Source organism: Pseudomonas reinekei (assembly GCF_001945365.1).
GTDB classification, from domain to species: Bacteria; Pseudomonadota; Gammaproteobacteria; order Pseudomonadales; family Pseudomonadaceae; genus Aquipseudomonas; species Aquipseudomonas reinekei.
The window spans coordinates 1-114987 of record NZ_MSTQ01000012.1; the positions used below are offsets into that span (position 1 = coordinate 1).

Consider the following 114987-nt stretch of genomic DNA (forward strand, 5'->3'; position numbering starts at 1 on the left):
AAGGCAACACTGTCGCCGCTGATGGCTCCGACCGCCTGCAAGGCAACACTGTCGCCGCTGATGGCTCCGACCGCCTGCAAGGCAACACTGTCGCCGCTGATGGCTCCGACCGCCTGCAAGGCAACACCGTCGCCTGATTGAATCGCTTCACCGCAACGCCCCGAAAAGCCCGGCCTGATCAGCCGGGCTTTTTCGTGGCCGTTTTTTAAGCGAATCTATGGTTCCTTTCTGCGTAAGATGCAGGCAACCCGACGCCCCCCGCCAATTGGATATACCCGCATCAGGCAAGTTTTGAACAACAACAATAAACAGGAGTTGAATATGTCTGAACTGCAACTGCACCCGAAAGCCGCAGAGTCCTTGAGCCTGTGGCACGCGATGATCCGTACCGGCGACTTGAAGTCCTTGCCGGCGCTGCTGGACCCTCAAGCGGTGTTCCGGTCGCCGACGGCGCACACGCCGTATCCTGGCGCGCCGGTGGTCTCGATGATTCTCAACACGGTATTCCAGGTCTTCGAAGACTTCGCTTATCACCGTGAACTGGCGACCGCCGACGGCTTGAATGTCATCCTTGAATTCAGCGCCAGGGTTGGCGACAAGCAACTCAAGGGCATCGACATGATCCGCTTCAACGAGCAGGGGAAAATCGTCGACTTCGAAGTGATGGTCCGTCCGCTCAGCGGCTTGCAGGCTCTGGGTGAAGAGATGGGCAAGCGCCTCGGCGCCTATCTGGCCGCCAGCAAAGCCTGATCGCTGTGCAACGCCGGTCGAAGCTTGGGTACCACCTGCAACTCGACCGGCTCACAGAGAAACGCACTGCAGCGTGAACGCAGCCAGCGCTGTCCCGAATCCGCGTGCGCCGCCGCGCGCCAGACCATCGAAAGCTCGTGTACCGGTAATTGCAGCGGTGCCGGCTCAACCCTCATTCCAGCCACCGGTGACATCGCCTTGGCGACGTAATCCGGCACGATGGCCAGCATGTCGCTTTGCCCCAGCAACCCCGGCAACGCACTGAATTGCGGGACGCTCAGCACCACTTTGCGCTGGCGGCCCAGCTGGCTCAGGGCGTGGTCGGTGTCATCCGTGGTATTGCCCACGGAAGACACCACGACATGCGGACGCCGACAGAATTCGTCCAGCCCCAGCGGCCCGGGCCGTGCATCAAACCTCAGCAGCGTCGGGCGGATCGGGCGTAACCCCTTGCGTCGCGCGCTGGCCGGCAATTCGAGGGTGTGGCTGATGCCCACAGAGATGTCGCCGTTGAACAGCCTTTGCGAAATCTGCTGCTGATCGACCCGAAGCATAATCAATTTGATGTTCGGCGCCTCGATTTGCAGTTGCCGCAACAGCCGCGGCAACAGCGCGTATTCGACATCGTCGGACAGACCGATATGAAACGTCGCGTCGCTGGTGCGTGGATCGAAGGACTGGCAACGGCTCAGCGCGGCGGCGATGCCGTCCAGCGCCGGCGCCAGGTTGGCGAAGATTTCCTCGGCCCGCGCGGTCGGCTCCATCACCCGGCCGCAACGAATGAACAGCGGGTCATCAAACAACACACGCAATCGGCCCAGGGCACCGCTGATGGTGGGTTGCCCCAGGAAAAGTTTTTCGCCGACGCGGCTGACATTCCGCTCATGCATCATCGTTTCGAAAACCACCAGCAAGTTGATGTCGGCACGACGCAGGTCATTTCTGTTCATGAGGTTCGCTACCCGGCACACGGCCATTGAGTTCGGGAAGGTGCCTGCACAGGGTAAGACCGAGCCTGCAAAACGTCTGTCGTACATGGGGACAGAACGATCATGCGTTAGGTCAGCGCGTTGATACTCCGGTATAGCGCCACTTAAAAAAATCAATGAAATTAATGATTTGCGCCTACACACGGCCAGCTCGACCCGAGACTATGGCGGCTTTTTCGGGTTTTTTGTCCTAACGTGAGGCAAGCCCGTGCTTCTAGGATACTGAACCGATTCTCCGCCCCAGCCCGAAGAAAAACGAGGCGCGCATGATCGAAATTCCAAACAAAACGTCATCCCATCCGCGCACGCCTCCCTTTGCAAAAGGAACCTGCAGCAAGATGCTGTACAACATAGGCCAAAGGACTTCTCGCCTCATGCACGGTCTCAGTCTCAAGCCGCTGGAGAACCTCCTGGTGTGGCTGATGGGCTTGATCGTGGCGTGCGGGATACTGATCAACACCGAAACCCGTACCGACCTCACCACCACCACGCTCTATATCGCATTGTTGCTGATGGCGATCAATCTGCTGTCGATCAGCGCGGTGATCGTGGTCGCCTTGTTCTGCATGCTGGTCATGACGTCGATGTGCCTGTATCAGGGCGGGTTTCAGCGCTGGGAAACGACCACCGACCTGCTGCACAGCCTGGCGGTGCTGGCGGCCATTATGTATCTGGCGCTGCGCAGCAAAAAGATTTCCGACAACCTGCGCCACAATGAAGTCTATATGGTCGGTGCCCAGTGCCTGACCCAGACCGCCTGCTTCGGCTTTCGCGCGGACCTCGGGAGAATGGGCTGGTCGGAGCAGGCGGCACGAATTCTCGAATATCCGGCGCGAACGTCGCCCTCGGTGGCCTTGTTCCTGGAGCGTACCCACCCCGATGACCTGCCACTGGTACTGGCCGGTTTCGAAAAGGCTGCACGCCATGCAACCCTGATCGAGGTCAAACACCGTCTGCTGATGCCGGATGGCCGGATCAAATATCTGCACCTGTTCGCCACCCCACTCTTCACCCGTGAGGGCAACTTCGAGTACCTGGGCGCGCTGATGGACGTGACCGCCAGCAAAGAGGCGGAAGAAGCGCTGTGCCGCGCCCAGACTGAACTGGCCCACGTCACCCGCGTGACCTCTCTCGGCGAACTGGCGGCCTCCATCGCCCATGAGGTCAATCAACCGCTGGCGGCGATCACCAGCAGCGCCGAAGCCTGCCGCAACTGGCTCAGCCGTCCGCAGCCCGATGTGCTTGAGGCACGCCAGTCACTCGAACGGATCATCGCCAGTTCGAGCCGGGCGAGTGAAATCACCCGTCGGGTCAGGGCGTTATCGCGCAAGTGCGATCCGTTGCGCCAGAACGAGTCGTTGAACGATATCGTCAGTGAAACCCTGAGTCTGGTTCGCTATGAATTGGCCCACCACAAGATCAATCCACAGATCGAGCTGAACGCGTTCGGCGGGCAGGTCAGCGCCGATCGAGTGCAGCTGCAGCAAGTCATCATCAACCTGATCATCAACGCCTGCCAGGCCATGGACGCGGTCAGCCCTTGCGAACGCGCGCTGTGCATTCGCACCTGGGTGAAAGACAACGAGGTTCTGCTGGAAGTCGCCGATCAAGGCCCCGGCATTCCTGCCGACGTCTTGCCGCACTTGTTCACCCCATTCTTTACCACCAAGGCAAACGGCCTGGGTATGGGCCTTTCCATTTGTCGTTCGATCATCGATTTCCACGAAGGGCGAATCTGGGCCACCAGCGCAAATGGCCAGGGCAGCTCGTTTCTGTTCGCCCTGCCAATACGTGTCGCCAATGACCAGGGCTTCGCCGCGGCCATTTAATACACACGTATGAGTGCCGTCCGTCCGACCGACAATTAATGTAGCGTCCCTCGGCAAGCACACAGCGCCGGGCGGTTGCGCGTCCAACCCTTGGGAATCAGCAATGAACGAACAACATCCACTCAACAAAATCACCCAGAACGAGTCCATGGTTTTTATCGTCGACGACGATGCGCCGCTGCGCGAATCCCTCGGCAGTCTGTTGCGTTCCATCGGCCTGCGGGTCGAGTTGTTCGGTTCGGTTGCCGAGTTCATGAAATACCGGCGACCGGACACGGTCAGTTGCCTCGTGCTGGATGTGAGGTTGCAAGGCAGCAGTGGTCTGGACTTTCAAAACGACCTGGCCGCTGCCGGCATCAACGTCCCTATCGTTTTCATTACGGGGCACGGCGATATCGCCATGACGGTGCGCGCCATGAAGGCCGGCGCGGTGGACTTCCTGACCAAGCCTTTTCGCGAACAGGACCTGATCGATGCCGTGTGCGCCGCCCATAGCCGGGATAAACAACGCCGCGAGTCCGAGCGCCATGCCGATGAACTGCGGGCGCGTCACCAGACACTGACCGCCCGGGAACAAACGGTGATGGCGCTGGCGGCCTCGGGTTTGATGAACAAACAGATTGCCGGGGAAATCGGCTTGAGCGAAATCACCGTGAAGATCCATCGCGGCCAGGCCATGCGCAAAATGGGTGCACGCTCCTTCGCCGATCTGGTGCGCATGTCTGAGGTGATCTCGGCCCAACCCGCGATCAGGTGACTATACCCACGTATGCTGTGCGCCCTTTCAGGACAGCGTATCTTGCAAGGATAGCGCAGAGCCTTTTCAGTGTTCTGCGCTACCAGGCAGGACACCACTATGCATGACGAGGCAATGATTGCCGTTGTCGATAACGATGAATCCGTTCGAATGGCGTTAGACAGTTTATTACGATCCACTGGTTATACGGTTCGCACTTACGCGGGGGCGCACGAGTTTCTTTTCTCCGATGGCCCGGTCATCACGTCCTGTTTGATCTCCGACATACAAATGCCGGACATGGACGGGATCACCATGTATGAGCAATTGGCGGCCCGGGGCATTCATATCCCGGTGATTTTCATCACCGGCAACCCTTATGCACAGCGTCCGCCCGGTAAAAGCGCGCATACACCGATTGCCTTTTTCCCCAAGCCTTTTGCCACTGACAAGTTGCTCGCCTGTATCGAAACTGTACTGACCCGACCTGACTGACTTCGGCGATTTAAAGCCGCTTATACCTTGGTATACCCCGCTCATACTTACTCATACTCGCGCTGACCGTATGTAGCAGTGTCAGATTTAAACCTCTCGAATACCATCTGTTCCAGATCAAGCCAAACCGTCTGCGCCGCGTTGTCTAGCCACTTCGCGAATGTGCAGCCATCGCGGTAGAGCTTACATCGCCACAACTTTTTCACGCCCTCGATTGTTCTTCAGGAGCAAAACAATGAAACAGCAAATTTTGATTATTGGTGCAGGTTTCGGTGGTGTCTGGAGCGCATTGAGCGCTGCCCGTCTGCTGGACAAACACGATCGAAATGACGTCGAGATCACCGTGCTCGCGCCTCAGGCCGAGCTGCGGATCCGCCCGCGTTTCTACGAGCCCGACGTGCACACCATGAAAGCTCCGCTGGACGATCTGTTCAAGGCCGTGGGCGTGAAATTCGTTCAGGGCTCGGCCGAGGAGATCGACGAGAAAACCAAACAGGTCAGCTACACCAACATCGCGGGTACCCAGGGCAAGCTGAGCTATGACCGCCTGGTGCTGGCCGCCGGCAGCAAGCTGAACCGTCCGCCGCTCGAAGGTCTGGAGCATGCGTTCGATGTTGATGAAATCGAATCCGCCACCGAGCTGGAAACGCACATCAAGGCGCTGAAGGACAAGCCGGCCAGTGCTGCCCGCAACACCGTTGTGGTCATCGGCGGCGGTTTCACCGGTATCGAAACCGCAACGGAAATGCCGGCGCGCCTGCGTGCCGCGCTAGGTGATGACGCTGACATCCGCGTGGTTGTAATCGAACGTGCCCCACAGCTCGGTTCAGCCTTGGGCGACGGCATTCGTCCATCCATCGTCGAGGCCTCGGAGCATCTGGGCATCGAATGGATCGTCGGCGCCACGACGGCCTCGGTCGATGCAGGCGGTGTCACCCTCGCCGATGGCCGTCGCATCGAATCCAGCACCGTGATCTGGACCGTGGGTTTCCGCGCCCACACACTGACCGAGCAAGTGCAAGGCACCCGCGACCATCAGGGCCGCCTGCATGTGGATCAGAACCTCAAAGTTCGCGGTCACGCCGATGTCTACGCCGCCGGTGACGTGGCCTACGCCGCCACCGATGACCAGGGCAACTTCGCCGCCATGTCCTGCCAGCATGCGATTGCCCTGGGCCGTTATGCCGGCAACAACGTCGCCGCCGAATTGCTGGGCGTCGAGCCAATCCCCTACAGCCAACCCAAGTACGTCACTTGCCTGGACCTGGGCACCTGGGGCGCCGTGTTTACCGAGGGCTGGGATCGCCAGGTGAAACTGGTGAAACAGGAAGCCAAGGAACTCAAGAGCCAGATCAACTCCGTTTGGATCTACCCGCCGGCGGCAGATCGCGCCGCTGCACTGGCCGCCGCCGATCCGCTGATTCCAGTGGCTTAAGGTTCCAGGCTGCGGGTGATCGATATGTACGGTTTTTTTGAAGATCCGTATCGGGTGCTGAAGCTGTCCTACGTGCTGCTGATCGGCGGGTTGTCCGCTCTGGTCATCGGCGCGGTTCTGGCCTACGGCTATGACGCCTATCTGTCACTGCCCAGCCTGGTGATGGCCCATGCCTTGACGATACTCGGCCCAACGGCCATCAAGCTGGGCTATGTAATGCGCTTGTTGTCATTCAATCGTCTGCGACCGAACCCGGTGACAACGTAGCGGGGTTTCACCGGTTGAAGTGAATAAACGCCTGTATCCCGACCAGCCCTCTCCTTGCTGGACCGGGACTTTTCCCAAGCGCCCGCCACTCGTTTTTTTGGCGGGCGTTTTTTATCAAGTCAAATCCACTGCAAACCTCGATAAACATTTGCTCCAAAGGACAGATAAAACAGCCCATTTCAGTAGCGCTTTTGCACTACAACAGAAACATCCCTCACAGAGAGTTTGCCCGGCATCACCGATGCCTTGCGAGTTGCCGTTCGATAGCAAAAATCTGGAAGAACAAATGTCTATCATCAAACGTTGCAAGAAACTTTTTTTGTCAGATGCCCTGGCCTGGCTGGCCGCCATTGCGGCGGGCAGCATGATCTTTATTACCAACTCGTACCTTGATCTGGATATTGCACCGACGCTGTTTTACATCACGCTGGTGTTCATGTCGGCGAACTTTTTTTCTGTTCCGGTTTTCCTGGCTGTCGCCTTCGGTTGCGTGGCCATCCTCACCACCAGTTTCCTGGTCGACGCAGGCTACCGCGATCACAAGCTGATCGCCGGGTTTGTGCGTTGCCTGATCGCGCTGACCACCATTACCTTGCTGGCGCTGCGCAGCAAGCGCGCGACCGAATCATTACGCCGCAAAGAAGCGTTCTTTCTGGGCGCACAAAAACTCAGTCACACCGGCAGTGTCGGCTTTACCATTGATGACGAAGTGATCGTGTCGTGGTCAGACGAAGCCTCGCGGATTTACGAGTTCCCCCTGGGCGAAACCCCGACGCTGGCAATGGTCCGAGGGCGCACGCATCCCGATGACCTCGCCGTCATCGACAGTGTTCTGGAACAGGCCGCACGCCAGAAAAGCCTGATCGAAGTGGAGCATCGCCTGGTCATGCCCGATGGCCGGATCAAACATGTGCAGATGATCGCCAACCCACTGTTCAAGCATGGCGGACGCGTTGAATACGTCGGTGCCTTGATGGACGTGACCGCCTCCAGGCACTCCGAAGAAGCACTGCTGCACAGCCAGGCAAAACTCGCGCATGTGACACGCGTGACCTCCATGGGGGAACTGGCCGCCTCCATCGCCCATGAAATCAATCAACCGTTGGCGGCCGTGATCACCAGCGGCGAATCCTGCAAACGCTGGATCAACCGCCCGGACCCGAACCTCGATGAAGCACGCCGCTCGCTGGACCGGATCATCCAGAATTCGGCCAGGGTTTCCGATGTCATCACTTGCATCAGGGCGCTCTCGCGCCAGAGTGAGGTGCAGCGCCAGATCGAAGTGTTCGACGAAATCGTCAGCGACTCACTGACGCTCATGCAACATGACATCTGCATGCAACAGGTTCGCCCGCACTCCCAACTGGACGCCCCCGGCGCGTGCATTCAGGGCGACCGCATACAACTGCAGCAGGTGATCATCAATCTCATCGTCAATGCCTGTCAGGCCATGGTCAATGTGCATGACCGGGCACGAACGCTGCGGATCCAGACCTCGGTACAGGACAACGAAGCAGTGCTTGAAATCACCGATTCCGGCACCGGCATTGCCGAAGACATTCTTCCGTCACTGTTCGACCCGTTCTTCACGACCAAACCCACCGGCCTGGGCATGGGGCTCTCGATTTGCCGTTCGATCATTGAATTTCATGGTGGGCGCATCTGGGTGTCCAGTGAAGTCGGTGTGGGCACGCAATTCTTCTTTGCGATTCCGCTGATGCCCCAGAGTCACGATGAATAACGTTCATCCACACATGCCGCCATGCGGCGATTTGGAGACCTCGCAGTGTCTATCGATGAAGCAAGCCGCCATTCTGATCACGACCAACCGCGAAACATTGTCTTCGTGGCCTACCCGCAAATGGGTCTGCTGGACCTGACCGGTGCCCAGACTGTGTTCTGGGTGGCCAACCATGCCATGACCGAACGCGGCCTGCCTGGCTACGCGCTGCACACCGCCAGCCTCGCCGGTGGTGAAATCCAGACAGCAGAAGGCCTGGTGGTGCAAAGCCGCAAGCTGAGCGAGTTTGACGATAACCCGGTCGACACCCTGATCGTCCCCGGCTCCCCGAGCATTCGCCAGATCGTTGCCCACAGCACAGCGCTCGCGGACTGGCTGCGCGATGCTTCAGTCACCGCCACGCGCACGGCGTCAGTGTGCAGCGGTACTTTCTTGCTGGCCCAGGCCGGTTTGCTCGATGGCCGGCGCGCCGCGACCCATTGGGTGATGGCCGAGTGGTTCGAGCGCATGTACCCCGAGGTCGAACTCGACCCGGAAGCGATCTTCGTGCAGCAGCAGTCGGTGTGGACCTCTGCCGGCATCAGCGCGGGAATCGATCTGGCGTTGGCACTCGTGGAGGCTGACGGCGGTCGCGAAATCGCGATGCAAGTCGCCCGGCACATGGTGGTGTACTACCGCCGACCGGACAATCAGGCGCAATGGGGTTCATTGCTGCAATCACAATTCCCGGCCAGCGCCTGACCGACGGGCCTTGCGTCAGGCAAGGCCCGCCCCGTCTCATTTTCGTTGCAGCAGCCACCGCAACAGGCTGGCTTTCTTGACCTCTATCGGCTTTTGCATGACCAGGGTCTGGCGGATCTCCTGGCGCTGGTCCTGCAAGTTGCTCAACGCGGAGCGCAGTTCGCTAAGGTGCTCCAGCTGGTTGCCGAACATGGCTTTATCGATGCGGAACAACCGCCCGCTGGTGATGCTGCGAAACTCTCCCCGTGACGGACGATCCGCGAGAATACCCTCCTCGCCCAGGACCTCACCCGGCCCCATGCGCCCGACTTCCACCAGTTTTTCGTCGTCGTGAATCGACACTGACACCACGCCCGTACTGATGATCATCAGGCAATCGGAAATCTCGCCGAACGCCAGGATCACCTCGTCGGCCTGGTAGTCCACCGGGGTCATTTCATCGGCGACGCGATCGCGTTCCTCGTTGTTCAACGAACGGAAAATCCGCACATCTTCCAGCAGCCGGCGTTGCCGGTTCCAGTGCTGCTCGTCCTGGCCGTAGCCCCAGGTGACGCCCGCAGCCTCGAGGTGGCGATGCGCGAGGTCGAACATCAGGTTGCACACCTCGTTCTTGCTTTTTGCAGAGGCAATAAAGCCCTTGAGCTCGTATTCGGTGTATTCCAGGTGCGAGCTTTTCACCGACACCTTGGCCGCGCGCGACGGCAACAGCGCACGGGTGCCATGCAAGGTTTTTTCCAGCGCATCGATGGCCCGGCGCGGACGCACGCTGCTGGGCACGGCGATGACCATACTGACCCCGTTCACATCCCCGGGACGACTGAAATTGACAATCCGCGCTTTCGCCGCCACCGAGTTGGGCACCACCGCGATGCCGCCCATGTCGGTCATCAGATGGGTCGAACGCCAATCGATCTCGACCACTTTGCCCTGGGTGCCGTCGATGGAAATCCGGTCATCGAGTTGATAGGGCTTGGTGGTGTTGAGCACGATGCCGGAAAACACATCGCTCAAAGTGCTTTGCAGGGCCAGGCCGACGACGATCGCCATCGCTCCCGATGTCGCCAGCAAGCCCTTGACGGGCAACTGCAAGACATAAGCCGCGGCGCCGACAATGCCGATCAGGAAGATCACCGCCCCCAGCAAGTCGTACAGCAAGCGTGCGCTGTGCCCGGCGCGGGACGTCAGGCCGTAGCCGACGATAACGGTGATGGTCCGGGCTGCAAACAGCCACCAGCCAATGCCCAACACCGTGCCCATCAGGTTGAGGACGGCGTCCTCGGGCCACAGTGGCGGCTGCAACGGGCTGATACCAGCTGCCGTCAGGACCCAACTGAACGCGACGAAAATAACGATGCGCAAGCACAGGCGCAGATTGTGTCGCGCGGCTCCAATCACCTGCCACAGTGCCAGGTCGATCACCACCAGGATAACGCCGCAGATCAAGGGGTGAGACTGCAGGAAGGTAAACATGAATGATTTCTCCACAGCCGCTCATGCAGGGAAACGCTGCAGGTGATCGCCGTTAAAAAATAGCGTTGAAGGGAGAAAAAACCGCGAAGGCCTGGTGCAATCGCCCGCCCTGGCACTGTAAGTGGCCCGTTTGCGCCAGGCACTCCTACCTCAGTGCTAGCGACTCATACCCAGGTATTACGGCTTTAGCCCCATGTGCTACGCCACTGTCTTGAGGTAGGAGTGTTGTGCGGCGCGCATCGATTTACGCTGGTCACCTTGAATGAATCAACTCATTGCGCCGACGCGCTGACCTGAGGACGGTTGTCATGAACGCACTGCAAAAGCTGTACATCGCCAGTCATCCGCTGCGCATCAGTCGCTATGGTGCGCACACGTCCCTGTCCATTTCCGAGCGCGTCGAAATCATCGACGCCTTGACGCAGACGCTGAGCACCACGCTGGGCATGCTTGCGCAGCTCAAACGGGGTCAGCAGAAACTGCAGAACGTCAGCTTCCTGCCGGTGCAACAGCTGTTCCGACGCCTGGTGCGCGCCAATGCCGACTACGCCGAATTCCTGGCCAAAGGCATCACCGACCTGGGCGGCTACGCCGAGACGGCTGCCCTGTACAGCCTGAATGACACCCACGACCCGCAGTGTTTTGCCGACTGCCTGAGCGGGATTTGTCAGGGAACGCGCCGACTGCGGGCCGTCGATGCCTTGCTGCGCGACTACTGCGAATGCGCGATCGCCAACAAGGACAATGCCAGCAAACGGTTTTTTGAAGAATGCACGCGGCACAACGCGCGTTTCCTGTCGCTGATCGAAGCCAACCTGGCCGATGGACAGCCGTGGTGACAGCGTTTCTTTAATTATCGAAAACTCAACCAGCAAACATACCCAAGTATACTATTCCGCTTTCTTGGAGCGCGTATCTTGCAAGTATGGCGGGCGCCACTTAGCGCCACTCGCAATGACGCAAGGTTTCTACATGTTCAACTCAGCTATTATTTCAGTTGTTGATGATGACGAACTAATTCTTATCTCGCTGGACAGTTTATTGCGTTCTTACGGCTACACGGTAAACACCTACAACAGTGCCTATGCGTTTCTTGATTCCTGTGGCCCCGAGCAGACTGACTGCCTGATTTCGGATATTCAGATGCCCGGCATGTGTGGGGTGCAAATGTACGAAGCACTGGCGGCCCGAAACGCCCATATCCCCACGCTGTTCATCACCGGAATGCCAGGTCTGCCGCCACAGTTCAGTGCCCGCGTGCGAAAACCCGAAGGCTATTTTTCCAAGCCGTTCAATACCGATGCACTGCTGGCCTGTATAGAACGAGCGCTTAAGCGCCGGATTTGATGCTGACCACCTGGCCAATAAATTTTTAACACTTTGGTATGAACGTTTCGAACTCAAGTAGGCACTTGCTGACCGTTTGCAACGCTGCGCTGCGGCGCCAAAACAAATAACATTTTCTTTATCAGTTTTCGATTAGTTAAGAATTTTACTGTACCCACTCAACTAAAACCTCAACTTAAAGAAACCGTACCATGTCAAAAAACAAACTGACTTCGATCAACGGCGCTCCCGTCGTCGACAACTTCAATATCCAGACCGCTGGCCCCCGCGGCCCCGCGCTGCTGCAGGATGTCTGGCTGCTGGAAAAACTCGCCCACTTCGACCGCGAAGTCATTCCCGAGCGGCGCATGCACGCCAAAGGTTCCGGTGCCTACGGCACCTTCACCGTGACCCACGACGTAACGCGCTACACCAAGGCTCGCCTGTTTTCCGAAGTGGGCAAGCAAACACCGATCTTCACCCGTTTCTCGACTGTTGCCGGTGAGCGCGGTGCCGCCGATGCCGAGCGCGACATTCGTGGTTTCGCCCTGAAGTTCTACACCGAACAAGGCAACTGGGATTTGGTCGGCAACAACACGCCGGTGTTTTTTTTCCGCGACCCATTGCGCTTCCCGGACCTCAACCACGCGGTCAAACGCGACCCACGCACCGGCATGCGCAGTGCGCAAAGCAACTGGGATTTCTGGACGTCGCTGCCTGAAGCCTTGCATCAGGTGACCATCGTCATGAGCCAGCGTGGCATTCCGCGTAGCTTCCGGCATATGCACGGTTTTGGCAGCCACACGTTCAGCCTGATCAACGCCAATAACGAGCGGCATTGGGTCAAGTTCACCTTCAAGAGCCAGCAAGGCGTTGAAAACCTGAGTGACGAACAGGCTGAAAAGCTGATTGGCCGCGACCGTGAAAGTCATCATCGGGATCTGTTCGACAGCATTGAAGCCGGCGACTTTCCGCGCTGGACGTTCTACATCCAGGTCATGACCGAAGACCAGGCTCACGACCACGGCGTCAATCCGTTCGACCTGACCAAGGTCTGGCCACACGAAGACTACCCGTTGATCGAAGTGGGGTACTTCGAGCTCAACCGCAACCCGGAAAACGTCTTCGCCGAAGTCGAGCAAGCGGCATTCTCGCCATCGAATGTGGTCCCTGGAATCGGCTTCTCACCGGACCGCATGCTGCAGGCACGCCTGTTTGCCTACGGCGATGCCGCGCGTTATCGCCTGGGCGTCAATCATCACCAGATTCCGGTCAACGCCGCCCGTTGCCCCGTACACAGTTTCCATCGCGATGGTGCCATGCGCGTCGACGGTAACTACGGCGGTCAGTTGGCGTACGTCCCCAACAGCGACGACCAATGGGCCGACCAGCCGGACTGGCGCGAACCACCGCTGAAGATCTCCGGCGCTGCCGGGCATTGGGATCATCGCGTGGACGAAGACCACTTCGAACAACCCGGCAACCTGTTCCGCCTGATGTCTGAGTCGGAGAAACAGGCGTTGTTCGAAAACACCGCGCGTTCGCTCAGCGGTGTTTCGCAGCAAGTGCAGCAACGGCATATCGCCCATTGCAACCTGGCTGATCCGCGTTATGGGGCTGGGGTTGCCCAGGCATTGGCCGATCTCGACCGGTAAACGCAGAACCTGCAGGAGCAGGTTCGCTTCTGCAGGTTTTTAGCTTCAGGTAAGGACGCAAACCGAAGGTTGATGGCATCATCACCCGCTTCGAAGGTTTCGATGCCGACGGTGAAAGGGTTATCCCGCTACCAGGCGGACCCAGGCCGAAACCGCCACCGTCCTGATCCATTAAGGAAGCGACCTGATGCGTATCAAATCACTGCCGGTCTGCGCGTTGGCGCTCTATTCAGGTGTTCAGGCTCAAAGCCGATGACGGCCATCGTGCGGCCACGGCCGATGCTGATGACTCTCGGTCTGTTGTTGGCGCTGGTGTTCTGGTTGTCCCTGGCCCTCGGGCCGGTCAGCCTGCCGCTGGGCGATACCCTGCTCGCCGGGCTGCGCTTGCTCGGCTTGCCGGTTGACGGTGGTGACACGCAACAGGCGGAGCTGATTCTCGGTCAGATCCGCCTGCCCCGCAGCCTGCTAGGCATCGCGGTCGGTTCGGTCCTGGCGCTGTCGGGCGTGGCGATGCAGGGGTTGTTTCGCAACCCGCTGGCGGATCCTGGGCTGGTCGGTGTGTCTGCCGGTGCGGCACTCGGCGCGGCGTTCGCCATCGTCGGTGGCAGCATGCTCGGAGGTCTGTCGCCGGCCGTCGAGCCGTATCTGCTGTCGTTGTGCGCCTTCATGGGTGGCCTGGTCGTCACGGCGGTGGTGTATCGCTTCGGTCGCAGCAATGGTCAAACCAACGTCGCCACCCTGTTGTTGGCCGGCGTGGCAATGACGGCCATGGCCGGGGCTGGCGTTGGCCTGTTCACTTACCTCGCCGACGCCGCCGCCTTGCGTACCCTGACCTTCTGGAACCTCGGCAGCCTCAACGGCGCCAGCTACCCGCGCTTGTGGCCGTTGCTGATCGTGGCAACGGGCGTGGCGCTATGGTTGCCCCGTCGCGCGGCGGCGCTCAACGCGATGCTGCTGGGCGAATCGGAAGCACGTCACCTGGGTTTCAATGTCGAACGGATCAAGCTTGAGCTGGTGCTGTGCACCGCGCTGGGTGTCGGTGCTGCGGTGGCAGCAGCGGGCCTGATCGGCTTTATCGGTTTGGTGGTGCCGCACCTGATGCGTCTGCTGGTCGGACCCGACCATCGGGTGCTGTTGCCGGCCTCGTTGCTCGCCGGCGCCAGCCTGTTGTTGCTGGCCGATCTGGTCGCCCGCCTGCTGCTGGCACCGGCCGAATTGCCAATCGGCATCGTCACCGCACTCATCGGCGCACCCTTCTTCCTTTATCTGCTGGTACGGGGGCGCACCTGATGCTGCGGGCCAATAACTTGCTGGTCCGGCGCGGCAGTCGCACCGTACTGGCCGACATCGATATCGCGTTGCGTCCGGGAGAGGTCCTTGGCGTGCTGGGCCCGAACGGCGCGGGCAAAAGCACCCTGCTCGCCGCCCTGTGCGATGAGCTGCCGATCAGCGAAGGCACGGTCAGCCTCGACGAGCGCAAGCTCGCCGACTGGCCCGGTCAGGCGCGGGCCAAACGCCTGGCGGTACTGCCCCAGAGTTCGAGCCTGAACTTTGCTTTCTCGGTCAATGAAGTGGTGGGCATGGGCCGCCTGCCCCATGCCAGCGGTCGCGTGCGCGATGCTCAAATCGTCGCCGAAGCCCTGAGCGCGGCCGATGCCTTGCACCTCGCCGGGCGCAGTTATCTGGCCTTGTCCGGTGGCGAGCGCCAGCGCGTGCATCTGGCGCGGGTGCTTGCCCAACTGTGGCCTGGCGCCGAGGGGCAGATCCTGCTGCTCGACGAGCCGACTTCGATGCTCGATCCGTTGCACCAACACACCATCCTGCAAGCGGTGCGCGACTTCGCCGGGCGCGGTGCGGCGGTGCTGGTGATCCTGCACGACCTCAACCTGGCCGCGCGGTATTGCGATCAGCTGTTGCTGTTGCAGGAAGGTCGAATGCACGCTTATGGCCCCCCGGACCAAGTGCTGACCGCCGAGGCAGTGCAGGCGGTGTACGGGCTGCAGGTGCTGATTCACCAACACCCGGAGCGCGGCCATCCTTTAATTATTGCGCGCTGATACCCGCCCCCTCTCCGATGTCCGAGGGGGCCACCGTCTGATAAGGAATACCGATGCGCATTCTGCTGCTATGCCTGATCAGCCTGCTGGCTGCCTGCCAATCCCATTACGTCGCGCCACCACCCGCGCCGATCGCACCGCAAGGCCGCGATCACGCCGACTTCGGGGTGATCCGCGAACTCGCCAGTGGACGCACCCTCACCCCGCAAGCGCTGGTCGAACGCCTGGCGGCTGCGCCACGGGTGCTGGTCGGTGAGCAACACGACAACCCTGATCACCATGCCCTGCAACTGTGGCTGCTGCGCCAACTGGCGGCGCAGCGTCCGCAGGGCAGTCTGCTGATGGAAATGCTCAACCCCGACCAACAGGCGAACGTCAATGCCGTGCAGGCCGCGACCCGCGCCGGTCAGCCACCGGCTGATCCTTATCGGGCGCTGTCCTGGCAAGCCAATTGGGATTGGGGCGTTTACGGCGCCGTGGTGACTTACGCCCTGGGCCAGCCTTATCCATTGCTGTCGGCCAATCTCGACCGGGCGCAGATCATGCAGATCTACAAACAGCGTCCGCCCCTCAGCGGCGAAGCCTCTACCACTGAACAGGTGCAAGCGACATTGCTGGAGGACATTCGCGAATCCCATTGTGGCTTGCTGCCCGAAGCGCAGATACCGGCAATGCTCGCCGTGCAACAGCAGCGTGACCGACGCATGGCCGAGCGCTTGATGGCGGCTCCGACGCCTGCGCTGTTGCTGGCCGGGTCGTTTCATGTACGCAAGGATCTGGGCGTGCCGCTGCATCTGAAGGACCTTGGTGCTGGTGAGGGTAATGCGGTGCTGGTGCTGGCTGAGGCTGGCAGAACGGTGAGTGCCGAAAGCGCGGACTATGTGTGGTACTCGGCTGCGCAACCTGAACAGGATCATTGTGCGGATATGCGGCGATGAGGCTGTGCAGACTGTTTGGCTGCTGTAGCGTCAGCGCCGGTCGGTGGTTACCGTAGCAAGGGATACGCGCCCGCCTCCAGACCCAACAACCTAAGGCGCCTGAAAAAGCTGCAAATACGCCAACAAATCATCAATCTTTTCCCGATCACTGATCCCCCAGAAAATCATCCGCGTACCGGACACCACGGCTTTCGGGTCCTCGATATACGCCGCCAGTTTTTCCCGCGTCCAGACGATGCCCGATGATTTCATCGCATCGGAATACTGGTAATCCGTGGTACTCCCGGCCACCCGCCCAATCACATTGTTGAGCTGCGGCCCAAAAAACGCCCGCGCCGATTCTCCGACCTGATGGCAGCCACCGCATACCCGCTTGAACAGTTTCCCGCCCGCCTCGGCATCCCCGGCTGCATTCGCTGGCACGTTGAACAGTCCGAGGCTCAGGACGAGCGCCAACACCGTCGCTTTGTTCATGTACAACCCCCGACCCGCCGTCGCCCATCACAAAAAATGACCGCCATTTGAGCATGACTTGGCAACTCATCCGAAGCTTTTCAGCCAGCGGTTCAATGTCCGCCCCTGGGCAAACTTGAGTATGAGTCTTTAACACCTTGATGTTCGCCTGGACAACCTATGCATAAGTGACGTGTTTTCTCAGCCAATTAAGATGGTTGGCATGAATATCGGAACTGCATTACCCGGCATTCATGTCAACCCGAACGTTGCGTGAACAATCCCGTGACTCACCAGGTGAACATGATGAACACCCCAAGACTTGCACTAGGAATTGCCCTCTTTTCGGCCCTCGGCTTTATCGCGGCGAACACCCAGGCTGCCGAAGCAGGCGCCACGACGAGCGGTGCCGGCACCGCTGCCCACAACGTTGCCGAAGGTGCGAACGACCGCATCAAGGAACGGCAACTGGCCGAAGGTGGCGCCGATCGCCTGCAAGAACGCCGACTCGCCGAAGGCGGTGCCGATCGCCTCAAAGAACGGCAACTGGCCGAAGGCGGTGCCGATCGCCTGCAAGAACGCCGACTCGCCGAAGGCGGCGCCGATCGCCTCAAAGAACGGCAACTGGCCTCGGACGGTTCCGATCGACTGAAGCAAAACAACGTGGCGGCCGGCTACAATTCGATGCGCGGCACTCGCGTAGCCGAAGGCGGCTCGGACCGATTGCGGCAGAACCATTACGCCGATGGCAGCAATGGCTACGACGCCAGCTCCGACGTCATGCCCTACTTCTGCATGGAATGTCGCTGAGCGGCCCATGAATCACCGCAATCCAAAAGTGGGAGCGAGCCTGCTCGCGAAGACGGAGGAACATTCAACATCACTGCTGAATGACCTACCGCTATCGCGAGCAAACTCGCACCCACAGGGTTTTGTGGTTTGACTTCAGCCCTTGAAGTCAGTGGACAGCGCCAGCTCGTTCCACTCGTCCAGCTCCTCGGCAACAAAACGGTTTTTCGCTTCAATGCGCGCCACGGTATCACTGCCCAGCGCCAACCGTTGCGGCGGTGTCGGTGCATTGACCAGGGCCAGCATGGCCTCGGCGAACTTCACCGGATCACCCGGCTGCGCATGGTTCGCCGCCTCGGCATACTTGCGCATCGCACCAACGGTTGCATCGTAGTCCGGCAGTTCCAGCGCAGTTTTCACCAGCGACTGCTCGTCGAGGAAATCCGTGCGGAAAAAGCCCGGTTCGACCACCGTGGCGTGGATGCCCAGCGGCGCCAGTTCCTGATGCAGAGCCTCGGTAATGCCCTCCACCGCAAACTTGGTGGAACCGTAGACTCCCCACCCCATGTAAGCCTGATAGCCGCCGATCGAAGAGATATTGATCACATGCCCTGAACGCTGGCGGCGCATGTGCGGCAGTACCGCGCGGGTCACGTTGAGCAAGCCGAAAACGTTGGTGGCGAACAGACGCTCGGTCTCGCTGGCGCTGGTTTCTTCGACCGCGCCCAACACGCCGAAACCGGCGTTGTTGATCAGCACATCGATGCGGCCAAAACGCTTGATGCCTTGCGCGACGGCCTGATGCGCTTCCTCTTCGCGAGTGACGTCCAGGCGCACGGCCAGCAAGTTGGGATGATCGCCCAGTTTGGCGATGACGTCTGCGGGTTTACGTGCGGTGGCAATCACCGCGTCGCCGGCACGCAGAGCACGTTCTGCGATGAGGGTACCAAAACCACGGGAAGCTCCAGTAATCAACCAAGTACGCATTTCAACTCCTCCTGTCAGCGACCCTGGCGTTGTTGCCGGGCCTTCTTGATGAGTTGACGCCACTTTAAAACTCCAGTACTGATGTGATAATCCCAGCAATTTTGCATGGCTTTGTGAAAGGCACTCACAAATGAAAGCACCTTCGGCGGCAGACCTCTCAACGTTCCTGAGTGTGGCCACTCACCTGAATTTCAGCCGGGCTGCGGTGGAGCTGGGACTGACACCGTCGGCGCTGAGCCATTCAGTGCGCACCCTGGAAAACCGACTCGGCGTACGGCTGTTCAATCGAACCACCCGCAGCGTCGGCCTGACCGAGGCGGGAGAGCGTCTTTTCGCGCGATTGAAGCCGGCGTTTCGCGATATCGACGACGCACTCGAAGACCTCAACAGTTTTCGCGACAAACCCTCCGGCAATCTCAGGATCACTGCCGGTCGCCAGGCCGCGGAATTGGTGCTGTTGCCCTTGGCCGCCCGTTTCCTGCAAGCCTGTCCGGACGTGAATCTGGAGATCGTCGCTGATGACGGTCTGGTCGACGTGGTAGCAGAGGGTTTTCACGCCGGGGTGCGCTTCGGCGAGCGCCTGGAGGCCGACATGGTGTCGCTGCCCATCGGCGCCTACATGCGGTCAGTGGTCGTGGCCTCACCGGCCTTCTTCGAGCAGCACGCCGTCCCGAAAAAGCCCGGGGACTTGCGTGGCCTGCCGTGCATCCGCCATCGCTTCCCCAGTGGTTCGCTTTATCGCTGGGAGTTCGAACGGGGCGGGATCACTCAGGAAATCGAAATCGACGGCCCGCTGACCCTCGGCGATGTCAGCCTGATGGTCGGCCCGGCATTAGAGGGCGTCGGTTTGGCTTACATCTTCGAAGACATGGTCAAGGCGCCTATCGCCGACGGCCGCCTGGTCCAAGTGCTGGGCGACTGGTGTCCCTTCTACCCGGGCCTGCATTTGTACTACCCGAGCCGACGGCATGTGCCGGCGACGCTCAAGGCCTTCATCGATTTTGCTCGCGCTGCCCGGGAGCAGAATCCGCGCTAGCGCAACGCCGAAAACTCATGCCAGATTCTTAACCCCGACAGAGAGAAAAACCCATGATCACCTGCTACCTCAAATATGTGCTGGACCCTTACAAGCTCGAAGCGTTCGAGCACTACGGCAAGCTGTGGATACCGCTGGTGGCGAAATTCGGTGGTCAGCATCACGGCTACTTCCTGCCGTCCGAGGGTGCCAACAACATCGCCATGGCCATGTTCACCTTCCCGAGCCTGGCCGCGTATGAACACTACCGGCAGACATCGATGAACGACCCGGAATGCATCGCCGCGTTCAAGTACGCCGAAGAAACCCGTTGCATCCTCAGCTATGAGCGCAGCTTCTTCCGGCCGGTGTTCGGCAACCAGGCGTAAGCAACCTGCAGACATTCCGTCCTCATCCGGATTCACGGTATGACCCGCCTTGCCGATAACGTCGGGCGTCGTGCCGTTTGCCGACGGTTTATGGACCGGATTGTCTTGCCAGGGGCTCCCCAGGCGTCACCTCAACTACCTCACCTCACGGCTGCGCCAGCAGACCATTGCCGGCGTCACTTTCCACATCGCCCCGGATCATCAAAGCGAACTGGCGACAGTGCTCGATGTGTTTTTTACCCAACCGGAACAGCACGCATGCAACAACAGCCGGGGTTGAATCGCAGTGTGTTCCAAGCGGTGTACGAACGGTTTTGCGACCGCGATGTTTCACGCAGCACGCGTTATCGCATCCTCACCAGCGCCGATGCCCAGGCCGCACTTCTGCACGGCCTCCAATAACCCCGGGGTTCAACTTTGCTGCAGATCGAGGCAATAGGTGTAGTAGCCGGGATCGCGCACATAGCCCAGGGACTCATACAAACGCTGGGCACTGATGTTGTCGGTGGCGGTTTCCAGGGTCATGCCCTTGGCGCCGCTCAATCGCGCAAAGTCACGGGCGGTGTTCATCAGCAGCGTGGCGACGCCTTTGCCCCGGGCGGCAGGTGTGGTGAACAAGTCGCCGAGCAACCAGGTGCGGTGCGCGTCGATGGAGGAGAACGTCGGGAACATTTGCACGAAGCCCAGTGCTTCGCCGTGGGTGTCCATGGCAAGGAAGATCACCGATTCGTTTCGGGCAATGCGCTCGGCGATGAAGTCACGGGACTGTGGCAGGTTGGAAGGTTGAAGGTAGAACCCCCGATAGGCATCGAACAACGGGGCAATGGTTTCGATGTGGGATGCGTCGGCGCGCAGGGCCTGGATAGGCATGAGGGTGCTCCATTGCGGTCTCAGGGATCTACAGCCTAGCAACCGCAACGAAAAAATGCCTGCAAGCACCGCCCCCCCTGTGGAAGCGAGCCTGCTCGCGAAGGCGGCGTACCAGTGAACATTGATGGTGGCTGACACTCCTTCTTCGCGGGCAGGCTCGCTCCCACAGGTTCAGTAACCTGCTGCAAAGGAAAGCCTCATGAGGTTTCAAAATGGGCTTCAAGAATGTGGCGTCCGGTCCGCTGGTGCGTCCGTCCTATCATGCCGACCAACAACTTCATGGAGGTAACGCGGGTTTCAAGCCATGATGCGCTGACTGGTCATGCAAGGAGCCTTTCCCGATGTTTCGTTTACCCGGTCTGTATCTGCTCTGCCTGAGCCTTGCGACGTCATGTTTGGCCGACGAGTCGACACCCGAGCACATGGTATATCTGCGCAGCGTCGACCCTGGCATCGAGCAGGACATCCGCTATGCCAGCGCCCACAACTTCACCGGCCATCCGCTGGACGGCTACCGGGCAGCCGAGTGTCTGTTGTCGGCGGATGCAGCCAAAGCACTGGCCCGGGTACAAGCGGCTCTGAAAGCCGAGGGCTACGGCTTGAAAGTCTTCGATTGCTATCGCCCCAGTCGTGCCGTGGCCGACATGGGGCGCTTCGCCACCGAACCGGGTGACCCGCTCAAGACCGAGTTCTACCCACGGGTGAACAAGCAGGACTTCTGGCGTCTGGGCTACGTGGCGCGGGTGTCCAACCACTCCCGAGGCAATACGGTCGACTTGACCATGACCGGCCCGGGCGCCCTGCCCGCCAACACCTGGACGCCGGCCGCTACCGCGGTCGATTGCACCGCCGATTATGGCCAGCGCTGGCACGATGGGGCGGTCGACATGGGCACCGGGTTCGATTGCTTCGATGAGCGTGCACACACCGATTCGACGCTGATCAGCGCTGCAGCCAAGGCCAATCGCCAACGACTCAGCCGTGCCATGGAGAAGGAAGGATTTACCGGTTACGCCAACGAGTGGTGGCACTTCACGTACAGCTCAAAGACGCAGAAGCCGGATGTCATGGACTTCCCCATCGGTCCGCTCGCACCATGAACAATGTGCTCAAAATCCTGGCGTTGCTGCTATTCCCGTGGGCGACACTGGCTCAAGGGCTCGACCACAGCGACCAACTGGTCGACGGCGCAACAATGGCGAATGACTGGAACAGCTCGGAACGCATGCGGCGCCGGGATGACTTGTATCGCCAGGGCATTGTCATCGAGCACAACACCCCGGCGTCCCCCGCTGCAGGCTCCTGCATTTTCTTCCACATTTGGCGCGGCCCCACTGTGCCAACCCGTGGCTGCACCGCCATGGACCCGACGGACATCGCCCGATTATTCGACTGGCTCGCCCCTCGCCAATCGCCGCTGCTGGTGCAATTGCCCGAGGCGCAATACCGGCAGTTGCGCGCGCAATGGGGCCTCCCAGAGCGTTGATCAAGCAATCACTGCTGCCGCGAGCACGTCGGTTCCAACAGGGGGATGTGGTGTTTTCAGTAGCAAATTTCGGCAGCCGGGATCACGTCGATTCGCGCCACTGACCCCGTCAAATGCGCCCAATCTTTATTGTGCTCGGCAATGATGTCTTCGGCGGTGAGGTTGCCATTGTCGACGGTGGAATGCGCGTCGTTTGCCAGCACCACGTCGTAGCCCAGTTTCAACGCCTGACGCACGGTGGCGTTGACGCAATAATCGGTTTGCAGCCCGCAGATCACCAGGCGCTCGAAGTCTTCTTTCGGCAGGAGTTTCTGCAGGTTGGTCTGGTAAAACGAATCGCCGGTGGTCTTGCGCACGCGAAAATCCTTTGACGAGGTCTCCAGCCCTTCAGCCAGTTGCCAGCCAGCCGCCTCATGGGCAAAAGGGCTATCCTTTTCCTCGTGCTGGATTAACACCACCGGGGCACCCGCGTTGCGCGCCTGCGCAGAAAGCTGGTTGATGGTGTTGATGACGCGCCCGATTTCGAAGCATTCGTATTCGCCTGAACACAGGGCCTGCTGGACGTCGATGATTAACAATGCGGTGGTCATGATTCCTTCCTTGAAAATTCAGAGAGGCAAGGGACGAACATAAGTCCGTCCCTGCTCGAACACAACCCTCAGTAACCGAGCGACAAGCCGGTATTACGCCGTGGATCGTTGGCCCCGTAGAAACGGTTCTTGCCAACCGGTTTGCCGTCCAGCGACGGCGCGCCCACGAGGATCGCCGCCAGATGGTTGGCATCCTGTGGCCCCGCGAACTTGTGGCCCCAGCTTTCGAGGATCTTCACCGTGTCCGGGCTGGTGGTGAAGGCCTCCAGGTTGGTTTCCTCCGGCAGCCACTGCTGGTGGAAGCGCGGCGCATCGACCGCCTCCTGGATGTTCATGCCGTAGTCGATAACGTTGAGCATGGTCAGCAAGGTCGCGGTGATGATTCGGCTGCCGCCCGGCGTCCCGACCACCATCACCACTTTGCCGTCCTTGGTGACGATGGTCGGGCTCATGGACGACAGCGGCGCCTTGCCGGGGGCGATGGCGTTGGCCTCGCCCTGCACCAGGCCGTACATGTTCGGCACGCCGATTTTCGAGGTGAAGTCGTCCATTTCGTCATTGAGGATGACCCCGGTCTTGCTCGCCATGACCCCGGCGCCGAACCAGTCGTTGAGGGTGTACGTCACCGACACCGCGTTGCCCCATTTGTCGACGATGGAGTAATGGGTGGTGTTGCTGCCCTCATGGGGCGCGACGCCAGGCTTGAGGTCCTTGGACACCGCGGCCTTCTGCGGATTGATCGCTTCGCGCAGTTTGGTCGCGTAGTTTTTGTCCAGCAGATGGGCAATCGGGTTTTTCACGAAATCCGGATCGCCGAGGTAGCTGTTGCGGTCGACGTAGGCATGACGCATTGCTTCGATCTGGTAGTGCATGCCCTGAGCCGAGTGATAGCCCAGATCCTTCATCGGATAGCCTTCGAGGATGTTCATGATCTGGCAGATCACCACGCCGCCAGAGCTCGGCGGCGGTGCCGAGACCACGTGGTAGCCACGGTAGTCGCACTCGATCGGCGCCAGTTCGCGGGTCTTGTATTTGTCGAGGTCGGCCTGGGTGATGATGCCTTTGTTGGCCTGGCTGGACGTGACGATGGCGTCGGCGACCCAACCTTTATAGAAGCCGTCGGCACCTTTCTCGGAGATCTCGCGCAAGGTTTTGCCGAGGTCTTTCTGCACCAGCTTCTGCCCGACCTGCATCGGCTCGCCGTTGCTGAGGAAGATCGAGCCGGAATCCTTGATGTCCTTCTTGAACACGTCGGTGGCATATTCCAGCAACTCGACATCGCCCTGTTCCAGTACGAAACCGTCTTCAGCGAGTTTGATCGCCGGGGCGATGACTTCCTTGCGTGGTTTGGTGCCGTATTTGCTCAAGGCCAGTTCCATACCGGAAACGGTGCCCGGCACGCCGACGGCCAGGTGACCACGGGTGCTCAGGTCTGGTACGACATTGCCCTCCTTGTCGAGATACATGTCGGGGGTAGCCGCCAGAGGGGCTTTTTCGCGGAAGTCGAGGAAAGTCTTGCGGCCGTCGGCCAGTTGAATGGTCATGAAACCACCGCCGCCCAGGTTACCCGCTGCCGGATACACCACCGCCAACGCATACCCGACCGCTACCGCGGCATCGACCGCATTGCCGCCGTTTTTCAACACATCCACGCCGACATGGCTGGCCAGGTGCTGCGCGGTCACCACCATGCCATTTTCAGCCGCGACCGGGGCCACGGAAGCTGCATGGGCCGTCAGGCAACTGAGCGCCAACGAGGTCGCTATCAGCGATTTGGCAAAAGGTTCGTACTTCATGAGTCGGTCTCTTCTTGTTTTAAAGTAGGAAAACCCGTCAAAAGCAGTAGCCAAGTATGGTCGGAATTGCGCATTGCGCCTCCCTCCAGAAGCAGTATCCTTAACGCCTGTTCAACAATTCCATGAGGCTGGCGCTATGACTTACACCTGCACGTCCCTGGCCTCCCCGGTTGGCGAGTTGAAGCTGGTGGCGAACGGTTCGAGACTGGTAGCCATCCTCTGGGAAAACGATAAACCCGGACGGGTGCGCTTGGGACCGTTGGTCGAAGCGCCGGACAATCCGGTCCTGATGCGTGCCGCCGGGCAGTTACGCGAATATTTCGCCGGCGCACGACAACGCTTCGATCTGGAGCTGGATTTTTCCGGGACGGAATTTCAGAAGAAGGTCTGGGCCGCGCTGCTGACCATCCCGTTTGGCGAAACCCGTAGCTACAGCCAGATCGCCGAACAAATCGGCAACCCGAGTGCGGTCCGGGCGGTGGGCGCGGCGAATGGCAAGAATCCGATTTCGATTATCGCGCCTTGCCATCGGGTGATTGGTGCGTCGGGGAAGCTGACGGGGTTTGCCGGGGGGCTGGAGGCGAAGGCGTTGTTGCTGACGCTGGAAGGCGCTCAATGCGTCGGAGCCGGAATGACCGCAGACCTGTTTGGGTAATCCAATTCTCTTTGGCTAAGGAGCTTGCTCCTGCGCCAATGCACCGCGCTGGCAACTATTCGCCAGCCCCTGAGATTTCAGGGGCCGCTTCGCAGCCCGACGCGAACAAGCTCGCCGCCACGCAAGGGCACGGGCCATGTTAAGTGAAAGCCTGCCGCCTCAATCAAGCTGCGCCCGGTACTCCTTCTCGTATTGCCCCGCCAGCGTCTCTTTCTGTTTGTCGTCGAGCAGCTTGCCGGCCATCTGGAAGAACTTCTGCTCCTCCTCCTTGAGGTGGTGATGAACCTTGTCCGACAGTTTCTTTGCGGTCGCCAACCAGGCCGGGCTGGACATCTCGGTCTCGTCCAGTTCTTCCATCATTTCGTCCATCTCGTGGTGTTCGGCAATCGCATGGCGGCTGAGATCGACGCCGTTGTCGAACTCCATCAAGGGAATATAGAAATGCCGCTCTTCCGCGGTTTCATGGGCCTGCAGTTCAGCCTTGAGCTGTTTGTACGCTTCAACCCGCTCTGGAGTGTCGCCGCTGGTTTCGATCAGCGCCTTGGCATAGGTCCGTTGGCGTTCGTGGCTTTCGCGCAAGGCTTCAAAAATATTCACGGCGTGTCCTCATCGGTCGCGTTCGGGATGACGCGTCTTAATCAATGACATCTGCGCGCCAGCGACGGTTCCCCCCGGTGCACTGATGGAAAATTGGCGCTGTCCACGTTAGGCTGGGGTTCAAAGCCATAAGGACATAGCCATGACGTTACGAATCGAGTTCTCGCCAACCCCCACGGAAGAGGAACGCCAAGCCATTTTGCTGCCGTTGCGCGCCTATAACGCGTCAAAAGCCGGCGGCACCCTACCCGAAAACATTGCCCTGCTGGTACGCGACGAAAACGACCAGATTCTCGGCGGACTCTACGCCCGATTGTTTTATCAGTGGTTGTTCATCGACTTGCTGTCGGTGCCGGAACAGGCCCGTGGACAGGGCATGGGCAGCAAGCTGATGCAGATGGCGGAAGACCTGGCGCGGGAACGAAAATGCATCGGCCTGTGGCTCGATACCTTCGAATTCCAGGCGCCGGATTTCTACAGGAAATGCGGCTACAGCGAGATCGGTCACATCGCCGACTACCCGCCGGGGCACAAGCACTTCTTTTTCCAGAAGCGCTTGGATTACTGAGTTAACACATAACCCTATTGGGAGCGGGCTTGCCCGCTTCCCAGAGGTCCTGCGTCAATCATGAAGTCACAGACAGGTCGCCAACGCCGCCAACCGGCGCTTGGCGACGAAGTCGTCCTGTTGCGCGTAGTAGCTCAACACAGTGCCCGAGGCGTCGGTGGTCACGTCCACGAAAGACTCCGCCGAACGGGTGTAAACAGTGGCGCCACCTTTCTCGGCGGGCTCCAGGTACGCAGCCGCATCAACACCGAATACCGCTTCGTCCTGCCAGGAAAACTGCACGCACCGGACGACGTCTTTTGCCGGCTTGTCCGAGTTCAGGGTTTTGTACGGGGCCTTGGTGCGAGCTTCGTTCATTGCCGAGCCCGCGCATCCCGCCAGCAAGGTAACGGCCAGCGCCACCATCAGAATTCGCATTGCATTCACTCATCAGGAAAAAGCCGACTGTATCATCGTGGCACCGCGTATCGTTCTGCTTTACTTCATTTATACCGCGACACCGCGCGACGATTCGCGCACCCTGTCGCGCCATTGCGCTGCATCGCACCTTTGACTGGAAGCCCCATGACCCCCAACGCCGAGTTTTACAAACCGACCACTGAATACGCTGACAAACTGATCAGCCAGATCGGTCAGACACCCTCCTGGATCGCCAAGCGAATCGGCGTCACCGACAAACGCATTCGTTACATCCTCGACGGCGAGCGCACCGTCAAAGGTGAAACCACCCCGATCCAGATGACCTACACCGAGCAATTTGCCCTGGAGTGTCTGGCGGCAGCGGCCAAGGCCAGCAAGAAACAGTCTTCGTAATCCGTACTCAAGGAGTGACCATGGCGGCATCCGAGCTGCAACACGAACAGGCACTGAACACGTTTCTCGATGAACGCCCCGAACTGCGCGTCGAACTCGACCACCTCAATCCGTTGCTCGCCCAGGCCAAAGGCGAGACCCTGGCGCAGTTTCGCGACGAGCGTTTGCATGAAGCCTTCGAGGCCGAAGCCGAGCGCCTTGGTTTGTTTGCCTGGGAATTGACCTTGCAACTGACCGCTGCCACACCGCAGGATTACGAAGCCCAGCGCCTCGAGGTGCACCGGGAAGTCGCGGAGATGGCCGGCATGGACTGGCTGGAATATTGCGATTTATACGGGATCAAACCCTGACCACCGCTCAAGGACACCATCGCCCATGCTGCCTTCCGCCACCCGGCCCCACGCCAGCCCCGGCCACCTGCACACTCAGAAATGGCGCGGGCGCATCGGCTTGAGCCTGGTGGCCATGCTTTCGGTGTTGGCCGGCATGACCGACGCGATCGGTTTCATGGCCAGCGGCGATTTTGTTTCGTTCATGAGCGGCAACACCACCCGCATGGCCGTCGCCATCAGTGCCGGCGAGCTGGGCTTGACCTTGCGGCTGGTGATCCTCATCGCCACGTTCATCCTTGGCAATGCGCTGGGCATTATTGTCAGCCGCCTGGGCCGTCGCCGAGCCCTGCCCCTGCTGCTGAGCATCGCCACCCTGCTCTGCGCTGCTGCGGCCTGGCCATACGAGACGCAACTGCCTGCGTTGCTGGCGGCAATCATCGCCATGGGCATGCTCAATGCTGCTGTGGAAGAAGTGAATGGCTTGCCGGTCGGCCTGACCTACGTCACCGGCGCTCTGTCGCGCTTCGGCCGTGGACTGGGTCGCTGGATGCTCGGCGAGCGGCGCAATGGCTGGCGGGTGCAACTGATTCCCTGGACCGGAATGTTCGCTGGCGCCGTACTGGGTGCGGTGCTGGAGCATCACTTCGGGCTCAAGGCACTGTTTGCCAGTGGATTACTGGCGGCAGCATTGGGCCTGTTATCGTTGAAGATCCCCCATCGCTGGCAGTTAGGCTACATGCCCCGCTAAGTGTTTGAGTCGCCTGTCCGGCCGCCATCGCGGGCAAGCCCGCTCCTACAGGGAATGCGTCGATCACCAAATTGCAGATCTGCTGTAGGAGCTGGCTTGCCCGCGATGAGGCCCGCACAGACAACATCGATTTAGCCCCCCCGCCGATAAAGCTTTATCATGGCCGCAGTTTCGCTGATCGAGTCCGTCATGAAGTTCGCCATCGCCGTATTTTCCGCCGCCCATGCGCCCTCCTCACGCCGCGCCCTGCTGTTCGCCCAAGCAGCGCTGGCCGGCGGGCACGAGATTGTCCGGCTGTTTTTCTATCAGGATGGCGTCTATAACGCGTCCGGCAGCGTAGTGACACCCCAGGATGAACTGGACGTGCCCAAGCAATGGCGCGCCTTCATCAGCGAGCAAAAACTCGATGGCGTGGTGTGCATCGCCGCCGCCCTGCGCCGGGGCGTGCTCAACGGGGAAGAAGCCAAACGCTATCAACGCGATGCGGTCGCCGTTGGCGCGCCGTGGGAATTGTCCGGTCTCGGCCAGTTGCACGATGCAGTGCAGGACGCCGACCGCCTGATCTGTTTCGGAGGCGCATAAAATGGCCAAATCCTTGTTGATCATCAGCCGCCAGGCCCCATGGTCCGGACCGGGCGCCCGGGAAGCGCTGGACATCGTGCTAGCCGGCGGCGCTTTCGATCTGCCGATCGGTTTACTGTTTCTTGATGACGGCGTGTTCCAGCTCGCGACGCAACAGGACGCCAAGGCCCTGCAACAGAAAGACCTGAGCGCCAACCTGCAAGCCCTGCCGATGTTCGGCGTTGAACAACTGTTCGTCTGTGCCGACAGCACGGCGCAGCGTGGCCTGGACTCGAGTGCGCTGTCGCTGGAAGAAGCCCAGGTGCTCGCTGCCAATGAAATCACCGCCCTTATTGACCGTTACGACCAGGTGATCACCCTCTGATGTCGACTTTGCATGTGTTGTCTCATTCCCCTTTCGGTGACGACCGCCTGAGCAGCTGCCTGCGCGTGATCGGCGCCAGCGATGCGCTGCTGCTGTCCGGCGACGCGGCCTATGCCTTGCAACCGGGCACCGCGCCGTTCAAGACGCTGAATGCGCGCGGCCTGCCACTCTATGTTCTGGCCGAAGACGCCCAGGCCCGCGCCATCGAGGTTCCGGACTGGGCCACTGCCATCGATTACCCGGCCTTCGTCGAACTGTCGATCCGCCACGACAAGGTTAACAGCTGGCTATGAGTGCATTAACGGTCGGCGCCCGCGTCATCGAACTGGACAAGGACGGCTTTCTGGTCGAGCTAAGTGACTGGTCGGCTGAGGTCGCCAGCGCCCTGGCGGCTGCGGAAGACATCGAGTTGAGCCCCGAACATTGGGAAATCCTCGAGCTGCTGCGCAGTTTCTACGCCGAGTTCCAGTTGTCGCCCGCCACCCGCCCGCTGATCAAATACACCGCATTGAAGCTCGGTCCGGAAAAAGGCAACAGCCTGCACCTGAACCGACTGTTCAAAGGCACCCCCGCCAAACTCGCCGCGAAACTGGCGGGCCTGCCCAAACCGACGAATTGCCTATGACCGACTATCCAGCGCTGACCCTTGAAACCCCTGCCGAACATCCATTCGCCCAGTTCGTGCGAATCCTCGGCAAAGGCAAACGCGGCGCCCGCGACCTGACTCGCGAAGAAGCCCGCGCCGCCATGGGCATGGTGCTCGACGAACAGGTCGAGGAAACCCAGCTCGGCGCCTTCCTGATGCTGCTGCGGCACAAGGAAGAAAGCGCCGAAGAAATGGCCGGGTTCACCGAAGCCCTGCGCGAACGCCTGCAAGCGCCGGCACTGGCGGTGGATCTGGACTGGCCGACCTACGCTGGCAAGAAGCGCCATTTGCCGTGGTACCTGTTGGCCGCCAAGTGCCTGGCGCAGAACGGCGTGCGGATTTTCATGCACGGAGGCGGCGCACACACGGCCGGTCGACTATACAGCGAGCAATTGCTGGAGGAGCTGAAGATCCCGTTGTGTCGCAACTGGCAGCAGGTCGGCACGGCGCTCGACAACGGCGGTCTGGCATTCATGCCGCTGGTGGACTGGGCGCCGCAGCTGCAACGGATGATCGACCTGCGCAACACCCTCGGCCTGCGTTCACCGATCCATTCGTTGGCGCGGATTCTCAATCCGCTGGGCGCACGCTGCGGCCTGCAAAGCATTTTCCACCCCGGCTATCAGGCCGTGCACCGCGATGCCAGTGGCCTGCTCGGCGACACGGCCATCGTAGTCAAGGGCGATGGCGGCGAGATCGAGATCAACCCGGACGCCGACAGCCACTTGTACGGCACCACCGGTGGCGAAAGCTGGGATGAGCAATGGCCGCAACTGTCGAGCCAGCGCCACGTCAAACCGGTCGGCCTTGACCCGGCGCATCTTAAGGCCGTCTGGCGCGGCGATGTGGTCGACAGCTACCCGCAAATGGCCCTGATCTCGACCATGGCCCTGGCCTTGCGCGGCCTCGGCCAAAGCCGTGAGCAAGCGTTCGAAACGGCCGAGAAATACTGGGCCTCTCGCGACAAATCGATTTAACCGATCATTGACGCCCGATCTTTGCGCTTTTTGTTCGAACTCATAGGCATAAACTCCTCTTCAACGCTTATCGGTTGAGGAGTCATGGACATGGGTTTATTGGTCGAAGGTCGCTGGCAGGACAAATGGTACGAAAGCAGCAAGGACGGCGCGTTCCAGCGTGAGCAGGCGCAGCGCCGTCACTGGGTGACCGCCGACGGCCAGCCCGGCCCGAGCGGTGTCGGTGGCTTTGCCGCTGAGGCGGGCCGCTATCACCTTTACGTGTCCCTCGCCTGTCCGTGGGCCCACCGCACGCTGATCCTGCGCAAACTCAAGGGCCTCGAAAGCCTGATCGATGTGTCGGTGGTCAGCTACCTGATGCTGGAAAACGGCTGGACCTTCGACAAGGCCCACGGCTCAACTGGCGACACACTCGATCACTTCGACTTCATGCACCAGCGCTACACCGCCGACACTGCCGACTACACCGGCCGCGTCACCGTGCCTGTGCTGTGGGACAAACAGCAACAGCGGATTGTCAGCAACGAATCGGCGGAAATTATCCGCATGTTCAACGGCGCGTTCGATGACCTGACCGGCAATGACCTGGACTTCTATCTGCAGCCTCTGCGGGGCGAAATCGATGCGCTCAATGAACGGATTTATCCAGCGGTGAACAACGGCGTGTACCGCGCCGGGTTTGCCACGTCGCAATCGGCTTATGAAGAAGCGTTCGATCAGTTGTTTGCCGAACTGGATCATCTGGAACACATACTGGACGCCAATCGCTACCTGACGGGCGAGTATCTGACCGAGGCAGACATTCGCCTGTTCACCACGCTGATTCGCTTTGACGCGGTGTATTACGGCCACTTCAAGTGCAACCTGCGGCGCATTGCCGATTATCCGAACCTGTCGAACTGGCTGCGGGAGATGTATCAGTGGCCGGGGATTGCCGAAACGGTGGACTTCACCCACATCAAGCATCACTACTACGGCAGCCACAAGACCATTAACCCGACGGGCGTCGTGCCTAAAGGGCCGGAACAGGACTTCACCGCAGCCCATGATCGGGAGCGGTTGAGCGGCAAAGGGGTTTGGCGCAGGGCTTGAGTTTACGCAGGCTTTGAAGGCCCCATCGCTGGCAAGCGAGCTCCCACAGTGATCTATGTGATGTTGAAGATGGTCGCTTCAACACAAAACCGGTGGGAGCTGGCTTGCCAGCGAGGGGTACACCCGGCTCAGAGTTGCCCCTGAGCCCCTTCAAACCAGGCCAGTTTCTCTCGCAGCTGCACCACTTCGCCGACGATCACCAATGTCGGCGCATGCACTTCATGCTCCGCCACCAGACGTGGAAGGTCGGCCAACGTGCCGGTAAACACCCGCTGATTGACCGTGGTGCCCTGCTGAATCAACGCTGCCGGGGTATCCGCACCGCGACCATGTTTGATCAATTGTTCGCAGATGCTCGGCAAGCCCACCAGCCCCATGTAGAACACCAGGGTTTGCGCCGGCGCGACCAGGTCGGCCCACGGCAAGTCGGTAGAGCCGTCCTTCAAGTGCCCGGTGACAAACCGCACTGATTGCGCGTGATCGCGGTGAGTCAGCGGAATCCCGGCGTAGGCCGCGCAACCGCTGGCCGCCGTGATCCCCGGCACCACCTGGAACGGGATGCCATGGGCTGCCAGTTCCTCGATCTCTTCACCGCCACGGCCAAAAATGAACGGATCGCCGCCCTTCAAACGCACCACGCGCTTGCCCTGCTTGGCCAAATCCACCAATTGCTGGTTGATCTGATCCTGCGGCACCGCATGATCAGCGCGGCGCTTGCCAACATACACCCGCTCGGCATCACGACGGCACAATTCCAGAATCGCCGGCGCGACCAGGCGGTCGTAGAGCACCACATCGGCTTGCTGCATCAGGCGCAAGGCGCGAAAGGTCAGCAGGTCCGGATCGCCCGGCCCGGCACCCACCAGATACACCTCACCGGTGGTCACGGGCGCTTCACCATCGATCTTGGCTTGCAGCAGACGCTCGGCTTCACCGCCCTGCCCGGCCAGTTGACGCTCGGCAATCGGCCCCTGGAAAACGTCTTCCCAGAAACCGCGACGTTGCTGCACATCCGGAAACAGCTTTTTAACCTGATGGCGAAAACGCGCCGCCAGACCTGCGAGCTGACCGTAGGTCGAAGGAATCCAGGTTTCGATCTTGGCGCGGATCAAACGCGCCAACACCGGTGCATCGCCCCCGCTGGACACGGCAATGATCAACGGCGAACGGTCGACGATCGCCGGGAAGATCACGCTGCACAATGCTGGCGCGTCGACCACATTGACCGGCACGCAACGCCGATGAGCGTCGGCGGAGACTTGCGCGTTCAGCGTCTCATCATCAGTGGCGGCGATGATCAGCCTGCAGCCGTCCAGATCCACTTCGGCATAGCCACGCACCAGGCACTCGCCACCGCTGGCGGTAACCAGCTCGCGCAATTGCGCTTCGATTTCAGGTGCAACCACCCGCAGCAGCGCACCGGCATCGGCCAGCAGGCGGGATTTGCGCAAGGCAATCTCCCCCCCACCGACGACCAACACACGACTGCCGCGAAGGTTGTGAAACAGCGGCAGATAGTTCATTTAGCCGATGACCTCAAGACCACCCATGTACGGCTTCAGTACATCGGGTACACGGATCGAACCGTCAGCCTGCTGGTAGTTTTCCAGCACCGCCACCAGGGTGCGACCGACCGCCAGGCCGGAGCCGTTCAGGGTATGCACCAGCTCGGGCTTGCCGGTTTCCGGGTTACGGAAACGCGCTTGCATACGACGGGCCTGGAAATCGCCACAGTTGGAGCACGACGAGATTTCGCGGTATTTGTCCTGGCTGGGAATCCACACTTCCAGGTCGTAAGTCTTGACCGCGCTGAAGCCCATGTCGCCAGTGCACAGTGCCAGGGTGCGGTAAGGCAGTCCGAGCAGTTGCAGGACTTTTTCAGCGTTGGCGGTCAGGCCTTCCAGCGCTTCCATCGACTGCGACGGCTCGACGATCTGCACCATTTCAACCTTGTCGAACTGGTGCTGGCGGATCATGCCGCGCGTGTCACGGCCCGACGCGCCGGCTTCACTGCGAAAGCACGGCGTGTGAGCGACGAACTTGATCGGCAGTTGCTTGGCGTCGACGATTTCACCGGCAACGATGTTGGTCAGCGACACTTCAGCGGTCGGGATCAGGTACAGATCGGCTTCGCCTTCACGCGCGATCTTGAACAGGTCTTCTTCGAACTTCGGCAACTGACCGGTGCCTTGCAGCGCCGGCGCCTGGACCAGATAAGGCGTGTAGGCCTCTTCGTAGCCGTGCTCGGCGACGTGCAGGTTGATCATGAACTGCGCCAGGGCGCGATGCAGGCGCGCAATCGGGCCACGCAGCAGTGCGAAGCGGGCACCGGACAGCTTGGCGGCGGTTTCGAAGTCCAGCCAGCCGAACTTCTCACCTAGGGCCACGTGGTCCTGAACCGGGAAGTCAAAGGCAGTCGGGGTGCCCCAACGGCGTACTTCGACGTTGTCGTCTTCGTCTTTGCCGACCGGCACCGATTCGTGCGGCAGGTTGGGGATGCCTAGCAGGATCGAGTCCAGTTCGGTCTGGATCGCGTCCAGCTCGACTTTACCGGCACTCAATTCGCCCGCCATGCGCTCGACGTCCGCCATCAGCGGCGCGATGTCTTCGCCGCGCTGCTTGGCCTGACCGATGGATTTGGAGCGCGCGTTACGTTCAGCCTGCAGTGCTTCGGTGCGGGTCTGGACGGTCTTGCGCTGTTCTTCCAGCGCTTCGATGCGCGCGACATCCAGGGCATAGCCACGGGAAGCCAGGCGGTCCGCTACGTCCTGAAGGTTGCTACGTAACAGTTTGGAATCGAGCATGTCGGTCTCTCGTTATCAAAGTTTGGTCAAGGACAGGCCGGCCCAGGTGGCGAGCAGCCCGCCGAATACGCTGATGGCCGCATAGCCCAGAGCCAGCGGCACTTGCCCGCTTTCCAGCAGGCGCACCGTATCCAGTGAAAAGGATGAAAAAGTCGTCAGCCCTCCGAGGAAGCCGACGATCAACCCGGCGCGCACCTCGATGGGCACCTCCGGGCGAATCAAAAACAGACCGTATAGAACGCCGATCAGCAAACAGCCCACGATATTAACGGCCAGCGTCGCGGTATAGAAGTGCCGCGGCCAATTAGCGTTGATCCAGTTGCCGGTTGCAAAGCGCAACAGTGTGCCGGCCATCCCGCCGACGGATACCGCAATGATCAAGGGAACCACTATTTTCTCCGCTGCCGGGGGCTTAAACGGTCGAGTTTCGCCAGGTGATTGAGTTTTTCGCCGATCTTCAACTCAAGACCTCGCGGTACAGGCTGATAGAACGGGATCGGGTCGAGTTCTTCCGGAAAATAGTCTTCTCCGGCGGCGTAGGCATCAGGCTCGTCGTGAGCGTAACGGTATTCGTCGCCGTAGCCCAATTGCTTCATCAGTTTGGTCGGCGCATTGCGCAGGTGCAGCGGCACTTCCAGCGAGCCGTGCTCGGCGGCGGCACGCAGCGCGGTCTTGAAGCCCATGTACACCGCGTTGCTTTTTGGCGCGCAGGCCAGATAGGTAATGGCCTGCGCCACCGCCAATTCGCCTTCGGGGCTGCCGAGGCGTTCCTGCACTTCCCACGCCGCCAGGCACAGGCTCAGCGCACGCGGGTCGGCATTGCCAATGTCTTCGCTGGCCATGCGCACCACACGCCGGGCCAGGTACAGCGGATCGCAACCGCCGTCGATCATGCGCGCGAACCAGTACAACGCGCCGTCGGGGTTGGAGCCGCGCACCGATTTGTGCAGCGCGGAAATCTGGTCGTAAAACGCTTCGCCACCCTTGTCGAAACGGCGACGGGTATCACCCAGCAGGCTTTGCAGCAGATCGGTGCCGATCTCGCTGTTGTCTTCGGCCAGGTCCGAGGCGTTTTCCAGCAGATTGAGCAGACGCCGGCCATCGCCATCGGCGGCCGACAGCAGCATCTGGAAGCCTTCATCGCTGAGGGTCAGGTTGCGCTTGCCCAGCCCCCGCTCTTCGCTCAGTGCGCGGTGCACCAGTTTGCGCAGCGCCGACTCGTCGAGGCTTTTCAGCACATAGACCCGCGCCCGCGAAAGCAAAGCGTTGTTGAGTTCGAACGAGGGGTTTTCGGTGGTCGCGCCGATGAAAATCAGCGTGCCATCTTCGACATACGGCAGGAACGCATCCTGCTGGGACTTGTTGAAGCGGTGCACTTCGTCAACGAACAGAATCGTCCGTCGACCATATTGCGCCGCTTGCTGCTTGGCGATTTCCACCGCCTGACGGATTTCCTTGACCCCGGCCAACACGGCCGAGACCGTTTCGAAATGCGCCTCCGAGACTTCCGCCAACAATCGCGCCAGCGTGGTTTTGCCCACCCCCGGCGGCCCCCAGAAAATCATCGAGTGCAGGGCACCCTGCTCCAGGGCTTCGCGCAAAGGCTTGCCGCGAGCGAGCACGTGTTCCTGACCGACGTACTCATCCAGATTGGTCGCGCGCAAACGGGCGGCCAGGGGCTGAGCGATCGGGGCACTGCGAAACAGGTCCATTGCGCGCGTTTAAAACCTCGTATTACACATTTGCGGGAAACCTGTGGCGAGGGAGCTTGCTCCCGCTGGACTGTGCAGCAGTCCCTTTTTTGGGGAGCGCTTCGCGCCCCCGCGGGAGCGAGCTCCCTCGCCACAGTTAATTCATCAGTGGGTTAATCTGTTATTCCTGGATGACATCGGCACCCTTGGGAATGTCGAACTTGAACTTGGATGCCGGAATCGGCTCGTTGGCCTTGACGCCGGTGAACAGGATATTGGTGCGCTGGCCGACGCTGTCGATCAGTTGCATGTCATTCACCAGACCATTGCGGAACGACAGACGCAGGCTGTCGAACAGGGTGTCCTTGGTTTTCGGCTTCAGCGTGAAGTCGATCACGCCGCCGGCTTCCTTGGCGCTGATGTCAAAGCTCTGGCTGATCTTGGACACGTCACCGGATAACAGCAAGGCTGGGGTCTGGGTCAGGCGCTGATCAAGATTCTTGATGGTCGCCTGCTCCAGATCCGGGTCCCACAGGATGACCTTTTTGCCATCAGAGACCATGGTCTGCTCGGCGGGCGCATTGGTGTGCCAGTAGAACAACCCCGGGCGCTGCAGGGACATTTCACCTGCGGTTTCCTGCAACTGAGTGCCCGTGCCGTCGAGGGTCAGCTGGGAGAAACGCGCGGTCAGGGTCTGGGATTTTTCCAGCAATTGAGTCAGGCGCGCCACGTCCTTGTCATCGGCGTGAGCCTGGAGCGTGGTCAAAGCCAGTACCGGCAGCAACAGCATGCGGATCAGACGCATGGGAGTCCTCATAATATTCGTGGGAGTGCGGACAGCGCCTCAGGACGCCGCCCTTTTCAATTCCGGTCAGTCGCGTACCGGGCCAGGGGCCAGGACTTCACGCGAACCGTTGGTATTCATGGATGTCACGACGCCGGCCATTTCCATGGCTTCGATCATGCGCGCAGCGCGGTTGTAGCCGATTTTCAGTTTGCGTTGAACCGCGGAAATGGAGGCGCGGCGGCTTTCCAGAACGAACTGTACCGCTTCGTCGTACAGCGCGTCGGCTTCCGGATCGTCACCGTCGCCACCACCGCTGCTGCCTTCAAAGCCACTGCCGGCTTCTTCGACACCGTTGAGGATGTCGTCGTTGTATTCCGGCGCGCCACGCAGTTTCCAGGCCTCGACCACGCGGTGAACCTCGTCGTCGGAAACGAAGGCACCGTGGACACGAATCGGCAGGCTGGTGCCCGGCGGCATGTACAGCATGTCACCATGGCCCAGCAGTTGCTCGGCGCCGCCCTGGTCGATGATGGTCCGGGAGTCGATCTTGCTCGACACCTGGAACGCCATACGGGTCGGAATGTTGGCCTTGATCAGACCGGTGATCACGTCAACCGACGGACGCTGGGTCGCGAGGATCAAGTGGATACCAGCCGCACGGGCCTTCTGTGCGATACGGGCGATCAGCTCTTCGACCTTCTTGCCGACGATCATCATCATGTCGGCGAATTCGTCGACGACCACAACGATGGTCGGCAGCTTTTGCAGCAGCGGCGCTTCGTCGTGGATGCTCTCGCGCTTGTACAGCGGATCGCTCAACGGTTCGCCGGCGTCCTGGGCTTCCTTGACCTTGGCGTTGAAGCCGGACAGGTTTCGCACGCCCATCTTCGCCATCAGCTTGTAGCGCCGCTCCATTTCGGCAACGCTCCAGCGCAGGGCGTTGGCCGCGTCCTTCATGTCGGTGACCACCGGGCACAGCAGGTGCGGAATGCCTTCGTAGATCGACAATTCGAGCATTTTCGGGTCGATCATGATCAGCTTGGCGTCTTCCGGGCCAGACTTGAACAGGATCGACAGAATCATCGCGTTCACACCCACCGACTTACCGGAACCGGTGGTACCCGCCACCAGCAGGTGCGGCATCTTCGCCAGGTCAGTGATGACCGGCTTGCCGCCGATGTCATGACCCAATGCCAGCGTGACCGGCGATTTGAAGTTGTCGTACTCGGGGGTCGACAGTACTTCGGAGAAACGCACGATCTGCCGGTCCTCGTTGGGAATCTCGATACCGACCGTGGTCTTGCCCGGAATCACTTCCACCACCCGCACACTGGTCACCGCCAGGGAACGCGCCAGGTCCTTGGCCAGGTTGGCGATGCGGCTGACTTTCACACCGGCGGCAGGCTGGATTTCGTAACGGGTAATCACCGGGCCCGGGTGGATCGAATCCACGGTGACCTCGACGCCGAATTCCTTGAGTTTGATTTCCAGCAAGTGACCCACCGCGGCCAGGGATTCAGGCGAGTAATTGAGTTGTTTCTTTTCTGCCGGGTCGAGAATCGAGATCGGCGGCAAGGTGCCTTCCACGGCGCTGTCGACGAACAGCGGCGCCTGTTTCTCTTTTTCGACTCGCTTGCTTGGAGCGGCGGGCTTGACCGGCGCCGGCGCAATAACCGGCGGCACCTGTTTCTCGCGGTCGGACATGTGCTTGCTCAGGGCCTGCTCACGCTCGATCAGGCGCTCTTTGACCTTGGCCTGCTCGCGTTTATCGGTGACGGTCGGCGCAACCACGTCGTGCACGCGGTCGTCGACTTCACGCAGTTGCGCCACCAGTTGCTTGCGCTCGGTACGGGCCGCCCACCAGCGATTGGCTGCGCCCTGGAACAGTTCGAAGAGGTCGAGAGTGATCTTGCCGGTGATGTCCATCACCTTGAACCACGACAGGTCGGTAAACACCGTCAGGCCGAACAGGAACAGGGCAATCAGCAGCAGCGTGCTGCCCTGAATGTTCAAGGCGTTTTTTGCCAGGTCGCCCAGGCTTTCGCCCAGGGCGCCACCAGCGCCGGCCGGCAGGCCGGTCGCAGCGTGGAAATGGATATGGGCCAGCGCCGCACCGGACAACACCAGGAACACCAGGCCGATCAGGCGCCAGGAGAACAGCCAGCCGCTCCACTGCCACGGCTCGTGACGTTGACGGAAGATCTGGTAGGCCTTGATCGCCAGCAACATCGGGAAAATGTAGGCAAAGTAACCGAGCACCATGAACAGGATATCGGCGCTGTAGGAGCCCGCCGGACCGCCGAAATTCTGAACATCGTCGATCTTGCTGTTATGGCTCCAGCCCGGATCGTCCTTGCCGTAGGTCAGCAAGGCCATCATCAGAAACAGGCACAAAGCGCCAATAGCGATCAATGCACCTTCCTTGAGGCGGTAGTGCAATTGCTGACGCCAGAGCGGCAAGACTGTTTTGGGTGCTTCGGTGGATTTCTTCAAAACGCTACTATTCCTGCGCCCGAGGCGCGTCCATCTGTTGATTGACTATAAAAAACTGCCCAATCCAGGCAGGTAAAAAGTTGACAGCCAAAACTGAGACTACTTTTAACACTGCAATCCGGCTTTTATAAACACGAAGCGCAATGCTTATTTTGTTACAAACGCTGTTACAGGCAGGCATTGTACGGGTTTGTACGCCCGATGCCATGCTTGTGATTCTTGGGTGTAGCATAGTCAAAAGCACATTACATGCGACTCAATTTGAGCATGCATTCTCTTTTGTGACAAAGGCTTATGAGGTGTTTTTATGAGCGAAGCGAAGCATCACCGCCTGATCATTCTGGGTTCCGGTCCCGCCGGTTACAGCGCAGCCGTGTATGCCGCCCGCGCCAACCTCAAACCCGTTGTCATTACCGGCATACAGGCAGGTGGCCAGCTCACCACCACCGTCGAAGTCGATAACTGGCCAGGCGATGTAGAAGGCCTCACCGGCCCGGTGTTCATGGAACGCATGCAAAAACACGCCGAGCGCTTTGCCACAGAGATCGTTTACGACCACATCCATACTGCCAAGTTGCAACAGCGCCCGTTTCAACTGACTGGCGACAGTGGCACTTACACCTGCGACGCGCTGATTATTGCCACTGGCGCCTCCGCGCAATACCTGGGACTGCCGTCGGAAGAAACGTTTGCCGGCAAAGGCGTTTCCGCCTGCGCGACCTGCGACGGGTTCTTTTATCGCAATCAAGTGGTCGCGGTGATTGGCGGCGGCAACACCGCCGTTGAAGAGGCGCTGTACTTGTCGAACATCGCCAGGGAAGTTCATCTGATTCACCGCCGGGACAAGTTGCGCTCCGAGAAAATTCTCCAGGACAAACTCTTTGAGAAAGCCGCCAACGGCAATATCCGCCTGCACTGGAACCAGCATCTGGATGAAGTGCTGGGCGACGCCAGCGGCGTGACCGGTGCCCGCCTGCGCGACAGCGTGACCGGTGAAACCCGCGAGCTGGCCTTGGCCGGCGTGTTCATCGCCATCGGCCACAAACCCAATACCGACCTGTTCGTCGGCCAGCTGGAAATGCGCGACGGGTATCTGCTGGTGAAGGGCGGCAGCGAGGGCGATGCCACCGCTACCGCCATTGCGGGCGTGTTTGCCGCCGGCGACGTCGCCGATCACGTCTATCGCCAGGCCGTCACCTCGGCGGGGGCTGGCTGCATGGCGGCGCTGGACGCGGAAAAATACCTCGACGACATTCCCGTTGTTTAACGGCACACTTGAAGGCGGGCCGATGGCCCGCCACCGCCCTCCCCTTCTGCAAGCCCGAACGCCATGCTGACTTGGTTACAACGCAACACCCTGACTTTCCCGCCGCTGGAAAAAGCCATGCGCGACCCCAACGGGTTGCTGGCTGCAGGTGGCGACTTGTCCGCCGATCGACTGATCCAGGCTTATCGTCACGGCTGCTTTCCCTGGTTCTCGGAGGGCCAACCCATCCTCTGGTGGTCGCCCGACCCACGCACGGTTTTGTTTCCCGACGAACTGCACGTTTCCCGCAGCCTGAATAAACTGTTGCGCCAGCAACGTTATCAGGTGACTTTCGATCGCGATTTTGCCGCCGTGATCAAAGCCTGCGCAGCCCCGAGGGAATATGCCGACGGCACCTGGATCACCGAGGCGATGCAGGACGCCTATATTGAATTGCATCGCCGCGGGTTCGCGCACTCGGTGGAAGTCTGGGACCAGGACGAACTGGTGGGCGGCCTGTATGGCCTGGCGATGGGGCAGATGTTTTTCGGCGAGTCCATGTTCAGCCGCGCCGACAACGCTTCCAAATTTGGCTTTGCCACCCTGGTGCGACATCTGAAAGACTCGGGCTTTGTCCTGATCGACTGCCAGATGCCTACCGACCATCTGCACAGCCTCGGCGCGCGAGCCATCCCCCGCAGCGCGTTTGCCGGTTATCTGGCGCAATATCTGGATCAACCCAGCCGCGCAACCTGGGTTTGCTGAGCGACTTTTGCGCGCGTGGCTTACACTTAATCGAAAGCATTATCCCGAGGGTTGATCATGACCGAGTTGGCGCGCTTGAAGTTCTATGCCACTCAGCCCCACTCTTGCAGCTATCTGCCTGAGGAGCAGGCCACGACCCTGTTCCTTGACCCTAGCCAGCCCATGGACGTGCATGTCTACGCAGACCTGTCGGAAATGGGTTTTCGTCGCAGTGGCGATCATCTATATCGGCCCCATTGCCAGAACTGCAATGCCTGCGTGCCCGCGCGCATCCCTGTAGGACAATTCACCCCCAACCGTCAGCAGAAGCGAATCTTCAAGCGCAACGCCGACTTGCAAGTGCGACCGGCCAAGCCGGGCTTTAGCGAAGAGTATTTCGATCTCTATCAACGGTACATCGAAGAACGCCACGCCGATGGCGACATGTACCCACCCAGCCGCGATCAATTCTCTACCTTCCTGGTGCGCGACCTGCCGTTTTCCCGTTTCTACGAATTTCGTCTCGACGGACGGTTGCTGGCGATCGCCGTCACCGACCTGCTGCCCAACGGCCTTTCGGCGGTCTACACCTTCTATGAACCCGCAGAAGAACGACGCAGCCTGGGGCGCTACGCGATCCTCTGGCAAATCGCCGAGGCCCGACGACTGGGACTGGATGCGGTCTACTTGGGCTACTGGATCAAAAACTGCAAAAAAATGAGCTACAAGACGCAATACCGCCCCATAGAGCTGCTCATTAACCAGCGCTGGGTCGTTCTGAACTAGAGCGCACCGTAAACCCCTTGGCTTGACCCCCACTTTTCGGGCACAATGCACGCCGCTTTTGCCTGGCGCAGTTGCACCGGGCCATTCACTGGACACCGAGGGCTTTACTGCATGTCGAAAGAAGACAGCTTCGAAATGGAAGGCACTGTCGTCGACACCCTGCCCAACACCATGTTTCGCGTGGAGTTGGAAAATGGGCACGTCGTAACCGCGCATATTTCCGGCAAGATGCGCAAGAACTACATCCGTATTCTTACCGGTGACAAAGTGCGCGTCGAGCTGACGCCCTATGACTTGAGCAAAGGGCGCATCACTTACCGCGCTCGCTAATCAAGTCAATACAAGACGCCCGGCTGATGCCGGGCGTTTTTGTTTGGCTGCGATTTGATAGACAGCAAAAAGGCGCCAATCGGCGCCCTTCTGCTTTGCAACGGTTTAACGTCAGGCCATCTCGGCCGTAGTCTCGAAGTCGAAGGTCAGCTCGCCGTCCTTGATGTCGATGTGCACCACACCGCCATGTTCGGCCAGCTCGCCAAAGAGAATCTCCTCCGCCAGTGGACGCTTGATCTTGTCCTGGATCAAGCGAGCCATTGGTCGAGCCCCCATTGCCGAGTCGTAACCCCCGGCCGCCAGCCAGCTGCGGGCGGCATCGGTGACTTCCAGCAATACACGCTTGTCTTCCAGCTGCGCCTGAAGTTCGGTAAGGAACTTGTCCACCACGCTTTTGATGACCTCATGGCTGAGGCGACCAAACTGGATAATGGTGTCCAGACGGTTGCGGAACTCCGGCGTGAAGCTCTTCTTGATCACTTCCATCGCATCGGACGAGTGGTCCTGATGGGTGAAACCGATCGAAGCACGCGCTGCAGTTTCGGCACCGGCGTTGGTCGTCATGATGACAATTACGTTTCGGAAGTCCGCTTTGCGCCCGTTGTTATCGGTCAGCGTACCGTGGTCCATCACCTGCAACAGCAGGTTGAAGACTTCCGGATGCGCCTTCTCGATCTCATCGAGCAACAGCACGCAGTGAGGCTGCTTGGTGATGGCTTCGGTCAGCAAACCGCCCTGATCGAACCCGACATAGCCCGGAGGCGCACCAATCAGACGCGATACGGTGTGACGCTCCATGTACTCGGACATATCGAAGCGAATCAGCTCGACACCCAAAGCCTTGGCCAACTGGCGCGCCGCTTCGGTTTTACCGACACCGGTAGGCCCGGCGAACAGGAACGAACCAACAGGCTTGTCAGGCGACTTCAGGCCGGCACGGGACAGCTTGATCGCCGTTGCCAGCGAGTCAATCGCTGCATCCTGACCAAACACCGTCAGCTTCAGGTCACGCTCAAGGTTGCGCAGCAGCTCTTTATCGGAACTGGTGACATGCTTCGGCGGGATCCGCGCGATTTTCGCGACGATGTCCTCAACTTGCGGCACTTCGATGCGTTTTACACGCTTCTCGACCGGCTGCAGGCGTTGATAGGCACCCGCCTCGTCGATGACGTCGATGGCCTTGTCCGGCATATGACGGTCATTGATGTAGCGCGAGGCCAGTTCGGCAGCCGCGCGCAGGGCTTCATCGCTGTATTCGATATTGTGATGGCTCTCGAAACGACCCTTGAGGCCACGCAGAATACCGATGGTGTCTTCCACCGAAGGCTCGGACACGTCGACCTTCTGGAAGCGCCGGGCCAAGGCACGGTCCTTCTCGAAAATCCCGCGGAATTCCTGGAAGGTGGTCGAGCCGATGCAACGGATATCACCGGACGACAGCAATGGCTTGAGCAGGTTCGAGGCATCCATCACGCCACCGGACGCGGCACCCGCACCGATGATGGTGTGGATTTCGTCGATGAACAGGATTGCCTGCGGGCGTTTTTTCAGCTCATTGAGCAACGCCTTGAAGCGCTTCTCGAAATCACCGCGGTATTTGGTCCCGGCCAGCAACGCGCCGAGATCAAGGGAGTAAACCACGCTGTTGGCCAGCAGGTCCGGCACCTGGTTGTCGACAATGCGCTTGGCCAGGCCTTCGGCGATCGCGGTTTTACCCACGCCCGCCTCACCCACCAGCAGCGGATTGTTTTTGCGACGACGCGCCAGAATCTGCGCAACGCGTTCGACTTCCAGCTCACGACCTACCAACGGATCGATACGACCCTGGCGCGCGAGTTCATTGAGGTTGCTGGCATAAGCATCCAGGGGATTGCCTGAAGATGAAGACTCACCGCCCTCGTCATCCTGCATATCTTGCTCACCTTCAGAGTGATCGCCGTGCCCTGGCACTTTGGAAATGCCATGGGCGATATAGTTGACGACATCAATGCGCGCAACGCTCTGCTGTTTCAGCAGGAACACCGCCTGACTCTCTTGCTCACTGAAGATCGCGACCAGCACGTTGGCGCCAGTCACTTCGCGTTTGCCCGAGCTCTGTACGTGAAACACAGCACGTTGCAGTACACGCTGGAAGCCCAGGGTTGGCTGGGTTTCACGATCCTCGTCATGCACGGGGATCAATGGCGTGGTGGAGTCGATGAACTCCTGCAGGTCATGCTTGAGTTTGTCGAGGTTTGCGCCGCACGCACGTAAAACAGTGGCGGCAGCCTCATTGTCCAATAGGGCCAGCAGAAGATGTTCGACGGTCATGAATTCATGACGCTTCGAACGGGCCTCCTTGAAGGCAAGATTGAGGGTGACTTCGAGCTCGCGGTTTAACATAGCTTCACCTCATACCCAAGTGGTCGGCGATTAACCGTCCTTCTCGATTTCACAGAGTAGCGGATGCTGGCTTTCCCTGGCGTACTGGTTGACCTGCATGGCCTTCGTCTCGGCGATGTCGCGGGTAAACACTCCACATACTGCCCGTCCTTCTGTATGAACGGCCAGCATGACCTTGGTCGCCAGCTCGCGATTCAGGTTAAAAAACACCTCGAGCACTTCGACGACGAAATCCATCGGTGTGTAGTCATCATTGAACAAAACCACCTTGTACATTGGCGGCGCCTGTAAAGCAGGCTTCGCCTCCTGAACAGCAATGCCTGCGGAATCGTCGTCGTGTTCCTCCGGGCGATCTTTCTGGAGAGTCGGGCGATCCTGATTGAATGTTAGTCGAATCTGGCTGATTGCATGCATGGAAAGAAAGGTTCGTCTGTTGTTCATATACAGTGGTGGGGGCGGCTATCAGCGTTTTCAACTCCGACTGCCGGGTCAACTTGACTATCGGCAAAAGGGTGTTACAAACAATAGAGCCCACAGTGGGTAAAAAAGGTCCGCGGAGTCAACTTTTTTCTAAGAAGTGACTGCGGATGAACTGGATGATACTCCAGTGATGGAGTCTGTTGCAGAGGGATATGGATATGTCAGGCGTCAAGGTCAGTGGCAAGGTCAAATGGTTCAACAATGCCAAGGGTTTCGGGTTCATCAATGAGGACGGCAAGACAGAAGATCTGTTCGTTCACTACTCGGCTATCCAGATGGATGGCTATAAGACCCTGAAGGCCGGACAAGCCGTGGTATTCGAAATCATCCAGGGACCCAAGGGCCTGCATGCGATCAACATCTGCAACCCTGTGGATGCTTCGAAAACCGTGAACTCCACCGCACAATCGACCGTTACGGCCTGAGACCGCACCACCATCCACTCATAAAAAACCGCCCGACTCAATCGCTTGAGCCGGGCGGTTTTTTTTCATGCCTGGCGTTCGCTTACATGTGCGAGATCAGTGCATCGCCGAAGCCGGAAGAAGAAACCAGCTTGGCACCATCCATCAGACGTTCGAAGTCATAGGTCACGGTCTTGGCGGAAATCGCGCCGTTGGTGCCCTTGATGATCAGGTCGGCCGCTTCGGTCCAGCCCATGTGGCGCAGCATCATTTCGGCGGACAGAATCAGCGAGCCCGGGTTGACCTGGTCCTTGCCGGCGTACTTTGGTGCAGTACCGTGGGTGGCTTCGAACATGGCCACGGTGTCGGACAGGTTGGCACCTGGCGCGATACCGATACCCCCCACTTCCGCCGCGAGGGCGTCGGAGAGGTAGTCGCCGTTCAGGTTCAGGGTCGCGATCACATCGTACTCGGCCGGGCGCAGCAGGATCTGCTGGAGCATGGCGTCGGCGATGGCATCCTTGACGATGACGTTCTTGCCGGTTTTCGGGTTCTTGAACTGCATCCACGGACCACCGTCGAGCAGGGTCGCGCCGAACTCCTCGGCCGCCACTTCATAGGCCCATTCCTTGAAGGCACCCTCGGTGAACTTCATGATGTTGCCTTTGTGCACGATGGTCAGCGAATCACGATCGTTGTCGACCACATATTGCAGTGCCTTGCGCGCCAGACGCTTGGTGCCTTGCAGGGAGACCGGCTTGACGCCGATACCGCAGTTCTCGTCGAAACGAATCTTGGTGACACCCATTTCTTCTTTCAGGAACTTGATGACCTTGGTCGCTTCCGGCGTACCGGCCTTCCACTCGATGCCGGCGTAAATGTCTTCGGAGTTCTCGCGGAAGATGGTCATGTCGACGTCGCCTGGCTTCTTGACCGGGCTAGGCACGCCTTCGAACCAGCGCACCGGACGCAGGCAGACGTAGAGGTCGAGTTGCTGACGCAGCGCGACGTTGAGCGAGCGGATGCCGCCACCGACCGGCGTGGTCAGCGGGCCTTTGATGGACACCACGTAATCCTTGACCGCGTCCAGGGTTTCCTGAGGCAGCCAGGTATCCTGATCGTAAACCTGAGTCGCTTTTTCCCCGGCGTACACTTCCATCCAGGAAATCTTGCGCTCGCCGCCGTAAGCCTTTTTCACAGCAGCATCGACAACCTTGATCATGACCGGACTGATGTCGACACCAATGCCGTCACCTTCGATGAAGGGGATGATCGGGTTATTAGGAACATTGAGAGAATGGTCTGCATTGACGGTGATTTTGTCGCCGACGGCCGGAACCTGAATCTTCTTGTAACCCATGCTGAACTCCATTGATTGGATTGAACATCTGGCTTGGTTCGAGCGTAACCCAGTTGAATCGGCGCGCAAACCCTCTGTTCCATCCATCTGCCGCAAAGCCGCACAACTCACGCGCTACAAGCCTGAAAGCAAAGGGAAAAGCGCCAAACTCCAGCACGACGAATGACGACGCGCGCCACTCGCCCCTGCGACCTTTAGACCAATGGACGAGATTCGTTGCGTATGAACCATCGGCAGATTGCCAGCTACCTATGTATAATGCCGCCGCTGACCAAAGGGTCACGACGACCGAAAGGCTCTATGATGAGGCTTTCAGCTCGACAGGCCGGCCTGTTACCGCAGTCCGGCTGCTTGACGCCCTACTGATGCACCCAACATCACAGCAACGAAACCTCGATATTCGGCTCATGGATGACTTTGAACGAACGCGCTTACCCGGCGCCCCTCGAGTTTCTGCGCACGCTTTAGCAAAGAAGAGAGAGTTAATCCGAATATGCCCACCCGCTCGAAGATCATCTATACCTTCACCGACGAAGCCCCAGCCCTCGCCACCTATTCACTGTTGCCTATCGTAGAGGCGTTCACCGCCTCGGCTGATATCGCCGTGGAAACCCGCGATATCTCTCTTGCAGGGCGCATCCTGGCCAGCTTCCCCGAGCAACTGGGCGACAAAGCCGTAGCCGACCACCTCGCCGAACTGGGCGACCTGGCCGTTACGCCTGAAGCCAACATCATCAAGCTGCCCAACATCAGCGCCTCGGTTCCGCAGCTGCAAGCCGCGATCAAAGAACTGCAAGCCCAGGGCTACGCACTGCCGGACTATCCGGAAACCGTGACCAGCGACGCCGACAAAGAAACCAAGGCCCGTTACGACAAGGTCAAGGGCAGCGCCGTGAACCCGGTTCTGCGTGAAGGCAACTCCGACCGTCGCGCCCCACTGTCGGTCAAGAACTACGCACGCAAGCACCCGCACAAAATGGGCGCCTGGGCTGCGGACTCCAAGTCCCACGTCGCGCACATGAGCACCGGTGATTTCTACGGCAGCGAAAAAGCTGCCCTGATCGACGCCGCTGGCGCCGTGAAGATCGAACTGATCGCTCAAGACGGCACCACCACCGTCCTGAAAGAAAAAACTACCGTTCAGGCGGGCGAGATCCTCGACTGCGCCGTCATGAGCAAAAACGCTCTGCGCGCATTCATTGCCGCTGAAATCGAAAGTGCCAAGGCGCAAGGCGTGCTGCTGTCGGTTCACCTGAAAGCCACCATGATGAAGGTCTCCGACCCGATCATGTTCGGCCAGATCGTTGCCGAGTTCTATAAAGACGCGCTGACCAAGCACGCTGACGTGCTGGCCCAGATCGGCTTCAACCTGAACAACGGCATCGGCGACCTGTACGCTCGCATCAAGGCCCTGCCGGCCGAGCAGCAAGCGCAGATCGAAGCTGACATTCAGGCGGTCTACGCCGTTCGCCCTTCCCTGGCGATGGTCAATTCCGACAAAGGCATCACCAACCTGCACGTGCCGAGCGACGTTATCGTCGACGCCTCGATGCCGGCCATGATCCGTGACTCCGGCAAAATGTGGGGCACCGACGGCCAGTTGCACGACACCAAGGCTGTGATCCCGGATCGCTGCTACGCCACCATCTACCAGGCGGTCATCGAAGACTGCAAGGCAAACGGCGCTTTCGACCCAACTACCATGGGCAGCGTGCCGAACGTCGGTCTGATGGCGAAAAAAGCCGAAGAGTACGGTTCCCACGACAAGACGTTCCAGATCAAGACCAACGGCGTGGTCCGCGTGACCGACACCAATGGCACCCTGTTGCTGGAACAGTCGGTTGAAGCCGGCGACATCTTCCGCATGTGCCAGACCAAAGACGCGCCGATCCAGGACTGGGTCAAGCTGGCCGTCAACCGTGCTCGCGCCAGCAGCACCCCGGCGATCTTCTGGCTGGACCCAATGCGCGCCCACGACGGCGTGGTGATCGAGAAAGTTCAGGCTTACCTGAAGGATCACGACACTGTCGGTCTGGACATCCAGATCATGGCACCGGTCGACGCAATGAAGTACACCCTGCAGCGCACCCGCGAAGGCAAGGACACCATTTCGGTGACCGGCAACGTACTGCGCGACTACCTGACCGACCTGTTCCCGATCATGGAACTGGGCACAAGCGCCAAGATGCTGTCGATCGTGCCACTGATGAATGGCGGTGGCCTGTTCGAAACCGGCGCCGGCGGTTCGGCTCCGAAGCACGTTCAGCAGCTGCTGGAAGAAAACTTCCTGCGCTGGGATTCGCTGGGTGAATTCCTGGCACTGGCCGCATCCCTGGAACACCTGGGCGTGACCTACAACAATCCAAAGGCGCTGGTTCTGGCCAAGACCCTGGACCAGGCCACCGGCCAGTTCCTGGACAACAACAAGTCGCCATCGCGCAAAGTCGGTAACATCGACAACCGCGGCAGCCACTTCTACCTGGCGCTGTACTGGGCTCAAGCCCTGGCTGCCCAGACTGAAGACACTGCACTGCAAGCGCAGTTTGCGACTCTGGCCAAGACCCTGACCGAGAACGAAGCAACCATCGTTGCCGAGCTCAACGCCGTTCAGGGCAAGCCAGTCGACATCGGCGGTTACTACCACGCCAGTGCCGAGCTGATCAGCAAAGCCATGCGCCCAAGCGCCACGCTCAACGCGGCGATTGCTGCGCTGGTGTAAGGCTGTAAGGAAGCAACACAAACCCCGGCCTCGTGCCGGGGTTTGTGTTTGTGGCTTTTGTAGACACACAAAACCCTGTGGGAGCTGGCCTGCCAGCGATGGCGGCCTACCATTCAACATTAGTGGTGACTGGCCTACCGCTATCGCTGGCAAGCCAGCTCCTACAGAGTATGTATTTCAACATTCAGAATCGAGGGCAACACATGGACTGGAAACCCCACATCACCGTCGCCACCATCGTCGAAGACAACGGCCGCTTCCTGATGGTTGAAGAACACAAGGCCGGGCGCAATGTGCTCAACCAGCCCGCCGGGCATCTCGATCCGGACGAAACCCTGATTGAAGCCGCCGTGCGCGAAACCCTCGAGGAAACCGGCTGGGACGTCGAACCCACCGGTGTACTGGGCATTTATCTCTACACAGCCCCGAGCAACGGCGTGACTTACCAACGGGTCTGCTTCATCGCCAAGCCTCTGAAACACCACCCGGATTACCCACTGGACGACGGCATCGTCGGCGCCAAGTGGTTGACCCGCGACGAATTAATCGAGCAGCGCGACAACTGGCGCAGCGAGCTGATCATCCGCTGCATCGACGACTATCTGGGCGGTCAGCACTTCAGCCTCGAATTGATCCGTCCTTCTCTTTAGCCTTGCGGGCTTGAGCCTGCTAGAATCGCGTCCTTTTTCAAGACACTCATTGAATCCCTATGCGTGATCCAGCCCCTTCTGACACACAAAAGAAGCGCGTCATTGTCGGCATGTCCGGCGGCGTGGACTCTTCCGTTTCCGCCCTCCTGCTGATCGAGCAGGGTTATGAGGTGGAAGGCCTGTTCATGAAGAACTGGGAAGAAGACGATGGAACGGAATACTGCACCGCCATGGACGACCTGGCGGACGCCCAGGCCGTGTGCGACAAGATTGGCATCAAGCTGCACACCGCCAACTTCGCCGTCGAGTACTGGGACAATGTGTTCGAGCATTTCCTGGCCGAATACAAGGCCGGACGCACGCCGAACCCGGACATCCTGTGCAACCGTGAAATCAAGTTCAAAGCGTTCCTCGACTACGCCATGATGCTCGGCGCCGACCTGATCGCCACCGGTCACTACGTGCGTCGCCGCGACATCGACGGCCGCACCGAACTGCTCAAGGGCCTGGACCCGAACAAGGACCAGAGCTACTTCCTGCACGCCGTTGGCGGTGAGCAGATCGCCAAGACCCTGTTCCCGGTCGGCGAACTGGAAAAACCGCAAGTGCGCGCGATTGCCGAGAAATACGAACTGGCGACCGCGAAGAAAAAGGACTCCACCGGGATCTGCTTTATCGGCGAACGCCGCTTCAGCGACTTCCTCAAGCAGTACCTGCCGGCGCAACCGGGCGAAATCAAAACCACCGAAGGTGAAATCATCGGCCGTCACCACGGCCTGATGTACCACACCATCGGCCAGCGCCAGGGCTTGGGCATCGGCGGCCTGAAAGACGCCAGTGACGAGCCGTGGTACGTGCTGATCAAGGACCTGGAGCACAATGAGCTGATCGTCGGCCAGGGCAACGATCACCCGTGGCTGTTCTCCCGCGCCCTGCTCGCTTCGGACATCTATTGGGTCAACCCGATCGACCTGAGCCAGCCGCGCAAGTTGACCGCCAAAGTGCGGTATCGCCAGAGAGACCAGCCTTGCACCCTGGAAAAGACCGCCACCGGCTACCGCGCGACGTTCGATGATCCGCAACGCGCGGTCACGCCGGGTCAATCGGTGGTGTTCTACGATGGCGACATCTGCCTAGGCGGCGGCGTCATTGAAGTGGCAGAACCATGGACCAGCAAAGGTCAGGCCCAATGACCCCCACCCAGGAACAACTGACGGCGCTGGGCGGCGTGTTTCTTGCCGCCGTGCTGGTCGACAAGATCGCCAAGACCGGCCAGACCAGCGAGGCAGGCTTGACCTGCATGCTCGGCAGCCTGTTGATTCGTGACCCCAAGGACACCCTTGAAGTCTACGGCGGCGACGACCTCAATCTGCGCGAAGGTTATCGCGCGTTGATCGGCGCCCTTGAACGCGACCCGAGCGCCCTGCAGCGCGAGCCATTGCGCTATGCACTGGCCATGCTCGGACTTGAGCGCCAGCTGGCCAAGCGCAGCGACATGCTCGACATCATCGGCAAGCGTCTGCCGCAAATTCAGTCCCAGGTCGAACATTTCGGCCCGGCCCACGAAAACGTGGTGGCCGCCTGCGGTGCGCTGTATCAGGACACCCTCAGCACCCTGCGCCAGCGCATCCAGGTGCACGGCGACATGCGCAATCTGCAGCAGCCGAGCAACGCCTCGAAAATTCGCGCCTTGCTGCTGGCCGGCATTCGTTCGGCGCGCCTGTGGCGACAATTGGGCGGGCATCGCTGGCAGCTGGTGATCAGCCGCCGCAAATTGCTGAAAGAGCTTTACCCCTTGATGCGTAACGAATAACCCGCATCGACAGATCCAGACTTAGCACTACGCGTAATACGCCGGTCAGTTGGCGACGGACCGGCGGATTTTTTCATGTATGATACGCGCCCCATTTCGTTGCCCGACTGTCCGAGAACACCCCATGCAGCTTTCTTCGCTCACTGCGGTTTCCCCTGTTGACGGCCGCTACGCCGGCAAAACCCAGGCCCTGCGCCCAATTTTCAGCGAGTACGGCCTGATCCGTGCCCGCGTTCTGGTTGAAGTGCGCTGGCTCCAGCGCCTGGCCGCTCACCCTGCCATCAGCGAAGTGCCGGCGTTCTCCGCCGAAGCCAATGCGGTGTTGAACACCCTGGCGGAAAACTTCTCTCTGGAGCACGCCGAGCGCGTCAAAGAGATCGAGCGCACTACCAACCACGACGTCAAAGCCATCGAGTACCTGCTCAAAGAACAAGCCGCCAAGCTGCCGGAACTGGCCAAGGTCAGCGAGTTCATCCACTTCGCCTGCACCAGCGAGGACATCAACAACCTGTCCCACGCCCTGATGCTGCGCGAAGGCCGTGATGACGTGATGCTGCCGCTGATGCGCCAGACCGCCAATGCCATCCGCGAACTGGCGATCCGTTTCGCCGACGTACCGATGCTGTCGCGCACCCACGGCCAGCCAGCCTCGCCGACCACCCTGGGCAAAGAACTGGCGAACGTGGTTTACCGCCTCGAACGCCAGATCGCTCAAGTCGCTGCCGTGCCGCTGCTGGGCAAGATCAACGGCGCTGTCGGCAACTACAACGCTCACCTGTCGGCCTACCCTGAGATCGATTGGGAAGCCAACGCCCGCGCCTTCATCGAAGACGAGCTGGGCCTGGGCTTCAACCCGTACACCACGCAGATCGAACCGCACGACTACATTGCCGAACTGTTCGACGCGATTGCACGCTTCAACACCATCCTGATCGACTTCGACCGTGATATCTGGGGCTACATCTCCCTGGGTTATTTCAAACAGCGCACCATCGCTGGCGAAATCGGCTCGTCGACCATGCCGCACAAAGTCAACCCGATCGACTTCGAAAACTCCGAAGGCAACCTGGGCATTGCCAACGCACTGTTCCAGCACCTGGCGAGCAAGCTGCCAATCTCCCGCTGGCAGCGCGACCTGACCGACTCTACCGTACTGCGCAACCTCGGTGTCGGCTTCGCCCACAGCGTAATCGCGTACGAAGCCAGCCTCAAAGGCATCAGCAAACTGGAGCTCAACGAGCAGAAGATTGCCGCTGACCTGGACGCGTGCTGGGAAGTATTGGCCGAGCCGATCCAGACCGTGATGCGTCGCTACAACATCGAAAACCCGTACGAGAAGCTGAAAGAATTGACCCGTGGCAAGGGCATCAGCCCCGAAGCACTGCAGACTTTCATCGACGGCCTGGACATGCCAGCCGCGGCCAAGGCCGAGCTGAAATTGCTCACCCCGGCCAACTACATCGGTAACGCTGTAGCGCAAGCCAAACGCATCTGATCGACCGCTGGACCCCTTTAAGACGCCCGGCCGCGCCGGGCGTTTTTATTCCCGTATGAAAAGTGCTTTTTTTCAATAGGTTACACATGAATCCTGACATTCCTCTACAACTTCTGGGCGGCATCACGGCACGGGAATTCCTGCGCGACTACTGGCAGAAAAAACCACTGCTGATCCGTCAGGCGATCCCAGATTTCGAAAGCCCGATCGACGCCGACGAACTGGCTGGCCTGGCATTGGAAGAAGAAGTCGAATCGCGCCTGATCATCGAGAACGGCGAGCGCCCATGGGAATTGCGTCGCGGCCCGTTTGCCGAAGATGAATTCAGCAAATTGCCGGAGCGCGACTGGACCCTGCTGGTTCAAGCCGTCGACCAGTTCGTACCGGAAGTCAGCGAACTGCTGGAACATTTCCGCTTCCTGCCGAGCTGGCGTATCGACGACGTCATGATCAGCTTCGCCGCGCCGGGTGGCAGCGTCGGTCCGCACTTCGACAACTACGACGTGTTCCTGCTGCAAGGCCACGGCAAGCGCAACTGGAAAATCGGCCAGATGTGCGACTCCGATAGTCCGCTGCTGCAACACGCCGACCTGCGCATCCTCGCTGATTTCGAAGCGACCGATGAGTGGGTCCTGGAGCCTGGCGACATGCTGTACCTGCCGCCACGCCTGGCCCATTGCGGCGTTGCCGTTGACGACTGCCTGACCTACTCGGTCGGCTTCCGCGCACCGAGCGCCGCAGAAGTGCTGACTCACTTCACCGACTTCCTCAGCCAGTTCCTGCCGGACGAAGAGCGCTACACCGACGCCGACGCCCTGCCTGCTGCGGACCCGAACCAGATTCAGCACGACGCCCTTGATCGCCTGAAAAGCCTGCTGGCCGAACACATGAGCGACGAGCGCCTGCTGCTGACCTGGTTCGGCCAGTTCATGACCGAGCCGCGCTACCCGGAACTGGTGGTCGGCCCTGAAGACCTCGAAGAAGACGACGTCCTCGGTGCGCTGGAGCAAGGCGCCGTACTGATCCGTAACCCGAGCGCACGCCTGGCGTGGTCGGAAGTCGATGACGACCTGCTGTTGTTCGCCAGCGGCCAGAGCCGTTATCTGCCGGGCAAACTGCGCGAACTGCTGAAGATGATCTGCGCCGCCGACGCCCTGCACGTCGACAACCTCGGTGATTGGCTGAGCGACGAAGACGGCCGCGGATTGCTGTGCGAGCTGGTCAAGCAAGGAAGCCTGGGGTTCGCCGATGAATAAGATTCACGTACGTGTCGCAGACTGGCAAAAGGATAACGCCGAGATTCGGCGCATTCGTGAAACGGTGTTCGTCGCCGAGCAATGCGTACCGCCTGAACTGGAATGGGACGCCGACGACGCAACCGCCGTGCATTTCCTGGCGTTCGAGGGCGACTTTCCCATTGGTACCGCACGCCTGCTGCCCGACGGACACGTCGGCCGGGTTTCGGTGCTCAAGGACTGGCGCGGTTTGAAAGTCGGCGATGCGCTGATGCAAGCCGTGATTGGCGAAGCCGAAGAACGCGGGCTCAAGCAACAGATGCTCAGCGCCCAGGTTCAAGCCACGGCGTTCTATGAGCGCCTGGGTTTCAGCCTGGTCAGTGAGGAGTTCCTGGAAGCAGGGATTCCGCATGTGGACATGGTTCGCCATTCGGTTTGATACCGAGGAGCCCCCTTCGCGAGCAGGCTCGCTCCCACAATTGATTTGCGAACGACGCAAAACTGATGTGGGAGCGAGCCTGCTCGCGAAGGCGCCAGTAAAAGCACCGCAAAACGCCCCGACATCACACGATGCCGGGGCGTTTTGCTGTCTACGATTCAACTTGCCCCCTACCGGGCCGACAAACTGGCAATATCAACACTTTGAAGTTGGCGGAGATAACGGATATGTCCCTACGCACCCTGCTCACCACACTGCTGGTGACCTGCAGTTTTTCGGTCATGGCAGCCACCGAAATCGTGCCTTTGAATTACCACACCAGTGCCGACATGCTGCCCGTGGCGCAGGATTTCGTCGGCAAGGACGGCACCGTCAGCGCCTACGGCAATCAGCTCATCGTCAATGCCGATCAACGCAAGATCGACGAACTTAAGGCACTGATCGGCCAACTCGACACCGCACCCAAGCGCCTGCTGATCACCGTCGATACCAACGAAAATAACGTACAGGGCGATCAGGGTTACTCGGTGAACGGCGCCAAACCGAGCCAGACGCGCATCATCAGCCGCAGCACTGCAAGCCGCGACGGCGGAATTCAACAAGTCCAGGCCACGGACGGCATGCCGGCACTGATCCAGGTCGGCCAAAGCGTGCCACTGACCAGCACCCAGTCGGACTCCTACGGCGACCTGCGCAGTCAGACCGAATACCGCAACGTCACTCAGGGCTTTTACGTCACCGCCAACGTCACCGGCGAAATCGTCCACCTGTCGATCAGTACCAACCGTGACCGCATGAGCCAGGAACGTCCCGATGTAGTGAACGTACAAAGTACCGACACAACCGTCACCGGGCGCCTGGGCGAATGGATCTTGCTGGCCGGCGTGAATCGCCAGACTCAGGCCGACAAACAGGGCGTAGCCCGCAGCTACTCGACTCAGGGGCGCGATGACATGACCCTGCGAGTGAAAGTCGACACTTTGGACTAAGTCACCGAAAACTGACTGATTAGTCGTATTAGACCAAAGATGTAGTGCTTGAAAAAAAGCACTACAAAACGTTTGACGAGCCAAAAAAGCAAAGGCATGATGGCCTCGCTCCCGCTAATCAGGGGCCCTGGCAAGGGCCTTCGAGGCGATGTTCGCACCTACCCCGCGAACCGCTTCGTGTCTGTACCGCCCACAAGGTGTGTTTGACGAGGTTGCCGACTGGAACGAAGTTGTCCCGAGGGACGGAAGCGTATTTAGGTAAACCCGGCATCACACTGAAGTTCGCACCAAGGCCCACGACGCCCGAATGCGCCCGCCAGTTCGCCCTTACCTGCTCACTTCCCCTCGAGCCCATCGTTCATCCCGTCGCCTCCCCCGCCGAACCCGACTTGACCACCTAAGCTTCTGGTCAGCGAGCGCAGGAATTTTCCACCGCAGAACAACTTTTCATAAAGACGCGACGAGGTTTATCTCCCATGGCACTGACACGCGAACAGCAAATTGCAGCCCTCGAAAAAGACTGGGCTGAAAACCCGCGCTGGAAAGGCGTGACACGCACTTACTCCGCTGCTGACGTCGTCCGTCTGCGTGGCTCGGTTCAACCTGAGCACACCTTTGCAAAAATGGGCGCCGAGAAGCTGTGGAACCTGGTTACCCAGGGTGCCAAGCCAGCCTTCCGTCCTGAGAAAGATTTCGTCAACTGCATGGGCGCCCTGACCGGCGGCCAGGCTGTGCAACAAGTCAAAGCCGGTATCCAGGCGATCTACCTGTCGGGCTGGCAAGTGGCTGCAGACAACAACTCCGCCGAATCGATGTATCCGGACCAGTCGCTGTACCCGGTGGACTCGGTTCCAACCGTGGTCAAGCGCATCAACAACTCGTTCCGTCGTGCCGACCAGATCCAGTGGAAAGCCGGCAAAAATCCGGGCGACGACGGCTACATCGACTACTTCGCACCGATCGTGGCTGACGCCGAAGCCGGTTTCGGCGGCGTACTGAACGCCTACGAGCTGATGAAGAGCATGATCGAAGCAGGCGCCGCCGGCGTTCACTTCGAAGACCAACTGGCTTCCGTGAAGAAATGCGGCCACATGGGCGGCAAAGTACTGGTTCCGACGCAGGAAGCCGTGCAGAAGCTGACCGCTGCTCGTCTGGCTGCTGACGTTGCCGGCACTCCGACCATCATCCTGGCCCGTACCGACGCCAACGCCGCTGACCTGTTGACGTCTGACTGCGACCCGTACGACCAGCCATTCGTGACTGGCGAACGTACCCAGGAAGGCTTCTACAAAGTGCGCGCCGGCCTGGACCAGGCCATCGCTCGCGGCCTGGCCTACGCGCCGTACGCCGACCTGATCTGGTGCGAAACCGCCAAGCCAGACCTGGACGAGGCTCGTCGCTTCGCTGAAGCGATCAAGAAGGAATACCCGGACCAACTGCTGTCGTACAACTGCTCGCCTTCCTTCAACTGGAAGAAAAACCTGGACGACGCGACCATCGCCAAGTTCCAGCGCGAACTGTCCGCCATGGGCTACAAGCACCAGTTCATCACCCTGGCCGGCATTCACAACATGTGGCACAGCATGTTCAACCTGGCGCACGACTACGCCCGCAACGACATGACTGCCTACGTGAAGCTGCAGGAGCAGGAGTTCGCTGACGCTGCCAAGGGTTACACCTTCGTGGCTCACCAGCAGGAAGTGGGCACCGGTTACTTCGACGACATGACCACTGTGATTCAAGGTGGCTCGTCTTCGGTCACCGCACTGACCGGTTCGACCGAAGAAGAACAGTTCCACTGATCGGCTTCGCTTGAGTCAACGGCCGTTGCGGACTGATTAAAAACCGTTACGCCGAACATCTGACGCCCCGACTGGTTCGGGGCGTTTTTTTTGCGCGTAAATCCTCCAGCCCCATCCCCTGTGGGAGCGAGCCTGCTCGCGAAAGCGGCGGATCAGACAAAAACGATGTCGACAGAGCTGACGCTATCGCGAGCAGACTCGCCCCAGCAGTGGATCGCGGTCAGACAGACAAATCACATGGGTACACTGCGCTATCGGCGCCGGAAAAATCTGCCGAAATCCACCCCGTCGCTACTTGCAGTAACGCGCATCTAAGGCAACTTTCTGCACACTTGCGGAATAAACAGTTTAAAACCCAATCCAATCGATATTGATTATCATTTAACCGTCATTATGTTCGTTACATTCCCTACAAAACATAATTGACGAAATTCCGGCTAATGCCCATTGGTCAAGGGCTACAGGGCCCCGAGGGCTCGCTATGTCCTTATTCCTCTAAATAATTTCGCTCTAGGAATTTTACTTGCCGGGTGTTTAGCCATAAAATCAGCGGGATTGATTGCTGCGACATATCGTCACTGCTTTGTTTCTTTTCAAGCTCAGAGACCTTTTGCTCTCTGTTAAGGATTACCAGCATGCCCGAAGCGACAGGACTCATGGCCCACAACTGGGGCTTTGCCATTTTCCTTCTAGGCGTTGTCGGCCTCTGTGCCTTCATGCTCGGTGTTTCCAGCCTCCTCGGGTCAAAAGCCTGGGGCCGCAGCAAAAACGAACCGTTCGAGTCCGGCATGCTACCTACAGGTGGCGCCCGCTTGCGGCTCTCAGCCAAATTCTATCTGGTCGCGATGCTCTTCGTGATCTTCGATATCGAAGCCCTCTTTCTCTTTGCATGGTCTGTGTCCGTCCGCGAAAGCGGCTGGACCGGATTCGTCGAAGCTCTCGTTTTCATAGCAATTCTGTTGGCAGGTCTTGTCTACCTATTCCGAGTGGGCGCCCTTGACTGGGCTCCGGAAGCTCGGCGCAAGCGGCAAGCGAAGCTGAAACAATGAGGCTTTGGCAATGCAATACAATCTCACCAGGATCGACCCCGATGCTCCTAACGAGCAGTATCCGATTGGCGAACGGGAAACCGTTTCCGATCCGTTAGAAGATCAAGTCCACAAAAACATTTTCATGGGCAAGCTCGAAGACGTGCTTAACGGCACGATCAACTGGGGGCGCAAGAACTCCCTGTGGCCGTATAACTTCGGTCTTTCGTGCTGCTATGTGGAAATGACCACCGCCTTCACGGCGCCCCACGACATCGCGCGCTTTGGCGCCGAAGTTATCCGGGCATCGCCGCGTCAGGCGGATTTCATGGTTATCGCCGGTACCTGCTTCATCAAGATGGCGCCGATCATTCAGCGTCTCTACGAGCAAATGCTCGAACCTAAATGGGTCATTTCCATGGGTTCGTGCGCCAACTCCGGTGGCATGTACGACATCTACTCTGTCGTTCAAGGGGTGGACAAGTTCCTGCCCGTGGACGTCTACGTGCCTGGCTGCCCGCCCCGTCCTGAAGCTTTCCTGCAAGGCTTGATGCTGTTGCAGGAGTCGATTGGCCAGGAGCGTCGCCCACTTTCCTGGGTCGTCGGTGATCAAGGCGTGTATCGCGCCGAGATGCCTTCCGAGAAGGAAAAGCGCCGCGAACAGCGTATTCAGGTAACCAACCTGCGCAGCCCCGACGAAGTCTGATCCAGATCTGCTTCTTTAATAGAACGAGAAACTGGCTTCATTCTTTACGTTGACCGAAAGCGATAAATAACCATGACTACAGGCAGTGCTCTGTACATCCCGCCTTACAAGGCAGACGACCAGGATGTGGTCGTCGAACTGAACAACCGTTTTGGCCCGGAGGCGTTCACCGCCCAGCCTACCCGCACCGGCATGCCGGTGCTTTGGGTTGCCCGCGCCAAACTCGTCGAAGTCCTGACCTTCCTGCGTAACCTGCCCAAGCCGTACGTCATGCTCTATGACCTGCACGGCGTGGACGAGCGTCTGCGCACCAAGCGTCAAGGGCTGCCGAACGGCGCCGATTTCTCCGTGTTCTATCACTTGATGTCGATCGAGCGTAACAGCGACGTCATGATCAAAGTCGCCCTGTCCGAGAGCGACCTCAGCCTGCCGACCGTCACCAGCATCTGGCCGAATGCCAACTGGTATGAGCGCGAAGTCTGGGACATGTACGGCATCGACTTCAAAGGCCACCCTCACCTGTCGCGCATCATGATGCCGCCGACCTGGGAAGGTCACCCGTTGCGCAAGGATTTCCCGGCGCGCGCCACCGAATTCGATCCGTTCAGCCTGACCCTGGCCAAGCAACAGCTTGAGGAAGAAGCCGCGCGCTTCAAGCCTGAAGACTGGGGCATGAAACGTTCCGGCCCGAACGAGGACTACATGTTCCTCAACCTCGGCCCGAACCACCCTTCCGCGCACGGTGCGTTCCGCATCATCCTGCAGCTGGACGGTGAAGAGATCGTCGATTGCGTCCCGGACATCGGTTACCACCACCGTGGCGCCGAGAAGATGGCCGAGCGTCAGTCCTGGCACAGCTTCATCCCGTACACCGACCGTATCGACTACCTCGGCGGCGTGATGAACAACCTGCCGTACGTGCTCTCGGTCGAGAAGCTGGCTGGCATCAAGGTGCCGGAGAAAGTCGACGTCATTCGCATCATGATGGCCGAGTTCTTCCGGATCACCAGCCACCTGTTGTTCCTGGGGACCTACATCCAGGACGTCGGCGCCATGACCCCGGTGTTCTTCACCTTCACCGACCGCCAGAAAGCGTACACGGTGATCGAAGCCATTACCGGTTTCCGTCTGCACCCGGCCTGGTACCGCATCGGTGGCGTCGCCCACGACCTGCCGCGCGGCTGGGAAAAACTGGTGAAAGACTTCGTCGAGTGGATGCCTAAGCGTCTGGACGAATACCAGAAAGCCGCACTGGACAACAGCATCCTGCGTGGCCGGACCATCGGCGTCGCCGCCTACAACACCAAAGAGGCCCTGGAATGGGGCGTCACCGGTGCCGGCCTGCGGTCGACCGGTTGCGATTTCGACCTGCGTAAAGCGCGTCCGTACTCGGGCTACGAGAATTTCGAATTCGAAGTGCCGCTGGCCGCCAATGGTGATGCCTATGATCGCTGCATCGTGCGCGTGGAAGAAATGCGCCAGAGCATCAAGATCATCGAGCAGTGCATGCGCAACATGCCGGAAGGCCCGTACAAGGCGGATCACCCGCTGACCACGCCGCCACCGAAAGAGCGCACCCTGCAGCACATCGAAACCTTGATCACGCACTTCCTGCAAGTTTCGTGGGGCCCGGTCATGCCGGCCAACGAATCCTTCCAGATGATCGAAGCGACCAAGGGCATCAACAGTTATTACCTGACGAGCGATGGCGGCACCATGAGCTACCGCACCCGGATTCGTACCCCAAGCTTCCCGCACTTGCAGCAGATCCCTTCGGTGATCAAAGGCAGCATGGTCGCGGACTTGATCGCGTACCTGGGTAGTATCGATTTCGTTATGGCCGACGTGGACCGCTAAGCATGAATAGCACGCTTATCCAGACAGACCGTTTCACCTTGAGTGAAACCGAGCGCTCGGCCATCGAGCACGAGCTGCATCACTACGAAGACCCGCGCGCGGCGTCGATCGAAGCCCTGAAGATCGTCCAGAAGGAACGTGGCTGGGTGCCGGACGGCGCTCTGTACGCCATTGGCGAGATTCTCGGCATCCCGGCCAGCGACGTAGAAGGCGTGGCTACTTTCTATAGTCAGATCTTCCGCCAGCCGGTCGGCCGTCACATCATTCGCGTCTGCGACAGCATGGTCTGCTACATCGGCGGCCACGAGTCCGTGGTCAGCGAAATCCAGAGCAAGCTCGGCATCGGCCTGGGTCAAACCACCGCCGACGGTCGATTCACCCTGCTGCCGGTCTGCTGCCTCGGCAACTGCGACAAGGCGCCGGCGTTGATGATCGACGACGACACGTTCGGTGATGTGCAGCCAGCAGGCGTTGCCAAATTGCTCGAGGGCTACGTATGACCCTGACTTCTTTCGGCCCGGCCAACCGCATCAAGCGTTCGGCCGAGACTCACCCGCTCACCTGGCGTCTGCGTGACGACGGCGAAGCTGTCTGGCTCGACGAGTACCAGGCCAAGAACGGTTACGCCGCCGCGCGCAAAGCCTTCGCCGACATGGCTCAGGACGATATCGTCCAGACCGTGAAAGACGCAGGCCTCAAGGGTCGCGGCGGTGCAGGCTTCCCCACAGGCGTGAAGTGGGGCCTGATGCCCAAGGACGAATCCATCAACATCCGCTACCTGCTGTGCAACGCGGATGAGATGGAGCCGAACACCTGGAAAGACCGCATGCTGATGGAGCAACTGCCCCATCTGCTGATCGAAGGCATGCTGATCAGTGCCCGCGCACTGAAAACCTACCGTGGCTACATCTTCCTGCGCGGCGAATACACCACCGCCGCCAAGCACCTCAACCGTGCCGTGGAAGAAGCCAAGGCAGCGGGCCTGCTGGGCAAGAACATCCTGGGCAGCGGCTTTGATTTCGAGCTGTTCGTCCACACCGGCGCCGGGCGTTACATCTGCGGTGAAGAAACCGCACTGATCAACTCTCTCGAAGGCCGCCGCGCCAACCCGCGCTCCAAGCCGCCCTTCCCTGCCGCCGTTGGCGTATGGGGCAAGCCGACTTGCGTGAACAACGTTGAAACCCTGTGCAACGTGCCGGCGATCATTGCCGACGGCGTGGACTGGTACAAATCGTTGGCCCGCGAAGGCAGCGAAGACATGGGCACCAAGCTCATGGGCTTCTCCGGCAAGGTCAAGAACCCGGGCCTGTGGGAACTGCCGTTCGGCGTCACCGGTCGCGAGCTGTTCGAAGACTACGCCGGCGGCATGCGCGATGGCTTCAAGCTCAAGGCCTGGCAGCCAGGCGGCGCCGGTACCGGTTTCCTGTTGCCGGAACACCTCGACGCACAAATGTACGCCGGCGGCATCGCCAAAGTGGGCACCCGCATGGGTACCGGCCTGGCCATGGCGGTGGATGACAGCGTCAACATGGTGTCCCTGCTGCGCAACATGGAGCAGTTCTTCGCTCGCGAATCCTGCGGTTTCTGCACCCCATGCCGCGATGGTCTGCCATGGAGCGTCAAGCTCCTGATGGCCATCGAGAACGGTGAAGGCCAGCCAGGCGACATCGAGACCCTGCTGGGTCTGGTCGGTTTCCTCGGCCCGGGCAAAACCTTCTGTGCTCACGCACCGGGTGCCGTGGAGCCGTTGGGCAGCGCAATCAAATACTTCCGCCATGAGTTCGAAGCCGGTATCGCGCCAGTCAGCGCCGCCGTCCCGCCTCTGGCAAGGCCGATCGTAGTCGGCGCGTAAACGCTTAAAAAAGCGAAGGGTCCGTGCCCTTCGCTTTTCGTGTGATGACGCCTTTAACGGCTGTGTTGATTCACGCGGACAACAAGATTCCATTAGCCACGCCCGCTGACACCGGGCCAACGAAGAACTTTGAACCATGGCCACTATCCACGTAGACGGCAAAGCGCTCGAAGTCGATGGGGCAGACAACCTGTTACAGGCATGTCTGTCTCTGGGCCTCGATATTCCGTATTTCTGCTGGCACCCTGCCCTGGGCAGCGTTGGCGCTTGCCGCCAGTGCGCGGTCAAGCAGTACACCGACGAAAACGACACTCGCGGTCGTATCGTCATGTCCTGCATGACCCCTGCCACCGACAACACCTGGATCTCCATCGATGATGAAGAGTCCAAGGCATTCCGTGCCAGTGTTGTTGAATGGCTGATGACCAACCACCCTCACGACTGCCCGGTCTGTGAAGAAGGCGGTCACTGCCACCTGCAAGACATGACGGTAATGACCGGCCACAACGAGCGCCGTTACCGCTTCACCAAGCGTACCCACCAGAACCAGCAACTGGGCCCGTTCATTTCCCACGAAATGAACCGCTGCATCGCTTGCTACCGCTGCGTGCGCTTCTATAAGGATTACGCCGGCGGCACTGACCTCGGCGTATTCGGCGCCCACGACAACGTGTACTTCGGTCGCGTTGAAGACGGCACCCTGGAAAGCGAGTTCTCCGGCAACCTCACCGAGGTCTGCCCGACCGGTGTGTTCACCGACAAGACTCACTCCGAGCGCTACAACCGCAAGTGGGACATGCAGTTCTCGCCGAGCATCTGCCATGGCTGCTCCAGCGATTGCAACATTTCCCCGGGTGAACGCTACGGTGAACTGCGTCGTATCGAAAACCGTTTCAACGGTTCGGTGAACCAGTACTTCCTGTGCGACCGTGGCCGTTTCGGCTATGGCTACGTCAACCGCGAAGACCGCCCGCGTCAGCCACTGCTGGCCAACGGCACCAAGCTGAGCCTCGACGAAGCGCTGGATAAAGCAGCCGACCTGCTGCGCGGTCGCAACATCGTCGGTATCGGTTCGCCGCGCGCCAGCCTCGAAAGCAACTACGCGTTGCGCGAGCTGGTCGGTGCCGAGCACTTCTACTCCGGTATCGAAGCTGCCGAGCTGGAACGCATCCGTCTGGTCCTGCAAGTGCTCAAAGACAGCCCGCTGCCAGTGCCGAACATGCGCGACATCGAAGACCACGACGCCGTGTTCGTTCTCGGTGAAGACCTGACCCAAACGGCCGCCCGTATGGCGTTGTCCCTGCGTCAATCGGTCAAAGGCAAGGCTGAAGACATGGCCGAAGCGATGCGCGTACAGCCATGGCTCGACGCCGCCGTGAAGAACATCGGTCAGCACGCACTGAACCCGCTGTTCATCGCCAGCCTGGCTGAAACCAAGCTCGACGACATCGCCGAAGAGTGCGTTCACGCCGCCCCGGATGACCTGGCCCGCATCGGTTTCGCCGTGGCTCACGCCCTCGACGCCAGCGCGCCAGCGGTTGAAGGCCTGGATGCTGAGGCCCTCGAACTGGCCAAACGCATTGCCGACGCCCTGCTCGCCGCCAAGCGCCCGCTGATCATCGCCGGTACCTCCCTGGGCTCCAAAGCCCTGATCGAAGCCGCCGCGAACATCGCCAAAGCCCTGAAGCTGCGCGAGAAGAACGGTTCCATCAGCCTGATCGTGCCTGAGGCCAACAGCCTCGGCCTGGCCATGCTCGGTGGCGAATCGGTCGATGAGGCGCTGCAATCCGTGATCGATGGCAAGGCCGACGCTATCGTCGTGCTGGAAAACGATCTGTACACCCGTACCGACAAAGCCAAGGTCGATGCCGCCCTGACCGCCGCGAAAGTGGTGATCGTGGCCGACCATCAGAAGACGGCCACCAGCGATCGCGCGCACCTGGTCCTGCCAGCCGCCAGCTTCGCTGAGGGCGACGGCACCCTGGTCAGCCAGGAAGGCCGTGCCCAACGCTTCTTCCAGGTTTTCGACCCGCAATACATGGATGCGAGCATCCTGGTTCACGAAGGCTGGCGCTGGCTGCATGCCCTGCGCTCGACCCTGCTGAACCAGCCGATTGACTGGACACAACTGGATCACGTTACCGCCGCGGTCGCCTCGAGCACCCCGCAACTGGCGGCCATCGTCGACGCCGCACCGTCCGCCGCGTTCCGCATCAAGGGCTTGAAACTGGCCCGTGAACCGCTGCGTTACTCCGGTCGTACCGCCATGCGCGCCGACATCAGCGTGCACGAACCGCGTACCCCGCAGGACAAGGACACCGCGTTCGCCTTCTCCATGGAAGGTTACTCGGGCTCGGCCGAACCCCGTCAGCAAGTGCCATTCGCCTGGTCTCCGGGCTGGAACTCGCCGCAAGCCTGGAACAAGTTCCAGGACGAAGTCGGTGGTCATATCCGCGCTGGCGACCCGGGCACCCGCCTGATCGAAAGCAACGGTGACGCGCTGAACTGGTTCGCCAGTGTTCCGCGTGCGTTCAACCCGGCCCAGGGCACCTGGCAAGTCGTTCCGTTCTTCCACCTGTTCGGCAGCGAAGAGAACTCTTCGAAAGCCGCTCCGGTTCAGGAACGCATTCCGGCTGCCTACGTCGCACTGGCCAAGTCCGAAGCCGATCGCCTGGGTGTCAACGACGGCGCCATGCTCAGCTTTAACGTCGCAGGCCAGACCCTGCGTCTGCCGCTGCGTATCAACGAAGCGCTGGGCGCTGGCCTGGTGGCACTGCCTGCAGGCATTGCCGGCATTCCGCCAGCGATCTTTGGCAAATCCGTTGACGGTCTGCAGGAGGCAGCTCAATGACCTTGTTCACTCCTGAAGTGATCGACGTGATCATCGCGGTCCTCAAGGCCGTGGTGATTCTGCTGGCCGTGGTGATTTGCGGCGCCCTGCTCAGCTGGGTCGAGCGTCGTTTGCTCGCCCTCTGGCAGGACCGTTACGGTCCGAACCGCGTTGGTCCGTTCGGCGCGTTCCAGATTGCCGCCGACATGATCAAGATGTTCTTCAAGGAAGACTGGACGCCTCCATTCGCCGACAAGATGATCTTCACCCTGGCACCGGTTGTGGCCATGAGCGCCCTGCTGATTGCCTTCGCGATCATCCCGATCACCCCGACCTGGGGCGTGGCGGACATCAATATCGGCATCCTGTTCTTCTTCGCCATGGCGGGCCTGTCGGTCTACGCGGTGTTGTTCGCCGGTTGGTCGAGTAACAACAAGTTCGCCCTGCTGGGCAGCTTGCGGGCCTCGGCACAGACCGTGTCGTACGAAGTGTTCATGGGCCTGTCGCTGATGGGTATCGTGATCCAGGTCGGCTCGTTCAACATGCGCGACATCGTTGAATATCAAGCGCAGAACCTGTGGTTCATCATTCCGCAGATCTTCGGTTTCCTGACCTTCTTCATCGCTGGCGTGGCCGTGACTCACCGTCACCCGTTCGACCAGCCGGAAGCGGAACAGGAACTGGCCGACGGTTACCACATTGAATACGCCGGCATGAAATGGGGCATGTTCTTCGTCGGCGAGTACATCGGCATCGTGCTGATTTCGGCGCTGCTGGTGACCTTGTTCTTCGGTGGCTGGCACGGTCCGTTCGGCATCCTGCCGCAGATCCCGTTCATCTGGTTCGCACTGAAAACCGCGTTCTTCATCATGATCTTCATCCTGTTGCGCGCTTCGATTCCGCGCCCACGGTATGACCAAGTGATGGATTTCAGCTGGAAGTTCTGCCTGCCGCTGACCCTCGTCAACATGCTGGTGACCGCTGCGATCGTGTTGCTCAACACGCCCGCCGTCGCGGCTCAGTGAGGATAGAGAATCATGAAGTACATAATTGACATCGTGCATGGCTTCTTCACCCAGCTTCGCAGCCTGGTGATGATTTTTGGCCACGCCTTCCGCAAGCGCGACACGCTGCAGTACCCGGAAGAAGCCGTGTACCTGCCGCCGCGCTACCGTGGCCGTATCGTCCTGACCCGCGACCCCGACGGCGAAGAGCGTTGTGTAGCGTGCAACCTGTGCGCCGTGGCGTGCCCGGTCGGTTGCATCTCGCTGCAGAAAGCTGAAACCGAAGACGGTCGCTGGTACCCGGACTTCTTCCGCATCAACTTCTCGCGCTGCATTTTCTGCGGCCTCTGCGAGGAAGCCTGCCCGACCACCGCGATCCAGCTGACACCGGATTTCGAAATGGCCGAGTTCAAACGTCAGGACCTGGTGTACGAGAAAGAAGATCTGCTGATCTCCGGCCCCGGCAAAAACCCTGATTACAACTTCTATCGTGTTGCAGGTATGGCGATTGCCGGGAAGCCGAAAGGCTCCGCGCAGAATGAAGCCGAACCGATCAACGTGAAGAGCTTGCTGCCTTAAGGAAGAAAGATGGAATTCGCTTTCTATTTCGCATCGGGTATCGCGGTGGTGTCCACGCTTCGCGTGATCACCAACACCAACCCTGTGCACGCCCTGCTCTACCTGATCATTTCGCTGATCGCCGTGGCCATGACGTTCTTCGCCCTCGGCGCACCGTTTGCCGGTGTCCTGGAAGTGATCGCCTACGCTGGCGCCATCATGGTGCTGTTCGTGTTCGTGGTGATGATGCTGAACCTTGGCCCGGCCTCGGTTCAGCAAGAGCGCGTCTGGCTCAAGCCCGGCATCTGGCTCGGCCCGGTCATTCTCGGCACCCTGCTGCTGGCTGAACTGCTGTACGTGCTGTTCGCCCACCAGAGCGGTGAAGCCATCGGCCACACCACCGTCGACGCCAAGGCCGTGGGCATCAGCCTGTTCGGTCCTTACCTGCTGGTGGTCGAACTCGCCTCGATGTTGCTGCTCGCCGCAGCCGTCACGGCGTTCCATCTGGGCCGTAACGAAGCCAAGGAGCAATGACGATGCCTGCTATCCCTATGGAGCATGGTCTGGCGGTCGCCGGCATCCTGTTCTGCCTCGGCCTGGTTGGCCTGATGGTCCGCCGCAACATTTTGTTTGTGTTGATGAGTCTTGAAGTGATGATGAACGCCTCTGCACTGGCCTTCATCGTTGCCGGTAGCCGTTGGGCGCAGCCGGATGGACAGGTCATGTTCATCCTGGTGATCAGCCTGGCAGCCGCCGAGGCCAGTATTGGCCTGGCGATCCTGCTGCAACTGTATCGCCGCTTCCACACGCTCGATATCGACGCTGCCAGTGAGATGCGCGGATGAACCTACTCTTTCTGACTTTCGTATTCCCTCTCATTGGTTTCCTGCTGCTGTCGTTCTCCCGTGGACGCATCTCGGAAAACCTGGCCGCACTGATCGGCGTGGGTTCCATCGGTCTGTCGGCAATCGTGACCGCCTACGTGATCTGGCAATTCAACGTCGCCCCGCCGCAAGGCGGTCACTACACCCAGGTGTTGTGGCAGTGGATGGCGGTGGAAGGCTTCACGCCGAACTTCGCGCTGTATCTGGACGGCCTGTCCGTGACCATGCTCGGTGTGGTCGTCGGCGTCGGCTTCCTGATCCACCTGTTCGCGTCCTGGTACATGCGCGGTGAGGCCGGTTACTCGCGCTTCTTTGCCTACACCAACCTGTTCATTGCCAGCATGCTGTTCCTGGTGCTGGGCGATAACCTGTTGTTCCTGTACTTCGGTTGGGAAGGCGTGGGCCTGTGCTCGTACCTGTTGATCGGTTTCTACTACAGCAACCGCAACAACGGTAACGCCGCACTCAAAGCCTTCATCGTGACCCGTATCGGTGACGTGTTCATGGCGATCGGCCTGTTCATTCTGTTTGCCCAGCTGGGCACGCTGAACGTTCAGGAGCTGCTGGTGCTGGCACCGCAGAAGTTCCAGGCCGGCGACTTCTGGATGGTCATGGCCACCCTGATGCTGCTGGGCGGCGCTGTCGGTAAATCCGCGCAACTGCCACTGCAAACCTGGCTGGCGGACGCGATGGCCGGTCCTACCCCGGTTTCGGCACTGATCCACGCCGCGACCATGGTGACCGCGGGTGTCTACCTGATCGCCCGTACCCACGGCCTGTTCACCCTGGCGCCGGAAATCCTGCACCTGGTAGGCATCGTCGGTGGCGTGACCCTGGTACTCGCCGGTTTCGCAGCCCTGGTTCAGACCGATATCAAGCGTATCCTCGCCTACTCGACCATGAGCCAGATCGGCTACATGTTCCTGGCCCTGGGCGTTGGTGCCTGGGATGGCGCGATCTTCCACCTGATGACCCACGCCTTCTTCAAGGCGCTGCTGTTCCTTGCTTCCGGTGCGGTGATCGTTGCCTGCCACCACGAGCAGAACATCTTCAAGATGGGCGGCCTGTGGAAGAAACTGCCACTGGCCTACGCCAGTTTCATCGTCGGTGGCGCGGCCCTGGCGGCCTTGCCTCTGGTGACCGCTGGTTTCTACTCCAAGGACGAAATCCTCTGGGAAGCGTTCGCCAGCGGCAACAACGGCCTGCTCTACGCCGGTCTGGTTGGCGCGTTCATGACCTCGCTGTACACCTTCCGCCTGATCTTCATCGCGTTCCACGGTGAAGCGAAGACCGAAGCCCACGCCGGTCACGGCATCGCCCACTGGCTGCCATTGTCGGTGCTGATCGTGTTGTCGACCTTCGTCGGCGCGATGATCGTTCCACCGCTGCACGGCGTGCTGCCGCAAAGCGTCGGCCATGCCGGCGGCGAAGCCAAGCACAGCCTGGAAATCGCCTCGGGCGCCATCGCCCTGGCCGGTATCCTGCTGGCCGCGCTGCTGTTCCTCGGCAAGCGTCGCTTCGTGACGGCCATCGCCAACAGCGGCATCGGCCGTTTCCTCTCGGCCTGGTGGTTCGCCGCCTGGGGCTTCGACTGGATCTACGACAAACTGTTCGTCAAGCCGTACCTGGCGATCAGCCACATCCTGCGCAAAGACCCGCTCGATCAGACCATCGGTCTGATCCCGCGCATGGCCAAAGGCGGTCACATCGCCCTGAGCCGTACCGAGACCGGTCAACTGCGTTGGTATGCCGCCTCGATGGCTGCGGGTGCCGTGCTGGTCATTGGCGCCGTCGTGCTGGTAGCGGTCTGATATGAACCTTGCGAATTTGCGAAAGGAAACGAGCCCGTCATGATTCTGCCTTGGCTAATCCTGATTCCCTTCATCGGCGGCCTGCTGTGCTGGATGGGTGAGCGCTTCGGCTCTACCCTCCCGCGCTGGATTGCGCTGTTGACCATGTCCCTGGAACTCGCACTCGGCCTCTGGCTGTGGGCCCATGGCGACTATTCATTTGCTCCGGCGCCTGGCGCCGATCCGACCTGGGTGATTGAGTTCAAGCACATCTGGATCCAGCGCTTCGGCATCAGCGTGCACCTGGCCCTCGATGGCCTGTCGCTGCTGATGATCCTGCTGACCGGTTTGCTGGGTGTCCTCTCGGTACTCTGCTCGTGGAAAGAGATCCAGCGTCACGTGGGTTTCTTCCACCTGAACCTGATGTGGATCCTGGGCGGTGTCGTCGGCGTGTTCCTCGCCCTCGACCTGTTCATGTTCTTCTTCTTCTGGGAAATGATGCTGGTGCCGATGTACTTCCTCATCGCGCTCTGGGGTCACAGTTCTTCGGACGGCAAGAAAACCCGGATCTACGCGGCGACCAAGTTCTTCATCTTCACTCAGGCTTCCGGCCTGATCATGCTGGTGGCGATCCTCGGTCTGGTGCTGGTCAACTTCAACGAAACCGGCGTGATTACCTTCAACTACGCCGACCTGTTGAAAACCAAGATGTCGATGACCACCGAGTACATCCTGATGCTCGGCTTCTTCATCGCCTTCGCGGTCAAGCTGCCCGTCGTACCATTCCACTCCTGGTTGCCTGACGCTCACGCCCAGGCGCCGACCGCCGGTTCCGTCGACCTCGCCGGTATCTTGCTGAAGACTGCTGCCTACGGCCTGCTGCGTTTCGCCCTGCCGCTGTTCCCGAATGCCTCGGCCGAATTCGCGCCGATTGCCATGACCCTGGGTCTGATCGGGATCTTCTACGGTGCGTTCCTGGCCTTCGCACAAACCGACATCAAGCGTCTGATCGCCTTCTCGTCCGTTTCCCACATGGGCTTCGTACTGATCGGCATCTACTCCGGCAGCCAACTGGCGCTGCAGGGGGCAGTCATGCAGATGCTGGCGCACGGTCTGTCGGCCGCGGCACTCTTTATCCTGAGTGGCCAGCTGTACGAGCGCACCCACACCCGCGACATGCGTGAAATGGGTGGCCTGTGGTCGAAGATCGCTTACCTGCCGGCCCTCAGCCTGTTCTTCGCAGCAGCGTCCCTGGGCTTGCCGGGTACCGGTAACTTCGTCGGTGAGTTCCTGATCCTGATCGGCAGCTTCGCCAGTGCCCCGTGGATCACCATCATCGCCACTACCGGCCTGGTGTTCGGTTCGGTCTACTCGCTGATCATGATCCACCGTGCGTACTTCGGTCCGGCCAAATCGGACGCGGTACTGCACGGCATGGACGGTCGCGAACTGATCATGGTGGTCGGTCTGGCTGCACTGCTGATCTACCTCGGCGTGTACCCACAACCGTTCCTCGATACCTCTGCCGCTACGATGCATGGCGTGCAGCAATGGCTCGGCACCGCCTTCACTCAACTCGCTTCGGCCCGGTAAGAGCGCTATGGAATTCACGACTCAACACTTTATCGCGCTAGCGCCGCTGTTGATTACCAGCCTCACCATTATCGTGGTGATGCTGGCAATCGCCTGGCGCCGCAACCACTCGCAGACCTTCCTGATTTCCGTGGCGGGTCTGAACCTGGCACTGCTGTCGATCCTGCCTGCCCTGAAAGTCGCGCCCCTGGCCGTGACGCCGTTGCTGCAGATCGACACCTTTGCCTGCCTGTACATGGCGCTGATCCTGGTCGCCACCCTTGCCTGCGTCACCCTCGCCCACGCCTACCTCGGCGATGGCGGTTCGGGTTACCCGGGCAATCGTGAAGAACTGTACCTGCTGATCCTGATGGCCGCCGCCGGCGGCCTGGTTCTGGTCAGCGCGCAGCACCTGGCCGGGTTGTTCATCGGCCTGGAACTGCTGTCGGTGCCGGTCTACGGTCTGGTGGCCTACGCCTTCTTCAACAAGCGTTCGCTGGAAGCCGGCATCAAGTACATGGTGCTGTCGGCAGCCGGTTCGGCGTTCCTGTTGTTCGGCATGGCGCTGCTGTACGCGGACGCGGGTTCCCTGAGCTTCGTCGGCATCGGTCAGGCGCTGGCGGCTACCGGTCTGCCTAGCTCGCTGGCGCAACTGGGCCTGGGCATGATGCTGATCGGTCTGGCGTTCAAGCTGTCGCTCGTACCGTTCCACCTCTGGACGCCGGACGTTTACGAAGGTGCTCCGGCGCCGGTTGCAGCGTTCCTCGCGACCGCTTCCAAAGTGGCTGTGTTCGCGGTGATGGTGCGTCTGTTCCAGATCTCGCCAGCGGCGAGCAGCGGCGTGTTGAGCGACGTGCTGACCATCATCGCCATCGCGTCGATCCTGTTCGGTAACCTGCTGGCCCTGACCCAGAGCAACCTCAAGCGTCTGCTGGGTTACTCGTCCATCGCCCACTTCGGTTACCTGCTGATCGCCCTGGTGGCGAGCAAGGGTCTGGCCGTGGAAGCCATCGGCGTGTACCTGGTCACCTACGTGATCACCAGCCTCGGCGCGTTTGGCGTGATCACCCTGATGTCCTCGCCGTACAACGGTCGTGACGCTGATGCCCTGTACGAATACCGCGGCCTGTTCTGGCGCCGTCCGTACCTGACCGCGGTAATGACCGTGATGATGCTGTCGCTGGCCGGTATCCCGCTGACTGCGGGCTTCATCGGCAAGTTCTACATCATCGCCACCGGTGTCGAATCTCACCAATGGTGGCTGGTTGGCTCGCTGGTACTGGGCAGCGCCATCGGCGTGTTCTACTACCTGCGTGTGATGGTCACCCTGTACCTGATCGAACCGAACCTGCGTCGCCACGATGCACAACTGCACTGGGAACAAAAGGCAGGCGGCGTAATGCTGCTGGCCATCGCCCTGGTCGCGTTCTTCCTCGGCGTCTACCCACAACCGCTGCTGAACCTGGTTCAACAGTCGGGCCTGGCGGGTTGATCGCTTAAGCGACATTCGGCAGTAAACAGAAACGGCACCTTCGGGTGCCGTTTTTGTTTTTGTGGGATTCGTGTTCGGTCACCAGCAATTAGTTGTCAGGGCTGGCCTCATCGCGAGCAGGCTCGCTCCCACAGGGGATTCTGTGGGCACTCACATCGTGAACACCGCCGATCACATGTGGCAGCTAGCCTGCTAGCGATTGCGGTAGATCAGGCAAAAAAAAACGGCACCTTACGGTGCCGTTCGCTTCTTACAGGTCAGCCTTACTTACGCGCTGCCTCCCACGATTTCAGCAGTTCGGCATAGCTCACGGTCTCGCCCTTAGGCTTTTCGTTTTCCAGTTTCGGCTTCGGTGCGCCCGGTTGGTCGAACCAGTATTGCGCATCGCGCTCAGGGTTCATCTTAGGTGCGCAAGTAGCCTGGGCCTTGGAACGTTCCAGGCGGGTCATGATCGCGTCCTGATCCTTGGCCAGACCGTCAAGTGCCTGTTGCGGGGTTTTCTCGCCGCTGGCGGCTTCGGCAATGTGGCTCCACCACAACTGCGCGAGGCGCGGGTAATCCGGCACGTTGGTCCCGGTCGGGGTCCATTGCACGCGGGCCGGGCTGCGGTAGAACTCCACTAGGCCCCCGAGTTTTGGCGCCAGGTCGGTCATCGCTTGCGAATTGATGTCCGACTCGCGGATCGGGGTCAGGCCGACGATGGTTTTCTTCAGCGATACGGTTTTCGAAGTCACGAACTGCGCATACAGCCAGGCTGCGAGTTTTTGCTTTTCAGGCGTGGACTTCATGAACGTCCAGGAACCCACGTCCTGATAGCCCAGTTTCATCCCCTCTTCCCAGTACGGACCCCGTGGCGACGGCGCCATGCGCCATTTCGGCGTGCCATCGGCGTTCATCACCGCCAGGCCCGGTTTGGTCATGTCGGCGGTAAAGGCGGTGTACCAGAAGATCTGCTGGGCGATGTTGCCTTGGGACGGCACCGGCCCGGATTCGGAGAAGGTCATGCCCGCCGCTTCCGGTGGCGCGTATTTCTTCATCCAGTCCACGTACTTGGTGGTGGCGAACACGGCCGCCGGGCCATTGGTGTCACCGCCACGGGTCACGCTGGAACCCACCGGGTGGCAATCCTCGACGCGGATACCCCATTCGTCCACCGGCAAACCGTTCGGCAAGCCCTTGTCGCCGCCACCGGCCATGGAAAACCAGGCATCGGTGAAGCGCCAGCCCAGGGACGGGTCTTTCTTGCCGTAGTCCATGTGCCCGTAAACGCGCTTGCCGTCGATTTCCTTGACGTCTTCGGTGAAGAATTTGGCGATGTCTTCATAGGCCGACCAGTTCACCGGTACGCCCAACTCGTAGCCGTACTTTTCCTTGAACTTGGCTTTCAGGTCCGCGCGCTCGAACCAGTCGGCACGGAACCAGTACAGGTTGGCGAACTGCTGGTCGGGCAGCTGATAGATCTTGCCGTCCGGTGCCGTGGTAAACGAGATGCCGATGAAGTCCTTGAGGTCGAGGGTCGGCGAGGTGAAGTTCTTGCCCTCGTTGGCCATCAGGTCGGTGATCGATTCGGTCTTGCCGTAGCGGAAGTGCGTACCGATCAGGTCCGAGTCATTGACCCAGCCGTCATAGATGTTCTTGTCCGACTGCATCTGGGTTTGCAATTTTTCCACCACGTCGCCTTCCTGCAGCAGGTCGTGGGTCAGCTTGATCCCGGTGATCTCGCTGAAGGCCTTGGCCAGCACCTTGGATTCATACTCGTGGGTGGCGATGGTTTCCGATACCACCTTGATGCTCATCCCGCGAAACGGTTCGGCGGCCTTGATGAACCACTTCAACTCTTCGAGTTGCTGATCGGCCGTCAGGGTCGACGGCTTGAATTCAGCGCCGATCCATTTCTTTGCCGCGTCTTCGTAGGCATCGGCCCAGGCCGAAGCGCTCAAACCGCTGAGTGCCAGCATGGCTGCCAATGAAATGCTATGTCGCAGCTTATTGTTTTTGTCGAACATAGAGACCTCCTTATTGAGTTTCGGAGCAACATTGCCGAGCGATTCGACTAGCCCCAACGCATCACAGCCAACAGCCACACCAGGGACAACGCGAACGCTACCCAGATGCTCCAGTCGGTCACGCCGATTACCAGCAAATGCAGGTAGGCGCTGCCGAGAAGACCGATGAACAAGCGATCACCACGGGTGGTGGCAATCGGTAAAAAACCACGCCGAAGCACACTCGGCGAGCGCAACTCCCAAGTGGTCATGCCCACCAGGATCAAACCGATCACACCGAAAAACGCCGCCGTCGGGACGGTCCAGCTCATCCATTCCATCATCAGTTCCTCATACCCGGCCCAGGGCAAAGCCCTTGGCCACGTGGTTGCGAACAAACCAGATCACCAGCATGCCCGGCAGGATGGTCAACACCCCCGCCGCCGCCAGCACGCCCCAATCAATACCCGACGCGGAGACCGTGCGGGTCATGACCGCCGCAATGGGCTTGGCGTTGACCGATGTAAGGGTTCGCGCCAGCAGCAATTCGACCCAGGAAAACATGAAGCAAAAAAACGCCGTGACACCGATGCCGGAACCGATCAGCGGGATGAAAATCTTCACGAAAAACTTGGGGAAACTGTAGCCGTCGATGTAGGCGGTCTCGTCGATTTCTTTCGGCACGCCGGACATGAAGCCTTCCAGAATCCACACCGCCAATGGCACGTTGAACAGGCAGTGGGCCAGAGCTACCGCGATGTGCGTGTCGAACAGCCCAATCGATGAATACAACTGGAAAAACGGCAGCAGGAACACCGCCGGTGGCGCCATGCGGTTGGTCAGCAGCCAGAAAAACAGGTGCTTGTCACCGAGGAAACGGTAGCGCGAAAACGCATAGGCCGCCGGCAACGCCACGCTCAGGGAAATCACCGTGTTCAGGCTCACGTAATACAGCGAGTTGAGGTAACCGGTGTACCAGGCCGGATCGGTGAAGATCACTTTATAGTTATGAAAGGTGAAATCCTGGGGAAACAGCGTCAGCCCGCCGAGGATTTCGGTATTGCTCTTGAACGACATGTTCAGCAGCCAGTAGATCGGTACCAGCAGGAACAGGATGTAGATCAGCAGTGGAATCAGCTTTCTCTTGCTCATGGCGGGCCTCAGCGGTTGGCGTCAGAGTGAGTCATGGCGGTGTAGAACAGCCAGGACACCAACAGGATGATCAGGAAGTACACCAGCGAGAATGCGGCCGCCGGCCCCAGGTCGAACTGCCCGATCGCCATCTGCGTCAGGGTCTGGCTGAGGAAGGTCGTGGCATTGCCCGGTCCGCCCCCGGTGAGTACGAACGGCTCGGTGTAGATCATGAAGCTGTCCATGAAGCGCAGCATCACCGCGATCAGCAGCACGCTCTTGAGTTTGGGCAACTGGATGTGCCGGAACACCGCCCAGGCCGAAGCCCGGTCAATCCGCGCGGCCTGGTAGTACACGTCCGGGATGGCCCGCAACCCGGAAAAGCACAACAGCGCCACCAGTGACGTCCAGTGCCAGACGTCCATCACCAGCACGGTGACCCAGGCGTCCATGGTGTTCGCCGCATAGTTATAGCTGATGCCCATGGCGTTGAGGGTCGAACCGAGCAGGCCGATGTCGGCCCGGCCGAAGATCTGCCAGATGGTCCCAACCACGTTCCACGGGATCAGCAACGGGATCGCCAGGATGATCAGCACCATCGATGACCAGCGGCCCTTGGTCGGCATGGTCAGTGCTATCGCAATACCCAGCGGGATTTCGATGAGCAGCACGCAGGCCGAATAGATGAACTGGCGCAGCAGCGAATCGTGGAGCCGCGGATCGAGCAGCACTTGCTTGTACCAATCGGCGCCCACGAAGTAGCGACTGGACTGGTCGAAGATGTCCTGCACCGAATAGTTGACCACGGTCATCATCGGGATCACCGCACTGAACGCCACCAGCAGGAACACCGGCAACACCAGCCACCAGGCCTTGTTGTTCTGCACCTTGTTCATGGCTGCACCTCATTGTTGGCCTGTGCTTCCAGCAGGAACTCGTCGGCGTAGACCATCAACCACTGCGCCGGGAAACTGATGTAGGCCGTGCCTTCCGGCACGGGTTTGTCTTCCGCCAGACGTACTTTCAGCGGTGCGCCATCGAGGTTCAGGGTCATGATCTTGTAGGTGCCGAGGTCTTCGACGTGTACGACCTGCGCCCGCATCGCGTCATCAAACGGCTCGTCCCAGACATGCACGAACTCGGGGCGAATGCCGACCTTCAGGGTTTTCCACTCGGCTTCGGCGATGCGTTTTTGCAGGGCCTCGGACAGCGGCAAGTGCGTCGATGCGAAACCGACGCCGCCCGGTTGTGGCTGGACCTCGATCAGGTTCATGCCCGGACTGCCAATGAAATAGCCGACAAAGGTGTGGCTCGGCCGTTCGAACAACTCCCGGGGCGTGCCGAATTGCACGATCTGGCCGCCGTACATCACCGCGATCTTGTCGGCAAAGGTCGAGGCCTCCAGCTGATCGTGAGTGACGTAGACCATGGTGATGTTGAACTGCTCGTGAATCTGCTTGAGCTTGCGCCGCAGCTTCCACTTCAGGTGCGGGTCGATCACCGTCAACGGTTCATCGAAGAGGATCGCCGACACGTCATCGCGCACCAAACCACGGCCCATGGAGACTTTCTGTTTTTCATCGGCGGTGAGGTTGCGGGCTTTTTTGCTCAGCAGGTTTTGCAGGTCGAGGACTTCGGCGATCTCCTGCACCTTGGTGTGGATTTTCGCCTCGGCCATGCCCTGGTTACGCAAGGGGAACGCGAGGTTGTCGAACACCGTCATGGTGTCGTAGACCACCGGGAACTGGAAAACCTGGGCGATGTTGCGCTTCTCCGGGGTCAGGTCATTGACCGCTTTGCCGTCGAACAGCACATGCCCCTGGGACGGGCTGAGCAATCCGGAAATGATGTTGAGCAACGTCGACTTGCCGCAACCCGACGGACCGAGCAAGGCGAAAGCGCCGCCCTGCTCCCAGATGTGGTCCATCTCGCGGATCGCATAGTCCTCCGGCCCAGCCGGGGTTTTGGTGTAGCTGTGGGCGAGGTTCTGCAAACGGATTTCGGCCATCAGGCAACCCTCGCGACGCGCCGGCCCGGCGCCTGGACCAGCCGCCCCTGCGCATCGAACACAAACAGTTTATGGGTCGGGATGTAGATGCGGATCGGCGCATCGACGTCGTATTCGTGAACGCCCGGCAAGTGCAGCACCAGCAGGAAATGCTCGTTGCGCACGTGCAGGAAGGTTTCCGAGCCGCTGATCTCGGCGACTTCGACAGTCACCGCCAGTTCAAGGTCATCGTCGTTGCTCGGCACCAGCGAGATGTGGCTGGGCCGCACACCGAAGCGGAACTCGCCCTCGCCCACCGGGCGCAAGTCGACGTTCAACGGGAAGTGAACGAAGTTGGCGAAGCTCACTTCGTTGTCGGCGATGCGCCCCGGCATCAGGTTGATCGGCGGCTCGGAGAACAATTCCGCTGCCAGCACCGTCTGCGGCTGGTGATAGACCTCGGATGACTTGCCGCTCTGGATCACCCGGCCTTCATGAAGAATGGTCGTGGTGCCGCCCAGCGCCAGCGCTTCGTTGGGTTCGGTGGTGGCGTAGATCGCGATGGTGTGGCGCGCCTTGAACAGCTCGCGCATTTCCTGGCGCAGCTCTTCACGCAGTTTGTAATCGAGATTGACCAGCGGCTCGTCGAACAGGATCAGTTCGGCATCCTTGACCAGCGCCCGGGCCATGGCCGTGCGTTGTTGCTGACCACCGGAAAGTTCGAGGGGATAGCGCTTGAGAAACTTCTCGATGCGCAGCATCTTCGCGGTTTCCAGCACTTTGCTCTGAATCACCTCGTTGGACGCACCGGCCTGCCGCAGCGGCGAGGCGATGTTCTCGAAGACGGTCATGGTCGGATAGTTGATGAACTGCTGATACACCATCGACACATTGCGCAGACGCACCGGGCGTTGCGTGACATCGACGCCGTTCATCAGGATGCGGCCGGTGTCCGGCTTGTCCAGCCCGGCCATCAGACGCATGAGACTGGTCTTGCCGGACAGCGTGCGCCCCAGCAAAACGTTGAAGGATCCGGGTTCGAAACTGAGACACGCATCATCGATCCAGGTCTGGCCCTCGACGGTGCGGCTGACATGCTCCAGGGTTAATGACATGGCTCGGCCTTTTTATTTTTGGAGTCAAGCGACCGGAGCTATACAGCGACTTTCGTGCCAAAAATCTTAAACGGTTGATTCAGCTGGGAAATCCTGAAAATCACGGGAAAAGTGCGTTCGTAACTGAACACAAATGAACAATCGGAAATGAACAATTGAACAGTTCTACGTCGAGATGACTTCACAAAACGCTGACTTATTGCGCCCTGATACTTCTGGTCGGCAGCTTTACTAGCGACGACTGCGTCCTCGGACGCAGCCTCGCAGGCTCGACAGCGGCTATGTGGTATGGCGAGAGTTCGGGGACTATCGGGCGGAAAACTTCAGCACAACGCTCTGGGTATAGGTTTTGCCCGGATCCAGTCGCGTTGAAGGGAAGTTCGGCTGGTTCGGCGAATCCGGGTAATGCTGAGTCTCCAGCGTGAACGCGCCCCAATGCGGGTAAATCTTGCCGGCCTTGCCCTTGACCGTGCCGTCGAGGAAGTTGCCGGTGTAGAACTGTACGCCCGGTTCGCTGGTGTAGAGCTGCAAGCGGCGGCCCGATTGCGGGTCGCTGACATCAGCGGCGAGCTTGTTCACGTCGCCCTTGGCGTCCAGCACCCAGTTGAAGTCAAAACCACCCTGTTTCGATTCAGCGAATTTCAGCTGCGGGTGATCAGCCTTGATATTTTTGCCGATGGCGGTGGGCTGGGTGAAGTCCATCGGTGTGTTGGCGACCGGCGCCAGTTCACCGGTGGGGATCAACGTGGCATTAACCGGCGTGTACTGCGACGCGTACAGGGTAGCGACCTGTTTCAGCACATCACCATTACCGGCGCCGGCGAGGTTGAAATAGCTGTGGTTGGTCAGGTTCAGCACCGTCGGTTTATCGGTCGATGCCTTGTAGTCGATCCGCAGTTCGTTGTTCTCGGTCAGGCTGTAAGTGACCTCGGTTTTCAGGTTGCCGGGAAAGCCCATTTCACCGTCTACTGACAGATAAGTCAGAGTCACGCCGACCGAGTCCTTGCTTTTGGTCGGTTGCGCTTTCCACACGCGTTTGTCGAAACCCAGCGGCCCGCCGTGCAGCGAGTTCGGGCCATCGTTTTTCGGCACTTGATAGTGTCTTCCGTCCAGTTCGAACGCACCGTTGGCCAGGCGATTGCCGTAGCGGCCGATGGTCGCGCCAAAGTACGCGGTACCACTTTGATAACCCTGAACGTCATCGAAGCCGAGCACGATATCTTCGGACTTGCCGTCCTTTCCCGGCACCATCAGTGACTGCAGAATCCCGCCATAGGTAATGACTGTAGCTTGCAGGCCATGGCTGTTGCGCAATATGTATTGTTCGACGGGCGTGCCGTCATTGGTCTTGCCGAACGCTTTGTGTTCGGCAGACAGGCCGGCAGCCTGGGCGGAGAGCGTGGTGATTATCAGGGACAGTCCGAGGCCGGATAGCACGTGTGGGGGTTGACGCATGGTTGACCTTCCTTTTTGTTGTTTTGTTAATTAGTCATACTAAATACTCAACAATAGAAGATTTATAGCTTTTTTTTGGACGACATCCAACAAAAAGCATGACTTTTTTGCCTCGTCTGTAGCGGCGTCGATGTCATCATCGACTTTATCGCGGAGCCCTACTTCGCCCGCAACATCGCGTCACTTGCTCAGGGTGGCCGCCTGGTTCAGGTGGGCATCCTTGACGGAGGCGGCAACGTGACCGTAGCGCTGGCCACCTTCTGGATAGAACGGAAAAGAGGTGCCTTTCGTGGGCGCCTTCAACACGTGGGGAAGACTCTTCGCAGTGCGTTCGTAATCGGCTGGGACCTCCAGTGCCAAGGCGCAAGGACGACTCAGCAAGAATGTCTTGATTTATGACCCGACGAAAAACGTGGCTGGCATCTTCAAAAACTGAGGTTATGGATATGGGCGAAGATCGATGAACAGGACTGGTTTGACAGTGGATGGCTAGCTGTCTGGAAAACCCATTGACAGTGAACAATAGTGAACAACACTCTATGGATGATTTTTCACCTTCCCCCGAGAAGGCCAGAGATGCGAAACCCGTGGGATAGAGCCTGCTCGCCCCACAGGGGAAATACCAATAAAAACAATAAAAGCTAGCTCAGAGACTGACTGCCATGGCCGCACCCGCCTCGCCGCTGTCCCACGACACCATCATCCAGGACTCCTGGTCCCGATGCCGCGCCTTCGGTCTTGATCACCAGAGCGCTCCCGCATTCGATCAGCTTCCGGCACAGGACATCAAGCAGTTGCTCGAGAGCCAGCACTCACTGGTGCAAACCACCCATCAGGAAGTGTTGCCGTACTACGAGAACATTCTCAGCAACTCCAACTGCCTGATCATGCTCGCCGACAATCAAGGCCAGGTGCTGACCTCCTGGGGCACCCAGCGGTTTATCGAACCGAGCCTGACGCGCGGGTTCAGTGCCGGCGCCAGCTGGATGGAACGCTGCAGCGGCACCAACGCCATCGGCACGGCGCTGGTCTGCGAGCAGGCGGTCCACATTGAACACGACGAACACTTCCTCAAAGCCAACCGCTTCATGACCGGTTCCGCCGCGCCCATTTTCGATGCCGAGCGCAAGGTCATCGCGGTGCTGGACGTGTCCAGCGACAGCTACCTGCCGCCGTCCCACACCCTGGGCATGGTCAAGATGATGAGCCAGACCGTGGAGAACCGGCTGATCCTCAACCTGTTCCACGGCCAGCATTTCCAACTGACGTTCAACACCGGCCTGAATAATCTCGACAGCCAGTGGGCCGGGCTGCTGATTTTCGATGAGAGCGGTCAGGTGCTCTCGGCCAATCGCCGTGCTGACAATCTGCTAGGCGTTCGCCTGTCGCGAGTCAGTGTCGAAAGTCTGTTCAAGGTTTCGCTGCTGGAACTGCTGAATCAACCTGAAGGACTGCCCTTCTCGCTACAGGCTTCCGGGCGCAATCGTTTCCAGTGTCTGTTGAAAAGACCAAAGCAGGTGGCGATTCAACCCAGAATCTTCATCGAACCCGCTGAGGCACCTCCTGCACCCACCCCGATCAGCCTCAACACGCTGCATTTCGGCGACAGCCGCGTGGAAAAAGCCGTGCGCCAGGCCGAGCGCTTACTGGAAAAAGACATTCCCTTGTTGATCCACGGCGAGACTGGCGTCGGCAAGGAAGTTTTCGTCAAGGCCCTGCATCAGGCAAGCTCTCGCAACAAACAAGCATTTATTGCGGTGAACTGTGCAGCGATCCCCGCCGAACTGGTGGAATCAGAATTGTTCGGCTACGAAAAAGGCGCGTTTACCGGGGCCAATCAGAAAGGCAGCATCGGCCTGATCCGCAAGGCCGACAAAGGCACACTGTTCCTTGATGAAATCGGCGACATGCCGCTACCGACCCAGGCGCGATTGCTGCGTGTGCTGCAGGAGCGTTGCGTGCAACCGGTTGGCAGCGGTGAGTTGTTTGCGGTGGACCTGCGCATCATTTCCGCGACCAACCGTTCACTGCGCGAGCAGGTGCAGTTGGGGCGTTTCCGTGAGGATTTGTATTACCGCATTGGCGGCTTGACCCTGGAACTGCCGCCCTTGAGAGAACGCAGTGACAAAGAGGCGCTGTTCAAGCGTTTGTGGGAACAGCACCGCGAACCGAGCCAATGGGCGGGGCTGAGCCGCGAGGTATTGGAGTTGTTCGCGCGCCATCCGTGGCCGGGCAATCTGCGCCAGGTCAGCAGCGTGGTACAGGTAGCACTGGCCATGGCCGAAGAGCAGCCGGTGCGGCCAGAGCATTTGCCGGATGATTTTTTTGTCGATCTGGAGATGGAACCGGTGGAGACGCCGGAGCCGTTGGTGGTGGATCTTGATGATGCCGATGAGTTGAATCGGCAGTTGCAGGCGGTTGGGGGGAACATCTCGCATTTGGCGCGCAGGCTTGGCGTAAGTCGCAACACCCTCTACAAACGACTGCGCCAGACGGAATGATGGATTGCCCAGACGGGCGTCATCGCAGAATCGGCGAGCAGCCCCCTAAAAACAAAACCCGCACAAGGCGGGTTTTGTTTTACCGCGGATCAAGCAATCAGTCAGCCAGACGCCAGGTCGTCCCACCCTTGCCGTCTTCCAGCACCACGCCCATGGCGGTGAGCTGGTCGCGGATGCGGTCGGATTCGGCCCAGTCCTTGCCGGCACGTGCCGCCAGACGCGCTGCGATCAGCGCTTCGACTTCAGCTGCATCCACGCGCCCTTCGGCACCGGCTTGCAGGAAGTCGTCGGCTTCGAGCTGCAACACGCCCAGCACGCTGGCCAGTTCTTTCAGGCGCGCTGCCAGACCGGCCGCTGCGTTGAGATCGCTCTCGCGCAGACGGTTGATCTCGCGCACCATCTCGAACAGCACCGCGCAGGCTTCCGGCGTACCGAAGTCGTCGTTCATCACCTGGGTGAAGCGCTCGACGAACGCTTCGCCGCCAGCCGGCGCCACGTTCGGCAGGCCTTTCAACGCGTGGTAGAAACGCTCGAGTGCGCCTTTGGCGTCCTTGAGGTTGTCTTCCGAATAGTTGATCGCGCTGCGGTAGTGGCTCGACACCAGCAGGTAACGCACGACTTCCGGGTGGTACTTGTCGAGCACGTCGCGAATGGTGAAGAAGTTGTTCAAGGACTTGGACATCTTCTCGCCATTGATCCGGATCATCCCGCAATGCATCCACGCGTTGGCGTAGGTCTTGCCGGTGGCCGCTTCGCTCTGGGCGATTTCGTTTTCGTGGTGCGGGAACTCGAGATCGCTGCCGCCGCCATGAATGTCGAAAGTCTCGCCCAGGCAGCAAGTGGACATCACCGAGCACTCAATGTGCCAGCCCGGACGCCCGGCGCCCCATGGCGACTCCCAGCTCGGCTCGCCGGGCTTGGCGGCTTTCCACAGCACGAAGTCCAGCGGGTCCTGCTTGGACTCGTCGACCTCGATACGCGCGCCGATGCGCAGGTCTTCGATCTTCTTGCGCGACAGCTTGCCGTAACCCATGAACTTGGCGACGCGGTAGTACACGTCGCCATTGCCCGGGGCGTAGGCGTAACCCTTGTCGATCAGGGTCTGGATCATCGCGTGCATGCCCGGGATGTGATCCGTGGCACGCGGTTCCATGTCCGGCTTCTTGATGTTCAGGCGCGCTTCGTCTTCGTGCATCGCCGCGATCATGCGCTCGGTCAAGGCTTCGAACGACTCGCCGTTCTCGTTGGCCCGGTTGATGATCTTGTCGTCGATGTCAGTGATGTTGCGCACGTAGGTCAGGTCATAACCGCTGAAGCGCAACCAGCGGGTCACCAGGTCGAACGCGACCATGCTGCGGCCGTGGCCCAGGTGGCAGTAGTCGTACACGGTCATGCCGCACACGTACATGCGCACCTTGTTGCCATCCAGCGGCTTGAAGACTTCTTTGCTCTTGGTGAGCGTGTTGTAAATCGTAAGCACGTTAACTTCCTTGAATCACTGGCCCCACGAATCACGCAGGGTCACGGTACGGTTGAATACCGGCTGACCTGGTTTCGAGTCCTTGATATCCGCGACGAAGTAGCCTTCGCGCTCGAACTGGAAACGGTCTTCCGGCTGTGCATTGCCCAGCGAGGGTTCAGCACGACAACCGGTGAGTACCTGCAGCGAATCAGGGTTGATGTTGTCCAGGAAACTGGCGCTGTCTTCGGCCTTCTCCGGGTTCGGAGAACGGAACAGGCGATCGTACAGACGCACTTCGCACTCGACGCTGGCGGCGGCCGGCACCCAGTGGATCACGCCTTTGACCTTGCGGCCTTCAGGGTTCTTGCCCAGGGTGTCCGGATCGTAGGAGCAACGCAGCTCGACGATGTTGCCATCGGCGTCCTTGATCGCTTCGTCGGCACGAATCACGTAGCTGCCGCGCAGGCGCACTTCGCCGTTCGGTTCCAGGCGCTTGTAGCCTTTTGGCGGCTCTTCCATGAAGTCTTCACGGTCGATGTAGATCTCACGGGCGAATGGCAATGCACGCACACCCATGTCTTCTTTCGGGTGGCATGGCAGTTCGAGGTGCTCGACCTGGCCTTCCGGGTAATTGGTGATCACGACTTTCAGCGGACGCAGTACGCACATGGCGCGCGGGGCGCTCTGGTCGAGGTCGTCACGGATGCTGAATTCGAGCATGCCGAAGTCCACCACGCCGTCGGAACGGTTGGTGCCGATCATTTCGCAGAAGTTGCGGATCGATTTCGGCGTGTAGCCACGGCGGCGGAAGCCCGACAGCGTGGACATGCGCGGGTCGTCCCAGCCATTGACGTGTTTTTCATCGACCAGTTGCTTGAGCTTGCGCTTGCTGGTGATGGTGTAGTTCAGGTTCAGGCGGCTGAACTCGTACTGGCGAGGATTGGCCGGTACTGGCAGGTGCTCGAGGAACCACTCGTACAGCGGACGATGGCTTTCGAACTCCAGGGTGCAGATCGAGTGGGTGATGCCTTCGATGGCGTCCGACTGACCGTGGGTGAAATCGTAGTTCGGGTAGATGCACCACTTGTCACCGGTCTGGTGGTGATGCGCGTGACGGATGCGATACATGATCGGATCACGCAGGTTCATGTTCGGCGAGGCCATGTCGATCTTGGCCCGCAGAACACGTGCGCCGTCCGGGAATTCGCCGGCCTTCATGCGGGCAAACAGGTCCAGGTTTTCTTCGACGCTGCGTTCGCGGAACGGGCTGTTCTTGCCTGGCTCGGTCAGGCTGCCACGGTATTCCTTGGCTTGCTCGGGGGTCAGGTCGTCGACGTAGGCATTGCCGGATTTGATCAGCTCTACCGCCCAGTCGTGCAACTGGTCGAAATACTGCGAGGCGTAGCGCACTTCGCCGGACCATTCGAAGCCCAGCCATTTGACGTCGCTTTCGATCGCGTCGATGTATTCCTGGTCTTCCTTGGCCGGGTTGGTGTCGTCGAAACGCAGGTGCGTGACGCCACCGAACTCCTGGGCCAGGCCGAAGTTCACGCAGATCGACTTGGCGTGGCCGATGTGCAGGTAGCCGTTGGGCTCAGGCGGGAAACGGGTGACGATCTGCGTGTGCTTGCCCGAGTCCAGGTCTGCCTGGATGATCGGCCGCAGAAAGTTGACCGGCACGGCCGGGCCGGTCTTGGCATTCGAGGTAGGGTCGACAGTGGGCTTGCTCATAGGATCCTTGAACGTACAAGTGCGTGGCCGTAATGAAGGCCGGACAAAACAAAGCCGCTATCATAGCCGATGCCGTCAAGCACCTGACAGAGCGCGCCTGCAAACGGTCGCATTTAATGGGCCGTAAATGAAAAACAGCCTCGAAATTCGCGTCTGTCACGCTAAACTGCGCACCTTGGCCGAGACTGGCTGAACCGGTTGCGGGACGAAAGGTCCCAGAACCACGAATTCCTTAGATACGCTTTCCTCAAAGAGACCCGATCATGACCCAAGTCAAACTGACTACCAACTTCGGCGACATCGTCCTAGAACTGAACGCCGAAAAAGCCCCGCTCACCGTGGCCAACTTCGTCGAGTACGTTAAAGCCGGTCACTACGAAAACACTGTTTTCCACCGTGTGATCGGTAACTTCATGATCCAGGGTGGCGGTTTCGAGCCAGGCATGAAAGAAAAGAAAGACAAGCGTCCAAGCATCCAGAACGAAGCTGACAATGGTCTTTCCAACGACAAGTACACCGTTGCCATGGCCCGCACCATGGAGCCGCATTCGGCTTCCGCGCAGTTCTTCATCAACGTGGCTGACAACAGTTTCCTGAACCACAGCGGCAAGAACGTTCAAGGCTGGGGCTACGCGGTATTCGGCAAAGTGACCGCCGGCACCGACGTTGTCGACAAGATCAAAGGCGTTGCCACCACTTCCAAGGCCGGCCACCAGGATGTACCCGCAGACGACGTGATCATCGAGAAAGCCGAGATCATTGAGTGATATTGCTGATTTCAGATTTGCATCTGGAAGAGGAGCGCCCGGACATTACCCGGGCGTTTCTGGATTTGCTCGCCGGACGCGCCCGCTCGGCGAGTGCGTTGTACATTCTGGGCGACTTTTTCGAGGCGTGGATTGGCGACGACGCCATGACCCCTTTCCAGCGTTCCATCTGCCAGGCCCTGCGCGAATTGAGCGACAGCGGCACGGCCATTTTTCTGATGCATGGCAATCGCGATTTCATGCTCGGCCAGGCCTTTTGCAAACAGGCCGGCTGCACATTGCTGAAAGACCCGAGTGTCGTGCAGTTCAACGGCGAACCGGTGCTATTGATGCACGGTGACAGCCTCTGCACCCGCGACGAAGCCTACATGAAGCTACGTCGCTACCTGCGCAACCCGATCACCCTGTTCATCCTGCGGCATCTGCCGCTTCGTACCCGGCATAAGCTGGCGCGCAAGCTGCGCAGCGAAAGCCGTGCGCAAACGCGGATGAAGGCCAATGACATTGTCGATGTCACGCCCGAAGAGATTCCACGGATCATGCAGAAGTACGGCGTGAAAACCCTGATCCACGGCCACACCCACCGCCCCGCCATCCACAAGTTGCAACTGGGTGAACAGGCGGCGCGGCGCATTGTGCTGGGGGATTGGGATCGTCAGGGCTGGGCGTTGCAGGTCGATGAGCAAGGGTTTGCGCTGGCGCCGTTTGATTTTACCCCGCCCCCGCAGCTCGCAGCACCGGCAAACTAGCGTCGAATACGAAACGTGTGGGAGCGAGCCTGCTCGCGAAGGCGTCGTGTCAGTTGACATCAATGTTGAATGTCAGTCTGCATTCGCGAGCAGGCTCGCTCCCACATGGATACTGCGGTGTTTAATGGCCTGCTGAGGCCGCAGGCCCGGCCTTCGCCGTAAATGGCGGTTTGGCCAGCCAGACAATCAAAATCAGCCCCAGGAACATCCAGCCCAACAAGGTGAAGTAATCCACCGTGGACAGGATATACGCCTGGCTGATCACCATTTGATCCATCTGCGCGTAGGCCTTGGCCCCTGCCCCGCCCAGTTGCGTCAACGTCTCGCGGGTCGCCGGGTCGAACGGGGTGATGCTTTCGGTCAGATACGCATGGTGCTGGTCGGCGCGGCGAATCCAGATCCAGGTGGTCAGCGATGCCGCAAAACTGCCGCCCAAGGTCCGCAGGAACGTCGCCAGCCCGGAACCGTCGGCAATCTGGCCAGGCGGCAGGTCCGACAGGAGGATGGTCAGGGTCGGCATGAAGAACAGTGCCACGCCAATGCCCATGAACAGCTGCACCATGGCGATGTGCTGGAAGTCCACTTCATTGGTGAACCCGGCACGCATGAAACAGCTCAGGCCGATGGCCAGGAATGCCCCGCCGGCCAGTACCCGCATGTCGAACTTCGGCGCGTATTTGCCTACAAACGGTGACAGCAGCACCGGCAAGATACCCAGCGGTGCCACGGCAAAACCGGCCCAGGTCGCGGTGTAACCCAATCGCGTCTGCAGCCATTGCGGCAGGATCAGGTTGATCCCGAAGAATCCGGCATACCCCAGAATCAACACGATGGTGCCGTAGCGGAAGTTGCGGTAGGCGAACAGCCGCAGGTTCACTACCGGATGTTCGTCGGTCATCTCCCAGACCACGAAGAACACCAGCGCGACCACCGAAATCACCGAGCCAATGATGATGAAGTTCGATTCAAACCAGTCGGCATCGTTGCCCTTGTCGAGCACGATCTGCAAGGCGCCGACGCCAATGATCAGCGCAATCAGCCCGATGTAATCCATCGGCTGACGGCTGGTGACCACCGGACGTTTTTTCATCTGCTGGGTCACCACCCACGCAGCGAACAGACCAATCGGCACGTTGATGAAGAAGATCCACGGCCAGCTGTAGCTGTCTGTGATCCAGCCGCCGAGGATCGGCCCGGCAATCGGGGCGACCACCGTGACCATCGCCAACAGCGCCAAAGCCATCCCCCGTTTCGCCGGTGGGTAGACCGCAATCAGCAACGTCTGGGTCATCGGGTACAACGGCCCCGCCACCACGCCTTGCAGGACCCGAAAGCCCACCAGCTCGGGCATGGACGTGGAAATCCCGCACAGGAACGACGCGAGCACGAACAGCAGCGTCGCCCAGATAAACAGCTTCACCTCGCCGAAACGCCGGCTGAGCCAACCGGTCAGCGGCAGCGCGATGGCGTTGCTCACCGCGAACGAGGTGATCACCCAGGTGCCCTGCTCCGCACTCACGCCCAGGTTGCCGGAAATCGTCGGCAGCGCCACGTTGGCGATGGTGGTGTCGAGCACCTGCATGAAGGTCGCCAGCGACAGGCCGATGGTGCTGAGCACCAGGCTGGGCGGCGTGAAAGAGGCGTTATTGCTCATCGCAAATCCTTTGACACTCAAGTTGCGCTGCGCCCGTTACCGGCGCAACTGACCTTTGTGGGCGCTGTGATGATGGATTGGCGAATCAGCGATGCGCGGTCTTGCTGACCGCGGCGCTGTTGTCGTGAATCAACTGCGTGATCATGGCGTCGGCCTCGGCCAACTGGCGGTCGTAGATGCGGGTGCTGAACGACGCCTTTTTTGGCGGTTGTTGTGCCAGCACCGGGCCGCTTTGGTCGTGCAGGTCCACATCGACGATGGTCGACAGGCCAACCCGCAGCGGGTGTTTGGCCAGTTCTTCGGCGTTGACGTGAATCCGCACCGGTACCCGTTGCACGATCTTGATCCAGTTTCCGGTGGCGTTCTGCGCGGGCAGCAGGGCAAACGCACTGCCGGTCCCGGCGCCCAGGCTGTCGAGGGTGCCGCTGTACTTCACGTCACTGCCATAGAGGTCGGTTTCAATTTCCACAGGTTGACCGATGCGCATATCGCGCAGCTGGGTTTCCTTGAAATTGGCGTCGATCCACAGCTGATTCAGCGGGATCACCGCCATCAGCGCCTCACCCGGCTGCACCCTTTGGCCCAGTTGCACGGTGCGCTTGGCCACGTAACCGGTCACCGGCGCGATCAGCGTGCTGCGGGCATTGTTCAGGTAGGCCTGACGCAACTGCGCGGCGGCGGCCATCACGTCCGGGTGCGAGGACACCACGGTGTCATCGACCAGCGCGCTGGTGGTCTTGAGCTTCTGCTGGGCGTTGGCCAGAGCGTTTTGCGCCGAGGTCAGGTCGTCGCGGGCGTGGGACAGCTCCTCTTGGGAAATCGCCCCGCCGACGGCAAGGTTTTTCCGGCGGTTGAAGTTGTCCTGGGCTTTCTGCACTTCGGCCTGCTGGGCGTTGACTTGGGCTTTCATGCCGTCAACGTCGCTGTACAAGCCGCGAACCTGACGCACCGTACGCGCCAGATTGGCCTGGGCACTTTGCAGCCCGACTTGCGCGTCGCTGGGGTCGAAATTCACCAACACCTGGCCTTCCTGCACCAGATCGCCGTCATCGGCACCGATGCTCACGACGGTGCCGGTGACCAGCGGAGTGATTTCCACCACGTTGCCGTTCACATAGGCGTCGTCGGTGCTCTCGCTCCAGCGCCCGTAGAATTCGTGATAAGCCCAGACGCCCGCGCCGCCGAGCAAGACGACCACGGCAAGCACCAGCAACATGATCTTGCGCTTGCCCGCGTTGGGGTTGGCCGGGGTATTTTCCGGGGTTTGAGTTGTATCGGCAGTGGCCATGACAAGTACCTTGAATTAGTGAGTCAGCGTGGCTGGCGCGGCGTTGGCCGAGGCCATGGCCTCAGGCTGAAAACCGCCACCCAGCGCCTGTATCAGTTGGATCGACAGGTCGATCTGCTCGGCATTCAGGTTGGCCAGCTGGCGCTGGGCCTGGAGCAATTGCTGCTCGATGCTGAGCACGTCCAGGTAGTTGCCGATGCCGGAACCGTAGCGCTGGAGCACGGTGGTGTAAGAATCCTGGGCGATGTCGGTGGCGTGCTGCTGCGCAGCGATTTGCCGGCCGATGTCACGCAACTGGTTGATGCTGTCACTGACATCCCCCAGTGCTCTGACCAGACTTTTGTTGTACTGCGCCACCGCCAGGTCGTAGTCGGCGTCGCGGGAGTCGAGGTCGGCGCGCAGGCGGCCACCGTCGAAAATCGGTACGGAAATGGTCGGCGCAACATTGAAGAAGCGGCTTGCCGATCCGAACATTGCATCGCCCAACAACGATTCGGCACCCGCCGCCGCGCTGAGGTTCAGGTTCGGATAGAACTGCGTCTTGCCTGCATCGATGCTCTTGCTTGCCGCTTCGACCCGCCAGCGCGCGGCCACCAGGTCCGGACGACGCCCCAGCAACTCGGCCGGCAACACCGACGGCAACGCCACGGCGCCAGGCTTGAGAATATTTGGCCGGGTGATTTCATTGCCACGATCCGGGCCTTTGCCCAGCAGCACGGCCAAAGCAATTTTGGCGCTTTGCAGGCGTTTTTCGGCGTCGATCAGATTGGCTTCGGAGGTGGCTTCCAGGCTTTCGGTTTGCTGGAACTGATACTGGCTGTCGATCCCGGAGCTCAAGCGGCGCTGGCTCAGGTCGAGCATTTGCCGGGTGCGCTTGAGGTCTTCAGCGGACAGGTCATAGACGATGTGCGCCTGCCCCAGATCGCTGTAGGCGCGGGCGACGTCGGCGGACAAGGTCAATTGTGCGGCCTGTTGGTCGACTTCGGCGGCACGGGCCTGGCCGAGCGCGGCTTCCCAGGCGTCGCGCTGCCCACCCCAAAGATCGAAGTTGTAGTTGAAACGGGCACTGATGTTACGCACGGAGGCGTAGTTGTCGCCTTGCCCCAGCGGGTCTTGGTCACGGGCCAGACGCGAGCGGCTGACACCGGCGCTCGCATCGAGGGTCGGCATCCGCGCGGCATCGGCGGCGTAAGCGGCGGCGCTGGCCTGATGGGCGCGCGCGTCGGCGATCTGCAGGTCCGGGCTGTCGCGCAGGGCTTCACGGATCAGGCCATCGAGCTGCGGATCGCCAAGGCTTGTCCACCAGTCGCTTTTAGGCCAGGCAGCGGGCGACAGCGTCACGCCGCTGAGGGATTGCCCGGCCTTGAGGTTTTTCGCATCGAGGCTGACGCCTTTGGTGTTCAAGCCGCTGTAGCTGGCGCAACCGGCCAGGCTCATGGCCAACAGCACCAGGCTCAGGCCGGTGCGCAGGGTTCTACTGTTCATTGTTGCCACCTAAGCGCAGCAGGGTGATCGAGTCCCCGGCTGCTACCAGAATTTTCTTGAGGATCAGCTCCAGGGTTTTCAGTTCATCCGGAGTAATGGCGCCAGCCAGTTCATTCATCGCTTCAGCGCCGATGTGCGGCAGGCGATCCGCCAAGGCCTGACCTTGTTCGGTCAGCACCAATCGCACCTGCCGGCGATCTGCCTCGGAGCGTTGGCGAGCGAGGAAACCTTTCTGTTCCAGACGATCGAGCATGCGGGTCATCGAGCCGCTGTCCAGGGACAAGTGCCGACACAGCTCGCCCGGCGAATCGACACCGTACTGGGCCATGATGATCAGCACTTTGAACTGCGCGGCAGTGATGCCGTGGGGTTCCATGTGCGTGTCGATGATCCGGTCTTTTAGCAGCGCAGCGCGCCCGAGCAGGAGACCGAGATGGCAATTGTGGAAATCGTCTGGCGCGAAATGTTTCATCAGGACACCAATTAGCTGCCTAGGCAGTGAATGTATGTCGAGATGTTACTGCTTAGGCAGTGAATGTCAACGTAATAGTTAGGAAGCTTTGTAAATAGTTGACCGGTGGTGGTGGGGTTTTGGATTTTTAGTGCATATCCGTTGCTGCGGTCACGGCGACTTAAGGTTCCGCCCTTACGGCGGGTCACTTGGAAGAGCCCCAAGTAACCAAGGGCTCTTGCCCCTTTCGTTCGGTGCCTCGTTGTGGCTCGGCATGCCCTCGCTCCGGTCCTGCTCCGTGGGCCCGCCGCCATCGGCCATCCATGGCCGGGGGCGGCTAACCCGGCATCCATGCCGGGTTGCCCACTGCGCAGAACCTCCACTCGGCCTCTCGAGGGGGCGAATACCGCCACAGCACCGCGAGGCGGCCCTTTTGATCCACCCGCCCCCTCGGCAGGCTGAGTGGAGGCGTTTATCCGGGGGTGGGCGCGCAGCACCGTGCAGCGAAGCCGCACACATCGAGAGGAGGTCGTCGCGAAGCAGACCGGAGGCGATGCCCCCGGATGAATGCCGGAGCGAAGGAACCCCGAGCCCCAGCGAGGGGCCGTACGTAAGGGGCAAGCGTTTTTTGCTTACTTTTTAGGCGCTTGTAAAAAAGTGAGTCGCCGTAAGGGCGAAACCATAAGCCGCCGTTACCGAAGAAACGGATATGTACCCAATCAACCAAGAACCAGGTCGGCTCCAAGGCCGTCTGGTCTAAAAATCCCGCTTATAGAAAATATCCAGCGAACTCGCCACGCCCCCCGCCGCCTCGAGATAAACCCTCTTGCTCAGCTTGTAACGCAAGGCAATGGTATTAGCCGGCTCAAACACCCCAACGCCATAGCGCAAACTGAGCTTCTCCGAAAGATTACCGCTCGCCACAACGCTGGTGGCATTACCGCTGCCCTGAGTATCGAGCTGGAAATCCTCAATCCCCAGATTCTTCGCCAGACTGCCAGTAACACCCGAGCTGCCCATCAACCCCAACCCAAGCGCCGCCTGGGCAAGCATGTTGTTGTCCTCGCCGCTGGTACTCAACGGCCGCCCCAGCACCAGATAGGACAGCGCCTGCTCCTGACTCATGGCCGGCTCGGAGAAAATTTGCGTGGTCGGCTGCTCGGCGCTGCCGCTCAAGCGGATACCGGCGATCACGTCGTCAGTCTGGCGAATCGCTTCGATATCCAGGTATGGCTGATCGATCGGCCCGGCGAACAGCAGCCGAGCACGACGCACCGACAGGCGCTGGCCGTAGGCACGATAACGCCCGTCGTTGAGCCACAACTCGCCACGGGTGTCCATGTTGTCGCCGATGTGCACATGCCCCTGCACATTCGCGGTCAGGCCAAACCCGGCAAAACTGAGTTTTTCCTCGCCGACCACCACGTCGATGTCCATTTTCATCGCCAGTGGCGGTTTCCCCTCTTCGGTCTGATAGCCGACGATTACCGTGTCATCGGAGACCTTGACCGTCGATGGCGGCAATTCGCGGATGGTGATGTCGCCCTTGGGCACCCGCACTTTGCCCACGATGGCCAGCTCATCACCCTTCATCGAGATGTTCAGGTCCGGCGCCACTTCGACCTTGGCGTACGGTTCGACACTGACCGGCAATTGCGAGCCCTTGAGCGCCAGATCCACCACCAGCGCCTGACCCCAGGCAACGTTGCCGTTCAAACTGCCCTGCCCGGTTTTTCCGCTTTTCCAGCCACCGTCGAGCTGCACGGTTTCTCCGGCGATCAGCGCCTGCAAACGCAAACCTTGAATTTCCATCGGCAATTCAGGGCCGGACACTTCGCCGTCGCTAAGCAACAAGCTGCCATTGACCAGCGGCGCCAGCAATCCACCGGAAATCGTGCCGCTGCCATTCAAGCGCCCGGTGAGTTTCTCGACCATGGGCACGAAGGGACGCGCCACCGACAGGTCCAGACCACTCAGGCGGAACGATCCACTCAGTGGTTTGTTCTTCAGCAACGGGTTGATCTGCGCCTGCACCATCAGTTCGCCGAGTTTGCCGCCGACAAAGTTAAGGTCCGTATCGATACGCTTGGGCGTCAGTCGGCTGGTGAGTTTCAGGGTCTGGTACGGGAAGTCCAGCCACTGGTCTTTCTCGCGAACACGCAACGTACCGCCGCTGGCATCGATGCTGATCACACCGTTCGGGCCGCTGGCCGGCAGGTCCAGCTGCACGTCGGCGTTGAGCCGTCCCTGCCAGGCAAAGTCTTTCGGCAGCCATTGCGCGAGACTGTCGATCGGGAACTGCTTGAGGTGATAACGCAGCTTCGGATCAGGCATCAGACGCTGGTCTTCACCGCACAGGCTGGCCTGGCCGGACGCCCAGCAATGGGCGCCGAAGTTGATTTTGCCGTCCGCCAGGCGCTCCAGTTTCGCCGGGCCTTGCAGCTTCCAGTCCTGGCCACCGGCCTGGATATCGCCACTGGCCAGACGTCCACGCCAGTTACCTTTGTCCAGCGCACCGTCCACGCCGAGGGCCAGTTTCAGTTTCGGCCCTTGCAGGTCGAGGCTCAGCTTCTGGTTCCTGATATCGCCCTGACCGCTGGCAGTCAACGTGCCCAACGCGGTATCGCCCGCCTGGATGCCGCTGCCCTTGAGGTCGATTTTCGCCCGTTGGGCGCTGTCGAGGGTGGCGTCGAGGCTCAGGCTTTGCAGGCGATTGTCCTGAAAAGCCAATTGCGTGCCTCGCAACCCGAGCTTGCCCTGCGGAGCATTGAGCGTGCCGGCGACATCGACCCGGCCATTGACCTGCCCGCGCAATTGCGGCCAGAGCTGGGCCAGGCGCAGCAACTTGATATCGATCTGGCCACTGAGCTTCTGCTGCAGACTGCCTTTGCCATTGATGCTGTTGTCGCCGAGACGGATCTGCAGGGCATTGAGGTTCCATTGCTCACCGGCGCCGTCGGCCTTGGCTTGCAGAATCGCCGGCTGGCCGCGCAGTTTGCCTTTCAGATCGAGGTCGGCGTTGAGGCTGAGTGTTTCATTCTTCATCTCGCCTTTGCTACGCAATGGCCCGGCCAGGGTGCCCGGCAACTCCGCGACCCAATACGCTGGGTTGATTGCCGACAAGTCCAGCGCGGTGTCCCAGGCAATGCCATCGGCAAATTGCAGGTTCAGGTGCCCTTCGGCCTTGCCCTGCCCGGCGATCAGCTGGAGTTGCTGCAAATAGATTTTCGTCAGGTCGCCGGCGAACGGGCTGGTCAGGCTGAACGCACCGGCCGGGCCGTCGAGCGCCGCCTTGAAGTTGCCCAGATACTTGCCATCGGTGTAGGAGACTTCACCATTGAAGCTGCGCAGGGCGACTTGCGGTTCGTCGATCAGCGGGTAGAGGCGGTGCCAGGGGAAATCCAGCCAATCGACTTTCGCCTCGGCGCTCAAGCCTTTGCTCCAGTCCAGTTCTCCGCTCAGTTTCAGACTTTGTTTGTCATTGGCGGTCAGGTCCAGTGCAGCGATCTGCGCGCCATTGGCGTCGACCTTGCCTTGCAGTGCCAGCGCCACCGGGCCTTCTTCAGCAGGCAACGTGGCGTTGCCGACCAGCGCATAGCCGTTTTTCAGGTCACCGGCACCGGTGAGTTGCAGTTGATTGAGTTGCAGGGTGTCCGGCAGATCGGCACTCGGTTTGAAGCCGTCAGCGGTGATACGGACCTTGGCCGGCAGGTTTTCCACCAGTGGCTGCAGCTCGCCGGACAGCTGCCCGTCCAGATAGCCACTGCTGTCGGCTTTCAGGTTCAGGGTTTTCAGCAGGTCGCCATCGATCTTCAACGCCAGCGTCCAAGGGGCGGGGGTCGACAGGGTCAACTGTCCTTCAGCGTTGAGCGGCCAATTTCCACCGGGTTGCAGGTGCCCCTTGAGGTTCAGGCTCAGATCGTCACGCTGCAGTTTCACCGAGTCGAGCTGCATGCCCTTTTCTGTCCAGTGCGCCGCCAGTTGCAAACCTTTCAGTTCCTCGCTGCCGTTGAACAGCAGGCTGCCGACCCGAATGTCCCCCAGTTCAAGCGCGACCGGCAGTTGCAAGTCCGGAAGGCTGATCGGCCCACTGCTGGTTTCTTCGCTCGGCGGGAATTGCAGGCTGACCTGTTCAGCCTGCAATTGATCGATGCACAAGGTCATGCGCGTCAGGCACAGCGGCGACCAGGCGAAGATGACTTTACTCAGTTCAACCCGGCTGGTGTCTTGCTGCCACAACAGGCGATCGGCACTCCACTGACCGCCCAGGCGCCCCTGAAAATTGTCCAGCGTCAGACCCGGCACGAAACCCAGCGCCCAACGACTGCCGGTCGCCGTTCCCAGCACCGTGGCCAGCGTCAACAGCAGCAACATCAACAGTGCCGCCATCGCCAGCAGCGTTACTTTCAAGCCACGTTTCAAAGCTCAGGCCCCATGGAAAAGTGCAATCGAATGCCGCCATCGTCGTCCAGCGCGTGGGCCAGATCGAGGCGGATCGGCCCCACCGGAGACACCCAGCGTACGCCGATACCGACTCCGGTCTTGAGGTTCGGCAGTTCGAGTGTATTAAAGGAGTTGCCCTGATCGACGAAGGTCGCAACCCGCCATTTTTCAGCGACGGAGTATTGGTATTCGGCACTGGCGGCGACCATGTAGCGGCCGCCGATGCGGTCACCTTCGTTGTTTTCCGGGGACAGGCTCTGATAGTCGTAGCCACGCACGCTCTGATCGCCACCCGCGAAAAAACGCAGCGACGGCGGGATGGATTTATAACCGTTGGTGGCACTGCCACCGACCTGTACGCGACCGAGGAAGCGGTGTTTGTCGAAAACCGTAGTCAGGCCTTTGACCAGGGCGGTGCCGTACAACAAGTTGTTGTCCGAGCCCAGACCTTCCTTGGCCACCTTGCTTTCGAATTGCAGGCGGTAGCCGTTGTGCGGGTCGATGCGGTTGTCGCTTTTGAGGTACGAATAGCTGACGCCCGGCATCAACAGGGTACTGAGGCCGGAGTCGTCACCGAGCCGGTATTCCTCGCGCTGCCACTTGAGCGAGACCACGCGTTGCCAGCCGCTTGGCAACTTGCTGTGCCATTCGGGGCCGACGGTCAGCAGCTTGCTGAGGCTGTCCTTGTCGGCGATTTCTTCGCTTTGGTAACCCCCGGCGAAACGCAGTTTGTCGGTCAGCGGCGGGTCCAGCGGAATGTCGTAGAACAAGCCGACGTTTTGCCGAGGCGCCGAGACTTCGGTTTCCCATCCGTAACTGTGGCCTTGCGGATTGACCCAATGCCGGGTCCAGTTGGCCTTCACTCGCGGACCGACATCCGTTGAATAACCCAGACCCAGGCCCATGGTGCGTGGCTTGCGGGTCTCCAGTTTGACGTCCACCGGGATTACATCGTTCTTGGACGCTGTCGGTGCCGCATCGACCCGCACGCCTTCGAAGTAACCACTCGATTGCAGCGCCTGGTTGAGCTCGGCGATCAGTTCGGAGTCGTAGGGTGTTCCGGCCTTGAACGGCACCATGCGTTGCAGCAGGTCTTCGTCGAACGGCGTGTCGCCTTCAAAGTTGACCTTGCCCAGTGTGTAGCGCGGGCCGCTGTCATAGATCAACTCGATATCGGCGACGCCGGCACGGGGGTCGACCGACAGTTTCGAACGGGTGAAATGCCCGCTGAAGAAGCCGTAACGCGAAGCCTGATTCTGGATCAGCCGCTTGGCGTCATCATACTGACCATGATTGAGCACCGCGCCGGTTTGCAGCGCGTGGTTTTGCGGAACGCGAAAGGATTTCAGGGAGGCCGCCGGTCCGTCGACGCGCAGGGTGACGTTGCGCAAATGCACCGGTTCACCGGGGTCGACGTTGAGGATCAGGCGTGGTTTATCGCCGCCCTTCACGTCACTTTCAATTTGCGGCTGGTAATAGCCCAACGCCTGGGCGGCTTTGCGCGCCTGCTCCTCGGCGCCACGACTGAAACGCAACAAGGCTTCTTCGTCACGATCGCCGAGGCTGCCGATATAGCCCTCTATATTGGCCTTGAGTTCATCGTTGGACGGTTTGATCCGCACATCCAATTCACTTTGCGCCAGTGCCGCACAGCTGGTAATCAGCATGAGCACGCCACTGGTAATTCTTCCTGGAAACTTCATAGGCGCGGATGCTATCACGAGCTTGGGAGCGTGATAGAGCCTGGAGGCCGCGGAAAGTTCGACCTTACGCGGTTGCGCTCTGCACGACCTGTGGGTTGGCGTGAAAAAACACGTGCTCGCGAATCGGTCCTACGGCCACCTCGCCAATTTCCTCATAGCCCTGGCGTTTGTAGAACTCCAGATAACGCGGATTGCCGGTGTCGAGGATCACGCCTTGGGAATTTGTATCCACCGCGCACCAGTTATGCACCGCTTGCAGCAATTGCTCGCCGAAGTGCTTGCCCTGGAATTGCGGATGAATACCCAGCAACGGCAAAACGTGCACCGAGTCCGACGGCGAACACGCCGCCACGGCATCGTGATACTCGAGGTAGCGACGCGTGCAGCGAAAGCCGGTGCTGAGCACCATGCGCAAGCGCCAGGCCCAACTTTCGGTGATGCCCAACCGACGTTGCGGCGGCGCGATCAGGGCGATGCCGATCAAGCGGTCATTGACCAGCAGGCCGATGGCCGGCAAATCCTGCAGAAAGTGTTGCTTGACCAGTTCGCGCACGGTGGCGCGTACCCGCTGCTCGTAGCCGGGGCGCTCAGCCTCGAACAGGTAGCCGAAGGTCGGCTCGTGCCGATAAGCCTGATACAACAATGAGCGGGCTTCGCGGGAATAGCCGCTGTCGAGCATATGAATATCGGCGATGGCGGTCTGGGTTTCAGGCATGACGGTGATGCTCCCCTGGGCGCGTTCAAATGGCGGCGCTCTTGTTGGTACGAAACTGTTGCTGGTGGCACAGTTCCCCAAAGGTATAGACCAACTCGGGACCTTCCTCGATTTTACCGGCCTCCCAGGCAACACAAATCCCACAGACCAAAATGATCTGTCCCACACTGGCCCATCTTCCCCATGTCAGCTAGCATCGCCCTTTTGCCAGGACTGCCGACCATGAAGATTGTCTCCTTCAACATCAACGGGCTGCGCGCCCGTCCCCATCAGCTGGCGGCGCTGATCGAAAAGCACCAGCCGGATGTGATCGGGTTGCAGGAAACCAAGGTCCACGACGACCAGTTCCCGCTCGAAGAAGTCAAAGCCCTGGGCTATCACGTGCATTTCCATGGCCAAAAAGGGCATTACGGCGTCGCCCTGCTCTCGCGCCAGGAGCCTCTGGCCCTGCATAAAGGTTTCGCCACCGATGAAGAAGACGCGCAGCGACGCTTCATCTGGGGCACCTTCGCCGACGCCGATGGCGTGCCGGTGACCATTATGAACGGCTACTTCCCGCAGGGCGAAAGCCGCGACCACCCGACCAAATTCCCGGCCAAGCAGCGTTTCTACAGCGATTTGCAGCAACTGCTGGAAAGCCAGTTCAAGAATGACCAGCCGCTGGTGGTCATGGGCGACGTGAACATTTCCCCGGAAGACTGCGACATCGGTATTGGACCGGACAACATGAAGCGCTGGCTGAAAACCGGCAAATGCAGCTTCCTGCCGGAAGAGCGCGAGTGGATGGGTCGCCTGAAAAACTGGGGCCTGACCGACAGCTTCCGTCACCTGAACCCCGAAGTGGCGGATGTCTTCAGCTGGTTCGATTACCGCAGCCGCGGATTTGAAGACGAGCCTAAGCGCGGGCTGCGTATCGACGTGATCCTTGCGTCCCATGGTCTGTTGCCACAGGTCAAGGCAGCCGGCGTCGACTACGAACTGCGCGGAATGGAAAAACCTTCGGATCATGCGCCGATCTGGCTTGAATTGAGCTGATCTCAGCGCCCAAAGGGGCCAGCATTGCAAAGTGTCATCTTTTAGAAACCTTACTGACTTAATCTGCCGACAACTCTTGGGCTATGTAAGGTGCCGGCATGACGCTGCGCGTATTGTTCCTGTTGATGCTGTGCATCGGATTGCCGCAAACGGCCACGGCCGGCGTGTTGCCGGTTGCCGACCACGGCCCGGTGCTGCGCATCCAGGGCTCCAACACCATCGGTGCAGCCTTGGGCCCGGCGTTGGTCGAAGGGCTGCTGCGCGAACAGGGCCTGCTCAAGGTTCACAGCGAAGCCCCGGACAAAGCCAATGAAATGCGGGTCGTCGCCGAAACCGCTCAAGGCCGTCGGGTCGAAGTGGAACTCGCGGCCCATGGTTCCAGTACCGGTTTCAGTGCGCTGAAAAATGGCGGCGCCGACCTCGCCGCCTCTTCCCGTCCGATCAAGGACAGCGAACTGCTGAGCCTCGAGTCTTTCGGCGACCTGAAAAGCCCCGGTGCCGAGCAGGTCATTGCCATCGACGGCCTGGCAATCATCCTCCATCCGCAAAATCCGCTGAATCAACTGGACACTGTGCAACTGGCGCGGGTTTTCAGTGGCGAAGTCAAAACCTGGGAAGAACTCGGCGGCGGCGGTGGGACGATTCATCTTTATGCGCGGGATGATCAATCCGGCACCTACGACACCTTCAAGGAATTGGTCCTGAGCCCTCGTGGGAAAAGTCTGAGCAGTACAACCAAACGCTTCGAATCCAGCGAACAGCTGTCCGATGCCGTCAGTGCGGACCCGCAGGGTATCGGTTTTATCGGTTTGCCCTACGTACGCCAGGCCAAAGCGTTAGCGATTGTCGATGGGCCGTCACAGGCCATGCTGCCGCTCAATAACCTGATCGCCACGGAAGATTATCCGCTGTCGCGCCGCTTGTTTTTTTACCTGCCGCCCAACGGGAAAAATCCCTGGGCGCAAGCGCTGGTGACGTTTGCCCAAAGTAGCAAAGGCCAGGCGATCGTTGCTGCCAACGGCTTTATCGCCCAGACCGTACAGGCCATGGCCGTCGCCCCGAATGCATTGATGCCCGAGGGCTATCAGGCGCTCAGTCGTCACGCCCAGCGGCTGTCGGTAAATTTCCGTTTCGACGAAGGCAGCGCCAGTCTGGACAACAAGGCGCGACAGGACTTGTCCCGGGTACTCGACTATATAGAGCAGCACCAAAAGACAGATCGGCAGGTGACCCTGGTGGGGTTCGGCGATGCCAAGGATGACCCGGCGCGGGCCGACCTGCTGTCGAAACTGCGGGCCATGGCGGTACGTCGGGAGCTGGTGAAAAGCGGCGTGGTGTTGCGCGACGTTCGCGGCTTTGGCGCCGAGATGCCGGTGGCGGCCAACAGTGCGGATGAAGGGCGGATCAAGAACCGGCGGGTTGAGGTTTGGGTGTATTGAGTTGAAACACGAATAAATGTGGCAAGGGAGCTTGCTCCCTCGCCACCAGTATTCACTCATCAGAAAAGATACCGTGGTGTCACTGCCCGCTACGCATCATTTCTTTCGGCACATATTTGCCGATTTCGAATTTGCCGATTGCCGCGCGGTGCACTTCGTCCGGGCCGTCGGCCAGACGCAGGGTGCGTTGCATGGCGTACATGTAGGCCAGCGGAAAATCGTTGGAAACCCCTGCCCCGCCGTGCATCTGAATCGCCCGGTCGATCACCCGCAAGGCCACGTTTGGCGCCACGACCTTGATCTGCGCAATCTCGCTTTTCGCCACTTTGTTGCCGACAGTGTCCATCATGTACGCCGCTTTCAACGTCAGCAGGCGCGCCATGTCGATCTCCATCCGCGAGTCGGCAATCTTGTCGATGTTGCCGCCCAGGCGCGCCAGAGGCTTGCCGAACGCGGTGCGGTTCACCGAGCGCTTGCACATCAGTTCCAGCGCCCGCTCAGCCATGCCGATCGAACGCATGCAGTGGTGAATCCGGCCCGGGCCGAGGCGACCTTGGGCGATTTCAAAGCCGCGTCCTTCGCCCAACAGGACGTTTTCGTACGGCACCCGCACGTTTTCGAAATGCACTTCGGCGTGACCATGGGGCGCGTCGTCGTAACCGAACACCGGCAGCGGGCGCACGATCTTCACGCCGGGAGCGTCCACCGGCACCAGAATCATCGAGTGCTGGGCATGGCGCGGCGCATCGGGGTTGCTCAGGCCCATGAAGATCAGGATCTTGCAGCGCGGATCGCATGCACCTGACGTCCACCATTTCTTGCCATTGATGACCCATTCGTCACCATCGCGCACCGCACGGGCCGCCATGTTGGTGGCATCGGAGGACGCAACGTCCGGTTCGGTCATGGCGAACGCCGAGCGGATCTCGCCACGCAGCAACGGCTCCAGCCAGCGCTGCTTTTGCTCTTCGTTGGCGTAACGCACCAGCACTTCCATGTTGCCGGTATCCGGCGCCGAGCAGTTGAATGGCTCTGGCCCCAGCAGCGAACGGCCCATGATTTCCGCCAATGGCGCGTACTCGAGGTTGGTCAGGCCGGCGCCGAGCTCGGACTCAGGCAGAAACAAATTCCACAGGCCTTCAGCCTTGGCCTTGAGTTTGAGTTCTTCCATGATCGCCGTCGGCTGCCAGCGATCACCTTCGGCAACCTGGCGCTCGAACACGGCTTCGGCGGGATAGACGTAGGTGTCCATGAACGCGGTTACGCGCTCACGCAGTTCCTGAACCTTAGGCGAATAAGCGAAATCCATGAGCGAGATACCTTCTTGGGGGAGGTTGTTTTAGGTCATGTATCGATGCTAGAACAGCGTTGATAATTTACCTAGCCTATTCTCGCCGTGTATAAACATTCATCACCGATATATGATCGGCTGATCGTCACGGTCAGCCCGTCCTTACAATAAGAGAGCCGCGTAATGAACCTGAGCAAGGTCGACCTCAACCTTTTCATCGTCTTCGACGCGATCTACACCGAAGCCAACCTGACCCGTGCCGGGCAGATCGTGGGCATTACCCAACCGGCAGTGTCGAATGCTCTGGCCCGGTTGCGCGAGACCTTCAACGACCCATTGTTCGTGCGCACAGCCCAGGGCATGGTGCCCACGCCGATGGCGCAGAACATCATCGGGCCGGTGCGTAACGCCCTCTCGCTGCTGCGCATCTCCGTACAGGAAAGCCGCATTTTCAACCCGCAACAGGCGAACAAGACCTATCGCATCAGCATGACCGACCTCACCGAAGCGGTGATCCTGCCGCCGCTGTTCCAGCGCCTGCGCCGCCTCGCGCCGACGGTGATCATCGAGAGTTTCCTGTCCAAACGCCGCGAGACCACCAAGGAACTGGCGGCCGGTCGCCTCGATTTCGCCGTAGATGCACCGCTCAACACCGACCCGCAAGTGCGCCACGTCAAGTTGATGGAGGATCGCTACGTCTGCGCCATGCGCAAGGGGCATCCGCTGGCGGGCAAGGAAAAGCTCAGCCTTGACGAATACCTGGGCCTGACCCACATCCATATCTCCAGCCGGCGCAGCGGTCTGGGCTATGTCGACTTGGCCCTGGGCAAGATGGGCATCCAGCGCAAGATCGCCCTTCGCTCCCAGCATTACCTGATGGCCTCACAGGTGATGCAGCAAACGGACATGGTCATGACCGTGCCGGAACGCTTCGCCCGCCGTAACGATTTGCACGCCTTCAATCTGCCGGTCAACGACGTGCCGCCGGTGGAAACCCACCTTTACTGGCACGAAAGCACCGACCAGGACCCGGCCAACCGCTGGATGCGCGAGCAGATGATCGAGTTGTGCCAACAGGTGACGGCGCATGAGAAGAAGCTCGAGAAGCTGTAGGACTTGAAACCGAGGTGACTTCTTCGCGAGCAGGCTCGCTCCCACAAGGATGATTTGTCGTACACAGACATTGAGTTCAATGAAAAGCCACTGTGGGAGCGAACCTGCTCGCGATGGGGCCAGCAATAACAGCGAAAACCAATGCCCCTTGACGTAAACGTCAACCTGCCATTAGCTTAGCGCCATGACCTTTTGCGAGCGCTTCCATGAGCAGCCAGACCTACAGCATCTCCGACCTCGCCCGCGAGCTCGACATCACCACACGGGCCATTCGCTTCTATGAAGAACAAGGCCTGCTCAGCCCCGAGCGCCGTGGTCAGGAACGTATTTACTCGCCCCGTGACAAAGTCAGCCTGAAACTGATCCTGCGGGGCAAGCGCATCGGTTTTTCCCTGGCCGAATGCCGCGAACTGATCGAGCTCTACGACCCGTCCAGCGGTAACACCAGGCAACTGCACAGCATGCTCGAGAAAATCAGCGAACGCCGGGAACAGCTGGAGCAACAGTTGCTGGACATCGAACAAATGAAGCTGGAGCTTGATACCGCCGAAGAGCGCTGCGTGCAGGCGCTGGAGCAGACGCTCAAAAGCCAGGATTCGGTTCAATAACCCGACACCGCTCCCACAGGATCTTTGTAGCCTCAAGACAAAAACCACAGGTCGATTCCCATGTCCCTCCCCTCCCACGTACGCCTTGTCGAAGTCGGCCCGCGCGACGGTCTGCAAAACGAAGCCCGGCCCATCAGTGTTACCGACAAGGTGCAACTGGTCGACGCACTCACGGCTGCAGGCCTGGGCTATATAGAAGTCGGCAGTTTCGTGTCGCCCAAGTGGGTGCCACAGATGGCCGGTTCCGCCGAAGTTTTCGCACAGATCCAGCGCAAGCCGGGCGTTACCTATGGTGCCCTCGCCCCCAACCTGCGCGGTTTTGAAGATGCCCTGGCCAGTGGCGTGAAAGAGGTCGCGGTGTTCGCGGCAGCCTCCGAGGCGTTTTCCCAACGCAACATCAATTGCTCGATCAGCGAAAGTCTGGCGCGTTTCGTGCCGATCATGGACGCGGCCAGGCAGCACGGTGTGACGGTGCGTGGGTACGTGTCCTGTGTGCTGGGCTGCCCTTATGAAGGTAACGTCGCGCCGGAGCAGGTCGCACGGGTGGCCCGCGAGCTGTACGCCATGGGCTGTTATGAGGTTTCGCTGGGCGACACCATCGGCACCGGTACCGCTGGCGCAACGCGCAAGATGTTCGAAGTGGTGTCGGCTGATGTTCCGCGAGAAAAACTGGCCGGGCATTTCCACGACACCTACGGTCAGGCCATGGCCAACATCTACGCCAGCCTGCTGGAGGGCATCTCGGTATTCGACAGTTCTATCGCCGGCCTCGGTGGCTGCCCTTACGCCAAGGGGGCCAGCGGTAACGTCGCCACCGAAGACGTGGTGTACCTGCTCAACGGCCTTGGCATCGAAACCGGAATCGACCTGGACGCGTTGATTCTCGCCGGCCAGCAAATTTGCTCTGTACTGGGGCGCCCAACAGGCTCCCGGGTGGCCAAGGCCCGCAGCGCACACTGAGTGGGGGGAATGTGTCCGGGTGTTACCGCAAACTCAGAAGCGGGGGCGCAATCGAGTAACACGGAAACAAAATGTAGGGTTTGACTTGGGACGAAAAACCTAACAAATCTACAACTATTTGATTTTAAAGGGTTTTTAGAAGTTGGCACGGCTCCTGCTATCTCTATCGCACAACAAGAATAAAAAAATTGCGGCAACCCTAATAAAAACAAGACGTAACGACTCTGACATAACAAAAACAACACGGCAGAGACGCAGCTAACAGATTTTTTTGGAGAAGATGTGCTTTTCAGGGTGCTTTTCGGAGTTACCCGCAACCGGGCAGAGAACAATAAAACTACCTTCAGGTAGCTCCCGAACTGGTTGGATCGCTCAGCGAAAAAGTAGATCAGCGCTCAAAAAAATACGTTTGCTCTTGATCCCGGATGGGGATCGCCAAAAACAGCGGTAAAGGGTCACGGTCACTAAAAACAAAAACAGACCGCCCCTCAATAATAAAAAAAGAGCACGCGCAACGAAAATTAAAGGGGAGCTTCGGCTCCCCTTTGTGCTGTCTGGCATTTAGATAATTCACCTCTGCCCCGTGTGGGAGCGAGCCTGCTCGCGATAGCGGCGAGTCAGTCAACATCCATGCTGAACGTTCAATCGCCATCACGAGCAGGCTCGCTCCCACAGGGAATTGAGTCAGGCTATATTGATGCGCAACTCCTCGATACTGATCTCGCGCATGCGGAACTTCTGGATTTTGCCTGTCACCGTCATCGGAAACTCCTCGACGAATTTGAAGTAACGCGGCGTCTTGAAGTGCGCGATGCGCTCCTTGCACCAGGTTTGCAGTTCTTGCTCAGTCGCGCTGTGGCCCGGATGAAATTTGATCCAGGCGACAATCTCTTCGCCATAACGCGAACAAGGAATGCCGATCACCTGCACATCCGCAACCGCCGGATGGGTGAAGAAAAACTCTTCCAGCTCACGCGGGTAAACGTTCTCGCCGCCGCGAATGATCATGTCCTTGTTACGCCCGGCGATGCACACGTACCCCTCGTCATTCATGCTCGCCAGGTCACCGGTATGCATCCAGCCCGCCTGATCAATGGCTTGCGCGGTACCTTCGGGATTGTTCCAGTAACCCAGCATCACGCTGTAACCGCGGGTGCACAGCTCACCGATAGTGCCCCGTGGGACCAGGTTACCGGCTTCATCGATGATCTTGCTTTCCAGTTGCGGCTGGGTGCGGCCAACCGTGGTCACACGCAATTCCAGTTCGTCTGACGGACCGGTCTGCAACGACACCGGGCTGGTTTCCGTCATGCCGTAGGCAATCTGCACTTCGCTCATGTGCATTTCATTGATGACCCGGCGCATGACTTCGATGGGGCACGTCGCCCCCGCCATGATCCCGGTGCGCAGGCTCGACAGGTCGAATTCGGCACGCTGCGGCTGATCAAGCATGGCGATGAACATGGTCGGCACGCCGTACAGCGCCGTGGCGTTTTCTTCGGCGACGGTGCCGAGCGTCAGCAGCGGATCAAACGCATCGTTGGGATAAATCATGGTGCTGCCGTGGGTGATACAACCCAGATTGCCCATGACCATGCCGAAGCAGTGATACAACGGCACAGGGATCACCAGGCGATCAGCGGCGGTCAAGCCGAGGCTTTCGCCAACCATGTAACCGTTATTGAGAATGTTGTAGTGACTGAGGGTCGCGCCCTTGGGAAAACCGGTGGTGCCGGAGGTGTACTGGATGTTCACCGCCTGATCGAAATGCAGGCTGTTTTGGCGCTCGCGCAACTGTTCAACCGACACACCGCCCGCCAGGTCAGCCAGTTGCGACCACGGCAGGAAACCACTGGGCGGCTGCGCATCCAGACTGATGACGCCCCGCAACTCCGGCAGTCGTTCGCTGCTCAGCATTCCGATGGATTGTTCCGCCAGCTCCGGCACCAGTCCTTGCAACATGGCGTGGTAGTCGGAGGTCTTGAAGGCGCCGGCGCACACCAGCCATTGGCAGCCGGATTGCTGCAATACGTAGTCGAGTTCGGAACTGCGATAGGCGGGGTTGATGTTCACCAGGATCACGCCGATTTTTGCCGTGGCGATCTGCGTGATGCACCACTGCGCGCAGTTCGGCGCCCAGATGCCGAGGCGGTCGCCGGTTTGCAGCCCTAACGCCAGCAGCGCTCGGGCGTGCAGATCCGCGGCGTCCGTCAGTTGTTGCCAGGTGTAGCGCAACTGTTGATGGCGCACCACCAGCGCCTCCCCGGCGGGATAACGCGCGACCGTGTCATCGAACGCCTGGCCAATGGTCATCGCCAACAAGGCTTTGTCCTGGGAACCGCGGGTGTAACTGCGTTGCGGGCTTGCACTGGGTTGATCCATGACGACCCCTATTGTCTTTATTAATGGGTTACCGACGGATACCTGTGGGAGCGAGCCCGCTCGCGAAGAGGCCAGAAAATCCAACAAGGATGCCAACTGATCCGACGCATTCGCGAGCAGGCTCGCTCCCACAAAGTCGCTCCGCGTTCTATCTTGAACTGCCTCTACTCTCGCCCAAGTTGACGTTAACGTAAAGGATGATTGACAGCGTTTCGTCCCAGGCTTACGTTAACGTAAAGGTGAGAACTGAAGCACGGCTCTCCCCGCCCAACAAAAAGCCAAAAGGTGACCCATGAGCTACCCATCCCTGAACTTTGCCCTCGGTGAAACCATCGACATGCTGCGCGATCAGGTTCAGTCCTTCGTCGCCAAAGAGATCGCCCCGCGCGCTGCTCAGATCGACATCGACAACCTGTTCCCCGCGGACCTGTGGCGCAAATTCGGCGACATGGGCCTGCTGGGCATTACCGTTGCGGAAGAATTCGGCGGTACGGGCCTGGGTTACCTGGCGCACGTGGTAGCGATGGAAGAAATCAGCCGTGGATCGGCTTCCGTTGCGTTGTCCTACGGCGCCCACTCCAACCTCTGCGTCAACCAGATCAATCGCAACGGCAATCACGAACAGAAATCCAAGTACCTGCCCAAACTGATCAGTGGCGAGCACATCGGCGCACTGGCGATGAGCGAACCGAACGCCGGGTCCGACGTGGTCTCGATGAAACTGCGCGCCGACAAACGCGGCGACAAGTACGTGCTCAACGGCAGCAAGACCTGGATCACCAACGGTCCGGACGCCAACACTTACGTGATCTACGCCAAGACCGACCTGGAAAAAGGCCCCCACGGCATCACCGCTTTTATTGTGGAGCGCGACTGGAAAGGCTTCAGCCGCAGCAACAAGTTCGACAAGCTCGGCATGCGCGGTTCGAACACCTGTGAGCTGTTCTTCGATGACGTCGAAGTTCCGGAAGAGAACATCCTCGGCGTGCTCAACGGCGGCGTAAAAGTGTTGATGAGCGGCCTCGACTACGAGCGCGTCGTGCTGTCCGGCGGCCCGACCGGGATCATGCAGGCCTGCATGGACCTGATCGTTCCTTATATTCACGACCGCAAGCAGTTCGGCCAAAGCATCGGCGAATTCCAGCTGATCCAGGGCAAAGTGGCCGACATGTACACCCAACTCAACGCCAGCCGCGCCTACCTGTACGCCGTGGCCCAGGCCTGCGAGCGCGGCGAAACCACACGCAAAGACGCCGCCGGGGTGATCCTCTACAGCGCCGAACGTGCCACGCAAATGGCTCTCGACGCGATCCAGATTCTCGGCGGCAATGGCTACATCAATGAATTCCCGGCTGGCCGTCTGTTGCGTGACGCCAAGCTGTACGAAATCGGCGCCGGCACCAGTGAGATCCGTCGCATGCTGATCGGTCGCGAACTGTTTAACGAAACCCGCTGAAACGGAGCTGTCCATGGCTATTTTGCATACCCAGCTCAACCCTCGTTCAGCGGAATTCGCGGCTAATAGCGCGGCGATGCTCAAACAGGTCGACGCCCTTCACACCCTGCTCGCCCAAGTCGCGCAAGGCGGTGGCCCGAAGGCTCAGGAACGCCATACTTCGCGGGGCAAACTGCTGCCTCGCGAGCGCATCAATCGCCTGCTCGATCCAGGTTCGCCGTTTCTTGAAATCAGCCAACTGGCCGCTTACGAGGTGTATGGCGAAGACGTGCCCGCCGCTGGCGTGATTGCCGGGATCGGCCGCGTGGAAGGCGTCGAATGCATGATCGTCGCCAACGACGCCACGGTAAAAGGTGGCTCGTACTACCCGCTGACCGTGAAAAAACACCTGCGCGCCCAGACCATCGCCCAGCAGAACCGTCTGCCATGCATCTACCTGGTGGACTCTGGCGGCGCCAACCTGCCGCGCCAGGATGAGGTGTTCCCGGACCGCGAGCACTTCGGCCGGATTTTCTTCAACCAGGCCAACATGAGCGCCATGGGCATCCCGCAGATCGCCGTGGTCATGGGTTCCTGCACCGCGGGTGGCGCGTATGTGCCGGCCATGGCTGACGAAGCGATCATGGTCCGCGAACAAGCGACCATCTTCCTCGCCGGCCCGCCGCTGGTGAAGGCCGCGACCGGCGAAGTGGTCAGCGCCGAAGACCTCGGAGGGGCCGATGTGCACTGCAAGATTTCCGGTGTGGCCGACCATTACGCCGAGAGCGATGAACACGCGTTGGCGATAGCGCGACGCAGCGTGGCCAACCTCAACTGGCGCAAGCAAGGCGAGGTTCAGCAACGCGCGCCAATCGCCCCGCTCTACCGCAGTGACGAGTTGTACGGCGTGGTCCCGGCTGACGCCAAGCAACCGTTCGACGTGCGCGAAGTGATTGCGCGACTGGTGGACGGATCGGTGTTCGACGAGTTCAAGGCGCTGTTCGGAACGACGCTGGTCTGCGGTTTTGCCTTCCTGCACGGTTACCCGATCGCGATCCTTGCCAACAACGGCATCCTGTTCGCTGAAGCAGCGCAGAAAGGCGCGCACTTTATCGAGCTGGCCTGTCAGCGCGGCATCCCGCTGTTGTTCCTGCAGAACATCACCGGCTTCATGGTCGGCCAGAAGTACGAGGCCGGCGGCATCGCCAAGCATGGCGCGAAACTGGTGACAGCGGTGGCCTGCGCCAAGGTGCCGAAATTCACCGTGATCATCGGCGGCAGTTTCGGTGCCGGCAACTACGGCATGTGCGGTCGGGCCTACGATCCGCGCTTCCTGTGGATGTGGCCGAATGCGCGTATCGGCGTGATGGGCGCCGAACAGGCAGCAGGGGTGCTGGTGCAGGTCAAGCGCGAGCAGGCCGAACGCAGCGGCCAGGGTTTCAGTGCCGAACAGGAAGCCGAGATCAAGCAACCGATCCTCGACCAATACGAAGAGCAGGGCCACCCCTACTATTCCAGCGCGCGCTTATGGGATGACGGTGTCATCGACCCGGCCCAGACCCGTGATGTTCTGGCCCTGGCCTTGTCCGCGTCGTTGAACGCGCCAATCGAACCGAGCCGCTTCGGCGTGTTCCGGATGTGATCGGGAGAAAAACATGAGCGACTTCAACACCCTCGAACTGCTGACCGACCCCCGTGGTTTCGCCACGCTGTGGCTCAGCCGTGAAGAAAAGAACAACGCCTTCAACGCCGAAATGATCCGCGAACTGATCCTCGCCATTGACAAGGTCGCGAGTGATGCCAGCCTGCGTTTTCTGATCGTGCGTGGCCGCGGAAAGCACTTCAGTGCCGGCGCCGACCTGGCCTGGATGCAGCAATCGGCCGAACTCGATTACCACACCAACCTCGACGACGCCCGGGAACTGGCGGAGTTGATGTACAACCTGGCCAAACTGAAAGTCCCGACCCTGGCCGTGGTGCAAGGCGCAGCCTTCGGCGGCGCGTTGGGCCTGATCAGTTGCTGCGACATGGCCATCGGTGCCGATGACGCGCAGTTCTGCCTGTCGGAAGTGCGCATCGGCCTGGCGCCAGCCGTGATTAGCCCGTTCGTGGTGCAAGCCATCGGCGAACGCGCCACCCGGCGCTATGCCCTGACCGCTGAGCGTTTCGGCGGGCAACGGGCGCGGGAACTGGGTCTGTTGTCGGAGAGCTATCCGATTGCCGAGCTGGAACAGAAAGTCGATCAGTGGATCGACAGCCTGCTGCTCAACAGCCCCGCTGCCATGCGCGCCAGCAAGGATTTGCTGCGTGAAGTCGGCGATGGATCACTGACCCCGGCTTTGCGCCGCTACACCGAAAACGCCATCGCCCGGATCCGCGTCAGCTCCGAAGGTCAGGAAGGCCTGCGCGCCTTTCTGCAAAAACGTCCACCGAGCTGGCAAGCCGAAACCACCACCAAGGAGCCGCGTTGATGAGCGCACCTGTTATTACGTCCCTGCTGGTGGCCAACCGTGGCGAAATCGCCTGCCGGGTGATGCGCACCGCCAAGGCCCTTGGCCTGACCACCGTGGCCGTGCACAGCGCCACCGACCGTGACGCCCGCCACAGCCGCGAAGCCGACATTCGGGTCGATCTCGGTGGCAGCAAAGCCGCCGACAGTTATCTGCAAATCGACAAACTGATCGCCGCCGCCAAGGCCAGCGGTGCCCAGGCGATTCACCCCGGCTACGGCTTTCTGTCGGAGAACGCCGGGTTCGCCCGCGCCATTGAAGCGGCTGGCCTGATCTTCCTCGGCCCACCCGCCTCGGCCATTGACGCCATGGGCAGCAAGTCCGCGGCCAAAGCCTTGATGGCAACGGCCGGCGTGCCGCTGGTGCCGGGTTATCACGGCGAAGCTCAAGACCTCGACACGTTCCGCGATGCCTGCGAGCGCATCGGTTATCCGGTGTTGCTCAAGGCCACGGCGGGCGGCGGCGGCAAGGGCATGAAAGTGGTCGAGGACGTCAGCCAACTGGCCGAAGCCCTGGCCTCGGCCCAGCGTGAAGCGCAATCGTCGTTCGGCGATTCGCGGATGCTGGTGGAGAAATACCTGCTCAAACCGCGTCACGTGGAAATCCAGGTGTTCGCCGATCAGCATGGCAACTGCCTGTACCTCAACGAACGTGACTGCTCGATCCAGCGTCGGCACCAGAAAGTCGTTGAAGAAGCACCGGCGCCGGGCTTGAGCCCGGAACAGCGTCGCGCCATGGGTGAAGCCGCCGTGCGTTCGGCGCAGGCCATCGGCTATGTCGGCGCCGGCACCGTGGAGTTTTTGCTGGATGCGCGCGGTGAGTTCTTCTTCATGGAAATGAACACGCGCCTGCAAGTGGAACATCCGGTCACCGAAGCCATCACCGGCCTCGATCTGGTGGCCTGGCAGATTCGCGTGGCGCGCGGCGAAGCGTTGCCGATGACCCAGGATCAAGTGCCCCTGATCGGTCATGCGATTGAAGTGCGGCTGTACGCCGAAGACCCGGCCAATGACTTTTTGCCGGCGACAGGGCGTCTGGATTTGTATCGCGAGTCCGCTGAGGGGCCAGGACGCCGCGTCGACAGCGGCGTCGAAGAAGGCGATGAGATTTCGCCGTTCTACGACCCGATGCTCGGCAAGCTGATTGCCTGGGGCGAGGATCGCGAACAGGCGCGCCTGCGCCTGCTGAGCAT

The 114987-nt window shown here is 59.9% G+C and carries 107 protein-coding genes and 2 pseudogenes (1 of these 109 only partly in view); 72 read left to right on the forward strand and 37 right to left on the reverse strand.

Annotation, left to right across the window (positions count from 1 at the left end; genetic code table 11):
- The first annotated feature begins 321 nt into the window (after positions 1–321).
- Complete coding sequence (locus tag BVK86_RS19120) at positions 322–750, forward strand: nuclear transport factor 2 family protein (RefSeq protein ID WP_075947892.1); 429 nt, start codon at positions 322–324, stop codon at positions 748–750.
- Here the strand turns inward: BVK86_RS19120 and BVK86_RS19125 are convergent.
- Positions 726–1700, reverse strand: a complete 975-nt coding sequence (locus tag BVK86_RS19125) for a LysR family transcriptional regulator (RefSeq protein WP_075947893.1) — start codon at positions 1698–1700, stop codon at positions 726–728. The genes BVK86_RS19120 and BVK86_RS19125 overlap by 25 nt on opposite strands.
- 413 nt (positions 1701–2113) lie before the next feature.
- On the opposite strand from BVK86_RS19125, the gene BVK86_RS19130 reads away from it, so the two are divergent.
- The 7 genes and pseudogenes from BVK86_RS19130 to BVK86_RS19160 form a co-directional block, all read left to right on the forward strand.
- Complete coding sequence (locus BVK86_RS19130; RefSeq protein WP_075947894.1) at positions 2114–3568, forward strand: sensor histidine kinase; 1455 nt, start codon at positions 2114–2116, stop codon at positions 3566–3568.
- 103 nt (positions 3569–3671) lie between these two features.
- Positions 3672–4325: a response regulator transcription factor gene (locus BVK86_RS19135; protein ID WP_075947895.1), complete on the forward strand. Its 654-nt coding sequence runs from the start codon at positions 3672–3674 to the stop codon at positions 4323–4325.
- Positions 4326–4424: 99 nt separating this feature from the next.
- The gene (locus BVK86_RS19140) at positions 4425–4799 is read left to right on the forward strand and encodes a response regulator transcription factor (protein WP_075947896.1); all 375 of its coding nucleotides are present in this window, start codon (positions 4425–4427) and stop codon (positions 4797–4799) included.
- Between the two features lie 235 nt (positions 4800–5034).
- Positions 5035–6234: an NAD(P)/FAD-dependent oxidoreductase gene (locus tag BVK86_RS19145; protein ID WP_075947897.1), complete on the forward strand. Its 1200-nt coding sequence runs from the start codon at positions 5035–5037 to the stop codon at positions 6232–6234.
- Between the two features lie 24 nt (positions 6235–6258).
- Positions 6259–6501, forward strand: a complete 243-nt coding sequence (locus BVK86_RS19150) for a transmembrane sensor/regulator PpyR (protein ID WP_075947898.1) — start codon at positions 6259–6261, stop codon at positions 6499–6501.
- A 286-nt stretch (positions 6502–6787) separates the two neighbouring features.
- On the forward strand, positions 6788–8242 hold the full coding sequence (locus BVK86_RS19155; protein ID WP_075948031.1) for a sensor histidine kinase: 1455 nt from the start codon (positions 6788–6790) through the stop codon (positions 8240–8242).
- A gap of 120 nt (positions 8243–8362) precedes the next feature.
- Positions 8363–8980, forward strand: a pseudogene (locus BVK86_RS19160) (AraC family transcriptional regulator); the annotation flags it as partial.
- A 39-nt stretch (positions 8981–9019) separates the two neighbouring features.
- Here the strand turns inward: BVK86_RS19160 and BVK86_RS19165 are convergent.
- Complete coding sequence (locus BVK86_RS19165; RefSeq protein ID WP_075947900.1) at positions 9020–10453, reverse strand: mechanosensitive ion channel domain-containing protein; 1434 nt, start codon at positions 10451–10453, stop codon at positions 9020–9022.
- Between the two features lie 308 nt (positions 10454–10761).
- Between BVK86_RS19165 and BVK86_RS19170 the strand changes: the two genes are divergently transcribed.
- The 6 genes from BVK86_RS19170 to BVK86_RS19195 all read left to right on the forward strand — a co-directional run bounded on the left by BVK86_RS19170 (position 10762) and on the right by BVK86_RS19195 (position 16429).
- The gene (locus BVK86_RS19170) at positions 10762–11292 is read left to right on the forward strand and encodes a hypothetical protein (RefSeq protein WP_075947901.1); all 531 of its coding nucleotides are present in this window, start codon (positions 10762–10764) and stop codon (positions 11290–11292) included.
- Between the two features lie 133 nt (positions 11293–11425).
- On the forward strand, positions 11426–11800 hold the full coding sequence (locus BVK86_RS19175; protein ID WP_075948032.1) for a response regulator: 375 nt from the start codon (positions 11426–11428) through the stop codon (positions 11798–11800).
- 191 nt (positions 11801–11991) lie between these two features.
- Positions 11992–13434, forward strand: coding sequence for a catalase (locus BVK86_RS19180; RefSeq protein WP_075947902.1), 1443 nt, complete (start codon positions 11992–11994; stop codon positions 13432–13434).
- A gap of 252 nt (positions 13435–13686) precedes the next feature.
- Positions 13687–14724: a FecCD family ABC transporter permease gene (locus BVK86_RS19185; RefSeq protein WP_075947903.1), complete on the forward strand. Its 1038-nt coding sequence runs from the start codon at positions 13687–13689 to the stop codon at positions 14722–14724.
- On the forward strand, positions 14724–15491 hold the full coding sequence (locus tag BVK86_RS19190; protein WP_075947904.1) for a heme ABC transporter ATP-binding protein: 768 nt from the start codon (positions 14724–14726) through the stop codon (positions 15489–15491). The genes BVK86_RS19185 and BVK86_RS19190 overlap by 1 nt, the downstream gene beginning before the upstream one ends.
- A gap of 53 nt (positions 15492–15544) precedes the next feature.
- Positions 15545–16429: a ChaN family lipoprotein gene (locus tag BVK86_RS19195; protein ID WP_075947905.1), complete on the forward strand. Its 885-nt coding sequence runs from the start codon at positions 15545–15547 to the stop codon at positions 16427–16429.
- A 90-nt stretch (positions 16430–16519) separates the two neighbouring features.
- On the opposite strand, the gene BVK86_RS19200 is transcribed toward BVK86_RS19195, so the two are convergent.
- A complete protein-coding gene (locus BVK86_RS19200; protein ID WP_075947906.1) occupies positions 16520–16903 on the reverse strand; it encodes a c-type cytochrome in 384 nt (127 codons plus the stop codon).
- Between the two features lie 285 nt (positions 16904–17188).
- Between BVK86_RS19200 and BVK86_RS19205 the strand changes: the two genes are divergently transcribed.
- The gene (locus tag BVK86_RS19205; RefSeq protein WP_231977861.1) at positions 17189–17692 is read left to right on the forward strand and encodes a phage infection protein; all 504 of its coding nucleotides are present in this window, start codon (positions 17189–17191) and stop codon (positions 17690–17692) included.
- A 135-nt stretch (positions 17693–17827) separates the two neighbouring features.
- On the opposite strand, the gene BVK86_RS19210 is transcribed toward BVK86_RS19205, so the two are convergent.
- On the reverse strand, positions 17828–18658 hold the full coding sequence (locus tag BVK86_RS19210) for an oxidoreductase (RefSeq protein ID WP_075947908.1): 831 nt from the start codon (positions 18656–18658) through the stop codon (positions 17828–17830).
- 130 nt (positions 18659–18788) lie between these two features.
- Here BVK86_RS19210 and BVK86_RS19215 point away from each other — a divergent pair, with 130 nt between their 5' ends.
- The 3 genes from BVK86_RS19215 to BVK86_RS29455 are packed head-to-tail and all read left to right on the forward strand — an operon-like array spanning position 18789 to position 20342.
- Positions 18789–19694 (forward strand): LysR family transcriptional regulator, encoded by a 906-nt coding sequence (locus tag BVK86_RS19215; RefSeq protein WP_075947909.1) that lies wholly within the window; start codon positions 18789–18791, stop codon positions 19692–19694.
- 53 nt (positions 19695–19747) lie between these two features.
- Positions 19748–20062 carry an NIPSNAP family protein gene (locus BVK86_RS19220; protein ID WP_075947910.1) on the forward strand — a complete coding sequence of 105 codons (315 nt, stop codon included), beginning with the start codon at positions 19748–19750 and terminating at the stop codon, positions 20060–20062.
- Between the two features lie 49 nt (positions 20063–20111).
- On the forward strand, positions 20112–20342 hold the full coding sequence (locus BVK86_RS29455; protein ID WP_139315778.1) for a hypothetical protein: 231 nt from the start codon (positions 20112–20114) through the stop codon (positions 20340–20342).
- A gap of 131 nt (positions 20343–20473) precedes the next feature.
- Here BVK86_RS29455 and BVK86_RS19225 read toward each other — a convergent pair whose 3' ends face one another.
- Positions 20474–20932, reverse strand: a complete 459-nt coding sequence (locus BVK86_RS19225; protein ID WP_075947911.1) for a GNAT family N-acetyltransferase — start codon at positions 20930–20932, stop codon at positions 20474–20476.
- Between the two features lie 203 nt (positions 20933–21135).
- Between BVK86_RS19225 and BVK86_RS29460 the strand changes: the two are divergent.
- From BVK86_RS29460 to BVK86_RS19235, 3 genes and pseudogenes are all read left to right on the forward strand, one after another.
- A pseudogene (locus BVK86_RS29460) lies at positions 21136–21240 on the forward strand (lipoyl synthase); the annotation flags it as partial.
- A 33-nt stretch (positions 21241–21273) separates the two neighbouring features.
- Positions 21274–22032 carry a M15 family metallopeptidase gene (locus BVK86_RS19230; protein WP_075947912.1) on the forward strand — a complete coding sequence of 253 codons (759 nt, stop codon included), beginning with the start codon at positions 21274–21276 and terminating at the stop codon, positions 22030–22032.
- Positions 22029–22418 carry a L,D-transpeptidase family protein gene (locus BVK86_RS19235; protein ID WP_139315779.1) on the forward strand — a complete coding sequence of 130 codons (390 nt, stop codon included), beginning with the start codon at positions 22029–22031 and terminating at the stop codon, positions 22416–22418. Before BVK86_RS19230 ends, BVK86_RS19235 begins: the two co-directional genes overlap by 4 nt.
- A 56-nt stretch (positions 22419–22474) precedes the next feature.
- Here the strand turns inward: BVK86_RS19235 and BVK86_RS19240 are convergent, their stop codons facing one another.
- Both BVK86_RS19240 and ggt read right to left on the reverse strand, forming a co-directional pair.
- The gene (locus tag BVK86_RS19240; protein WP_075947913.1) at positions 22475–23008 is read right to left on the reverse strand and encodes a cysteine hydrolase family protein; all 534 of its coding nucleotides are present in this window, start codon (positions 23006–23008) and stop codon (positions 22475–22477) included.
- Positions 23009–23076: 68 nt separating this feature from the next.
- Positions 23077–24804 carry a gamma-glutamyltransferase gene (gene ggt / locus BVK86_RS19245; protein WP_075947914.1) on the reverse strand — a complete coding sequence of 576 codons (1728 nt, stop codon included), beginning with the start codon at positions 24802–24804 and terminating at the stop codon, positions 23077–23079.
- 136 nt (positions 24805–24940) lie between these two features.
- Here ggt and BVK86_RS19250 point away from each other — a divergent pair, with 136 nt between their 5' ends.
- A complete protein-coding gene (locus BVK86_RS19250) occupies positions 24941–25459 on the forward strand; it encodes a methylated-DNA--[protein]-cysteine S-methyltransferase (RefSeq protein WP_075947915.1) in 519 nt (172 codons plus the stop codon).
- A 159-nt stretch (positions 25460–25618) separates the two neighbouring features.
- On the opposite strand, the gene BVK86_RS19255 is transcribed toward BVK86_RS19250, so the two are convergent.
- Positions 25619–26056 carry a hemerythrin domain-containing protein gene (locus BVK86_RS19255; RefSeq protein ID WP_075947916.1) on the reverse strand — a complete coding sequence of 146 codons (438 nt, stop codon included), beginning with the start codon at positions 26054–26056 and terminating at the stop codon, positions 25619–25621.
- 142 nt (positions 26057–26198) lie between these two features.
- Between BVK86_RS19255 and BVK86_RS19260 the strand changes: the two genes are divergently transcribed.
- Entirely contained in the window at positions 26199–26624 is a 426-nt protein-coding gene (locus BVK86_RS19260; RefSeq protein ID WP_075947917.1) for a GNAT family N-acetyltransferase, read from the forward strand.
- A 66-nt stretch (positions 26625–26690) separates the two neighbouring features.
- Here the strand turns inward: BVK86_RS19260 and BVK86_RS19265 are convergent, their stop codons facing one another.
- Positions 26691–27041: a hypothetical protein gene (locus BVK86_RS19265; protein ID WP_075947918.1), complete on the reverse strand. Its 351-nt coding sequence runs from the start codon at positions 27039–27041 to the stop codon at positions 26691–26693.
- A 147-nt stretch (positions 27042–27188) separates the two neighbouring features.
- On the opposite strand from BVK86_RS19265, the gene BVK86_RS19275 reads away from it, so the two are divergent.
- The 9 genes from BVK86_RS19275 to BVK86_RS19315 all read left to right on the forward strand — a co-directional run bounded on the left by BVK86_RS19275 (position 27189) and on the right by BVK86_RS19315 (position 32178).
- Positions 27189–27437, forward strand: coding sequence for a hypothetical protein (locus BVK86_RS19275; protein ID WP_034146936.1), 249 nt, complete (start codon positions 27189–27191; stop codon positions 27435–27437).
- Between the two features lie 20 nt (positions 27438–27457).
- The gene (locus BVK86_RS19280; protein WP_075947919.1) at positions 27458–27787 is read left to right on the forward strand and encodes a DUF6388 family protein; all 330 of its coding nucleotides are present in this window, start codon (positions 27458–27460) and stop codon (positions 27785–27787) included.
- 25 nt (positions 27788–27812) lie between these two features.
- Positions 27813–28517, forward strand: a complete 705-nt coding sequence (locus BVK86_RS19285) for a YoaK family protein (RefSeq protein WP_075947920.1) — start codon at positions 27813–27815, stop codon at positions 28515–28517.
- Between the two features lie 189 nt (positions 28518–28706).
- Complete coding sequence (gene tusD, locus BVK86_RS19290; protein WP_075947921.1) at positions 28707–29099, forward strand: sulfurtransferase complex subunit TusD; 393 nt, start codon at positions 28707–28709, stop codon at positions 29097–29099.
- Between the two features lies 1 nt (position 29100).
- The gene (gene tusC / locus BVK86_RS19295) at positions 29101–29463 is read left to right on the forward strand and encodes a sulfurtransferase complex subunit TusC (protein WP_075947922.1); all 363 of its coding nucleotides are present in this window, start codon (positions 29101–29103) and stop codon (positions 29461–29463) included.
- Positions 29463–29756, forward strand: coding sequence for a sulfurtransferase complex subunit TusB (gene tusB, locus BVK86_RS19300; RefSeq protein WP_075947923.1), 294 nt, complete (start codon positions 29463–29465; stop codon positions 29754–29756). The genes tusC and tusB overlap by 1 nt, the downstream gene beginning before the upstream one ends.
- Positions 29753–30088 carry a TusE/DsrC/DsvC family sulfur relay protein gene (locus BVK86_RS19305; protein ID WP_075947924.1) on the forward strand — a complete coding sequence of 112 codons (336 nt, stop codon included), beginning with the start codon at positions 29753–29755 and terminating at the stop codon, positions 30086–30088. The genes tusB and BVK86_RS19305 overlap by 4 nt, the downstream gene beginning before the upstream one ends.
- Positions 30085–31086 (forward strand): glycosyl transferase family protein, encoded by a 1002-nt coding sequence (locus BVK86_RS19310; protein WP_075947925.1) that lies wholly within the window; start codon positions 30085–30087, stop codon positions 31084–31086. Before BVK86_RS19305 ends, BVK86_RS19310 begins: the two co-directional genes overlap by 4 nt.
- A 90-nt stretch (positions 31087–31176) precedes the next feature.
- The gene (locus BVK86_RS19315) at positions 31177–32178 is read left to right on the forward strand and encodes a glutathione S-transferase family protein (protein ID WP_075947926.1); all 1002 of its coding nucleotides are present in this window, start codon (positions 31177–31179) and stop codon (positions 32176–32178) included.
- A 128-nt stretch (positions 32179–32306) separates the two neighbouring features.
- Here BVK86_RS19315 and cysG read toward each other — a convergent pair whose 3' ends face one another.
- From cysG to BVK86_RS19345, 6 genes are all read right to left on the reverse strand, one after another.
- Positions 32307–33701: a siroheme synthase CysG gene (cysG, locus tag BVK86_RS19320; RefSeq protein ID WP_075947927.1), complete on the reverse strand. Its 1395-nt coding sequence runs from the start codon at positions 33699–33701 to the stop codon at positions 32307–32309.
- A complete protein-coding gene (gene serS / locus BVK86_RS19325) occupies positions 33702–34982 on the reverse strand; it encodes a serine--tRNA ligase (protein ID WP_075947928.1) in 1281 nt (426 codons plus the stop codon).
- A 15-nt stretch (positions 34983–34997) separates the two neighbouring features.
- Positions 34998–35372 carry a fluoride efflux transporter CrcB gene (gene crcB, locus BVK86_RS19330; RefSeq protein WP_075947929.1) on the reverse strand — a complete coding sequence of 125 codons (375 nt, stop codon included), beginning with the start codon at positions 35370–35372 and terminating at the stop codon, positions 34998–35000.
- Positions 35372–36694 (reverse strand): replication-associated recombination protein A, encoded by a 1323-nt coding sequence (locus tag BVK86_RS19335; RefSeq protein WP_075947930.1) that lies wholly within the window; start codon positions 36692–36694, stop codon positions 35372–35374. Before BVK86_RS19335 ends, crcB begins: the two co-directional genes overlap by 1 nt.
- 160 nt (positions 36695–36854) lie before the next feature.
- On the reverse strand, positions 36855–37478 hold the full coding sequence (lolA, locus tag BVK86_RS19340; protein WP_075947931.1) for an outer membrane lipoprotein periplasmic chaperone LolA: 624 nt from the start codon (positions 37476–37478) through the stop codon (positions 36855–36857).
- 66 nt (positions 37479–37544) lie between these two features.
- On the reverse strand, positions 37545–39953 hold the full coding sequence (locus BVK86_RS19345; protein WP_075947932.1) for a DNA translocase FtsK: 2409 nt from the start codon (positions 39951–39953) through the stop codon (positions 37545–37547).
- A gap of 307 nt (positions 39954–40260) precedes the next feature.
- Here BVK86_RS19345 and trxB point away from each other — a divergent pair, with 307 nt between their 5' ends.
- The 4 genes from trxB (at position 40261) to infA (ending at position 43059) form a co-directional block, all read left to right on the forward strand.
- The gene (gene trxB / locus BVK86_RS19350) at positions 40261–41220 is read left to right on the forward strand and encodes a thioredoxin-disulfide reductase (protein WP_075947933.1); all 960 of its coding nucleotides are present in this window, start codon (positions 40261–40263) and stop codon (positions 41218–41220) included.
- A gap of 63 nt (positions 41221–41283) precedes the next feature.
- Positions 41284–41964, forward strand: coding sequence for a leucyl/phenylalanyl-tRNA--protein transferase (gene aat, locus BVK86_RS19355; protein WP_075947934.1), 681 nt, complete (start codon positions 41284–41286; stop codon positions 41962–41964).
- A 57-nt stretch (positions 41965–42021) separates the two neighbouring features.
- Positions 42022–42729 (forward strand): arginyltransferase, encoded by a 708-nt coding sequence (locus BVK86_RS19360; RefSeq protein WP_075947935.1) that lies wholly within the window; start codon positions 42022–42024, stop codon positions 42727–42729.
- A gap of 111 nt (positions 42730–42840) precedes the next feature.
- Positions 42841–43059 (forward strand): translation initiation factor IF-1, encoded by a 219-nt coding sequence (gene infA, locus BVK86_RS19365; RefSeq protein ID WP_002553999.1) that lies wholly within the window; start codon positions 42841–42843, stop codon positions 43057–43059.
- Between the two features lie 111 nt (positions 43060–43170).
- Here the strand turns inward: infA and clpA are convergent, their stop codons facing one another.
- Together clpA and clpS are read right to left on the reverse strand one after the other, a co-directional pair.
- The gene (gene clpA, locus BVK86_RS19370) at positions 43171–45441 is read right to left on the reverse strand and encodes an ATP-dependent Clp protease ATP-binding subunit ClpA (RefSeq protein WP_075947936.1); all 2271 of its coding nucleotides are present in this window, start codon (positions 45439–45441) and stop codon (positions 43171–43173) included.
- Positions 45442–45471: 30 nt separating this feature from the next.
- Positions 45472–45855 (reverse strand): ATP-dependent Clp protease adapter ClpS, encoded by a 384-nt coding sequence (clpS, locus tag BVK86_RS19375; RefSeq protein WP_020799529.1) that lies wholly within the window; start codon positions 45853–45855, stop codon positions 45472–45474.
- 224 nt (positions 45856–46079) lie between these two features.
- Here clpS and cspD point away from each other — a divergent pair, with 224 nt between their 5' ends.
- Positions 46080–46346, forward strand: a complete 267-nt coding sequence (cspD, locus tag BVK86_RS19380) for a cold shock domain-containing protein CspD (RefSeq protein WP_075948034.1) — start codon at positions 46080–46082, stop codon at positions 46344–46346.
- An 82-nt stretch (positions 46347–46428) separates the two neighbouring features.
- Here cspD and icd read toward each other — a convergent pair whose 3' ends face one another.
- Entirely contained in the window at positions 46429–47685 is a 1257-nt protein-coding gene (gene icd / locus BVK86_RS19385) for an NADP-dependent isocitrate dehydrogenase (RefSeq protein ID WP_075947937.1), read from the reverse strand.
- Here icd and BVK86_RS29835 point away from each other — a divergent pair.
- The 23 genes from BVK86_RS29835 (at position 47684) to nuoN (ending at position 74400) form a co-directional block, all read left to right on the forward strand.
- Positions 47684–47851: a hypothetical protein gene (locus BVK86_RS29835; RefSeq protein ID WP_167371511.1), complete on the forward strand. Its 168-nt coding sequence runs from the start codon at positions 47684–47686 to the stop codon at positions 47849–47851. The genes icd and BVK86_RS29835 overlap by 2 nt on opposite strands.
- 327 nt (positions 47852–48178) lie before the next feature.
- Positions 48179–50404 (forward strand): NADP-dependent isocitrate dehydrogenase, encoded by a 2226-nt coding sequence (locus tag BVK86_RS19390; RefSeq protein WP_075947938.1) that lies wholly within the window; start codon positions 48179–48181, stop codon positions 50402–50404.
- A 203-nt stretch (positions 50405–50607) separates the two neighbouring features.
- On the forward strand, positions 50608–51054 hold the full coding sequence (locus BVK86_RS19395) for an NUDIX hydrolase (RefSeq protein WP_075947939.1): 447 nt from the start codon (positions 50608–50610) through the stop codon (positions 51052–51054).
- A gap of 59 nt (positions 51055–51113) precedes the next feature.
- A complete protein-coding gene (mnmA, locus tag BVK86_RS19400; protein WP_075947940.1) occupies positions 51114–52247 on the forward strand; it encodes a tRNA 2-thiouridine(34) synthase MnmA in 1134 nt (377 codons plus the stop codon).
- Positions 52244–52867, forward strand: coding sequence for a high frequency lysogenization protein HflD (gene hflD / locus BVK86_RS19405; RefSeq protein ID WP_075947941.1), 624 nt, complete (start codon positions 52244–52246; stop codon positions 52865–52867). Before mnmA ends, hflD begins: the two co-directional genes overlap by 4 nt.
- Positions 52868–52991: 124 nt before the next feature.
- Positions 52992–54362 carry an adenylosuccinate lyase gene (gene purB, locus BVK86_RS19410; RefSeq protein ID WP_007940861.1) on the forward strand — a complete coding sequence of 457 codons (1371 nt, stop codon included), beginning with the start codon at positions 52992–52994 and terminating at the stop codon, positions 54360–54362.
- Positions 54363–54448: 86 nt separating this feature from the next.
- Positions 54449–55618 (forward strand): ribosomal protein uL16 3-hydroxylase, encoded by a 1170-nt coding sequence (locus BVK86_RS19415; protein ID WP_075947942.1) that lies wholly within the window; start codon positions 54449–54451, stop codon positions 55616–55618.
- Positions 55611–56036: a GNAT family N-acetyltransferase gene (locus BVK86_RS19420; RefSeq protein ID WP_075947943.1), complete on the forward strand. Its 426-nt coding sequence runs from the start codon at positions 55611–55613 to the stop codon at positions 56034–56036. Before BVK86_RS19415 ends, BVK86_RS19420 begins: the two co-directional genes overlap by 8 nt.
- 227 nt (positions 56037–56263) lie before the next feature.
- On the forward strand, positions 56264–57025 hold the full coding sequence (locus tag BVK86_RS19425) for a secretin N-terminal domain-containing protein (RefSeq protein WP_075947944.1): 762 nt from the start codon (positions 56264–56266) through the stop codon (positions 57023–57025).
- Between the two features lie 476 nt (positions 57026–57501).
- A complete protein-coding gene (gene aceA / locus BVK86_RS19430; RefSeq protein WP_046817165.1) occupies positions 57502–58827 on the forward strand; it encodes an isocitrate lyase in 1326 nt (441 codons plus the stop codon).
- 635 nt (positions 58828–59462) lie between these two features.
- Positions 59463–59876, forward strand: coding sequence for an NADH-quinone oxidoreductase subunit A (locus BVK86_RS19435; protein WP_003223812.1), 414 nt, complete (start codon positions 59463–59465; stop codon positions 59874–59876).
- A gap of 10 nt (positions 59877–59886) precedes the next feature.
- A complete protein-coding gene (locus tag BVK86_RS19440; protein ID WP_047527662.1) occupies positions 59887–60561 on the forward strand; it encodes a NuoB/complex I 20 kDa subunit family protein in 675 nt (224 codons plus the stop codon).
- 72 nt (positions 60562–60633) lie between these two features.
- Complete coding sequence (gene nuoC, locus BVK86_RS19445; protein WP_075947945.1) at positions 60634–62418, forward strand: NADH-quinone oxidoreductase subunit C/D; 1785 nt, start codon at positions 60634–60636, stop codon at positions 62416–62418.
- A 2-nt stretch (positions 62419–62420) separates the two neighbouring features.
- Positions 62421–62918: an NADH-quinone oxidoreductase subunit NuoE gene (gene nuoE, locus BVK86_RS19450; RefSeq protein WP_008020715.1), complete on the forward strand. Its 498-nt coding sequence runs from the start codon at positions 62421–62423 to the stop codon at positions 62916–62918.
- A complete protein-coding gene (gene nuoF, locus BVK86_RS19455; protein ID WP_034146908.1) occupies positions 62915–64270 on the forward strand; it encodes an NADH-quinone oxidoreductase subunit NuoF in 1356 nt (451 codons plus the stop codon). Before nuoE ends, nuoF begins: the two co-directional genes overlap by 4 nt.
- Positions 64271–64406: 136 nt before the next feature.
- Positions 64407–67121 (forward strand): NADH-quinone oxidoreductase subunit NuoG, encoded by a 2715-nt coding sequence (gene nuoG / locus BVK86_RS19460; protein ID WP_075947946.1) that lies wholly within the window; start codon positions 64407–64409, stop codon positions 67119–67121.
- A complete protein-coding gene (gene nuoH, locus BVK86_RS19465) occupies positions 67118–68125 on the forward strand; it encodes an NADH-quinone oxidoreductase subunit NuoH (protein ID WP_075947947.1) in 1008 nt (335 codons plus the stop codon). The genes nuoG and nuoH overlap by 4 nt, the downstream gene beginning before the upstream one ends.
- Before the next feature lie 9 nt (positions 68126–68134).
- A complete protein-coding gene (gene nuoI / locus BVK86_RS19470; protein WP_075947948.1) occupies positions 68135–68683 on the forward strand; it encodes an NADH-quinone oxidoreductase subunit NuoI in 549 nt (182 codons plus the stop codon).
- 9 nt (positions 68684–68692) lie between these two features.
- A complete protein-coding gene (gene nuoJ / locus BVK86_RS19475) occupies positions 68693–69196 on the forward strand; it encodes an NADH-quinone oxidoreductase subunit J (protein ID WP_075947949.1) in 504 nt (167 codons plus the stop codon).
- Between the two features lie 2 nt (positions 69197–69198).
- Positions 69199–69507, forward strand: coding sequence for an NADH-quinone oxidoreductase subunit NuoK (nuoK, locus tag BVK86_RS19480; RefSeq protein ID WP_075947950.1), 309 nt, complete (start codon positions 69199–69201; stop codon positions 69505–69507).
- Positions 69504–71357, forward strand: a complete 1854-nt coding sequence (gene nuoL, locus BVK86_RS19485; protein WP_075947951.1) for an NADH-quinone oxidoreductase subunit L — start codon at positions 69504–69506, stop codon at positions 71355–71357. The genes nuoK and nuoL overlap by 4 nt, the downstream gene beginning before the upstream one ends.
- A 39-nt stretch (positions 71358–71396) precedes the next feature.
- Positions 71397–72929: an NADH-quinone oxidoreductase subunit M gene (gene nuoM / locus BVK86_RS19490; protein WP_075947952.1), complete on the forward strand. Its 1533-nt coding sequence runs from the start codon at positions 71397–71399 to the stop codon at positions 72927–72929.
- A gap of 7 nt (positions 72930–72936) precedes the next feature.
- Positions 72937–74400 (forward strand): NADH-quinone oxidoreductase subunit NuoN, encoded by a 1464-nt coding sequence (nuoN, locus tag BVK86_RS19495; RefSeq protein WP_075947953.1) that lies wholly within the window; start codon positions 72937–72939, stop codon positions 74398–74400.
- A 263-nt stretch (positions 74401–74663) separates the two neighbouring features.
- Here the strand turns inward: nuoN and BVK86_RS19500 are convergent, their stop codons facing one another.
- The 8 genes from BVK86_RS19500 to BVK86_RS30580 form a co-directional block, all read right to left on the reverse strand.
- Complete coding sequence (locus BVK86_RS19500) at positions 74664–76406, reverse strand: ABC transporter substrate-binding protein (RefSeq protein ID WP_075947954.1); 1743 nt, start codon at positions 76404–76406, stop codon at positions 74664–74666.
- Positions 76407–76453: 47 nt separating this feature from the next.
- A complete protein-coding gene (locus tag BVK86_RS19505; protein WP_056854889.1) occupies positions 76454–76726 on the reverse strand; it encodes a DUF2160 domain-containing protein in 273 nt (90 codons plus the stop codon).
- Positions 76727–76736: 10 nt separating this feature from the next.
- On the reverse strand, positions 76737–77537 hold the full coding sequence (locus BVK86_RS19510) for a carbohydrate ABC transporter permease (protein WP_046032508.1): 801 nt from the start codon (positions 77535–77537) through the stop codon (positions 76737–76739).
- Between the two features lie 8 nt (positions 77538–77545).
- Positions 77546–78412 carry a carbohydrate ABC transporter permease gene (locus BVK86_RS19515; protein ID WP_075947955.1) on the reverse strand — a complete coding sequence of 289 codons (867 nt, stop codon included), beginning with the start codon at positions 78410–78412 and terminating at the stop codon, positions 77546–77548.
- Positions 78409–79524, reverse strand: a complete 1116-nt coding sequence (locus BVK86_RS19520) for an ABC transporter ATP-binding protein (protein ID WP_075947956.1) — start codon at positions 79522–79524, stop codon at positions 78409–78411. Before BVK86_RS19520 ends, BVK86_RS19515 begins: the two co-directional genes overlap by 4 nt.
- On the reverse strand, positions 79524–80618 hold the full coding sequence (locus BVK86_RS19525) for an ABC transporter ATP-binding protein (protein WP_075947957.1): 1095 nt from the start codon (positions 80616–80618) through the stop codon (positions 79524–79526). Before BVK86_RS19525 ends, BVK86_RS19520 begins: the two co-directional genes overlap by 1 nt.
- Before the next feature lie 306 nt (positions 80619–80924).
- The gene (locus tag BVK86_RS19530; protein WP_075947958.1) at positions 80925–82073 is read right to left on the reverse strand and encodes an aldose epimerase family protein; all 1149 of its coding nucleotides are present in this window, start codon (positions 82071–82073) and stop codon (positions 80925–80927) included.
- Between the two features lie 180 nt (positions 82074–82253).
- On the reverse strand, positions 82254–82379 hold the full coding sequence (locus BVK86_RS30580; RefSeq protein ID WP_408002948.1) for a hypothetical protein: 126 nt from the start codon (positions 82377–82379) through the stop codon (positions 82254–82256).
- Between the two features lie 356 nt (positions 82380–82735).
- On the opposite strand from BVK86_RS30580, the gene BVK86_RS19540 reads away from it, so the two are divergent.
- On the forward strand, positions 82736–84574 hold the full coding sequence (locus BVK86_RS19540) for a sigma-54-dependent Fis family transcriptional regulator (protein ID WP_075947960.1): 1839 nt from the start codon (positions 82736–82738) through the stop codon (positions 84572–84574).
- A gap of 97 nt (positions 84575–84671) precedes the next feature.
- On the opposite strand, the gene cysS is transcribed toward BVK86_RS19540, so the two are convergent.
- Both cysS and BVK86_RS19550 read right to left on the reverse strand, forming a co-directional pair.
- Complete coding sequence (gene cysS, locus BVK86_RS19545) at positions 84672–86054, reverse strand: cysteine--tRNA ligase (protein ID WP_075947961.1); 1383 nt, start codon at positions 86052–86054, stop codon at positions 84672–84674.
- 15 nt (positions 86055–86069) lie between these two features.
- Positions 86070–87767: a glutamine--tRNA ligase/YqeY domain fusion protein gene (locus BVK86_RS19550; RefSeq protein ID WP_075947962.1), complete on the reverse strand. Its 1698-nt coding sequence runs from the start codon at positions 87765–87767 to the stop codon at positions 86070–86072.
- Positions 87768–88030: 263 nt separating this feature from the next.
- Between BVK86_RS19550 and BVK86_RS19555 the strand changes: the two genes are divergently transcribed.
- Both BVK86_RS19555 and lpxH read left to right on the forward strand, forming a co-directional pair.
- Complete coding sequence (locus BVK86_RS19555) at positions 88031–88534, forward strand: peptidylprolyl isomerase (RefSeq protein ID WP_075947963.1); 504 nt, start codon at positions 88031–88033, stop codon at positions 88532–88534.
- Positions 88531–89283: a UDP-2,3-diacylglucosamine diphosphatase gene (gene lpxH / locus BVK86_RS19560; protein WP_075947964.1), complete on the forward strand. Its 753-nt coding sequence runs from the start codon at positions 88531–88533 to the stop codon at positions 89281–89283. Before BVK86_RS19555 ends, lpxH begins: the two co-directional genes overlap by 4 nt.
- A gap of 121 nt (positions 89284–89404) precedes the next feature.
- Here lpxH and BVK86_RS19565 read toward each other — a convergent pair whose 3' ends face one another.
- From BVK86_RS19565 to BVK86_RS19595, 7 genes are all read right to left on the reverse strand, one after another.
- Entirely contained in the window at positions 89405–90937 is a 1533-nt protein-coding gene (locus tag BVK86_RS19565; protein WP_075947965.1) for a DHA2 family efflux MFS transporter permease subunit, read from the reverse strand.
- A gap of 85 nt (positions 90938–91022) precedes the next feature.
- Positions 91023–92225 carry an HlyD/EmrA/EmrK family protein gene (locus BVK86_RS19570; RefSeq protein ID WP_075947966.1) on the reverse strand — a complete coding sequence of 401 codons (1203 nt, stop codon included), beginning with the start codon at positions 92223–92225 and terminating at the stop codon, positions 91023–91025.
- 15 nt (positions 92226–92240) lie between these two features.
- Positions 92241–93710 (reverse strand): efflux transporter outer membrane subunit, encoded by a 1470-nt coding sequence (locus BVK86_RS19575; RefSeq protein ID WP_075947967.1) that lies wholly within the window; start codon positions 93708–93710, stop codon positions 92241–92243.
- Complete coding sequence (locus BVK86_RS19580) at positions 93700–94182, reverse strand: MarR family winged helix-turn-helix transcriptional regulator (protein ID WP_075947968.1); 483 nt, start codon at positions 94180–94182, stop codon at positions 93700–93702. The genes BVK86_RS19575 and BVK86_RS19580 overlap by 11 nt, the downstream gene beginning before the upstream one ends.
- Before the next feature lie 735 nt (positions 94183–94917).
- Positions 94918–98583, reverse strand: a complete 3666-nt coding sequence (locus BVK86_RS19585) for a translocation/assembly module TamB domain-containing protein (protein ID WP_075947969.1) — start codon at positions 98581–98583, stop codon at positions 94918–94920.
- On the reverse strand, positions 98580–100307 hold the full coding sequence (locus BVK86_RS19590; RefSeq protein WP_075947970.1) for an autotransporter assembly complex protein TamA: 1728 nt from the start codon (positions 100305–100307) through the stop codon (positions 98580–98582). The genes BVK86_RS19585 and BVK86_RS19590 overlap by 4 nt, the downstream gene beginning before the upstream one ends.
- 64 nt (positions 100308–100371) lie before the next feature.
- Complete coding sequence (locus BVK86_RS19595; RefSeq protein ID WP_075947971.1) at positions 100372–101022, reverse strand: GNAT family N-acetyltransferase; 651 nt, start codon at positions 101020–101022, stop codon at positions 100372–100374.
- Between the two features lie 222 nt (positions 101023–101244).
- Between BVK86_RS19595 and xthA the strand changes: the two genes are divergently transcribed.
- Positions 101245–102057, forward strand: a complete 813-nt coding sequence (gene xthA / locus BVK86_RS19600) for an exodeoxyribonuclease III (RefSeq protein ID WP_075947972.1) — start codon at positions 101245–101247, stop codon at positions 102055–102057.
- Positions 102058–102155: 98 nt separating this feature from the next.
- Positions 102156–103496, forward strand: a complete 1341-nt coding sequence (locus BVK86_RS19605; RefSeq protein WP_075947973.1) for a substrate-binding domain-containing protein — start codon at positions 102156–102158, stop codon at positions 103494–103496.
- A gap of 79 nt (positions 103497–103575) precedes the next feature.
- Here BVK86_RS19605 and BVK86_RS19610 read toward each other — a convergent pair whose 3' ends face one another.
- Complete coding sequence (locus BVK86_RS19610) at positions 103576–104805, reverse strand: acyl-CoA dehydrogenase (RefSeq protein WP_075947974.1); 1230 nt, start codon at positions 104803–104805, stop codon at positions 103576–103578.
- A gap of 165 nt (positions 104806–104970) precedes the next feature.
- Here BVK86_RS19610 and BVK86_RS19615 point away from each other — a divergent pair, with 165 nt between their 5' ends.
- The 3 genes from BVK86_RS19615 to BVK86_RS19625 all read left to right on the forward strand — a co-directional run bounded on the left by BVK86_RS19615 (position 104971) and on the right by BVK86_RS19625 (position 107468).
- Positions 104971–105900 carry a LysR family transcriptional regulator gene (locus tag BVK86_RS19615; protein WP_075947975.1) on the forward strand — a complete coding sequence of 310 codons (930 nt, stop codon included), beginning with the start codon at positions 104971–104973 and terminating at the stop codon, positions 105898–105900.
- A 206-nt stretch (positions 105901–106106) separates the two neighbouring features.
- Entirely contained in the window at positions 106107–106508 is a 402-nt protein-coding gene (locus BVK86_RS19620; protein WP_075947976.1) for a MerR family transcriptional regulator, read from the forward strand.
- 60 nt (positions 106509–106568) lie between these two features.
- Positions 106569–107468 (forward strand): hydroxymethylglutaryl-CoA lyase, encoded by a 900-nt coding sequence (locus tag BVK86_RS19625; protein ID WP_075947977.1) that lies wholly within the window; start codon positions 106569–106571, stop codon positions 107466–107468.
- Between the two features lie 684 nt (positions 107469–108152).
- On the opposite strand, the gene BVK86_RS19635 is transcribed toward BVK86_RS19625, so the two are convergent.
- Positions 108153–109850: an AMP-binding protein gene (locus tag BVK86_RS19635; protein ID WP_075947978.1), complete on the reverse strand. Its 1698-nt coding sequence runs from the start codon at positions 109848–109850 to the stop codon at positions 108153–108155.
- Between the two features lie 292 nt (positions 109851–110142).
- Between BVK86_RS19635 and BVK86_RS19640 the strand changes: the two genes are divergently transcribed.
- The 4 genes in view from BVK86_RS19640 to BVK86_RS19655 are tightly spaced (at most 13 nt apart) and all read left to right on the forward strand, a layout consistent with a single transcriptional unit that may run on beyond the window.
- Positions 110143–111306, forward strand: coding sequence for an isovaleryl-CoA dehydrogenase (locus tag BVK86_RS19640; RefSeq protein WP_075947979.1), 1164 nt, complete (start codon positions 110143–110145; stop codon positions 111304–111306).
- Positions 111307–111319: 13 nt separating this feature from the next.
- Positions 111320–112927 carry a carboxyl transferase domain-containing protein gene (locus BVK86_RS19645; RefSeq protein ID WP_075947980.1) on the forward strand — a complete coding sequence of 536 codons (1608 nt, stop codon included), beginning with the start codon at positions 111320–111322 and terminating at the stop codon, positions 112925–112927.
- A gap of 13 nt (positions 112928–112940) precedes the next feature.
- The gene (locus tag BVK86_RS19650; RefSeq protein WP_075947981.1) at positions 112941–113756 is read left to right on the forward strand and encodes a gamma-carboxygeranoyl-CoA hydratase; all 816 of its coding nucleotides are present in this window, start codon (positions 112941–112943) and stop codon (positions 113754–113756) included.
- Positions 113756–114987, forward strand: partial view of an acetyl/propionyl/methylcrotonyl-CoA carboxylase subunit alpha gene (locus tag BVK86_RS19655; protein ID WP_075947982.1) — the 5' portion only. 715 nt of this gene lie beyond the right edge of the window; 1232 of the gene's 1947 nt are visible here — the first part of the coding sequence; its start codon is at positions 113756–113758; the stop codon falls past the right edge of the window. Before BVK86_RS19650 ends, BVK86_RS19655 begins: the two co-directional genes overlap by 1 nt.

Coding starts and splice junctions, on each gene's coding strand:
- BVK86_RS19625 (WP_075947977.1), top strand. CDS start 106,569: ATGTCCCTCCCCTCCCACGTACGCCTTGTCGAAGTCGGCCCGCGCGAC.
- BVK86_RS19555 (WP_075947963.1), top strand. CDS start 88,031: ATGACCCAAGTCAAACTGACTACCAACTTCGGCGACATCGTCCTAGAA.
- mnmA (WP_075947940.1), top strand. CDS start 51,114: ATGCGTGATCCAGCCCCTTCTGACACACAAAAGAAGCGCGTCATTGTC.
- nuoJ (WP_075947949.1), top strand. CDS start 68,693: ATGGAATTCGCTTTCTATTTCGCATCGGGTATCGCGGTGGTGTCCACG.
- nuoK (WP_075947950.1), top strand. CDS start 69,199: ATGCCTGCTATCCCTATGGAGCATGGTCTGGCGGTCGCCGGCATCCTG.
- BVK86_RS19220 (WP_075947910.1), top strand. CDS start 19,748: ATGATCACCTGCTACCTCAAATATGTGCTGGACCCTTACAAGCTCGAA.
- BVK86_RS19210 (WP_075947908.1), bottom strand. CDS start 18,658: ATGCGTACTTGGTTGATTACTGGAGCTTCCCGTGGTTTTGGTACCCTC.
- BVK86_RS19615 (WP_075947975.1), top strand. CDS start 104,971: ATGAACCTGAGCAAGGTCGACCTCAACCTTTTCATCGTCTTCGACGCG.
- BVK86_RS19650 (WP_075947981.1), top strand. CDS start 112,941: ATGAGCGACTTCAACACCCTCGAACTGCTGACCGACCCCCGTGGTTTC.
- BVK86_RS19435 (WP_003223812.1), top strand. CDS start 59,463: ATGCCCGAAGCGACAGGACTCATGGCCCACAACTGGGGCTTTGCCATT.
- cysG (WP_075947927.1), bottom strand. CDS start 33,701: ATGAACTATCTGCCGCTGTTTCACAACCTTCGCGGCAGTCGTGTGTTG.
- xthA (WP_075947972.1), top strand. CDS start 101,245: ATGAAGATTGTCTCCTTCAACATCAACGGGCTGCGCGCCCGTCCCCAT.
- BVK86_RS19510 (WP_046032508.1), bottom strand. CDS start 77,537: ATGAGCAAGAGAAAGCTGATTCCACTGCTGATCTACATCCTGTTCCTG.
- BVK86_RS19180 (WP_075947902.1), top strand. CDS start 11,992: ATGTCAAAAAACAAACTGACTTCGATCAACGGCGCTCCCGTCGTCGAC.
- BVK86_RS19235 (WP_139315779.1), top strand. CDS start 22,029: ATGAACAATGTGCTCAAAATCCTGGCGTTGCTGCTATTCCCGTGGGCG.
- BVK86_RS19310 (WP_075947925.1), top strand. CDS start 30,085: ATGACCGACTATCCAGCGCTGACCCTTGAAACCCCTGCCGAACATCCA.
- BVK86_RS19360 (WP_075947935.1), top strand. CDS start 42,022: ATGACCGAGTTGGCGCGCTTGAAGTTCTATGCCACTCAGCCCCACTCT.
- BVK86_RS19605 (WP_075947973.1), top strand. CDS start 102,156: ATGACGCTGCGCGTATTGTTCCTGTTGATGCTGTGCATCGGATTGCCG.
- BVK86_RS19515 (WP_075947955.1), bottom strand. CDS start 78,412: ATGAACAAGGTGCAGAACAACAAGGCCTGGTGGCTGGTGTTGCCGGTG.
- BVK86_RS19125 (WP_075947893.1), bottom strand. CDS start 1,700: ATGAACAGAAATGACCTGCGTCGTGCCGACATCAACTTGCTGGTGGTT.
- BVK86_RS19225 (WP_075947911.1), bottom strand. CDS start 20,932: ATGCCTATCCAGGCCCTGCGCGCCGACGCATCCCACATCGAAACCATT.
- BVK86_RS19280 (WP_075947919.1), top strand. CDS start 27,458: ATGGCGGCATCCGAGCTGCAACACGAACAGGCACTGAACACGTTTCTC.
- hflD (WP_075947941.1), top strand. CDS start 52,244: ATGACCCCCACCCAGGAACAACTGACGGCGCTGGGCGGCGTGTTTCTT.
- BVK86_RS19230 (WP_075947912.1), top strand. CDS start 21,274: ATGTTTCGTTTACCCGGTCTGTATCTGCTCTGCCTGAGCCTTGCGACG.
- BVK86_RS19420 (WP_075947943.1), top strand. CDS start 55,611: ATGAATAAGATTCACGTACGTGTCGCAGACTGGCAAAAGGATAACGCC.
- BVK86_RS19580 (WP_075947968.1), bottom strand. CDS start 94,182: ATGAAACATTTCGCGCCAGACGATTTCCACAATTGCCATCTCGGTCTC.
- nuoM (WP_075947952.1), top strand. CDS start 71,397: ATGATTCTGCCTTGGCTAATCCTGATTCCCTTCATCGGCGGCCTGCTG.
- BVK86_RS19140 (WP_075947896.1), top strand. CDS start 4,425: ATGCATGACGAGGCAATGATTGCCGTTGTCGATAACGATGAATCCGTT.
- BVK86_RS19335 (WP_075947930.1), bottom strand. CDS start 36,694: ATGGACCTGTTTCGCAGTGCCCCGATCGCTCAGCCCCTGGCCGCCCGT.
- BVK86_RS19530 (WP_075947958.1), bottom strand. CDS start 82,073: ATGCGTCAACCCCCACACGTGCTATCCGGCCTCGGACTGTCCCTGATA.
- BVK86_RS19150 (WP_075947898.1), top strand. CDS start 6,259: ATGTACGGTTTTTTTGAAGATCCGTATCGGGTGCTGAAGCTGTCCTAC.
- BVK86_RS19565 (WP_075947965.1), bottom strand. CDS start 90,937: ATGAGCAATAACGCCTCTTTCACGCCGCCCAGCCTGGTGCTCAGCACC.
- BVK86_RS19395 (WP_075947939.1), top strand. CDS start 50,608: ATGGACTGGAAACCCCACATCACCGTCGCCACCATCGTCGAAGACAAC.
- BVK86_RS19275 (WP_034146936.1), top strand. CDS start 27,189: ATGACCCCCAACGCCGAGTTTTACAAACCGACCACTGAATACGCTGAC.
- icd (WP_075947937.1), bottom strand. CDS start 47,685: ATGGGTTACAAGAAGATTCAGGTTCCGGCCGTCGGCGACAAAATCACC.
- BVK86_RS19640 (WP_075947979.1), top strand. CDS start 110,143: ATGAGCTACCCATCCCTGAACTTTGCCCTCGGTGAAACCATCGACATG.
- BVK86_RS19525 (WP_075947957.1), bottom strand. CDS start 80,618: ATGTCATTAACCCTGGAGCATGTCAGCCGCACCGTCGAGGGCCAGACC.
- BVK86_RS19415 (WP_075947942.1), top strand. CDS start 54,449: ATGAATCCTGACATTCCTCTACAACTTCTGGGCGGCATCACGGCACGG.
- purB (WP_007940861.1), top strand. CDS start 52,992: ATGCAGCTTTCTTCGCTCACTGCGGTTTCCCCTGTTGACGGCCGCTAC.
- infA (WP_002553999.1), top strand. CDS start 42,841: ATGTCGAAAGAAGACAGCTTCGAAATGGAAGGCACTGTCGTCGACACC.
- BVK86_RS19635 (WP_075947978.1), bottom strand. CDS start 109,850: ATGGATCAACCCAGTGCAAGCCCGCAACGCAGTTACACCCGCGGTTCC.
- BVK86_RS19265 (WP_075947918.1), bottom strand. CDS start 27,041: ATGCGAATTCTGATGGTGGCGCTGGCCGTTACCTTGCTGGCGGGATGC.
- clpA (WP_075947936.1), bottom strand. CDS start 45,441: ATGTTAAACCGCGAGCTCGAAGTCACCCTCAATCTTGCCTTCAAGGAG.
- trxB (WP_075947933.1), top strand. CDS start 40,261: ATGAGCGAAGCGAAGCATCACCGCCTGATCATTCTGGGTTCCGGTCCC.
- BVK86_RS19570 (WP_075947966.1), bottom strand. CDS start 92,225: ATGGCCACTGCCGATACAACTCAAACCCCGGAAAATACCCCGGCCAAC.
- BVK86_RS19620 (WP_075947976.1), top strand. CDS start 106,107: ATGAGCAGCCAGACCTACAGCATCTCCGACCTCGCCCGCGAGCTCGAC.
- BVK86_RS29835 (WP_167371511.1), top strand. CDS start 47,684: ATGCTGAACTCCATTGATTGGATTGAACATCTGGCTTGGTTCGAGCGT.
- nuoF (WP_034146908.1), top strand. CDS start 62,915: ATGACCCTGACTTCTTTCGGCCCGGCCAACCGCATCAAGCGTTCGGCC.
- BVK86_RS19315 (WP_075947926.1), top strand. CDS start 31,177: ATGGGTTTATTGGTCGAAGGTCGCTGGCAGGACAAATGGTACGAAAGC.
- BVK86_RS19205 (WP_231977861.1), top strand. CDS start 17,189: ATGAACACCCCAAGACTTGCACTAGGAATTGCCCTCTTTTCGGCCCTC.
- nuoH (WP_075947947.1), top strand. CDS start 67,118: ATGACCTTGTTCACTCCTGAAGTGATCGACGTGATCATCGCGGTCCTC.
- lolA (WP_075947931.1), bottom strand. CDS start 37,478: ATGCGTCTGATCCGCATGCTGTTGCTGCCGGTACTGGCTTTGACCACG.
- BVK86_RS19540 (WP_075947960.1), top strand. CDS start 82,736: ATGGCCGCACCCGCCTCGCCGCTGTCCCACGACACCATCATCCAGGAC.
- BVK86_RS19165 (WP_075947900.1), bottom strand. CDS start 10,453: ATGTTTACCTTCCTGCAGTCTCACCCCTTGATCTGCGGCGTTATCCTG.
- BVK86_RS19155 (WP_075948031.1), top strand. CDS start 6,788: ATGTCTATCATCAAACGTTGCAAGAAACTTTTTTTGTCAGATGCCCTG.
- BVK86_RS19520 (WP_075947956.1), bottom strand. CDS start 79,524: ATGGCCGAAATCCGTTTGCAGAACCTCGCCCACAGCTACACCAAAACC.
- BVK86_RS19390 (WP_075947938.1), top strand. CDS start 48,179: ATGCCCACCCGCTCGAAGATCATCTATACCTTCACCGACGAAGCCCCA.
- BVK86_RS19505 (WP_056854889.1), bottom strand. CDS start 76,726: ATGGAATGGATGAGCTGGACCGTCCCGACGGCGGCGTTTTTCGGTGTG.
- BVK86_RS19200 (WP_075947906.1), bottom strand. CDS start 16,903: ATGAACAAAGCGACGGTGTTGGCGCTCGTCCTGAGCCTCGGACTGTTC.
- nuoN (WP_075947953.1), top strand. CDS start 72,937: ATGGAATTCACGACTCAACACTTTATCGCGCTAGCGCCGCTGTTGATT.
- aat (WP_075947934.1), top strand. CDS start 41,284: ATGCTGACTTGGTTACAACGCAACACCCTGACTTTCCCGCCGCTGGAA.
- BVK86_RS19130 (WP_075947894.1), top strand. CDS start 2,114: ATGCACGGTCTCAGTCTCAAGCCGCTGGAGAACCTCCTGGTGTGGCTG.
- BVK86_RS19145 (WP_075947897.1), top strand. CDS start 5,035: ATGAAACAGCAAATTTTGATTATTGGTGCAGGTTTCGGTGGTGTCTGG.
- BVK86_RS19260 (WP_075947917.1), top strand. CDS start 26,199: ATGACGTTACGAATCGAGTTCTCGCCAACCCCCACGGAAGAGGAACGC.
- nuoC (WP_075947945.1), top strand. CDS start 60,634: ATGACTACAGGCAGTGCTCTGTACATCCCGCCTTACAAGGCAGACGAC.
- BVK86_RS19240 (WP_075947913.1), bottom strand. CDS start 23,008: ATGACCACCGCATTGTTAATCATCGACGTCCAGCAGGCCCTGTGTTCA.
- BVK86_RS19575 (WP_075947967.1), bottom strand. CDS start 93,710: ATGAACAGTAGAACCCTGCGCACCGGCCTGAGCCTGGTGCTGTTGGCC.
- BVK86_RS19120 (WP_075947892.1), top strand. CDS start 322: ATGTCTGAACTGCAACTGCACCCGAAAGCCGCAGAGTCCTTGAGCCTG.
- BVK86_RS19425 (WP_075947944.1), top strand. CDS start 56,264: ATGTCCCTACGCACCCTGCTCACCACACTGCTGGTGACCTGCAGTTTT.
- BVK86_RS19645 (WP_075947980.1), top strand. CDS start 111,320: ATGGCTATTTTGCATACCCAGCTCAACCCTCGTTCAGCGGAATTCGCG.
- nuoL (WP_075947951.1), top strand. CDS start 69,504: ATGAACCTACTCTTTCTGACTTTCGTATTCCCTCTCATTGGTTTCCTG.
- BVK86_RS19175 (WP_075948032.1), top strand. CDS start 11,426: ATGTTCAACTCAGCTATTATTTCAGTTGTTGATGATGACGAACTAATT.
- BVK86_RS19500 (WP_075947954.1), bottom strand. CDS start 76,406: ATGTTCGACAAAAACAATAAGCTGCGACATAGCATTTCATTGGCAGCC.
- BVK86_RS19190 (WP_075947904.1), top strand. CDS start 14,724: ATGCTGCGGGCCAATAACTTGCTGGTCCGGCGCGGCAGTCGCACCGTA.
- nuoG (WP_075947946.1), top strand. CDS start 64,407: ATGGCCACTATCCACGTAGACGGCAAAGCGCTCGAAGTCGATGGGGCA.
- BVK86_RS19250 (WP_075947915.1), top strand. CDS start 24,941: ATGACTTACACCTGCACGTCCCTGGCCTCCCCGGTTGGCGAGTTGAAG.
- tusC (WP_075947922.1), top strand. CDS start 29,101: ATGGCCAAATCCTTGTTGATCATCAGCCGCCAGGCCCCATGGTCCGGA.
- BVK86_RS19185 (WP_075947903.1), top strand. CDS start 13,687: ATGACGGCCATCGTGCGGCCACGGCCGATGCTGATGACTCTCGGTCTG.
- BVK86_RS19135 (WP_075947895.1), top strand. CDS start 3,672: ATGAACGAACAACATCCACTCAACAAAATCACCCAGAACGAGTCCATG.
- BVK86_RS19215 (WP_075947909.1), top strand. CDS start 18,789: ATGAAAGCACCTTCGGCGGCAGACCTCTCAACGTTCCTGAGTGTGGCC.
- cspD (WP_075948034.1), top strand. CDS start 46,080: ATGTCAGGCGTCAAGGTCAGTGGCAAGGTCAAATGGTTCAACAATGCC.
- tusB (WP_075947923.1), top strand. CDS start 29,463: ATGTCGACTTTGCATGTGTTGTCTCATTCCCCTTTCGGTGACGACCGC.
- BVK86_RS19550 (WP_075947962.1), bottom strand. CDS start 87,767: ATGAGCAAGCCCACTGTCGACCCTACCTCGAATGCCAAGACCGGCCCG.
- BVK86_RS19610 (WP_075947974.1), bottom strand. CDS start 104,805: ATGGATTTCGCTTATTCGCCTAAGGTTCAGGAACTGCGTGAGCGCGTA.
- BVK86_RS19170 (WP_075947901.1), top strand. CDS start 10,762: ATGAACGCACTGCAAAAGCTGTACATCGCCAGTCATCCGCTGCGCATC.
- BVK86_RS19595 (WP_075947971.1), bottom strand. CDS start 101,022: ATGCCTGAAACCCAGACCGCCATCGCCGATATTCATATGCTCGACAGC.
- serS (WP_075947928.1), bottom strand. CDS start 34,982: ATGCTCGATTCCAAACTGTTACGTAGCAACCTTCAGGACGTAGCGGAC.
- BVK86_RS19285 (WP_075947920.1), top strand. CDS start 27,813: ATGCTGCCTTCCGCCACCCGGCCCCACGCCAGCCCCGGCCACCTGCAC.
- aceA (WP_046817165.1), top strand. CDS start 57,502: ATGGCACTGACACGCGAACAGCAAATTGCAGCCCTCGAAAAAGACTGG.
- BVK86_RS19195 (WP_075947905.1), top strand. CDS start 15,545: ATGCGCATTCTGCTGCTATGCCTGATCAGCCTGCTGGCTGCCTGCCAA.
- tusD (WP_075947921.1), top strand. CDS start 28,707: ATGAAGTTCGCCATCGCCGTATTTTCCGCCGCCCATGCGCCCTCCTCA.
- BVK86_RS19440 (WP_047527662.1), top strand. CDS start 59,887: ATGCAATACAATCTCACCAGGATCGACCCCGATGCTCCTAACGAGCAG.
- nuoE (WP_008020715.1), top strand. CDS start 62,421: ATGAATAGCACGCTTATCCAGACAGACCGTTTCACCTTGAGTGAAACC.
- BVK86_RS19590 (WP_075947970.1), bottom strand. CDS start 100,307: ATGAAGTTTCCAGGAAGAATTACCAGTGGCGTGCTCATGCTGATTACC.
- clpS (WP_020799529.1), bottom strand. CDS start 45,855: ATGCATGCAATCAGCCAGATTCGACTAACATTCAATCAGGATCGCCCG.
- BVK86_RS19305 (WP_075947924.1), top strand. CDS start 29,753: ATGAGTGCATTAACGGTCGGCGCCCGCGTCATCGAACTGGACAAGGAC.
- ggt (WP_075947914.1), bottom strand. CDS start 24,804: ATGAAGTACGAACCTTTTGCCAAATCGCTGATAGCGACCTCGTTGGCG.